Below are 115343 nucleotides of genomic sequence, written 5' to 3' on the forward strand. Positions count from 1 at the left end.
AATCATTGGCGAGTATTCATCAGGGACAAGGGGAGAAAAAACGCGCTTACCTCTGGGCAATGGTAGCCAAAAGATTTGGTGTGTCAGTAGCCGATGAAAAGCAGCTGCAGAGAATGTTCGATTTCAATGATCCAAACCAATATCAAAAACTGGACGACCTGGCCAAGTCGATCGCAAATAATATTGAAGAGGGAAGTTATTCCCCCGATTTAATTCCCGAAAATATATAAAAAAACTCCCGCTAGTCGGGAGTTTTTTATTCATTCAAGTTTTCAGTGTTTATATGTTGACCGATACAGTTCTGAAAGGATGAAACACTCTTAACTGCAATTTTGTTACTAATCTTCAGATTTGTTGAAAATTAACGACACTGAATTAACACAGTAACGCTCGCCTGTTGTTTGTGGTCCGTCTTCAAAAACGTGCCCCAGATGACTATCACATGTCGCACAGCGAATTTCAGTACGTACCATTCCGTGACTCAGATCATCTAAATAGCGTATCGCTTGGTCATTAACTGGCGCATCAAAACTCGGCCATCCACATCCTGAATCGTACTTGTTATCAGAGACAAAAAGAGGGGCATTACAGCAGGTACAGCTATATATACCAGTTTCCTTATTATGCAATAACTTACCACTGAACGGTGGCTCAGTTCCCTGCTCTCTACAAACACGAAACTCTTCATCAGATAGACGCTCACGCCAATATTCATCGGACTTCGTCACTTTTCCTCCGCTTTGTTCCACTAATTTTAGATCCTTATTTCCTGTTTTTCGCAATGACTTTTTTAGCAAAAAACTTGATTCTCGTAACAGTTGTAGCACATACTTTCTCACCAGGACACCATGTGTAATTAATTTGATACGAGCACTCATCTCGCAGGTTATATTACGCCAACTGAGCTAGAGTAAAAGCAGTAAAAAGTTTAAAAAACGAACATTTGCGAAGAATTGTTAAAAAAAGCGTCGCTTTTTTTTGACTTTAAACAAGTTAAGTCCGATTATCTGTTGCAGATGTTTACTGGATTCTGTAATTTTACTACCAGTTATCTTTAATCAGAAATTAAGTTGTGGAGCAACTATAATGACTATCAAAGTAGGTATTAACGGTTTTGGCCGTATCGGCCGTTTCGTTTTCCGTGCAGCGCAAGAGCGTAACGACATCGAAGTTGTAGGTATCAACGACCTTATCGACGTAGATTACATGGCATACATGCTTAAGTACGACTCAACTCACGGCCGTTTCAACGGTACTGTTGAAGTTGAAGGCGGTAACCTAATCGTTAACGGCAAAACTGTACGTGTAACTGCAGAGCGCAACCCTGAAGACCTAAAATGGGACGAAATCGGTGTTGACGTTGTTGCTGAAGCAACTGGTCTTTTCCTAACTGACGAGACAGCACGTAAGCACATCACTGCTGGCGCGAAAAAAGTTGTACTAACTGGTCCTTCTAAAGACGCAACTCCAATGTTCGTTAACGGCGTAAACTTCGACACTTACGCTGGTCAAGACATCGTTTCTAACGCTTCTTGTACTACTAACTGTCTAGCACCTATCGCTAAAGTTCTTAACGACAAGTTCGGTATCGAATCTGGTCTTATGACTACAGTTCACGCTACAACAGCAACTCAAAAAACTGTTGACGGTCCTTCTGCTAAAGACTGGCGCGGTGGTCGTGGTGCTTCTCAGAACATCATCCCATCTTCAACTGGTGCTGCTAAAGCTGTAGGCGTTGTACTTCCAGAAGTAAACGGCAAACTAACTGGTATGGCTTTCCGCGTACCAACTGCTAACGTTTCTGTAGTTGACCTAACTGTTAACCTAGTAAACGGCGCATCTTACGAAGCTATCTGTGCAGCAATGAAAGAAGCTTCTGAAGGCGAACTAAAAGGCGTTCTAGGTTACACTGAAGATGCAGTAGTATCTCAAGACTTCATCGGTGAAGTTTGCACTTCAGTATTCGATGCTAAAGCTGGTATCGCTCTAACTGACAAATTCGTTAAAGTTGTATCTTGGTACGACAACGAAATCGGTTACTCAAACAAAGTTCTAGACCTAATCGCACACATCTCTAAGTAATTAGAAACAGTGATTAGCTCTTAACTGAGTTGAAAAAGAGGCGGCTTTATAGTCGCCTTTTTTGTATCTGGAATTTGAGGGGTGTATTTGGGCTTCAAGCGCTCGCAACCTCTCCCAGCGATAGGAAAATAATCAGATGGATTTAAACACCCTTCCTGCACTAACCGTCCTTTCTGACAATGTCACCGTAGTAGAAATCGATCAGGTCAAAGTTGTTCGTATCATTCACGATAAAGCAACCGCTGGTATCGCTTTGCACGGTGGTCATGTGGTGTCATACAAACCACAAGGTCAGGAAGATCTAATTTGGATGAGCGAAAAAGCCGTATTCGATGGCAAAGCCGCTTTACGTGGTGGTATTCCTGTGTGCTGGCCATGGTTTGGTCGCATTGCTGCACCGGCTCATGGTTTTGCACGTACTACAGAATGGGAGCTGATAGAACACCGTGAAAATGAAAATGGTGTGATTGTCGAACTTGCGTTGTTCCCAAGCGAAGAGACACACCAAATTTGGCCTCATATGTTTGAAGCTCGCCTTTTGGTAGAAGTCGGCGATGAGCTGAAAGTGACACTGAAAGTGCTGAATATCGATGACGAGGCATGGACATTCTCTGGTGCATTGCATACTTACCTTAACGTTGGCGATGTTTTACAAGCTCAAACTTCAGGCATGGGTAGCGAGTACATCGACAGCTTGAAAGGCAACGAGGTATGTCAAGGTGGTGAAGTCCTACAACTGACCGACACCATAGACCGCGTATACACGCAGCCTGAAGCGCAGATCTTAGTCAAAGACCCTGTCTTAGGACGCACTCTGAGCGTAGAAAACCATGGCCACAACTCAGCAGTACTATGGAACCCTTGGGCAGAAGGAGCTCAGTCAATGGGAGACATGGCTGATAATGGTTACGAAACCATGCTATGCGTCGAATCCGCTGTGCATGCTGCCAGCATTGATCAAGGCAAAGCCTTGCAACCAGGTGAAAGCTACGAGCTGGTTACCGTTATTTCCGCACAATAACGTCATCACAGCCGGTTTACGCCGGCTTTTTTATTGCTAGCAGTTCAACGTCACCCTTCTCTTGCCTATTCTCATTAAAAATTTTATTTCTGGTCGTTATAAATCTGTAAAAGCACTCGCTAACCACGGCTATTTCACGGTTTTGTTTCACTTAAAGTCGTGCTTTTTGATAGAATTTGTCGCCCTACTTTTAGCTCGAGATCGTCATGAACTATCAATGCCCTCTATGTCACCAACCTCTTACATTAAGCGTAAAAACGTTTAAGTGTGAAAATAACCATCAATTCGACATGGCAAAAGAAGGCTACGTGAACCTGATGCCGGCGCATCATAAGCGTTCTAAAGATCCCGGCGATAACAAGGAAATGATGCAAGCGCGTCGTCGCTTTCTGGAAGGAAAGTATTACGATCCGATGCGCCAGGAAGTCGCCCGCCTTTGCACTGAGTACACCAAAGGAACGACTCACCAGCTGTTAGATATCGGCTGCGGTGAAGGCTACTACACCGATCTGGTACAAAAATCATTGCTCGCCCAAGATGAGCAAGCCGCCACGTTTGGTTTAGATATCTCTAAAATAGCCATTCGCTATGCAGCCAAACGCTACCCAGATTGTTATTTTAGTGTCGCATCAAGCCATAGACTTCCATTCGCGGATCAATCTTTGGATGCAATCCTGCGAATCTATGCGCCATGTAAAGCAGAAGAGCTCAAGCGTGTAATCAAAGATAATGGTGTCGTGATTACCGTTACGCCAGCAGGCAGACATCTTTACCAGCTTCGTGAACGAATTTACCAAGACGTTCGTCTGCACGATGAAACCCCTGAAACCATCGATGGCTACGAACTCGAGCAACAACACCAGTTGAACTATGTGATGGACTTGAAAGACGGCGACGCATTTGACCTGCTGCAAATGACACCATTCGCCTGGAAAGCGACTGACGAACTCCGAGAAGAGCTAAAATCCGCTACACTTTTCCAATGTGAGGCCGATTTTATGTTGCGTGTCTATCGTAAATCCGCGCATTAATACTGCTCTAGCTCAACGCAGGTGAACATGGCTCTCGTTCACTTTAATTCTGTCGCCTCCACAAATATCTCTTAGACATTTTTGGAGGCTTCTCATGCGCTTTTCTATTTTAGGTCTTGCGTTTGCCATTGTGTTGACTGGTTGTGTCTCAACACCAGCAACGATATCCACTCCCAATTCCCCTGATGTGATCAGCTTTTACGATTACAAGTTGCACACCCCGTCAGGCACTCCTGTGTCCCTGACTGACCTGAATCCTGATTTACTGCAAGCTGACGTAATCATGATCGGTGAATGGCACACTCATGCCGGTATCCACCGTTTCCAGACAGATATGCTGAAACAATTATCGAGTGGAAAACGCCCCATTGCCCTTTCAATGGAACAATTCAGTCGCGATAAGCAAGATATATTGGACGAGTATTTAGATGGCCTGATTGGTGAGCAAACCTTCATCCAGCAAAGTAACGCCTGGCCAAACTATGAAAGTGACTATCGTCCCCTTGTCGAGTTTGCAAAGCATGCAGATATTGCAGTAATCGCGGCTAACGCGCCGAGAAAAATTGTGCACTGCATTGGACGCAAAGGTGTCGGCTATCTGGATAAACTCGATAGCAAACAGCGTGTTTTTGTCGCTGCGACCATCAATACCGATGACAGCCAGTACAAAGACAAGTTTATGGCTTCCATGCATCACGGCAAGCCAGAGCAAACAGAAAAACAATACGCCGCTCAAATGACCTGGGACGAGACCATGGCCGAGTCCATTGTCGATTACCTCACTAAGCATCCGGGAACTCAAATGGTACATGTGGCTGGGAAGTTCCATACCGAGGGTGGATTAGGCACAGCCACATCGATTCTGAACCGCGATCCACGCTTAAACGTTGTTGTAATAACCCCTGTCACCGACATCACTTCAGACAGTTCGGATTATCAGCTTGAAGTGTTATCGCCACCGGTTCGCTATGTGAACGATAGCAATCGTATGAAAGCCTTTAGTCACCTGATCACGCGTAATACTGACCTTGAGTGTGAATAAACTACGCCCGAATTAAGATCACAAATCGCCATTTCATTGCGGTAAATCCAGTCTATCCAGAACGTGAATTGAATTATATCGGTCTGCTTTTTGCTTTGGTCTCTACGTAATCACAAGAGGCGGCAAGAACAGGCCTGTTTTTTATTTAAACAATTTAAGAATTGCCAAATGTTGCCGATAAAGTCCATAACTGCTTTTTACCCACACTCAATGAGCGAGTGTCGATTTTCAAGGAGTATTCGATGAATCCAGTAGGAAGCAATCAAGTTAATACTTACGCAAATCTGCAGCCCACTCTGTCGTCGACAGAGAAAACCGTAGGAGAAGTCAACGCGTCACCAATAAAAGTGGAACAGAACAAAGTGACACTTTCTCCTGAAGGCAAAGCGCTTCTTACCGCTCTGCAAGAAATCGACCACGAAAGCAAAAAAGTGGAAGCGGAAAATAAGACTGTTGGTGAGAAGGTCGAATCATTTACGCATGGCGCTTTGGGAATGGATCGCCCTGATAAAATCGAGGAAGAGGGAGACAGCTCCTATTCTGCCGGACAATATCTCTCTGCCGCTTTAAGTGTGGGTGGCATTATTCTCGCGCTTGCATAATCGCCCAAAACATTGCCCAGTCGGTCACGACCTATTGGCTCGATGGGCAATTTGCTAGTCAATGAAAATGACAATCTGGTTAAGCTTTTGTGACTTACACAAAAGTGTCATGATTTATTGTTTTAATGCCTGCGCTTTTAATAGACAAGGAAAATACAATGAAGCGCTTAGCATACCCTGTAGTTACCGCTCTTGCTGCCTCAACACTCTCTTTCAATGCCCTTTCAGCAGAGATCAAAAACGTCATTTTGATGATTGGTGATGGCATGGGCCCTCAGCAAGTAGGCCTACTTGAAACCTACGCAAACCACGCCCCGCACTCAATTTATAAAGGCGAAACCACAGCCCTTTACAAATTGGCACAAGAAGGTGTGATTGGATCTTCTTTGACTAACCCTGAAGATGCTATCGTAGTCGACTCTGCCTGCTCTGCGACGATGCTAGCGACTGGGATGCCAACCGCTTCAGAAGTAATTGGTATTGATAGCCAGGGCAACCACGTTGAAACCATTTTGGAAAAAGCCAAAAGCAAAGGTAAAGCAACGGGCTTGGTGTCTGATACGCGCATGACGCACGCTACACCAGCAGCCTTTGCCGCTCATCAACCTCACCGTTCTTTAGAAAACGACATTGCTGTCGACATGTTAGAAACAGAAGTAGATGTTCTGCTTTCTGGTGGTCTTCGTCACTGGATTCCAGGTTCAGCGAATGACAAAGGCGACACTTACAAGCAGCTTGAGAAACTCACTCAAGGTAACGTTGCTCTCAAATCTAAACGTAAAGACGAGCGCAACTTGCTGACTGAAGCTCAAGAAGAAGGCTATAGCCTGGCATTCAGCCGCGATATGCTGGCTGAAGCAAAAGGTGACAAATTACTTGGTCTTTTTGCTAACTCGGGCATGGCCGATGGCATCGCGTACAGCCAAAGTAAAAACGATCCAAAACGTACACAACCTTCCCTTAAAGAGATGACCGTAAAAGCATTGGATGTTCTATCCAAAGATGAAGACGGCTTTTTCCTAATGGTTGAAGGCGGACAAATCGACTGGGCTGGACACAGCAACGATGCGGGCACCATGCTTCACGAAATGATTAAGTTTGATGAAGCGGTGAACTCTGTTTACGAATGGGCGAAAGGACGCGATGACACACTTATCGTCGTGACGGCTGACCATGAAACTGGCTCTTTTGGCTTCAGCTATTCATCAGCGAATCTGCCAAAACCAGAGAAGCGCAGCGGCGAAGCGTTCAAAAACAGAGACTACGCGCCTAACTTTAATTTCGGTGATTTCTCTATCCTTGATGGCTTGTACAACCAAAAAACCAGTTACTACGGCATGTTGGATAAATTCGCAGCATTACCTGAAGCAGATAGAACAGCGGAAAACTTAGCTAAGATCATCAACGAGAATAGCGACTTCCCTATCACGGCAGATCAAGCTGCGCACATTATGCAAGATAAGCCAAACCCATATCATGTAGACGGTCATAGCTACCTGGCACAAGAGCAAGTACCTGCTATTCACGATTTTGATGCGTTCTTCCCATATAACGACCGCACAAACTTGATTGCGCGTGAGCATGCGACTGGCCAAAATACGGTATGGGGCACAGGTACCCACACGCATACTCCTGTAAATGTATTCGCTTGGGGACCTGCTGAGAAAATTCTCCCTGTATCTAAGATCATGCATCACTCTGAGCTGGGCGAATTCCTAAAGCAGCAAATCAAATAATCACTTTGCACTTACTTTACCACTTTGTGGTTTTTCAGACGCTCTCCCACGAGAGCGTTTTTTTATGGGTGAAAACTGAGGTCACGCAAACCTGTGCCGCTGATTGTTTTGCAATACTTCGGCTAATCATCTTCAACTCAATACTTGAACCTCTCTACCCGATAGAAACAAAAAAGCACTCAACAATGTGAGTGCTTTTCCAAATAGAGGACGAGCAACTAAGCGTCTTTCTTCTCAACCATATGCAAATGTACATCCTGTTGAGGGAACGGAATAGAAATGCCTTCACGGTCAAAGCGAAGCTTCACTTCCTTGGTCACATCCCAGTAAACGTCCCAGTAATCGTCTGTTTTCACCCAAGGACGAACAATAAAGTCCACCGACGAGGTATTAAGCGTATGCACTTTAATATTTGGCTCAGGCGTACGCAGAACGGCTGGGTGAGAAGTGATGATATCCGTTAGCACCGATTCCGCTTTCAACAAGTCATCCGCGTAGCCAATACCAAAAACCATATCCACACGACGAATGCGCTCATGGGTTACGTTTTTAATTACATCACCCCAGATTTTGCTATTCGGTACAATAATGATCTGGTTGTCGAAGGTGCGAATTGTGGTATTGACCAAGCTCATATGGCTTACTTTACCATCCACACCACCAGCATAAACGAAGTCGCCAACATCAAACGGACGATAAATCAGAAGCATCATACCTGCCGCAAAGTTAGATAACGTATCTTGCAACGCGAAACCAATGATCACACCGGCAATACCGAAACCCGTCAGGATAGGCGCAAGGTTCAGGCCAATCTGCGATAGACCAACCATAATACCGATCACCCATACGAACTTGCCGGACATCGAAATAAAGAAATCCTGCATCAAGTGGGAGAGTTTTAAGTTTTTAGACGCAACCGCTTTACTCATCACTTTGCGGGTTATTTTCGCTAATGCGCGAGCAATAACCAAAATTAATACGAAAATAAACAGTTGAAATAGGTGCTGTGGTGCATTTCCAGCTAACCAGTCCACTGCAGAGTTTGACCAGTGACTGACGATTGACCAGACAACTTTGCTGTTAAGTAAATCGTGAGTAATGCTGCCAGTGACTTCAAATATTTGGCGCTTGTACTCAGAAGTTTCGATGCCAATCTTGTCACCAATAGACATCAAGTTACGCAGACTCTCAGTTGCAATCTCCAACCTGTGCTTAACGAGCATCTGGCTCAATTGCTGCGAGGCTTTTTCCGATTCAGGGCTAGAAGACAGCTGTCCGCCAATGATTTCGCTCTGCTGACTTAAGTACTGCACGGACGCCGACAGCAAGCGAATACGCTTATCTACCGTTTCTTTAAATTTAGTTTCAGCACGCTTATTCTGTTCACCCAGTCGTTCTAACCAAACTAAGTTTTGCCAACTTGCCTCAAAAATCACGTCTAGATAGTGCTGAATTTCACGATAGTCATTAATGATCGACAGCTTTTCCTCATCCTTAGCCGCATTCAGTTTTTCTGTCACTGACTTCGTTTTCGATGCCAGATAGGCTGTCGCATCGTTAGTGTATTTTTCTTGCGTTTTAACTAATTGAACCAGTTTTTTGTGCGGGATAGATTCTTTTTCAATCGCAGTCGCCAATTGAGCGCGTAGTTGTTGGTTTTTCTGAAAAAGCTGCAACTGGAGGGCATCACGCTCGTCACCATTTGTCTGGGCTAAACTCTGCGTTAAGTCGATAATATCGATGTTCAGATTATCGATGGATGCTTCGGCCTCCGATACAACAGGCGCTTCTGTTTTCTCTGCCGCGTTTGCAAAGAAAGGATTCATCATCGCGATGAAGAGAGAAAGTAACGCAACCCAAGGTGTCAGGCGATTTTTCTGCGGGAAACAAAACGTCATTTTTACCTCGTAAAAAACTGGAATCTCAAAATCGATCAGAGCTGGAACAGGCGAGAACATCACCTGTGTTTATTTTACATCACGTGAAGACAAGAACAGGTCAAAAGAAGGTATTAGATGTAAAAGTGAGGTAAGGCACACAGCAAAAGTGTGTCAAACCTCTTAGAACGGTAATTTTAAATTTGAGCGACACTCATATTGCTCAAGATATTACTCGTTAGGTAGTTCGATGATGTGATCTTCCCAGTCAACAACATCAATTTCATAAACAACACGATTACGCACACTCTCACCGGCTGCGTGCATCGCTGATTTAGACCCAGTAATCAGTGGGTGCCATTCCGGTAGCGGCTTATTTTGAGCCAAAAGACGATAAGCGCAAGTTAAAGGCAACCAGTTAAACTCCGGGATTTTCTCGCGCGTAAGCTTCAGGCACTCTTCTCCTGAAGAAAATCGATTAGGATAATCTTTACACGAGCATGTCTTACTGTTTAACCAGCTACAAGCGACATTGGTGTAATACACGTCATCAGAATCTTCATCCATGAGCTTGTGAAGGCAGCACTTACCACAGCCATCACACAGAGACTCCCACTCCTCTTCGGTCATCTGTTCCAACGTTTTACTTTGCCAAAATGGAGTGCTCATACTTTCGGTCTCGCCAAGGGAATTAGGGGCGATTTATACCTTTCTCACCACAAAAGTTCAAGTATTCAGCAATTATCATCAAAGCGCATTTATCCGTTTACGGCGATCAGAGATTTTCTGTTGGCATGCTCTATCCTTAAACCAGTGTAAGTTGGTTTAAATATTGATAAGAGGGAGAGTCACTTATGGGCATCATATCTTGGATAATCTTAGGTTTGATCGCAGGAGCATTAGCAAAGTGGTTAATGCCTGGTAATGACGGGGGGGGCTGGATTGCCACAATGTTTTTGGGGATTGCTGGTGCGTTTGTTGGTGGCTTTTTAGGAAGTTTTCTGGGGCAAGGTGGCGCTACCGGTATCAACGTCGGCAGTATTATTACGGCGACTTTAGGGGCGTTTGTGATCTTATTTGTCTATAACCGTTTTCTTAAGTGACCATTCGAACAATCTAGAAGAGTACAAGTATTGCAACACTACTTGTACTTTTTTATGCAGTTCCCCTTCCAATCCACGTCAAAATGACCATAATTGCCACCTCAATTTTTAAGAGGTTTACATTATGGATTGTCGCTTAGGCTGTGGCGCGTGTTGTATCGCCCCAAGTATCTCTTCACCGATTCCCGGCATGCCAAACGGGAAGCCCGCTGGTGTTCGTTGCGTACAACTTAACGATGACAACCTTTGTAAGCTATTTGGTCAGCCTGAGCGACCAAAAGTCTGCCATGATTTCAAACCTTGTCCCGTTGTGTGCGGAAAGACCAACCAAGAAGCGCTGACGAATATTACTGAATTAGAACAGTTAACGTAGGCCTTACCCTATCTTTTCTCCCCACTTCACCGTTGCACTATCTTCGTTCTTTTGGTTTCATCTCTGAGACACTGTCGTACATACCATTCCTATTCTTTTCTTTTCGTGTTTTGCCTCACACTTAACTGACAATTCTCAACTATGTTCAGCAAGTTATCGAATAAGAAATAGGAAATTGCATGAATAAATATTTGGCTGAGGCTTTTGGTACGTTCTGGTTGGTGCTGGGTGGTTGTGGTAGTGCGGTATTGGCCGCTGGATTTCCCGAAGTCGGCATAGGGCTGTTAGGCGTAGCGCTGGCATTTGGTTTAACCGTTCTCACCATGGCATTTGCTATTGGCCATATTTCCGGCTGCCACTTGAACCCTGCCGTGACAATTGGCCTTTGGGCTGGTGGTCGTTTTGAGAACAAAGAGGTTTTACCTTACATCATCGCTCAGGTCATTGGCGGTATCATCGCGGGTGGAGCCCTTTATGTGATTGCATCGGGTCAAATTGGCTTTGATATTGTCGCATCAGGATTTGCAGCTAACGGTTACGGTGAGCACTCACCCGGCCAATACTCGATGTTAGCCGCTTTAGTGACAGAAATCGTCATGACCATGATGTTCTTGATTGTCATTATGGGTGCAACAGACAAACGAGCACCGGAAGGGTTTGGGCCAATAGCTATCGGCTTGTGCCTCACGCTTATTCATTTAATCAGTATTCCTGTGACAAACACTTCGGTGAACCCTGCACGGAGTACCGCTGTGGCTATTTATCTCGGTGACTGGACCATCTCTCAATTATGGCTGTTCTGGATTGCGCCAATCATTGGGGGTGTTGTGGGTGCGATTATCTATAAAAACCTACTGGCTTCAGATTCAGGCAATTAACCTTCCTATAAACCATCAATAAGAAAACAATATCACTCGATAAACAGACAGAAAAAAGCCGCTGAATTCAGCGGCTTTTATTATAATTTGTGTCGACCTAACAGTGAGTGTGACAAGGTGGTGCCATCAACAAGTTCAAGTTCACCGCCAACAGGAACACCATGTGCAATTCGGCTTGCCTCGACTTGATGCTCTCTGCACAGCTCTGCGATGTAATGTGCCGTAGCTTCACCTTCTACCGTTGGATTGGTAGCCAGAATCACTTCAGTAATATCACCTCGGCGAAGACGATAATCGAGCACATCTAAGCCAATATCACTTGGACCGATACCATCAAGCGGAGATAAATGCCCCATCAAAACAAAGTATCGTCCGGAGTATTGTCCTGTCGCCTCTACGGCTGCGATGTCTGCCGGGCTTTCCACCACACAGATCTGACCGTTTTCCTGTCTTTTAGGATTGGTACAAATATGGCAGATGTCTTCTTCAGTAAAAGTACGGCACTCTGAGCAATGGCCAATTTCCGTCATTGCCTGACTAAGAGCATCGGCGAGCTGTAAGCCGCCTTTTCTATCTCGCTGTAACAAATGAAAGGCCATACGCTGCGCCGACTTGGGACCAACCCCAGGTAGACAACGTAAGGCCTCCATCAATTGTTCCAGCATATGACTGGTACGCATTGAAAATCCGCTTAATTAGATTTCAGCAGATTAGAATGGCATTTTCATACCTGGTGGTAGTTGCATACCGCCAGTTACAGAAGCCATTTTCTCTTTTTGAGTTTCTTCAACGCGACGAGCCGCATCGTTGAATGCAGCCGCAATCAAATCTTCCAGCATTTCTTTGTCGTCTTCCATCAAACTTTCATCGATGTCAACACGACGTACATTGTGGCTACCAGTGATTGTAACTTTAACTAGACCAGCACCAGACTCGCCAGTTACTTCCATATTCGCGATTTCTTCTTGAAGCTTTTGCATGCGATCTTGCATTTGCTGGGCTTGCTTCATAAGGTTGCCCATACCGCCTTTACCAAACATGTTTATCTCTCTGGTTTGTGATACCAATCGTAGTAAATAACTGGTCATTCTAGCTTGTTAAAATACTCGATAACATCGTTGCAATTTTTCATCGTAGAATAACTACTTATCGAAAAATTGCGCCTTGTCCTCGAGCATTTTTCCTGCGCTATTTCTGCTCACTTATTTACTGTGATTGCTATGAGGTGTTGCATCAATTAATGGGGTTATGACTTAACGTTTTCAACCCCACTCCGTTCGATTATTAGATAGGGCGCACGCTATCTTTCACAAGCTCTGCAGCAAATCGACGTTCAATAAAATGAACGTTTGGATCGTTTTCTAGGCTATTCAGCGCTTGTTGTAATTTTTCTTGATAGAGTCGATCTCGCAATTCTAACGGTGTCTCACCAGCATCACTAATTTCCACTGTTAAATGGCAATCTTCACCCAAAAGCGTATTTAGAGCTTTGAGCAATTCACCTTGTGCTCTATCTGTATTTAAGTGTGCCTGAGCACTTCTCAGCTGCAAAGAAACGGTGGAACCTTCTTTACTATAATGTGAGTTTAGCGCAAGTTGCTCCACCAGCTTAGGCATGTTCATCAGACTGATGAGTTTTGCCCACTCATTTTGCTCTAGAGACTCATCAACCAGCTTTTGCGCCATTTCAGGTGTTTTTTCATGCTCAAGCGCTTGCTTGAGCTGCGTAGGTGTCAGTTTCGTATTAACTTTCGTCTCAGCAGGTTTGCTTGGACGCCAGCGATACGCTTCTTCAACGACTTGCTCTTCCGCTTGAGGCATTGAGCTTGGCGACACCTGCGCGGAACTGCCGTGTCTTTGTGCGACACGATCAAGAACCGACTCTGGTTTAGCAGATGTCGCTTTAGGCTTTTTTGGACCACCACTTTGCTGCGGGGCACTTTGTTGTAAACCCTGACGCTGAGAGCGAAGTTGGTGACGCAAACCACTTAAGCCACCACGAGACGGTGCTGCTGGCACACGCTCTGAAGCTTGTTGAGGTTGAGCCTGATGCTGAGGCGCAGGGTTCTCACTCATTGGTGGCGCCATGTCATATTGAGCAGGTGGCACTTCGTACTCAGCCGGTTGATACTCAGGCTGGAATTGAGGCGCTTCCTGCATTGGAGCCTGATTATTGACTACAGGCTGGCTTACTGGCTGATTAACTGGTTGTGGTGACGACACTCGCGACGGGCGCGACTGCGGGGGTTGAACCGACGCTTGTTGATTTGGCGTAGCATTACCCTGGCTCGATCGAGCTGCCGGCGCTGTTTGTTGCGTTGGAGCCGCAGTAGAAATAGTGTTAGCAACGTTATTTGCCGACGGACGAAATGCCATCATGCGCAATACGATCATTTCCATGCCAACACGGCCGTTTGGTGACAATGAGAGGTCTTCACGACCTTTTATCGCTACCTGATAATAAAGCTGCACATCTTGTGGACTGAGCGCTTTACTTAATAATTCTATTTTTTCTGCATCTGGCTGAGCTTGATCTAATGTAGATGGCAAAGCTTGATACATAGCAATTCGATGTAATTGAGAAGCCAACTGTTGCAACAGGCCGTCCCACTCAACGCCATTGGACGCCAGTTGTTGGATTTTCTCTATGGCTTGCTGAGGCTGCTTGCTACTGATCGACTCAAGTAGATGAATCGCCTGATCGGTGTCGATCGTGCCTAGCATATGGCTAACGGTATCCACTTGTACCACACCATTGCCTAAAGCTATCGCTTGATCAGTCAGACTCAGTGCATCACGCATACTGCCATCAGCCGCATGGGAAATCATACCCAAAGCTTTAGACTCTGCTGAGACCTGCTCTTGCTCAAGGATATAATCAAGCTGCTGGTGAATTTCATCAACACTGATTGGCTTCAGATGGAACTGCAGACAACGAGACAAAATCGTCACAGGCAACTTTTGCGGATCGGTTGTCGCCAGTAAGAACTTAACGTATTCCGGCGGCTCTTCCAGTGTTTTCAACAGTGCATTGAAAGAGTGACGCGACAACATGTGTACTTCATCGATGAGGTACACCTTAAAGCGTCCACGAGCAGGCTTGTATTGAACGTTGTCTAACAGTTCACGAGTGTCTTCAACTTTAGTACGTGAGGCCGCATCGATTTCTAGCAGGTCAACAAATCGACCCTCATCGATTTCGCGGCAAGTATCACATTGACCACAAGGGGTTGCGGTAATACCGGTTTCACAGTTCAGCCCTTTGGCAAACAAACGGCCGATACTCGTCTTACCAACACCACGAGTACCACTAAACAAGTACGCATGATGGAGGCGATTTTGCGCTAACGCATTCTCCAATGCCGTCAGGACATGTTTCTGCCCCACGACCTGGTCAAACTTATTAGGACGCCATTTTCGCGCTAAAGCTAAATAACTCATTGAATGTATTAATGTCCTTCGAAATCGCAGATGCTGTACACATTTAGACCTAACGCTTCTAAACGCTTATCACCACCGATTTCAGGTAGATTGATAACGAATGCAGCATGCTCAACTTCCCCACCTAATTGGCGAATCAGTTTCGTTGTTGCTTCGATAGTACCGCCAGTTGCTAGCAAATCGTCGACAACAAGTACTTTGTCACCTTCTACGATCGCGTCAGTATGGATTTCTAATGTATCCATGCCGTACTCTAACTCATATGACTGAGCAATCGTTGGACGTGGCAGTTTTCCTGGCTTACGTACTGGAACAAAACCCACACCTAGCTCAAGCGCTAGTGGCGCACCAAACAGGAAGCCGCGCGCTTCTGTACCCACAACTTTTGTAAATCCCATCGCTTTGTAACGTTCAACCAATAGGCCAATAGTCGCCTGGTACGCTTTCGCGTCTTCTAGCAGACTGGTCACGTCACGGAAAAGGATGCCTGGTTTTGGGTAATCTTGGATGCTTTTGATGCTAGATTTGATCAGTGAAATTGTTTCTGTAGTCATAATACCGATTTACTTAGATTGGCTCATCACCCTCTCGCTATCTCAGTATCACGAGGGCAACGAACAATAGGTTTTCATCGCTATGTGTTTATATTCGTAAACTCACAGGTTCTGAAAATACAAACGCCCACTCGAAGAGCGGGCACACTATTCCCTACAATATTAGTGATTTTCTTCTCGGTCAGCAACTGGCTCAATCACAGGTAGCCGCATAAACCAGCTAAGTAAAACGATTGCCATTCCTAAAAGTGCAATTTTCACCCAAACGACAGGGACAACAACAATTGAAATCGTAAAGCTGATCACAATAAAAATCGCGCCACGTTGTTTTACTTTAGGCTCAACGGCTTTATTTTGATGCCAGTTATACAAAATAGGGCCAAACGTATTGTGATTATGTAACCAATAATGGAATGCTGGGCTGCCTCGCATAAAACACGCACTGGCGAGCAAGATAAATGGAGTAGTTGGTAGTAGAGGAAGGACAATTCCGGCTATGCCGAGCAAAATGCAGAGTCCACCAACGATATTGAATAAGTAACGCTTAATACGGATGGTGAACTCCAGAAACGATAACTAGTTTGTTAGCCCGCGTAGCCGTTGAATACACGCAGCCAGGTTAACGTTGCAGGTAATGTTGGGATCATAAGTACTGCAATGAAACCTAAAAAGTACAAAATATTATAAGGCTCTTTAAACTCTTTGTCTGCCATGATGTTTCTTCTCACTATTTGACTTTGCTTCTCCCATGCCGCAACGTTAAGCGCACGTTACACAAATGGGTCATTATTGTTTAGGCGCTGACTATACCTTATACAGGCGGTGATAAACACAAACAAAAAGTAAGGTTATTAATCTATCAATACGTTTGAATGGCTCGAAAACGATATAAAAAAAGCAGCATTATTGCTGCTTTTCGTTTATCAGATTCGTATCTAGTGAATTATTCGTGGCGAGTGATATTTAGGCTAAAACTTGAAGAGCCCAGACATCCGATAGACAACTGCCCAGCGGTATTTAACGGTAAGTCCCTGGTGATGAAGTTTTTCAAGCTGCCACCACCCAAGCTATTTCCTGCTGCGATATGCTGGTTCGAATCACCATTTGACCACTGGCTATCTAAACCCGCAGGTAAAATCGAGACCGTAGATGACGCCAAATCTGCAACACCAAACACAGCATTAATTGGCCCTGCACATTCCGAGCATTCAATACCCTTCTCAATGATTCCCACCATGTCTTTAAGATCAGCACTAAAGTTCTTTAAGTTGCGTAGGTAATCATCAAATAATGCGCGTATGAGTAAAGTGGTCCCTACTCCGCTGTTAGTTTGGGAAGCAGAGTCCACCAAGTAGAAAGCAAATTGTCCGTTCATCAGCCAACGATAATCGAACACCAACGGCATTACGTCTGTCGATTGAAGTAGCCGGTATGAACAACGCCAGTCTCCTTGAGAAGCATCCTTATCCGGTAATAATGCATGAAGCAAATCTCTTGCCGCATTCGGGTTTTCTTGCAAGTACTCTAAATGCCAGTGAAGCTCTTGTTCATCTGGTATTTCTCCACCATCATCAACCCTGAACCATTGACTTGAAAAGTCACGTTGTTCAGAAAAATGACAGTCACAATCCTCAAGCGTATTATCGATGGCTTGTGTTAAATGTTTATAGTTACCTATCGGTTTGGGAAGAAAGTCTTTAATACCAAAACGCAACGCCTTTGCAACATCTGACATTTCATCCGTGCCAGACACCACTATAAGCGGCAACGATGGATATTCCAGGCTGACTTCTTCGACGAACTCTATACCATCCAACAACGGCATAGATAAATCACATAAGACAAGATCGGGTTGGCATTCCCTAAGTTGTTGAAGTGCGTCTAAGCCATTTTCAGCTTCTACTACCTCAAAACCCTGACTTTCTAAATAGGCATTAGTTACATTGCGAAAAATGGCATCATCATCCACTAACATAATGAGTTTATGATGAACCGCTTCCTGCGCCGAGACCATTGCCGTATGACTGTGAGCCTTAAACATACCTTTACACCTCACATAGGTCAGTCAAAAACAAGTTTTTATTAAGTCTTTATTATTGTTGTACTTTTATCGATGAATCCCCCGCCATTTAAAGGCTTAGGTGGTCTCACCTCGTTATAAAACGTAGTCTGAAAAAGGCGTTTATACAAATATTCATTGGAATAGCATAGCTATATCAATGTTTGCTCGTAGCGGCCTGGTGTGGTCAAATAGTGCAACATGTTGACTTAAAGCAATCTTTCATAGCAAAGTTAATTATAAATTAGCGTCAATTAGTAACTTAATGTGTCTGGAAATATGAAATTAGATGATTTAAACCTATTTCGATTGGTTGTCGAAAATGGGAGCTATACAGCAACTTCGCGAAAAACTATGATTCCGGTTGCGACCATCACCCGACGCATTCAAGCGCTAGAAGACTCTGTTAATCTTCGACTACTGAACCGTCATGCTCGTAAGCTTTCTCTTACCGAAGCTGGTGAACGCTTTTACAAAGAATGTTCACCACTACTGCAAAGCCTAACTTCTACCGCCGAGGAAATTACAGACGACTGTCGTGGCGCATCCGGGCGAATCAAAATATCGGCTCCGTACAATCTAACAAAACGTATGATGATGCCGATGTTCAATGGCTTTATGAAGCAGTACCCCGATATAAATATTGAGCTAACAACAGAGAATAATGCGGATAAACTCGATCCAACAGAATGGGATGTCATCTTCCGTGTTGGTCCACAGCGTGACTCCAGCCTGATTGCTCGTAAAGTGGGCGAAGTAAAAGACATTTTGGTTGCGAGCCCTGACTACCTTACGGCCAACCCAGCACCAGAACATGCTGAGGAGCTTTCTAATCATTCTCTGCTTAAAGGCTACCCTTTAATCAAGTGGACACTGAAAAACAGTAAGGGAGAGTCGGTCGTAAACACCGATCGTGCACGCTTTCAGGCTAATGCACTGAATGTGGTTCGCAGCACCTGCTCTGAAGGCTTGGGCATCACTTTGATGCCGAATGTTATGGTCAAAGAATACATCGAACGTGGTGACTTAATTCGTATTCTGCCAGACTGGAGCGCTAACCCTCGCGATATCTATATGCTTTATAACCATAAAGATCATTTGCCAGAAAAAGTACGCCTCTTCATCGACTACGTGATTGCTTATAACATTCACTAAGTCACTCTCATGAGAGCGGAGTAGACTCCCCCGCTGAAGTAAGATATAGCGACCTAAAACAAAAAACCAGAGCATTAAGCTCTGGTTTTTTAGTTCATAAGGAAGCGAAAATTACGCGCCTTCGTTATGAAGCTCTAGGTTCGCTAAATCTTGCTGAATCTCACGTTGAGTTTTTGCATCATCGTTACGCAAGCCATCTAGGAAGTCTAGGTACTGCTGATCAATGTCACCCGTCACATACTCACCGTTAAATACCGATGTATCAAACTGGGTGATGTCTTGGTTACCAAGGCCAACGGCTTGAACTAAATCCTCAAGCTTTTGGTAGATCAATGCATCTGCGCCAATATGCTTACAGATAGTCTCGTTGTCACGACCATGAGCGATTAGCTCGGTAGCACTTGGCATGTCGATACCGTAAACGTTCGGGAAACGAACTTCTGGAGCAGCTGAGACCATGTATACACGCTTCGCACCAGAGTCACGAGCCATCTCAATGATCTGCTCTGACGTCGTACCACGAACGATAGAGTCATCAACCAAAAGCACATTCTTGTCTTTAAATTCAGAACGAATCGCATTCAGTTTACGGCGTACAGACTTCTTACGCTGTTGTTGACCCGGCATGATGAACGTACGGCCTACATAGCGGTTTTTCACAAAGCCTTGACGGTATGGTTTGTCGATAGCTTGTGCAATTTGCAGAGCAATATCACACGAGGTTTCTGGAATTGGGATAACAACGTCGATATCAAGATCAGCGTAGTCTTCACTGATACGTTCACCTAGCTTTTTACCCATTTCAACGCGAGCGCTGTAAACAGAAATTTTATCAATGAATGAGTCAGGACGAGCAAAGTAAACAAACTCAAAGATACATGGGTTTAGCTTTGGATTATCTGCACATTGTTTAGTGTATAGCTCACCATCGAAAGTTGCGTAAACCGCTTCACCTGGTGCCACGTCTCGAACAAAGTCAAAACCTACTGCATCAAGAGCAACAGACTCAGATGCCACCATGTATTCAGTACGACCCTTTTCTTCGCGTTTACCCAAACAAAGAGGACGAATGCCATTCGGGTCACGGAACGCAATCATACCGTGGCCAATGATCATTGCAGTTACTGCGTATGCGCCGCGAATTGTACGATGGACGTTAGTCACCGCGCGGAAGACGTCTTCTGTCGTTACATTGCCTTTCACAGAATCGATTTCGTGAGCAAGCACGTTCAGCAACACTTCTGAATCTGACGTCGTGTTGATGTGGCGACGGTCTTTTTCAAACAGCTTTTGGCGAACTTCGTGAGCGTTGGTTAAGTTACCATTGTGGGCAAGTGTAATACCGAAAGGAGAGTTTACGTAGAAAGGCTGAGCTTCTGAAGCACTTGAACTACCAGCAGTTGGGTAGCGTACATGACCGATACCAACTTCACCTTGCAAGCGTTGCATATGTTTTGCTTCGAACACATCCTTGACTAAACCGTTCGCCTTACGCAGACGAAAACGATTGCTTTCTATGGTACAAATACCCGCTGCATCTTGGCCACGATGCTGTAACACCGTTAACGCGTCATAAATAGACTGGTTTACAGGGGTTGTGCCCACGATTCCAACAATACCACACATGTCCTAATCCTCGATTTGCGACAGTAGCTGGCACTACTAGATAGTGCCAGAAAGAAAACTTGACGTTGCTTGTAAATGCTCAAAGAAGGGAGCGATCACACGTTTGAACTCAGGGACTAACTGTGACGCTTTCCACCAATCCGAGCTTGGGAATGCGGTAAACGCATCCATAAAAAACAGTACCGCAGAAACAATTAAAACTCCGCGTAAACCACCAAAGACCATACCAAGAAGTCGGTCAGTACCTGATAGCCCTGTTTTTTGTACTAGTTGGCCAATGACATAATTCACCACTGCACCAACAATTAGTGTTGCGACAAATAATGCCGCTATCGCAGCTCCGTTTCGGAACATGTCGTCTTCGATATTGGAGAAATATACCGCCAATTTGGTGTAGTAGTTACTGGAGATAAAAAACGCTCCAAACCAAATCACCAAAGACAACGCTTCTTTAGCAAAACCACGAACTAAACTGATCAAAGCTGAAAACCCGATCACCCCTAAAATGACAAAATCTAACCAATTCATATTTTCTTCATCTTAAGTTGGCGCGCATTTTAACAGAAAAAATGCTGACGCAAACGTTTTCTTATGGATTTAACGGCTTAAATTTAAGCAATTGACCTTTTGAGCCAGTAATTTTTTGTAATTCTTGAACTTGTCGTTCAAGTTTACTTTTTGACACATCTGGGCCAACAATGACACGCGTAAATTCATTTTCTTGTTTGGTGTGAGCCTGATAACCACGCTTTTGCAAATCGGCAACTAATGCGACCGCATTGTCATGATTCTTCAGCGCCATCAACTGAATAATCCATGCAGAATCTTCATATTGATTTTTCTCAACAACCGGACGAGCAGAGACTTCAACTTGCTCTGGTTGTTTAGTCTCTTCTTGCTGAGCTACCGGTTCAGGTTCAGGTTGCGGTTTTGAAACGGCAACCTGAGGCTCTTCTGACTCCTGCACCACTGCCTCTACTGGAGAGTCAGGCAATGCAATGTCATCTTCGACAGGCTCTAGTATTTCGAAGTTTTCCACATCACTATCAAGCTCAGGTTTGATAGGAATGCTGGCAAATTCTTCTTTGTAGTGAAGTTTTTTACCATCTAGTACATCTGGGAGCACAATCACTCCCACTGCCACCAGAATGATAGTGCCGACTAAACGACTCTGAAATTTACTTGCCATCAAATTACCTTTGGTTATTTATTACTTGCTTGCCAATGCTCCAACACCTCACCCACGGTATGGAAAGAACCAACCACCAAAATAACATCGTCTTGTTGTGCGCTTGTTTTCGCACTTTCAAACGCTTCTACGGGTGTCTGGAACTGAACTTGCCCCTGAGGTAAGTATTGACACAACTCCTCTGCAGTCGCAGCACGAGGGCCTGTAAGCGATGCTGGATACCATTGAGTGGCAATAGGTGCCAGTGCTTCAACGGTAGCTTTTATGTCCTTATCGTGCAGCATAGCGATCACAACATGAATGTGCTTATCCGCATACTGATGCTTCACCTTTTCCACTAAATATTCAGCAGAGTGTGGATTGTGAGCAACATCAAGTACGATTTCTGGCTCGCTCTGTAACACCTGCATTCGACCTGCGAGTCGAGCATTATTCAAGCCATTGACGAGGTTTATGTCAGTGATTTGCAATTCTGACGCACCAAGCGCCATAAGTGCTGTCGCCGCGTTTGGCAACGGAAGTGACGGGACAGGTAAGTCTTCAAGATCGAACGCACCACTTGTCCAACTCCAACCTTTGTCGGTCAGTTTATAGTCAAACTGGATGCCAACCTGGAAAAACTCTGCACCGATATCGTCCGCGTGCGCGGCCACAGTTGCAGGAGGTAAAGGCTGACCACAGATGGCAGGCTTACCTGAGCGGTAGATGCCCGCTTTTTCAAATCCGATAACATTGATGTCATCACCAAGCCAATCCACATGGTCAACAGCTAAGCTGGTAATGACAGAGACATCGTGATCAACGACGTTGGTGGCATCCAAACGGCCGCCTAAACCCACTTCGAGCAGGACAACATCTACTTTTTCTGTCTGAAAGATTCGTAATGCGGCAAGGGTTCCAAATTCAAACAAACTTAACGTGATATCACCACGCTGCTTTTCTACAAAGTCGAACGCTTGGCAATGTTTCGCGTCTTCTACGTCTACGCCATTAATGCGTACACGCTCGTTATAACGAATCAGGTGGGGTGAACTGTAAACACCTACTGAATAGCCGGCGTCCAATAAAATCGCTTCCATTAACGCACACGTTGAGCCTTTACCATTGGTACCGGCAACAGTGATAACCGTCGGAGCTGGTTTTGTGAGGTTGGCTTTACTTGCTACCGCTTGAACACGGTCTAAGCCAAGGTCGATTGCTGAGGAATGAATATTTGCTAAATAATCAAGCCACATCTCTAGAGAGGATGTGGCTTGAGGAATTGAGTTTTGGGTCATCTAACTTTAACCATTAATTTCTTTGGCTTTATGTTAGCTGTTACTTTACCCTTTTTCGTCCACTTCTGGTACAGAATATGGCTCTTCATTTGGAGATTCGTTAACCGAAACCACCAAAGGAGACTTGTGGTTAGTCATCTTAGCAATAAGACCACCCACGCGTTGACGCATTTCACGACGATCAACGATCATATCGATAGCACCGTGGTCAAGCAGGAACTCACTGCGCTGGAAGCCTTCTGGAAGATCTTCACGTACCGTCTGCTCAATTACGCGACGACCCGCGAAACCAATCAACGCTTTAGGTTCGCCGATGTTGATGTCGCCTAACATTGCCAAACTTGCTGATACGCCACCCATGGTTGGGTCAGTCAGGATTGAGAAGAACGGCAGACCTTTTTCAGACAGACGTTCAAGTGCTGCACTGGTTTTTGCCATTTGCATTAGAGACATCAATGCCTCTTGCATACGTGCGCCACCACTTGCAGAGAAACAAACAAGTGCACAGTTGTTCTCGATTGCAGCTTCTACCGCTTTAACAAAGCGAGCACCAACGACAGAACCCATTGAGCCGCCCATGAAAGAGAACTCAAACGCACAAGCCACTAGAGGCATGCCAAGTAGTTCACCCTGCATAACAACTAATGCGTCTTTCTCACCGCTGCTCTTTTGCGCCGCTGAGATACGCTCTTTGTAACGCTTAGAGTCCTTAAACTTCAGTTTGTCTTGAGGCTCAAGATCAGAACCCAGTTCAACACGGTTACCTTCGTCCAGGAATGTTTCCAAACGACGACGCGCTTTCATACGCATGTGATGGTTACACTTAGGACATACTTCTAGGTTACGCTCTAGTTCAGCATGGTACAGAACCTGCTCACAAGAGGTACATTTCGTCCACACACCTTCTGGTATAGAAGCTTTACGTGAACTTACAAGATTGCTTTTTTCTAAAATCTTTTCAAGCCAACTCATGGAAGACCTTTTCTCTCAACTCTTCCGCTTCATTGCGAAAGATAGTAATTCGAAATAACACCGACGGATTAAACCATATCTTGCCGCTACTGTAGATAAAAAACTGGTTGTACCTATTTTTGTTATCATAAATAGCGCATAGTTTCCGTACACATTCAGTGTAAGCTACCGATATTTTGAAGCAAGTTTGTAAATTTAGTTCAAATTATCTGGTAAAAATAACGGGCCGATCGGTACGCGTGGTAAATCAAACTCTTGCGGATAATCTACATCGACCAAATATAGGCCTTCTGCTTTTGCTGTCGCTCCGGCAAGTTTGCGGTCTTTTGCCTCTAACAGCCACTTAATCCATTCAGGATTTTCTTCGCCACGTCCAACTTTTATCAGGCTGCCTGTAATATTGCGCACCATATGATGAACAAAGGCGTTCGCTTTAATATCAATGACAACATAATCACCATGACGAGTCACGTTCAGGTGCATCATGTTGCGACATGGACTCAGAGACTGACAGTGAGCTGCTCGAAATGATGAAAAGTCATTTTCTCCCAACAAATACTGACCTGCTTGATGCATTTTTTTCTCATCCAGATCACCATGATAGTGACTGACACCCGAACTTAAGATCCCCGGACGTAAAGCGTGATTGAAAATGATGTAGCGGTAACGGCGCGCTGTTGCTGAGAATCGAGCATGGAAATCTTCTGATACTTCCTTTGCCCAGCGAACAGCGATATCACCTGGCATGTTCGCATTTGCGCCCATCGTCCAAGCCACCATTTTTCGATCTACGTTGGTATCAAAGTGAACAACTTGTCCGGTGCCGTGCACACCAGCATCAGTACGACCTGCACATTGCACTTCTACAGGGTGGTTTGCAACGATAGACAATGCTTTTTCCAGCTCTTCCTGGACGCTTTTTACGTCTCTCTGGCGTTGCCAACCAAAGTAGTTTGTACCGTTATACTCGATACCTAATGCGATTCTCATCTTAACCTTCGAACTCTAAAATGGGGCGGGAAGTATATACCCAACTCACCTCTAGTTGCCAGTTTCAGCGAGAATGACTTTGCTTGCAGAGACAAAAAGGGCGGCTTACGCCACCCCTATTGATTTATCTACCATTAATGGAGTCGATGAGGTTTTTCGCTTCACGGCGAACGTCATCTTCACCGAATACAATGGCTTCTTCCAGCAGTTTGATCGCCCCTTTCGGATCGTTCATTTCCAGGTATATCTTAGCCAAATCCAGCTTACCTGCGCCTTCTGCATCGGAATCGACGTCCACATCAGCGATGTCACCAATGACATCCGGAAACTCATTTAACCCAACATCCAGCTTCAAGTCTTGTTCTTCAAACTCGCCACTCTCGTTATCAACCTGTGCCATCAATTCATCAATAGTCATGAATTGACTTTTCTTAGGATCAAAATCGTCCAGGGCCGTTTGCTGTTCCCAGTTTTCTTCAGCAATTTCTGGTTCGCTCAGAGACTCTTCTGAGTTCCAGATGTCTCGCTGATCTTCAGGTACATCCTCAGCTTCCGACGCGCTATTATCATTCGGTGTTTTAAAACCTTCCCAATCGTCACCGATATCAAACATGGTCTCGAAGTCCATGCCTGCGCTGTCTATCGTGTCGCGATCTAACTGGCCTTCAAAAGCTTCAGATTCGCCTTTTTCAGATAACAGACTTTCCATATCAGACTCAGCTAAACCAGCAATATTTGGTTCTTGAGTGGTTTGAGTCGGTTCTGGCTCTGCATCTAGGCCATTCTGCTGCTGAGCAAACAGTTCGAACAGTGCATCATGATCGTTGTCTGCTTTCAGCGTAATTTTAGGGCTGACGGGTGCTTCTGAATCTGGTGCCGTCCTATCAGACATAGACGCAAGCGCGTCATCTTCTGTGAATTCTGGCAGTTCTAGTTCATCAATTTCAAACTCGTCGTCCGCTTCTGAAACGGCTTCAGGTCGTTCACTTTCCGATTCGGCTAACTCTGGCTCATCCGCCATGGATGCCAAGGCGTCTTCTTCGCTGAACTCTGGTAGTTCTAACTCATCAAATTCAAACTCATCGTCCGCTTCTGAGACGGCTTCAGGTCGTTCATTTTCCGATTCGGCTAACTCTGGCTCATCCGCCATGGAGGCCAAGGCGTCTTCTTCGCTGAACTCTGGTAGTTCTAACTCATCAAATTCAAACTCATCGTCCGCTTCTGAGACGGCTTCAGGTCGTTCATTTTCCGATTCGGCTAACTCTGGCTCATCCGCCATGGAGGCCAAGGCGTCTTCTTCGCTGAATTCTGGTAGCTCTAACTCATCAAATTCAAACTCATCGTCCGCTTCTGAACTAGCTTCTGATAGTTCACTTTCCGATTCTGCGAGCTCCGGCTCATCCGCCATGGAGGCCAAGGCATCTTCTTCGCTGAACTCTGGTAGTTCTAACTCATCAAAAGCAAATTCGTCTTCGTCACTCTCTTCGGACGTTGTAGCAGTAGGCTCTAGTTCCTGTTTTGGTTCGGACTCTGGTTCAGATTCATCCAGTAACCAGTCCTCTTCGAGCGGCATGCCAAATTCATTTTCAACGGCATTCGGCGTTGGTGTAAATTCAGGCTCAGATTCCTTTTCTTCTGTTTTTAGAGATTCTTCTTGCTCATCAGACAACGAACCCAGCTCAGAAGGCTCCTCTTTGTTGTCTTGCTCTTCAGAACTTGCGTCATCGTGACTTGATTCAAAGAGCTCATCCAACTCACGCATCAAAGGATCGTATTCGAGTGAGATATCCTCAATATCTTCCAAGAATTCATCACTAACAGCCGTTTCACTCGCTTGCTTTTCAGGTTCTTGGTTCTCAGGCTGTTGCAACAGCTCAGGCTGATGCTCATTAAGAAGCGCATCAATATCTAAGTCCGACTCAAGCTCTAGATTATCCTTAGCAGAATGAACTGGCTCTATTTGACTCGCTTGGGCTTCTTCTAATGGGAAATCCTGCGTACTTTCTGATTTAGGAGCACTCTGCTCTCGCTGGTTAAGCTCGCTTTCTGGCGTATCATCCTCACGGATAAGATCATCAAACGGATCACTAGAGACCTCATCTTCTAACGAATGATTAATGTCATCATCAAGCAACTCATCAAGCAAATCGACACTGTCTGCATCCAGCTCTTCGAATTCCTCACTGCCAAAGCCTGACAATGATTCTAGTTCGTCAAGCGGATCAAATTCGTCGTCGGACTCATCGCCATCAAATTCGATAAGTTCATCCAATAAGTCCGTGCTGTTCTCATCGATATTGTCATTACTATCGGATAAGTCGAAAAGGCTGTCTTCCAACTCTGAAGCACTGATCTTATCGGTTTTCGTCACGCCCTCTTGTTCATTGGAATCAAGCGAAGGCTCCACTCCACTAGCAGGCGTTTGCACTTCAGACTGCTCATACTGAGCCAGAAGATTGTCAATTTCATCATCTGATGCTTCGCCGGCAGTAAACGAATGCTCTGAAACGGTTGATGAATCTTCATCCAAGTCACCAGTAGTATCATCAAGTTCAGCTAACAATTCGTCCAACGTCGCTTGGTCTATTTGCGCACTAACTTCTTCGTCTTCCGGTGTGTCGTCGGCTAATAGTTCTGCGAAGAGATCTTCTTTTTCAAACTCTTCACCCTCACCTTCCGACAGGTCAAAGTCTGGTTCATCAAGGACTTCGAGTTCCGGCGAGGCCTCGTCTAACGCTCGTTCCATTTCTTCAAGGCCAAGCGCTTTCTCTTCACCATTGACTTTGATTCCGTTCGTTGAGGATTCAAACTCGTCAAAGCCGACATCAAGGTCACCATCGTCACCGATACCAGCGAAAGGATCTTCGCCATCATCACCTTCTAGATTGAAATCAAGCTCTTCATCCTCAAGACCAGCAAAAACATCATCCTCTAACTCAGGAGTGCTCGCCTGCTCAGATAAAATCTCGTTCTCTTCATCGGCGAAGAGATCGTCATCCAGATTCAATTCTTCTTCGAGCTCATCCGCTGCAGCCAAACCAATTGGGGCCGCTAGTGGATCAACCGCTGGAGATTGCTGCTGCGAAGCTGGAGCTGGCTCTTCTTCTTTGCTGCGACGACCGAGTAGCATGACGACTAAGAACGCAAGTAACGCGCCTGGAATAAGCGCCGCCAGTCCCACAAGCCAGCCATTAGATAAGAATTTGTCTAATGCGGTTGGCTGCATGCGCTGCTGCTCATCAGCACGCTGGCGCTCTTCTGCCAACAGTTTTTCAACTTCTGAGCGGATACGCTCTTCATCGTTAAGTTCATTTTTCAGTGTCTGAACTTCACTCTGCACTTCTGACAGCATCAGGCGTAAACGATGATTTTTTTCTTCCAGAGAACTGAGCTCGCTCTGTGAACCTTGCAGTTTCGCTTTTAGCTCAGTGACTTGCTGCTCACCTTTTGCAGACGTATTGACTGGCGGAACGGCAGCAATAGGTTCATCGGCCTTAACCGGTTCAGCGTTAACAGGCGTAACCGACTCTGGTTGAGGAGACACTGGTTGAGGGGAAACGGGTTCTTGCTTGACTTGCGGTGCTGTTGGCTGTGGCTCTGTGCGCTTAACCACTTTTGGTTTAGTGACAGGCTTAGTCTGTTTGAGTTTCGCCTCATGCGCCTTCATGATTGCGACGGCTTGCTCTGTGCTCGCACTTTGCACTTGCTCCAAGGAAGGAAGACGCAGTCTGCTTCCCGGGATCAGTTCGTGGATATTTTGATTTTCGAACGCTTGAGGGTTGATTCGATAGATAGCAAGCAACGTTTGTTGAACTGTGACGCTGCGAGATGGCCGCACTTGAGACGCGATCGACCATAGCGTCTGATTTTCACCCGTAGGCCCGATAAAACGAGAAGGCTGAGAATTTGCAGGAGGAGCGGGTAATGCTCGTTCAATCTCTTCAGCATAGCTAGGAGACGATTGCACTTCACCTGAAGGTCCAACAAGACGAATTCCTTCGGCTTGAACCACTGACGATGTCTGAGTCGCGCTTATTAACACTAAGGTTGTTAACAAACGCTTATAAATTTGGCGCATAGAAGGCTCAGTTTTGTGCTTGATACAATTTGAAATGGTGATCAGTTAAATATATCGGATATATCAAGCAAAACTATAGCTTTAGGTGTAAAAAATGTGTGACATTAACCATATTCGTACTAATCTCACACAATTACGCGTGGATAGAACAAAAAAAAGCCCCGCATGATGCGAGGCCTTGGTTTCAATAACTCTAAGAGCTTAGTAGTAATCGCGAATAAGCACTTCTGCAATTTGTACGGCGTTCGTTGCCGCGCCTTTGCGTACGTTGTCTGCAACTACCCACAAGTTAATGCCACTGTGATGGCTGATATCGTTACGGATTCGACCAACCATAACGTGGTCCTTGCCGCCCGCATCACGAACTTGAGTTGGGAAGTCTTCGCCGTGGAACACTTCAACACCCTCAGTTTGCTCAAGGAGGTTAATCACTTCTTGCGCATCGATTGGCGAACGAGTTTCAACGTGAACGGCTTCTGCGTGACCGTAAAACACAGGAACACGCACACAAGTTGGGTTTACCGTGATACTTGGGTCATTGAAGATTTTTTGCGTTTCCCACACCATTTTCATTTCTTCTTTGGTGTAGCCGTTTTCCATCATCTGATCGATTTGTGGAATACAGTTAAACGCGATCTGCTGTGAAAACTGTTTTGTTTCCGCTGGCAGACCATTAAGCAACTTGGCTGTTTGACCTGCTAATTCATCAATACCCGCTTTACCTGCGCCAGAAACAGATTGGTAAGTTGAAACGTTGATGCGCTCAATACCTACTGCGTCATGGATTGGTTTTAGTGCTACCAACATTTGGATGGTAGAGCAGTTAGGGTTTGCGATGATGTTACGGTTACGGAACTCTGCAATGGCTTCCGGGTTTACTTCTGGAACCACTAATGGAATGTCGTACTCGTAACGGAAGTGTGACGTGTTATCGATAACAATCACACCTTCATCAGCGGCAATTGGCGCCCACTTTGCTGACAGATCGCCACCAGCAGAGAATAAACCGATGTGTGCTTGTGACCAGTCAAACTCTTCTACGTTTTGTACGCGTATGGTTTTACCATTAAAGCGGTAAGTCTTGCCTTCACTGCGCTCACTCGCCAAAAGGTACAGTTCACCTACTGGGAATTTGCGTTCTTGAAGCACTTCTAAAATTGTTTCACCGACCGCACCGGTCGCGCCTAAAATGGCAACATTATATTGTTGGCTCATTGACTTACCTCAATCTGAAAACCTAGTTCTGCTAATGGTGCAAGATTGCAAGATTCATTACCCATTAGAGTGACAGCGCTGTATTCACGGCGATCCCAGTAATTTTTACGCATCAGGTCAAAAGCACCTGGCTTACCGATTTCGCGACGGAAAAGAGCGTCATCTTTACGCACATCATAGATTAACTGCGTGATGTTATGCAGTGTTGCTTCATCCCATGCTCTGTCCAACATCATGGTTGGCACTGGCGCGGTTGGCAATAAATCGCTGGCATGCGCACGTAATTCGTTATTTAAGAACTCACAGTAGCTATTGAAAATCATTGTTGTACCGCGAGCTTTCCCTTCCAGACCATAGCCTGCAACGTGAGGGGTGGCGAATGCTAGCAGAGGCAGAAGCTCCATATCAACCTCTGGCTCAAATTCAAATACATCCAGAGCCGCAGTGAAGCCATCATTTTTCTGTAATCGACGCTTTAATGCGCTGTTGTCAACAATTGGACCTCGCGCGGCATTGATAAGAATTTGATCTGCACGTAGACCGTTTAATACCGCTTCATCAAACATATGATGGGTTGGGTACTTGCCTGCTTTGGTAATTGGCGTATGCACGGTGATGATGTCTGATGTTTCAATCAGCTCTTCAAGCGGCGTAAAGCTACGCGGGTCACCCTCTTCCTGCTTGAACGGGTCGTTAAGCATCACTTTGATGCCCATGCCTTTTAAGCATTTTTCCAAGTAGCTGCCAACCTGCCCAGCGCCGATAATCCCGACGGTTTTATCAAAGACAGAGAAGCCTTGTTGCTGCGCCAATACCATCATTACGCTGAACGCATATTCTGCAACACCAACTTTGTTACAGCCCGGCGCTGCCGTAAAGAAAATACCTTTTTCTTTTAGAAGTGATTGATCAACATGATCCATACCTGCAGTCGCGGTACCAACAAATTTAAGTTTGTTTGCTTTACTGATCAGCTCCGCATTGACCTTGGTAACAGAGCGAATCATAAGTGCATCAACATCAATCAGATCATCAGCCGTTAGTGAACGGCCCGGTTTTAGAATCACTTCACCGATTTGGCTGAATAGTTCTTCAGCGTACGGCATATTTTCATCAACAATAATTTTCATAGCGCCAGCGTTTTAAGGTCCATTTTTAAAAATTGCAGTGATTGTGCCTTTTTCCCGAGAAATCTCAAGAAATATACCCAAATGACTTCCAGCCCCTGTCGAAGGAGAGTGTGAGTTTGTCGCAGCTCATCAATGGATAGTTACGCGGTAAAACATTTTTGCATAGAAACGTTTCAGTCTCGCAAATACCTCTAACTAGGTTGAGCATTATCATCAACATTTATAGGAATCAGGTTGAGTATTTGTGTATCGCTATTGACCATCCGTGGTCTTACTTACCATTGCCCGAACAAACTTAACTCCCCGATAAACGGGCAAAAATAAATAATGATGGGCAATAGCAGATGGGCCTATCTGACTTTTTTTGAGAGAGTACTCGCAGAACATCTGTCGTTCCACCACATATTAATCAGACTCGAATAAATTAGTTGAAACATCGTTTCGGAATGTTTGTTTAAGCATCGTTGCTAACCCGTTCCTTGGCGAACACGGATAACCCGTGACTGTTCTTTCGACGTGAAATAAATAATAAAGGTGCCCTGTGAAAAATACTGCCTTACCCCTTTTTGTTACCCAAGTTGCAGCAAGTGTTGCGCTCGCAATCTCCTTTTCCAGTCAAGCGGCCACATATAATGAAGCGCCACAATTAGCTGAATTAGTTAATAACGGAACGCTGCCCGCAGTAGAAAAACGCCTACCGGAAAACCCGTTGGTGGTTGAACCGATTGAATCTATTGGCCAATACGGTGGAGAGTTACGACTGCTGGGTCTGAAGAAAGACAATGGCCATCGTATGCGTATGCTTAAATACGACAACCTGTTCAACTTCAACCGCACTTACACCGGCATTGAGCCAAACTTAGCCACTGGCTACACGGTCAACAAAGATTTGACCGAATACACCATTACCCTGCGCAAAGGTATGAAGTGGTCTGACGGTCACCCATTTACCGCTGAAGACATCGCATTTTATATCGATCTGATGAACCGTGACGACTGGTCTGGTAACCGTCCGTTTTTTGCCCGTAATGTAGGCGACGCCAAAGCAGAAGTGATCAACACCAACACGATTAAGTTCACTCTGTCTAAACCAGACGGTATGTTCATCCGTAAGCTGGCCAACACCGACGGCTCCAACATCGTTCAGTTCCCTAAACATTATTGCCAACAGTTCCTGCCTGAATTCAACAATAACGCCGAAGCAAACGCCAAGGCAGCAGGATTTGATAGCTGGCAGCAGTACTTCCAGACCAAGTGCCGCGCTCACTACTTCTTTGAGCACTACACCAACCCTGAGCGCCCAACCGTTAACGCCTGGAAAGTGAAAGTTCCGCCAGGTCCAAAAACACAGTATGCCGTATGGGAGCGAAATCCTTACTACTGGATGGTAGATACAGCGGGCAACCAACTGCCTTATTTGGATAGTATTTATTTCTCCTATTCTGAGAATAAAGAAGAAATGGTGTTGCGCGCTGCTGCAGGTGAGACTGATTTCCAAACCCGCCATATCGGCCTGAGCACCTATCGCCCTATGTTGATGGATAATCAAGAAAAAGGTGGCTACAAATACGACTTCCGCCCTAGCACTAGGATGAACGCTTTAGTCTTACCGTTTAACCAAACGCATAGAGATCCGGTTAAACAAGAGCTATTTAGCAATAAAGATTTCCGTATTGCTCTGTCTCATGCCATCGATCGTGATGGGATCAGTGAAACCATTTACTCCGGTGTAGTAAAGGCTTATCAGGCGGCACCAGCCGAAGGCTCTGCTTTCTATGATGAAGAGTTCGCCACGCAATTTACCAAGTATGACCCAGATAAAGCCAATAAGATGCTGGACGCTATCGGTTTGAACAAACGTGACGAACAAGGCTATCGTTTGGATAAAACTGGTGAACGTCTGCGTATTGAAGCCTTGATGGATCAATCTCACGTAGGCGAGCGCACCGACATCCTTGAGTTAGTTAAAAATGACTGGCGAGAAGTGGGTATATTTTTAGATATTCGCATTGTTGAAGGTTCATTTATGCAGACACAGCGCCTCGACAACAACTTCGATTTACTGCCGCCTCCAGGCGATGGTGGTATCGGTGTATTGGACTCGTTCGCGAACTATGCAGTGCAGAACCCTGCCTCTACCTGGGGCATTGGTTACTACTACTGGATGTCTGATAAAAACCATGCCACAGCAGTTGAGCCGCCGGCGCATGTGAAAAAGCAAATCGAACTGTATCGCAAAATGGGAGAAACTGCATCTCAGGAAGAGCAAAACAAACTGATGAAAGAAATCCTCCAGATCTCCAAAGAAAACTTCTACACCATCGGTACAGTGTCTTCTTTGGATGAAGGTGTTGTAATCAAAAATGGCGTACACAATACCGATACGCAAGTACCGGATTCTTATTCCATTGCTTCTCCAGGTCCAATGCGTACTTCGCAGCTGTGGAAAGAGTCACAATAATATAACTTAAGAGTGAAAAAGCCGGCCATGCCGGCTTTTTTATGCGCAAAACAAATGTATGCCCCAAAGCGTATCGTAAAGTCGACGCTATGCCCGTTTCTCACTAACCGAACCGATTGTCCGTCTTCAGAATTACTTTGGCGCACAGGCAAGCACACCCAACATTAATTCTCTGACGCAAACTATCTGTATTAAATTGGAGGGAGGATAAAAGAAGAGATCGACACGATACGACGTGAATTGAAGTTAACCGCGTAGGTTCTCATCAGCGGCGATCAGGCCTTAATGCAGCAGCAGGATAGCCTTGTGCTTGGCGATGCCTCAGCACTCAGATAGCTTGACAACCCGAACGTTGCGTAAGTGATGTAAGGAATATCGTTACCGCAGTTGTCAGCGAGCTTATCCATCAATAACCAGAACCTGGCTTTTCTTAAGGCACTGCCTTAACTTACTGTTTACTCGGCTGTCACTGATAAAGATATCTATCTCTGTGGCGTCACAAATCTTGATCAGCCCCTTTTTGCCTATTTTGCTCGTATCGGCAAGCAGTACCACCTGAGCCGCACAGCTCAGCATGCGGCGCTTGATCGAGGCATTCAGTTCGTTCGACTCCCAAACGGCTCCGTTTTCATCGACCCCACTGCAGGACAGTAAAACCACATCCAGATTCAGACGGGACAACGCCTGTTCGGCAATAGGGCCGTGAAAGGCAGAGTATTTGACGGAAAAACTGCCCCCAGTGACAATGACTGACACCTGTTCTTTTGATGCTATACATTGCATTATGCCAGTGGAATTGGTTACCAAAGTGCAAGCCATATCCGGCATCTGTCGGGCAACGTGCAGACAGGTAGAGCTGGCATCCATTCCAATGACGCTTCGCTCGATAAGGTAGTGCTGTGCATGTTTTGCCATTACATGCTTAGCTTGTGCGTTTAACTTTTGTCGTGAGGAGAATGTCTGGCCTATGTCACGAGTCTGCAGGCTGACTGCACCACCATGAGTACGACATAACAGGCTGTGTTTTGCTAATGTATTCAGATCGCGGCGTATGGTCTCAACAGAGACGCCATAATCGACAGCTAACTCCTCAACCTTAACCTCACCTTGCTTTCGGACTTGATCAACAATGTGATTTTGTCTGTTGTTCATTCTCTAAACATCACTTAATGAAACGTCACTTTAATTAAATGGATGTTAAGTTGAAAATTGTAGGCACTGCACCCGTTCAAACTGTTTGTGCGATTAATATCACGCAAGTCCGGGCAAAGTGGGCGTTTTGGTTGAAGGATCACCATGAGTTGATGACTGATTTAAAATGGTAACGGTTGAAACGGGCATTAACGTTCATTAGGTAAGACCGTATTTACATCAACAAACCAAAGATAGCGTGAGAAAGCTCGCATCTAACTGCACCTGACTCTATTGAATCAAACAAAATAATTATTATGAAAAGGCATTTCATAAATTAGACAGGTGTATCATGACCAAGCCCACAGCAGGTGAGCTGACAGGAACAAGCAGCCAGGCTACAAGCCAGTTGGACAATCGCAATGCCTTTACTGGCGTCAGTAAGCAAGGGCTGAACCGCTGGAAAAAAAATACCTTTGGCATGTTTATCCACTGGGGGCTTTATTGCCACCGGGATCTGGCCGGGTATTATCAGGGACAATACTACGACATCATTAGCGAATGGCTGCCCCACTTTGCCCGTATTCCTATGCGGGACTACAAAGAATACGCTTCTGACTTTAACCCTAGCGAATTTGATGCTGACCAGGTAACGGCGTTGGCCAAAACAGCCGGGATGAATTACATGGTGGTCACAGCTAAGCATCACGACGGGTTTGCCATGTATCACAGCCCATCACATCCTTTCAACATCACAGACGCCACACCGTTTCAACGCGATCCAGTCGCGGAACTCAGTCAAAGCTGTCGTCATAAGGACTTGGATTTTGGACTCTATTATTCGCATGTGATCGACTGGGAGGACGAAAACGCGGTGTCAAAAGCCCCCAATGACTGGGACTTCAACCCAGACCAAGCCAATTATCAGGAATACTGGAATAACAAGTGCGTGCCTCAGGTTAATGAATTGCTTGAGCAGTACGGAGATCTATGTTCGCTGTGGTTTGATATGGGGGGCTTTGATGAACAAGAAGAAGCTGACCACGTACGTCGGATCGGCGAACTGATGGCATTAATCCGGAAAAAACAGCCTGATGCGGTGGTTAATAGCCGAGTTACGGCACCGGAATGTGAGTACCAGTTGGATTGGGATATTAAAACCGGCCATGATAACTACATGGAGCCACTTTATATCAAGCCATATTACTGGGAAGGCATTGCTACCAGTAATGACAACTGGGGTTATAGCCGCAACGACAACAATACCAAATCCAGTAAGGATCTGATAAACCAGCTGTGTTCTGTAGTCAGCCGGGGCGGAAACTTTCTGCTCAATATAACTCTGGATCATAACGGGCGTATTCCACAGTCCCTTGTGCGATTACTGAGCGAGATAGGCCAATGGATGCAGGTAAATCAGGAAGCGGTGATCGATACAGAAGCTACCCCGCTGCAGACCGGCTTCAATTGGGGCGTGGTAACACATAGACCAGCCACCAATAAGCTGTATCTGCATGTGCAGCGTCAGCCAGAGCAAAACGTTATCTGCTTACATAGTCTCAACAATCGAATCAAACAGGTGCGATTGCTTGATAATCAAATCAACGGCCATGTTTCCTATTTGCAGAAAACACATACGGATACGGGCATCACGGCCAGCACCCTCAACCTGCAACTCGGGCACAATTATGATCGGATGCCTCTGGTGATCGAGCTGGAATATGACGGTGAGCTGGACATCAATCCTATCGTCCATCAGGACCGACTGGCCAAAGTGCGCCTGGACACGCTCAATATCGCTCACTTTGATCCTGAAAAACTCACTTACCGCTGGACCTTCCAAGTTGAGCGCCCGGGCCGGTTCGCCTTAGATCTGGTTTCTTTGGAAACCATGCATCATAAAGACCCTCAATGGGTACACAACGGTAAAACCGGTCGCATAAGTTGTGCAGATCAGTCTTGGGAGTTTGAGCTAAACCTCGACAAAACAGACGCCAACGATGCCCAGGTACCGTGGAAGAACGTTCACAGTCGCTTGGGCGAGCTGCATTTTCCCCAAGCCGGTGAATATACACTGGAGATAAGCGAGTTGCCGCTGGCTATCGATCAGTCTGAAAAATATGGTCAGGATTACATTAATCTTGAATATCTGCAGTTGGGCCCCCGCTTGGCGTGAGCCTGAAATTTGCTGATAACTCGGTGAGGTGTGACTCTTATTACACAAAATAAAAAGCCCGGCATTAAGCCGGGCAAAGTTCCAGAACAAAAGGATCTTATCCCGCTCTCCTTGGGATAAAGTCTGCGTCTGTTCGACCAGTTAAACTGATCAAGCTCTGGAAACTGGTTTGTTGGGACACTTCTTCGTCTGACGAAAGGCCCCAACAATTTCGATTAGCGGTGTACTGACTAACCTTGGTATTTCTTGATAACTAGCGTTGCGTTAGTACCGCCAAAGCCAAAGCTGTTTGACATTACCGTATCGATCTCAGCATCACGAGCTTCAGTTACGATATCCAGACCTTTCGCTGCTTCATCCAAGTTTTCAATGTTGATGCTTGGAGCAATGAAGTTGTTGTCTAGCATTAGCGTCGAGTAGATTGCTTCGTGAACACCAGCCGCACCTAGTGCGTGACCAGTCATCGCTTTTGTCGCAGAGATTGCAGGGCTGTTTTCACCAAATAGCTCTTGAATCGCGCCTAGCTCTTTCACATCACCTACAGGCGTAGAAGTACCGTGTGTGTTGATGTAATCGATGTGGTCAACGCCTTGCATTGCCATCTTCATACAACGAACAGCACCTTCACCTGATGGCGCTACCATGTCGTAGCCATCAGAAGTCGCACCGTAACCTACGATCTCACCATAGATTTTCGCGCCACGTGCTAGTGCATGCTCTAATTCTTCGATAACCAGCATACCGCCACCACCAGAGATAACGAAACCGTCACGGTCAGCATCGTACGTACGAGATGCTTTTTCTGGAGTGTCGTTGTACTTGGTAGAAAGTGCGCCCATCGCATCAAACATCATAGTTTGAGACCAATCTAGCTCTTCACCACCACCCGCAAATACGATGTCCTGTTTACCAAGCTGGATTAGCTCCATAGCGTGGCCGATACAGTGTGCAGACGTTGCACAAGCTGAACTCATTGTGTAGTTCACACCGCGAATTTTAAACGGTGTAGCAAGACACGCAGAAACAGTAGATGACATGGTACGTGGAACCATGTATGGACCAATACGCTTCACGCCTTTCTCACGCATCGTATCTGTCGCTAGTGTTTGGTTTAACGCAGAAGCACCACCAGAACCAGCAACAATACCAGTACGATCGTTTGAAACTTGATCGTCAGATAGGCCAGCGTCTTCAATTGCCTGCTGCATTGATAGGTATGCATAAGCAGCCGCATCACCCATAAAGCGCATCTGTTTACGGTCGATGTGTTCTGCTGGGTTAATTTTCAGATCACCCCATACTTGCGAACGAAGACCGTGTTCTTTGAACTGCTCAGATGCAGTGATGCCAGATTTGCCCGCTTTAAGAGACGCTAGAACTTCTTCGACGTTGTTACCGATACTTGAAACAATACCCATACCGGTGATTACGACTCGTTTCATTATGACATTCCTATAATTCAAAAATCCGCTAGATAATAACTAAGATAGTCAACAAAAGTGGTCAGCTTTCCTATAAATTCGTACAATCGTCCTATTGTTACCGTGCCAAATCACATAATTACGACCAATATGACTTCAATAAAAAACGCAGAACTGGGTTGGAACGAATCTGGTACGCCAGTTTCTGACCAATTTGATGATGTTTACTTCTCTAACGTAAACGGTCTTGAAGAGACACGCTACGTTTTCCTCAAAAAAAATCATCTCCCAGAAAGATGGCAGGAGTTTGACCAAAGACGCTTTGTCATTGGTGAAACCGGATTTGGCACTGGATTAAACTTCCTAGCGGTATGGCAGTGGTTTAACGAATTTCGTCGTGAAAACCCTGATGCAGCGTTAAAAGAGCTGCATTTTGTCAGTTTCGAAAAGTACCCTCTGAGTCAAACGGATCTAATAAAAGCCCATCAAGCGTGGCCAGAACTAGCAGAGTATGCCGCGAAACTTCAAAAGCACTACCCAGCAGCAGTACCAGAGTGCCATCGAATCGTATTAGAAGATGGCGCAATCACCCTCGACCTGTGGTTTGGTGATATCAAAGACTGCATGCCACAAGTACCTTATGGTGAATCAGGCTTGATCGACGCTTGGTTCCTGGATGGTTTTGCACCTAGTAAAAACCCAGAGATGTGGAATCAGAATCTGTTCAACGGTATGGCAAAACTGGCCAAGCAAGATTGTACTGTCGCGACATTTACTGCTGCAGGCTTTGTGCGTCGTGGCTTGATTGAAGCAGGCTTTACCATGACAAAAGTAAAAGGCTTTGGTACCAAACGTGAAATGATCGCTGGCACAATGGAACAGCGTCAAACCCACACCAATCACTTACCCTGGTTTAACCGAACAGCGGCAAGCCATTCTGACTCAATAGCCATCATTGGTGGTGGCATAGCAAGCGCAACCCTGGCAAAAACATTAAGCCGTCGTGGTCAAAACGTCACACTGTATTGTAAAGATGTTCGACCAGCAGAAGGGGCATCGGGTAACCGACAAGGCGCCGTTTATCCACTACTTAATGGCCCTCACACTGGTGTGTCGCGTGTGTTTGCTCCTGCCTTTTTATTCGCTCGTCAGTTTATTGAGCAAACGGCGGAAGAAATCAGTTTTGACCATGAATGGTGTGGCGTCACCCAATTGATGTGGGATGAAAAGTCCACAGCTAAGTTAGAAAGGATATTAGAAGGCAACTTCACGCCCGAGCTCATTCAGAAACTTTCAGCAGAAGAAACGGCTGAAGCTATTGGCTTGCCTATCGATATGCCTTCAGTGCACTACCCTTTGGGTGGTTGGCTTTGTCCTGCGGAGTTAACTCGTGGGCTGATCGCTCAGCTTGAAAAAAATGACAATTTCGAAGCCAAGTTTGAACACAAAATCGACGCGCTCACTTGGAATGAAGAAAGTCAAAGCTGGGCACTAACATCGAATGGCCAAACCTTTGAGCATTCTACTGTCGTGATTGCCAATGGCCATGAGTTCCAAACGCTGAGCCAAACAGCCGATCTGCCTATGGGCCAAGTGAAAGGTCAGGTCAGCCACGCACCAGCGACAGAAACGCTGTCTAAGCTGAAATCGGTGCTTTGCTACGATGGCTACATGACGCCTGTTAACCCAAAGAATAATCAGCTCTGCATTGGCGCAAGTTACGATCGCAGCCACTTGGATTACGAGTTTGATGCCGAAGCGCAACGCGACAATGCTGACAAGCTTGTCAAGTGTGTGCCAAATCAGACATGGACCAACGAGGTCGACATAACAGGAAACTTATCACGCCAAGGAATTCGCTGTGTGAGTCGCGACCACTTGCCATTTATTGGTAATGTAAGTGATTTTGAGTCAGTTAAAACACAATACGCAAACTTGCAAAACCAGAAGGAAGAGGAAGTTGAAGCAATTCATCAGTTCCCTAACCTATTCTGCTTTTTAGGTCTGGGTTCTCGTGGATTGAGCTCTGCACCACTGATGGCTGAACTGCTGGCTTCACAAATTTGTGGCGACCCTCTGCCACTGCCTGTAGAAGTGTTAGCTGAATTGCATCCAAGTCGGATGTGGGTTCGTAAGCTGCGCAAAGGTAAGGCGATTACTGAACTTTAGTTAAGTTTTGGCAGAAACAAAAAGCGTGGTCAGGGAGCTTGTAACAACGATGCGTTATTAGAGGCATCCAGACCACACTAAACTCAAAGGAATGACTGTGCTTAGAGATAGGTGGGGGCTCTTACCATTCACTAAACACGAGTATCATTCCCGAGAAATAATAACTGTGGAAGTAAATCCTGGCTGGGTTACGCCAATTGAGCGACTGCTTGTTGTACTTGCTCAGCGATTTCTGCATTTAGACTTGCACCGGTTTCTACGTCAAAATTCTCGTAGAAGTTTGGCACTGACACAGACGCCTTAACATCTGCACCAAAGAACTGAGCAGAACCTGTTGCCGCTGCCAATACGCTTTGTGCGCCACCAGGACCTGGAGAGGTTGCGAGATAAACAACTGGCTTGTTTTGGAATACATTACGTTCAATACGCGTCGCCCAGTCAAACAAGTTTTTGTACGCTGCAGCGTAAGAACCGTTGTGTTCAGCAAAAGAAACCACGATTGCATCCGCTTGTTCTAGCTCTCTTAAGAAGGCAATCGCACCCTCTGCCTGGCCGATCTCTTTCTCTGTATCTTCACTAAACATTGGAACTTGATAGTTGTTTAGGTCCAATACATTCACTTGCGCGCCTTCAACTTGATTGGCTGCGTAAGTAGCAAGTACTTTGTTGATTGATGTTGAGCTGGTAGAAGCAGCAAATGCGACAATTTTCATGGTTATATCCTTTTGTTCACTCTTTATGCCATCAGAATAAAAGTTAAACAGTTTGCCAACAACCACAAAAATTTTACGGAGAGATTCAAATTTTTCGAAGTAGTACGTAGGCCTACTTCGAAACAATTAGAAATAGGGTAGGAATAATTAAGCTTGAGCCTGTAGCTCTTGCCATAGATCGCTAACAATAATGCGATCGGATGGACTTAGCTCTGTACGAGCTTCATCTAAACTGTTGGCGATGCGAGCTTTCAGCTCTTCAATATCATTGATGCCTTCGTCTTCACACGATGCAGCAGATAAAGAGATGTGACCACGCAGATAACCACCAGCAAACAGCTCGTCATCTGATGCTGTTTCAATTCGAGCATCAATCAGTTCCAGTAGTTTTTCTTCAAATTCAATAATCATGGAGTATCTCTGAGGTTATTTAACGATAAAGTCAGACGCTTCCAGCGGCTTAGTTTGGTAAAAAGAGCGTAGCGCTTCAGACAGCATTTTCACTCGTTGTGGCAATCCCGTCTCCAGAATACCTAACACTTCGTTATGCAATTTACGCATAAAACCAAGCCTATCTGGTTCAAAATCGCCGTGTAGATTGTCACAACTGACAGTAAAAGGGAAGCCAGCACTTTTAGACAGTATCCACTCGTATGCCTGAGGGCGAACTTCTACTTTCTCAAACTCAGCCTGAACCTCAGCCGTTCGGCCATCCGGCTCGTACCAATAACCAAAATCCTCCAACAAACGACGCTCAGGGCCAGCCACACACCAATGCGAGATTTCATGAAGTGCAGACGCATAGAAACCACGAGCAAAAATAATCCGGTGGTGAGGTTGCTCTTCATCAGCAGGAAGGTAGATAGGTTCATCTCCACCCAACTCTAGTTTCGTGTTAAAAGGTTCTAGAAATGTGTCGTTAAATAGGGTGATAAGGTCTTGATAGTCGTGGGTCATCATCGATTCTGTATTTCATACGGACTTACGCTGCGCATTGTCGCTGTTTTTATCCAGCTCGTAAAGCCACACAACAGGTTTGGTTATTAGCTGGATTAATCTGAAACCTTACTTCTCGATACAATTTCTCATTCGTCACAGATCACATTTCCCACTACACTCTCGCAATATTTTATGCTCTCAGATGAGTAGAGCGTATTGATAGGTTTGAGGCACTTTCCCATCGCTTCAAGCCTGGTTGTATTTGATGTTGAGTGTCCCTTATGCTGCTAAGTGTGTTGTATGTCATTGGTATCACGGCTGAAGCCATGACTGGTGCGTTAAGTGCCGGACGAAGAAAAATGGACTGGTTTGGAGTTATGTTGGTCGCGAGTGCCACGGCCATCGGTGGCGGCACCGTCCGTGATATCTTATTAGGGCACTATCCGCTCGGCTGGGTAAAAAACCCGGAGTTTCTCGCCATCACTTGCCTTGCAGGGATTTTAACAACAGGGCTGGCGAAATGGGTGATCAAATTAAAAGGTCTGTTTATTCGTCTCGATGCGCTAGGCTTGATCGTCTTTAGTATCATCGGCACTAAAATCGCACTGGATATGGGGCTTCACCCTGGTATCTGTATGGTGTCTGCATTAGTGACTGGTGTATTTGGCGGACTACTTCGTGATCTGATTTGTCGTCAGACTCCATTAGTACTGCATGAAGAGCTCTACGCATCCGTAGCCTTAATCGCTTCTGGGCTGTACTTAGCATTATTAGAATTTAACGTGCCGGACGTCACGGCCACTATCGTAACGCTGGTGGTTGGCTATGTGTTACGTATGGCAGCGGTTCGATTTAAATGGCGTTTGCCATCTTTCCATTTGGAAACCGAAAGCTCACTTCATTAAACATGCAAAACAAAAAAAGGTTGCCAGTAAGGCAACCTTTTTTGTATTCAAAATAATGGTTAAATCTTTGGCGTCTCTGTCGTCACACCAAAGTTCTGACCACGGTGACGAAGCAAGTGATCCATCACAACAATCGCCAGCATTGCTTCAGCAATAGGTACCGCGCGGATACCAACACATGGGTCATGACGACCTTTAGTGATCAGCTGAGTCGGCTCACCTTCTTTGGTGATAGTGTCACCCGGAACCGTGATGCTTGAGGTTGGCTTAAGCGCAATATTTGCCACAATATCCTGGCCAGTAGAAATACCACCAAGAATACCGCCAGCATGGTTACTGCCAAAACCTTGTGGAGAAAGCGTATCACGGTGCTGGCTGCCGCGTTGGTTCACAACATCAAAACCATCACCCACTTCAACACCTTTCACCGCATTAATGCTCATCAGCGCATGCGCAATATCTGCATCTAAACGATCAAAGACTGGCTCACCAAGACCAACAGGCACATTGGTTGCGACAACCTGAATCTTCGCACCAATTGAGTCGCCTTCTTTTTTCAGGTCACGGATAAGCTGATCAAACGCTTCAACTTTATCAACATCCGGACAGAAGAATGCGTTGTTTTCAATTTCATCCCAATCCACTTTGTCGATAGACACATCACCCATTTGTGATAGGTAAGCGCGGATTTCTACGCCGAATTCGTCCTTCAGGTATTTTTTCGCAATCGCACCTGCCGCAACACGCATTGCCGTTTCACGAGCTGACGAACGGCCGCCACCACGATAATCACGAATGCCGTATTTTTGATGGTAAGTGTAATCTGCGTGCCCAGGACGGAATTTATCTTTGATCTCAGAATAATCTTTCGAGCGTTGATCGGTGTTCTCAATCAACAGACCGATTGATGTACCCGTTGTTTTACCTTCGAACACACCTGATAGAATTTTAACTTCATCCGGCTCACGACGCTGTGTAGTGTAACGTGATGTGCCAGGACGACGACGGTCCAGATCGACTTGCAGATCTGCTTCTGTAATTTCTAACCCCGGCGGGCACCCGTCTACGATACATCCCAGTGCGATACCGTGACTTTCCCCGAATGTCGTCACTCGGAAATGTTGTCCGATACTGTTTCCTGCCATTACTTCCTCAAGTTATTGTCGCCACGCCTTCTCAAATCGAGGCGCAACTGCTTATCAATTCTTCGTGGATTCATAGTGGCTCTATTACGTTTTGATGTAAAGAGTAAATATTCACTTAATCTTGATGAATTCCGCATAAAAAAACACCGAGCACTAGGCTCGGTGTTTTAGAAAATGATGGGTATGGCTATTAGTCTTTGTACAGTTTGAACTCTTCTGCACATTCCACTAGTTGATCACGAGTCAGCATGAATACACCGTGGCCGCCATTTTCAAATTCAATCCAGGTAAATGGAATCTGTGGGTATTGATCCATCATATGAATCATAGAGTTACCCACTTCACAAATCAGGATGCCGTTATCCGTTAGGTAGTCAGGTGCATTAGCCAAAATACGACGAACCAGTTTCAGGCCATCCGTACCCGCAGCCAAGCCAAGCTCTGGCTCATGCGTGAACTCGTCTGGCAGGCTGTCCATGTCTTCTTCGTCCACGTACGGTGGATTTGACACGATCAGGTTGTATTTCTCTTTTGGTAAGTCACGGAACAAATCCGAACGCATTGGGAATACTTGCTGTTCCATGCCGTGATCCTGAACGTTTTGCTCAGCCACTTGCAGTGCATCCGTCGAGATATCAATAGCATCAACTTCTGCTTCTGGGAATGCGTGCGCACAAGCAATCGCAATACAGCCACTACCCGTACACATATCCATGATACGAACAGGCTCTTCCACTAACCAAGGTTGGAATTCTGCTTGGATCAGTTCACCAATTGGAGAACGCGGTACAAGCACACGTTCATCCACGAAGAACTCAAGACCGCAGAACCACGCTTTGTTAGTCAGGTATGCGGTAGGTGTGCGATCGTTGATGCGTTTTACTACACGCTCAACAATGCGCATGCGCTCGCTGGTTGTCAGGCGAGAGCTCAATACGTGTGGAGGCACATCGATCGGCAAGTATAACGTTGGCAGGATAAGCTGCACGGCTTCATCCCACGCGTTATCAGTACCGTGACCGTAAAACAGGTTCGCAGCATTAAAGCGGCTGACCGTCCAACGAATCATATCTTGAAGGGTATGTAGCTCAGATACCGCTTCTTCTACAAAAATCTTATCCAAAATTGCCTCCGAAAAGCGCTACAATACTGCTAATAAAATTTATTAATGAATTTGTTTACCTAATGAGCAAAAAAGACACCGAACACGATGACGATTTCGCCTTGTTTCAGGAAGCAGTACAGGGCGTAAAAAAGTTGCGACAGGATACCATAATCCAGCAACCAAAAAAAAATACTAAGCAAAAAGAAATCAAACGCTCAAACCGTGAAGCGAGTGATTCAGAATTTTACTTTTCTGATGAGTTTGTCCCTCTTCTCAATGAAGAAGGGCCGACTCGCTATGCACGTGACGACGTTTCCACCTATGAGGTAAAACGTCTGCGTCGCGGTGTTTATGTGCCCGACGTGTTCCTCGACATGCATGGTATGACTCAGCAGGAAGCAAAGCGCGAATTAGGCGCGATGATCGCGTACTGCGTAAAGAACGAAATTCACTGTGCTTGCGTTCAGCACGGGATTGGCAAGCATATCCTCAAACAAAAAACGCCACTATGGCTGGCTCAACACCCTGATGTGATGGCCTTTCACCAAGCGCCTTTAGAGTTTGGGGGTGACGGTGCGCTGCTCGTCCTTCTCTCGATTCCAGAGAAGTAAAAATTCGTTCAATAACAATCTGTTTTCCATAACAATAAAGGCAGGATATTCCTGCCTTTTGATTAAATTTGGTTCAACGCTTATGGCGTGATATGCCACAACACCTCACCCTGCTGGGTTTGAGGATCGTATTCGACACAAACCAATCCGGATGTCGGGAACATTGGTGGAGCCATGTCTCTCACAAACTCTGCCGTTAAATATCCGACTAGCGGTAAATGCGAAACAAACAGCAACGACTCAAGCTTTTCAACTTCAATGAGGGCATTAGCATAGTCGTATACGCATTCAGATTGTCCGTAAGGCGTGATATCTTCAAACGTTTCAATACTTTGGGCCGAAAAGTGTTCGCTGACTTCTTGCCAGGTTTGTTGAGCACGGATGTACGGGCTCACGAGTACTTTGTCGAATTGAGCACAACCTTGTTCTTTGCACGCTCGGGCGACAGCTTGTGACTCATCTCTGCCTCTTTGGGTCAGTTGCCTAGCTGCGTCAGAATCCGCAAAGTGTTCGGCTTCGCCATGACGCATAATGAATATTTTCATGTTATTTCCTATGGATAGCTAACGCTACCAAAAGGTTGACTGCTATCTTTATAAGATATTCGGGGCTAATTTTAATAATGTCGATACATAAATACTGATATAATTGTCTGTTCATTATACCAATTAGCTTGCCAAAGATAGCGACTTTCTTAACAATCTATTAAAAAAGAATATACTCAGTTCATCACCGCTTTGGCTATGCCATGAACTCAGTGCATTCCTTCAAACAGCCCTACCCATACGCAAAAGCGATGGGCCTATGCAGTAGTCTTACGAAAAACAAAAACGCAGGGAGCAGTATTTGTCGACGCACAACATTTGCGCTGCCCCACTCAGGGTTCATAATTACTGTAATGCGAAATCTGGAGACGCATCGTGCACCTAAGTCCTAACGATTCAAATCAATACCGCTACATTACGCTGAGTAATGATTTGCGCGTGTTGATGATTCATTCCGATACAGCTCAACAGTCTGCAGCCGCTCTAGCAGTGAACGTCGGACACTTTGACGATCCTGATGATCGCCAAGGTTTAGCGCACTATTTAGAACACATGCTTTTTTTGGGTACGGAAAAATACCCTAAAGTAGGCGAATTTCAAAGCTATATTAGCCAACATGGTGGTACAAACAACGCTTGGACAGGAACAGAGCACACGTGTTTCTTTTTCGATGTCACTCCAAATGCCTTTGAAAACTCGCTAGATCGCTTCAGTCAATTCTTTACCGCACCTTTATTTAACGAGGAAGCATTAGACAAAGAGCGTCAGGCGGTCGATTCAGAATACAAGCTAAAACTGAATGACGATTCTCGTCGTTTGTATCAGGTTAATAAAGAAGTCATCAATCCAGAGCATCCATTTTCAAAGTTTTCCGTAGGGAATATTGATACGCTCGGCGACAGAAATGGTAAGTCTATTCGTGACGAAATCGTCGAGTTCCATCACTCTCAATACTCTGCTGATTTAATGACGCTAACCCTATTTGGCCCCCAATCCCTTGATGTGCAGCAAGCGTGGGTAGAGCGCATGTTCGCGGCCATCCCTAATCATCAATTGAAAGGTAAATCGATTGATGTACCTATTGGCACGGAAAACAGCACAGGAATCTTTGTCCAGATTGAGCCCATTAAGGAATTTCGCAAGTTAATTTTGACTTTTCCCATGCCGGGAATGGACGAGTATTACGGCACAAAACCCCTCTCCTATTTTGCTCATTTACTGGGCTATGAAGGGGAAGGCAGCTTAATGATTCAGCTTAAGAGTAAAGGATGGATTACTTCTCTTTCTGCTGGAGGCGGTGCAAGCGGCAGCAATTACCGTGACTTTACCGTGAGTTGTACGCTTACACCAACAGGCCTCGACCACGTCGATGATATCGTTCAGGCAGTATTCCAATATTTAACCTTGATTCGTCAAGAAGGCATGGACGAATGGCGCTACCTGGAGAAACAGGCAGTGCTCGAATCTGCATTTCGTTTTCAGGAACCATCAAGGCCGCTTGATTTTGTTAGCCACCTTGTCGTCAATATGCAGCACTATCAGCCGGACGATACCATCTACGGCGATTACAAAATGGCAGGTTACGACGAAGCGCTGCAACGTGATTTGTTGAATTACTTGAGCATCGACAATGTAAGAGTAACGCTGATTGCCAAAGGGTTAGACTACGATCGTACCGCAGAATGGTATTTTACTCCGTACTCAGTGACGCCATTTTCCAGCGAGCAAAAACGTTTCTTCCATCAAATTGACCCACGTTGGCAATTTGTACTGCCCGAGAAGAACCCGTATATATGCTACAACCTTGATCCTATGCCTCTGGAACACGGCAACTCCCTCCCCGAGTTAATTGAAGACTTGGAAGGTTTCCGCCTATGGCATTTACAAGATGATGAATTCCGCGTGCCTAAGGGCGTGCTCTATGTAGCGATAGACAGTTCGCATGCCGTCGCTTCACCTAAAAACATCGTCAAGACTCGTCTCTGCGTTGAGATGTTTCTCGACTCACTCGCGCAAGAAACTTATCAGGCGGAAATTGCCGGCATGGGCTACAACATGTATGCCCACCAGGGTGGCGTGACGCTGACTTTGTCCGGCTTTAGCCAAAAACTTCCCCAGCTATTAGAAATGATTTTGCGCCGCTTTGCTGCTCGTGAGTTCAGCCAGGCTCGATTTGACACAATCAAACAACAGCTACTCAGGAACTGGCGAAACTCAGCGCAAGATCGCCCTATTTCGCAACTGTTCAACTCGTTAACGGGATTATTACAGCCTAACAATCCACCATTTGCGACGCTTGCTGAAGCACTTGAGCAAATTGAAGTCGATGAGTTGTCGGTGTTCGTAGAGTCGATTCTCGCAGAATTGCACGTAGAGATGTTTGTCTATGGCGACTGGCAACGCCAGCAAGCGCATGACATGGCCACCACATTAAAAGATGCACTGCGAGTTAAAGAGCAGCGCTATGAAGAAGCACTTCGACCATTAGTGATGCTGGGTCAAAACGGCAGTTTTCAGCGTGAAGTGCACTGTGACCAGCAGGACTCGGCTGTCGTGATTTATCATCAGTGCGAGGATATTGAGCCACGTAATATCGCGCTTTATTCACTGGCAAACCATTTGATGTCAGCGACGTTTTTTCACGAAATCCGCACCAAGCAGCAATTAGGCTACATGGTCGGTACAGGGAACATGCCGCTTAACCGACACCCTGGCATCGTGCTTTATGTTCAGTCTCCCAATGCAGCGCCTGCAGAACTCGTCACCTCTATTGATGAATTCTTAAATGCCTTTTACATGGTGCTGTTAGAGCTCAATGATTATCAGTGGCATACCAGTAAACGCGGCTTATGGAATCAAATTGCCACACCAGACACCACACTGCGTGGTCGCGCTCAACGCCTTTGGGTAGCAATAGGTAATAAAGACACGGAATTTAATCAGCGAGAGAAAGTACTGGCAGAGCTTAAAAAGCTGACTCGTGCAGATATGATCCGTTTCGTTGTAAATGAGCTAAAACCTAGAACAGCAAACCGTTTGGTTATGCATTCTCAAGGTCTGGCTCACATCGATGAACCGCGCATTCACTTAGGTCAGGAAATTGGCTCAATAGAAGAGTTTCAGCTACGACCAAAAGATTGCGGACTGGGATAAAAGATTTTGGTATCGAATAAAATTGGCAGAAATTTGAAATAACGCAATTGCAGCTTATGCTCTAATTAGCTTATGCTCCAATTGGCTTATACTCAAATTACAACAACTTGCATATGAGGCACCTATGAAAAAATTCCTATTAATTGCTGCAGTTCTACTTCCATTCGCATCAGCTCATGCAGAAATCACAGTGAAAGGTGATGACTTTGAGCTAAGCAAAGACTGTGTTCGCTTGAGCGGTGACAATATCTCTGTGAAGTCAGATGACTGTACTTCTAAAAATTGGGATAAAGACAAGAAGGGTAATGCGAGCGTTCACGGTGATGACAACCCAGGTCAGGGTCACAAAGATAAAAAAGACAAGAAGAAATAAGCTCTTCTGCCCAATAAAGAAAGGCTTGCGAGATGCAAGCCTTTTTGTTTTTAACGTTGTTCAGCGCTGAGAATTAATAAAACGTACGTTCTTCACCCGCTCGGGTGAGTAAGCCGTCACAAGGTGCAAATCGGTCACCGTATTTCGATGCAAATTCATTCATTTTCTCGACCAGCTCTTTCAAGCCATACTGATCCATATAACGGAAAGGACCACCCAAGAAAGGTGGGAAGCCAATACCGAAAATCGCACCAATATCACCATCGCGTGGCGAACGAATAATACCGTCATCTAAACAGCGTACCGCTTCATTCAACATTGGCAGCACACAGCGCAGGGCAATATCGTTGTCGCTGAGCTTAGACTCAGGCTCAAGTTTCAATAGCTTATAGACAGACTTATCGACTTCTTTCTTCTTACCTTTGTAGGTGTAAAAGCCTTTGCCACTCTTACGGCCTTTACGACCGTCGTTAAGCAAAGTATCGAATACATCCGGACCTTTGAAACGCTCGCCCAATTCATTGACCAGAATCGGCATGATTTTAGCGCCAATATCCACGCCTACTTCATCAAGCAGTGTGATTGGCCCAACCGGGAAGCCAAAATCCAGTAACGCGTTATCTATCTTTTCTATCGGCTCGTTTGCCAGCAAGATATGCGCAGCTTCGTTCATGTAAGGTGCAAGAATGCGGTTTACGTAGAAGCCAGCTTTGTCCTTGACTACGATTGGCGTTTTGCCCTGTTTCTTGGCTAACGCAACAACCGTAGAAATGGTTTCGTCTGATGTGGTTTCATGCGGGATAACCTCCACCAGCGGCATTTTCTCTACCGGACTGAAATAGTGCAGACCGACAATATTCTCTGGACGTTTAGCTTTTTCTGCAATTTTATGGATTGGCAGTGACGATGTGTTGGTCGCAAAAATGGTATCTGGCTTCGCGTTTGCTTCAATATCCGCGACCATTTGCTGTTTCAAATCAAGGTCTTCAAACACCGCCTCAATAACTACATCAATCTGGTTGAAACTGGTGAAGTCTACGCCACCCGAAAGCTGCATCATTTTTGCTTGGAGATCCGCTTTAGAGAGAATGCGACGCTTACGTTGCTTGTCGAACAACTTGTAGTTGTAGTTCAGCGCATTTAAGACCCCGTCATTGCTCACATCTTTAATGCGAACCGGCACTTTAGCTTTCGCAACGGAGACATGACTAATGCCAGCGCCCATCAAACCACCACCAAGTACACCGACTTTTTTCACGGCTGCAGGCTTAGCATCCGTGCCGTGTTCTTTCTTCATCTCTGTGGTAGCAAAGAAGATGGAACGCAGCGCTTTCGATTCTGAGCTCATAACCAGTTCGCCGAAGCGCTTCGCTTCAAGCTCCTGGCCTTTAACGAACCCTTTCTCCAAACCATGCTGGATCACTTCCAAAATCGCCACTGTAGCAGGATAATTGCCTCGGGTTTTTTCGTTGGTTTTCTTCGCGGCTTGCTCAAATACAAACTTTCGCCCTAACCCGCTGCCCGACATCAGCTTTTCTTTGGTCGACTGCTTTTTCTTACCTTTGCTTTTGCCTTTGTCGATAAATTGCTTAGCGACATCAAGCAAAATAGTCTCTGGTACACAGGCATCTACTACTCCAAGCTTTTTCGCTTTTTTAGCGCGGAGCTGTTTACCCGTCAGGATTAAATCAAGTGAAGGTAGCAGACCAATTAGTCGAGGAAGTCGCTGTGTACCACCAGAGCCTGGTAGCAAGCCTAACTGTACTTCTGGCAGACCTAAACGAGTGATGTCGGATTCCGTACAAACGCGATAGTCACACGCCAGAGCAAGCTCTAAGCCACCTCCGAGACAAGGGCCATGAATAGCAGCAACGACCGGATAAGGCAGGTCAGACAATTGTTGGAAGAGTTCTTGTCCTTGTTTTGCCAATGCTTCCGCTTCGCTTGCGGTGGTACATGCGTCAAGCATGCGTACATCGGCACCCGCAACAAAGTTATCTGGCTTCAGGGAATGAATAATCACCCCTTTGACTCCAGTTGAGTCTTTTAGCTGCGCGAAGATTTCCTGCATTTCTTCAACAAAAGCCGCCTGTAGCGTGTTCATCTTTTCATTAGGCACATCAATGGCCAACCAGGCGATATTCTGCTCGTCAATCTTTAGACTAAATGCTTTTTGCTCGCTCATTACTCAACCTCCAGAATCATTGCCGCACCAAGACCACCCGCCGCACATGCGGTGTTCAATGCAATACCACCACCTCGACGTTTTAGCTCGCGCAGTGTTTGCGTCATCATGCGTGCGCCCGTTGCTGCAAACGGATGTCCATAAGCAATCGAACCACCAAGTACGTTGAATTTATCCATGTCGATTTCACCAATGGCTTTTGAACGGCCAAGGTTTTCTTGAGCAAACTTATCAGAGGCAAACATTTTCACGTTAGCCAGCGCTTGAGCCGCAAAGGCTTCATGCATATCAATCAGAGTCAGATCCGACAATTCCAGCCCTGTATTCTCCAATACCTTCGCCGTCGCGTAAGAAGGGCCCATTAACATGTCGGTCTCTACGCCAATAGCAGAGAAAGCGTAGCCGCGAATGTAGCCAAGGATTTCCATACCAAGCTCTTTCGCTTTACCTTCGCGCATGAGCATCACAGCAGCACCACCATCAGTCAGAGGCGTGCTATTTGCTGCGGTTACGCTGCCATATTGACGGTCAAATGCCGGGCGAAGTTTTGCGTATCCCTCTAACGTAGAGTCATGACGAACATTATTGTCTTCTGAAATCCACTTTTTGTACGGTTCAGGGAAAGCGGTCATGACTTCACCTTGAATCTTGCCCTCTTTCCACGCTTGCGACGCCAGAGTATGAGAACGGTGTGCCAGAGCATCTTGCTCTGCACGAGAAATACCGTGTGTTTTCGCCATCTGCTCTGCCGTTTGCCCCATCGACAAACCCGTCGAGTACTCAGCAACCGCAGGAGGAACTGGCATTAAATCTTTAAAGCTAAGGTTTCTAAGCACATTGAGCTTTTGGCCGAGCGTTTTGGTCTTGCTAAGAGCCAGCAGGTTGGCTGCAAGCTTTTTGGATACGCCAATCGGTAGTACCGATGAGGAATCAGCGCCACCCGCGATACCGATATCAATCGTGCCTGCCATGATGCTTTCTGTAACATTAACGGCGGCTTGAAAACTCGTGGCACATGCACGAGTCACACTGTAAGCATCGGTATGGACGTTCATTCCCGTCCCCAATACGATTTCACGTGCAATATTTGGTGCCTCTGGCATTTGTACAACCTGTCCAAATACCACTTGTTCTATTAATTTCGGATCAAGATCGGTTCGAGCAAGCATTTCACTTACTACCATCTTCCCTAAATCGACTGCTGGCACTTGGCTAAATTCCGTGCTTTGACGAGCAAAGGGAGTTCGAAGCCCCGCGACAATAGCAACGCGTTCACCATGACGCGTCTTTACTTCCTGCTTGCCCATTGTTTCTCCTTAATTAACAAGAGGTCTGACCTGATGCATTGTAATCAACTTGTTAAATTTATCAAAGGTGCGTTTAGATAAACGTGAAGCAAGTAGATCAATTACTCTAAAGCACCGCCAATAGCGATTTTAAAACGTTACAATGGCTATAAGTCACCTAATATCTGGATTTAAGTAAACTTTTCGCCAAGTGTAATAAAGATTGATCACAAACCGGATGCCTAGATAAATACTAGCTTTTGGCTTTGATTGATATGAAATACATTATGCTGACGGCGCGATTAACCGACTATGAACAATGAAGATAGTTGAATAAGAACTGGGTTAGAAAGCGAAATTTAGGTAAAAAAAAACCACACAGAACTGTGTGGTCGGAATATCTATAAAAACAATTAACTTACGCCAATTGAACATTAATCAGTTTCCTGATTAGGAGAAAGTAAAGTCAGCCTTCAAAAGGAAGTGTCATCTTGCTCAACATGTTAGTCACAAGGACTAACGAGATGACAGGAGTAACTATAACCGCTTCACTGATCGAGTTTTTGAAATAGATCAATTTTATATTGATTTAGCGCTTATCAAGCGATCTATTTTTTCAATCTTCCAAATAAATGCATGGCTACTGGTTTTCTATCTGAGTCGTAATAATGAAACCTGGACCTGACTACTGTGAGACAAAACAGTTGATACTGCTAAACTCTGTATGTCTATCCGAATGACCACACAGTACTGGTTAAATAACAAATGGGGGCTCTTGCAGCCATGTTAAAAATGTTTGGAAAGAAAAATTCCAACAGTCCGGTCAACTCTGATATGGACAAACAAAGAAAATATGAATCGCTCGTTCGGGGCTATCATCGTGATTTATATCGCTATGCTTACTGGCTATGTAAAGATAAAGCGGTTGCCGAAGATTTGGTGCAAGAAACCTGTCTTCGCGCATGGAAATCTCTAGATAGCTTGCTGGACGAAAAAGCGGCAAAGTCTTGGCTTATTACCATATTAAGACGAGAAAATGCACGCCGGTTCGAACGCAAACAATTTGATTTAGTTGATATCGATGACTATGGCAATGATGCAAAGGTCAGCGACGACCCTCATCACCAGCAAGAGTGGCTTCAGGCACAGATCATGAAATTAGACGTCGAATATCGTGAACCTTTATTTCTGCAAGTCGTAGGCGGTTTCAGTGGAGAAGAGATCGGCGACATACTGGAACTGAACAAAAACACTGTGATGACTCGACTATTTCGTGCTCGTAATCAACTTAAAGAGATGTTGGATTCTCAAGATACAAAGAGAGGACAAAAAAATGGATGATTTAGAATTTCGTCGTCGTATTTTGTCGGATCCAAAACAGAAGGATGAAGAGATACTGCAAGCTTTGGCTGACAACAGTGCTAACCATAAGTTTGTTGAAGACGTTTTGGATCTCGATGAAAAAATCAAACAGGCTATGAATGTCGATGTGCCTGAAGATCTTGCTGACAAAATTTTGTTCAGCCAAAGTTCGAGCTCTCTTGAACAAAACGTTGTCCGCCCTACTTTTGCTAAGAAGGCAATGGCTTTGGCTGCATCGTTAGCATTTACAGCTGGCTTGTTAGTTGGTCAGGTCAACTGGAGCAATATTCTCGTCTCACCGGCACATGCTACATTGGCGGATACAGCAATCAAACATGTAATAGACGAAGAGCCTTTTGTCCGTCACTTGGACGAAGATGTGCCAAGCACATTCATCAACGCCAAAATGTCTCCGCTGAATTTTAAGTTTAACCAGAACTTTCCTTACCACGTCTATTACTTAAATCACTGTGGATTCGGAGAGTCTAATGCCGTGCATATGGTTTTTCAGGGTTTAAAAGGCAAAGTCACCATGTTCATTACCAGAATCCCAAGTGAGCAAGCTGTCGACTTCAACAAAGAAGGCATGAGTGGCGTCGTTCAACCTATAGGTAGCGCAAGTATGATCTTGGTCGGTCAACAAGGCGAGGATATCAATGTGATCGCCAGTAAACTGACCCCTCTAATCCAACCTATGTAATAAGTTGAAACATAATTAGTGTAAAACCCATTAGCTGCCGCCTAGTGTGACCTCTATGCGGCAGTTGTGTATTTGTAGGACGCAAACGTTTACCGCCTACAACCCGTCGCAGCGCCATTAGAGTATTAACTCTAAATATTGCAATTTAGATGTCATTTCCCTGCATTTAGCATCATTTTTATAATTTTTCCTAAATTTTATCCAATGGTCGGATTTGTTAATAACATTCTTGTGACTACTATCTGCGCCACTGAGCAAAAGCTCGAATTATCGTCCAAAGAGACGAATCTAATAAGGAAAAACACATGACTTATAATAAGCGTCTGTTCAAAAAGACTCTCTTAGCAGTAACGGTAGCTTTTGCCTCAGGTCAAACGATGGCAGCAGGTTTCCAAATTAATGCCCAATCAGCGACTGGCCTTGGCCGTGCCTTTGCTGGTGATGCAGTTATCGCAGACAACGCTTCAGTAATGGCGCGTAACCCAGCAGCAATGGCGCTGTTTGACAAAATGGAACTGTCTGTTGGTTTTGAAACCATTACTTCACTTATTGAAGTGAAAAATGCCACTTACAACATTAACGGCAACAACATCCCTGTTGGAGACGTTGACGATGTAGGTGACACTGCTCTTGCGCCAAACATTCACCTAATTGTACCGGTAAACGACAAGTTTGCCTGGGGTGTGAATGCCTACTCTAACTTCGGTACAAAGACTGAATTCTCTGACAGCTACGTAGCGGCTGAATACGGCGGCCTGACCGACGTGAAAAGCGCTAACTTTGGTCTGGCGGGTTCTTACCGTCTGAACGACCAATGGAGCTTTGGTGCTGGCCTTGATGTGATTTACGGTAAAGGCACAATGAAACGCGTAACGAGCTCTGCTCTTGCTGCTGTAAACCCTGCTCTAGGTGGTGCAACGCTTCTTGATGTTGATTCTGCTGACGGTTGGGCCGTAGGTTTTAACGTAGGTACCGTATTTGAGCTAGACGAAAATAACCGTTTTGGTTTTGCATACCACTACAGCCCAGAATTTGAAGCAAAAGACGACGAAGGCCAAAAGATCACGCTACCTCTGCCAGACATGGCTGAGTTCTCTGGCTACCACAAAATCAAGGACACCAAGTTCGCGGTACACTACAGCGTACAATACATTGGCTGGAAAGACTTTGACCAGATTGATTTTGAAAACCTAGATCAAGGTATGCTAACTGGCAGCTACGCTAAACAATATCAATGGCAAGACGGCTGGCACTACGCGATTGGTGGTACTTACTTCCTAAACAATGACTGGACGCTTCGCGCTGGTTACATGTACGACACTAGTGCACAAGACAATGTAACGTCTATTTCTGTACCAGATTCAGACCGTCAGTGGTTCTCAACTGGTTTCACTTACCATCTTGACAGCAAAGCTAACATCGACTTTGGTTTCACATACCTAATGGGTGATGACATTAAAGTTAACGAGAGCACGACTATTATCCCTGGCATGCTGTCTACTGGCGTAAGTGCAACAACTCACGCAGACGCGATTCTAGTTGGCTTACAGTACAGCCGTAGCTTCTAATTGACGTATTAGTCGCTATTGCAAAAACTTTGTATATAAAAGGCTGGATTTCCAGCCTTTTTTCTTATCTGCGAGTTATTCTACGCTCGATTTCAGTGAACACGTGTATCTAAATACCTCCATTAGGACTCACAACTGTTCGCTGAATATCTTTCACAACTCCTTTACAGCTAGGCTTTTAGTCTTCTATAAGATAATTGGTCAGAATTTAATACTAAAAACGTGTCCTTTCTGGATTTTCATTTCTAAAGTAAAAGCTCTATCTTTAAAATTTTACCCCACGTTTAAAATAATTCAGCGAACACAAAATGAAAACCAACAAGACCCTTCTTTCTATGACAGTAGCACTAAGTCTGCTGGGCACAGCAAGCGCGACTCATGCAGCCGGTTTCCAACTTGCGGAGTTCTCTGCAACAGGCTTAGGCCGCGCATACGCAGGTGAAGCAGCAATGGCAGATAATGCAAGTGCACAATGGCGAAACCCGGCGATGCTCACTTACTTAGAAGGCACACAAGTATCTGTTGGTGCTATCTATGTGAATCCAAATCTTGATGTAGACGGTGACGTCGATTTCTACGGCAATAACATTCCAGCGTCTTCTGATGACTTCGCTCACGATGCAATCATCCCTAACTTCTACCTATCGCATCAGTACAACGACGAGTTCGTTGTCGGCTTAGCGTTGGGAACCAACTACGGTATGGAAACGGATCTTGGTACTGGTTTTGCGGCGTCACACTTCGGCAACGAAGCCAGCGTGACCACAATGGAAGTCAACCTGAATGCAGCCTACAAGATTAACAACGCTGTAAGTATCGGCGGGGGCGTTCGCTATATCCTTGGTGAAGGTAGCTTTGGCGCAACAACACCTGCCACAAATGCATTGGGTCTTCCTCAAGATACTACGCTGAAGTACATGGAAGGTGATGATACCGCTTGGGGTTGGCAAGTCGGTACGGCATGGCAGATCAACGACAATAACCGCATCGGCTTCGCATACAAATCAGAAGTAGAACTGAAGTTGAAGGGTCATGCTGAAGGTCTTGGTTTTGGCTTTGGTACCCAACTGCCACAAACCCGCGACAATGGTTACATGTACCTGACGCTACCAGCGACTGCGGAGCTGGCAAGCTACCACCAGATTACTGAACAACTTGCCCTGCACGCGAGTTTTAACTGGACTGACTGGAGCTCATTCGAAAAACTGGAAGCCCACCTTGATACCGCAGGTACGCACATGGTTAAAGTTGAAAACTGGGAAGATAACTACCGTTTTGCGTTAGGTGCGACCTACCAGCTTCAGCCGCAACTGGCGTTAAGAACAGGTATTGCGTACGACACATCAGCCGTTAGCGATAAAAACCGTACTATCACTATTCCAGAAACCGATCGTACCTGGCTAAGTATTGGCGCAACATACGACTGGACAAAAGATTTCAGCTTAGATGCAGGTTTCACTTACATCATCGCGAAAGATGCCTCAATTACAGAGTCACGCGGTTATGATTCGGACAACACAGCAGAGCAAGTTGGTGGTCAGTTTGTAGGTGAAACAACGGGTAACGTTTGGTTGATTGGTCTTCAGGCGAACTACCGTTTCTAATCGAAGACACCATTGAAGAAAAAAGGCTTAGCAACTGCTAAGCCTTTTTCATATAACGTTTTTTTAACTGAAGCGGTTTAAAACTCGTCTAAATATTCGTCCAGATAAGCTTCTTCTTCTGCGTCGACTTCTTTGACAGTCTCCACTTCTGCTTTAAAGTTTTGGCGCTGGATATAAATATCACGAGTCAAAACATAAGGATCTGGTGAGTTGTCCAGCTGCGCTTCCTGAGAAACAAGCAACGCACGTTTTTCCATGCCTTCGAAAGCCCATTTACCAAGGCTTGCCCAGAAGTTTAGGTAGGTCAGAGGGACATACATACTGTCTACTGTATCGGTGACTTCACGCAGCGTGTAAGGGCCGTATCCCGGAACCATAAAGTAAGGTCCGTTGCCTACACCGTAGTGACCGACGGCATCACTGAAAACTTTTTCATCGTATTTGGTAATTCCCGCGGCGGTGGCGACATCCACCAGACCAAGGAGACCAAACGTGGAGTTAAGCCAGAATCGATTAAAGTGATCGACGGCTTTACCACCATTACCCATCAGCAGATTGTTCACCATACTTGCTGGCTCGTCTAAGTTCGCCAGAAAGTTAGCAATACCATAACGGATAGGTGTAGGCGTGTATTCCACATAGGCTAATGACACCGGACGTACTAAATACGGATCCAAGTAATCGTAGTTAATGTCCCACATGGCACGGTTAAAGCCTTCCAACGGATCGTACGCATCAGAAGTCGTTTGATTTGTTTCTTCTGTTGCTGCCTCCTCAGGCGCACTTGAACAGCCAACCAGTCCAATTGCTAACAGCATCAAGAAGATGGATTTACCCTTGTTATACATTCTATGTTCCATAACGACTATTAATATACTTAAGCAACCTTGCTATAAAATTCATGACTCAGATACAGTTTAGAAGTCACTTAAGTATAAAAACAAGGCCAGCATAAGCTGGCCTTTGTCATTCTACTCGATAGTTTAGAGCCATACCACTATACGGATATGACTCGCAACTTTTAAAATTGCTTATTGATAATAACTTCAACAGGTTGCCCGAACTCTACGACACCACTCTCACCGTGCCAGTCATGATCACGGGTTGCCACGTTACCATCAGAATCAACGCGTACACGCACCAAAAGCTTATCCAATGAAGACAACTTTGAACCTTGCATCATGGCATTGCCATCATCCAGTACCACTGTTCGCGGGAATGATGCTAACGGGTAACGAGCCGCAGCTACTGGCATTGGAGAGCCATCAGCACGGTGGACAGATACGATAAGTACTCCGTTAGGATCGACCTGAGCTTCAGGAGCAAGACTGATGGTAACCGCCACGCTTTTATCCGGAGAAACCGCTTCGCCCATTTGTTTACGCGCACTATCAATACTGCGAGAAAGCATCTCATAGCGGCTATCTTCAGGACCGATCATCTGTTGCATTACGCCCCAGTATTTGATCGCTGCTGGATAGTCTTGACGTTCAAACGCATCGAATGCAAGCAGCGAGAAGACACGCAGATCGACTCTATCCTGCTGAACCAGCTGGCCCAAAAGAGAGCGCGCGGTATTCTGATCCAATTCTTCCTGAGAAAGCATCAGAGCTTGCGCATACCCCAGCATAATATCCGGGTCTTGAGGCTCAAGGTTGTACGACTTTTCCATGGAATCGATCGCAGTGGTCACATCACGATTCGCCAAAGCAATACGTCCCAGCAACAACCAACCGGTTGAATCTTCCGGTTGATAATGCAGACGAGTACGCAATGCTAAGGTTAAATCTTCCATCTCTTGATCACTTAGAGGTTCAGATGAAGACGACATCAGCTTTTTCGACAACTCAGGTAAGTTTGCCGACACTTCTTGCCACCTAACCACTTCTTGAGATGCGCCAAATTGGTAATACAAACCGTAACTCAAGACAACAGTCAGCACCACAGAAGGAACCAATACCGCGATAGGAGAAATTTTTGTTTCTTTGTGCCCTTTATCGCCTGGAATATCATCTAGCAATGATTGTTTAAGATCCGAAATCAGGTCTTCCTGGCTTTCAACCAAACCTTCTTCGGTCTCTTCTTGAAGCTCTGATAAACGATCTTTGTAAAACGCTTTATTAAGTTCATCGCGTAGTACTTCATCGTTGTTCGCTTTTTGTTTTAGTAACGGCATGGCTACTAGAGCACAAGCGATCAGCGTAAGAACAACAGTAGATATCCAAAATAGTGTCATTACTTCTTATCTCCGTCGTTCTCTTCTTCAAGCAGTGCTTTGAGGCGAGCTTCTTTTTGTTCGTCCCACTTTTCATCACTATTTGCGACGACTTTTGCTTTTATTTTGCGACTACGTAATACGATCAAAGCAAAGCCACCCAGTACAACAGAAAGCGGCCCCAGCCATAAGATAGCCGTCGCAATGGTGAATGGCGGATTGTAAGTCACAAAGTTACCGTAACGCGCCACCATGTAATCAACGATCTCTTCCTTAGACTTGCCTTCTTTGGTCATTTCATACACTTTATGGCGTAAGTCTTGAGCAAGCTCGGCATTAGAATCAGAGATCGTGTTGTTCTGACATTTAGGGCAACGCAGGGTGTGACTTAACTCTTTGAACTGCTGTTCTTGTTTGAGGTTGTCAAACTCGTACACTTCAATGGCAGCTTGAGCCGCTAACGAGAACGTCAATGCTGCAAATATGGCTAAAATCACCTTTTTCATAGCTTCGCCTCCTCAACCAACTGATTGTAAAGCGGTTCTAATGTATCAGCCCAATTGCGTGGATTGACATCCCCAACATGGCGATAACGAACAACACCATTAGCATCGATAATGAAAGTTTCCGGTGCTCCGTAAACGCCTAAGTCCAGACCAAGCATACCGCTGCCGTCAAACAAACTGATCAGGTAAGGATTACCCAAATCATTCAACCAACCTACTGCTTTAGTGCGATCATCTTTGTAGTTCATACCGATGATCTTGACACCTTTACCAGCCAGTTCATTCAGATACTTATGCTCTGCATAACAGGTTGGACACCAGGTAGCCCAAACGTTGAGCAGTAAAGGTTCGCCTTTGAAAATAGATTGATCGTATTCTTTACCCGGCTCTGCCAAATCTTCAAGGTGAAAGGCTGGTACAGGTTTACCCACCAATACCGACTCAAGTTTTGTCGGGTCATCACCCTCTTGGTTACGCATCAACTGGGTTGCAAAGATCCCCGCTAGGACCATAAAAGCGACTAACGGGATAAACAAGACTTTCTTATTCATATTGTGCGACCTGCTCCTTTGCCTTAGCACTCTTCTTAGATGACTTACGGAAGCGGTAACGCTTGTCTGAAATAGCCAGACCACCACCAATTGCCATGATCAAAGCACCAGCCCAAATCCAACGAACGAACGGTTTGTAGTAAATACGTACAGCCCATGAGCGGTTGTCTTCTAAACGCTCACCCATCGCAATGTAAAGATCTCGCGTTACGCCACGATCAATCGCTGCTTCTGTCATCATAGACTTAGCAGTACGGTAGAAACGCTTCTCTGCATGCAGCGTATTGACGTAGTTACCGTTATGCGTAACTTCAAAATCCGCGATATAACCATCGTAGTTAGGGCCATCTTTGTCTCGCAAGCCAGAGAAATAGAAGTCATAACCCTGGATTTGGAAGTGTTCTCCCGGAGCCAAACGCACATCACGCTCAATGCTGTAGTTCTGCACCATCGCGATACCGATAACGGTTACCGCCAAACCAATGTGACCTAACATCATTGCCCAGTGACTGCGCTGCAACTTACCTACGCCTTCGACGAAGCTATGTCGGTGAGTCGCACGCTCGTGAAGCTCGAAGCCGTGCATGACGATGATCCAAATCGCCATTACCCAACCGATGTAAGCCATAATTTGGAAGAAGTCTGCGAATAGGTATACGCAAACCGCTGCCAGTACCAGAGCGGTCACGCCAGAGATCATCATCGGCTTAACGATTGATGACAATTGATCTCGTTTCCAGCGAATAAGCGGACCAATACCCAATAAGAAGGCAAATGGCATCATCAGCCATGCAAACAGCATGTCGAAGAATGGCGCGCCAATTGAGACAGAGCCAAGACCAATTTGCTTGTGCACCAGCGGTAACAATGTACCGACTAAAACAACAACCAGTGCTGCGATCAACAGTACGTTGTTGCCAAGTAAAACGTTCTCTCGCGATACCAAATCGAAGTTACCACGGACACGAACCGATGCGCCTTTTACCGCGAACAGTAGCAGCGATCCGCCGATAACAAATACAAGGAAAGCAAGAATAAACATGCCGCGGGCCGGATCAGAAGCAAACGCGTGCACTGAAACCAAAATACCTGAACGCACCAGGAACGTCCCCAGCAGACTCAATGAGAATGCAGAGATAGCAAGCAGTACTGTCCACGCTTTAAAGGTGCCGCGTTTTTCAGTGACGGCCAAAGAGTGCATCAATGCGGTACCAGCCAACCAAGGCATAAAGGACGCGTTCTCTACTGGATCCCAGAACCACCAGCCACCCCAGCCGAGTTCGTAATATGCCCACCATGAACCTAGCGCGATACCTAGAGTTAGAAATACCCACGCCGCTGTTGTCCAAGGACGAGACCAGCGAGCCCAGGCGGTATCTAAACGGCCCGTCATCAAAGAAGCAATAGCAAATGAGAACGCAACCGAGAAACCTACATACCCCATATAAAGCATCGGAGGGTGAACAATCAGCCCCGGGTCTTGTAGAAGTGGGTTCAAGTCACGACCATCAATAGGGAAGAATGGCAAAGTACGCAGAAATGGGCTTGATGTGAAAATAATAAACATCAGGAAGCCGACCGAAATCATCCCCATTACTGCCAGTACGCGCGCGACAGATTCTTGTGGCATACCGCGGCTGAATGTCGCGACAGCAACTGTCCAAGCCGCCTGAATCAACACCCAAAGAAGTAGTGAGCCTTCGTGCGCACCCCACACCGCGGTTAATCGGTAGTACCAAGGTAGCTGGCTGTTTGAGTTACTTGCCACATATTGCAGGGTAAAATCGTTGGTATAAAAGCCCCAACATAAAATAATGAACGAGAACAACAACATGAGAAACATCGACCACGACAGAGGACGAGCGGTGTTCATCAGCATGGTGTTGTTATTTGATGCCCCCCAGAGTGGCAGTATGCTCAGCAGCACTGCCATCGCAAGCGATAGTATGAGGGCAAAGTGACCGATTTCTGCAATCATTGGCCGCTTCCTTGTGTCTGCTCAGAGCTGTACTTCATTGGTTCATGCGTCTTTTCCATCGCTGCGGCGATTTCTGGCGGCATGTAATCTTCATCGTGTTTTGCTAGTACTTCAAATGCTTCAATAGTGGTCGCATCACGCAAAACACCTTGTGCAACAATACCCTGCCCCTCACGGAACAAATCCGGAAGAATACCTTCATAAACTACGGTCACTTTCGGGCCGATATCGTGTAGGTCAAAACTGACTTTCAAAGAGTCAGGATCACGACGAACTGAGCCGTTTACTACCATGCCACCGATACGTAGACGTTGACCAACTTCAGGTTTAGTACCATCCGGCTTACCATTGACCAATTCCGTAGGCGTGTAGAAAAGGTCCATATTCTGGTTGAGCGCGTAAAGCATCAAACCAATGGTGGCACTAATACCGACAAAGATAGCCAGTACAATACCTAGCCTCTTTTTACGTCTCGGGTTCATAAGGTGTTCTCCATATTCTTCGCTGCGTCAATTCGAGCTTGACGGTCTATTTTTGCTTTCACTTCATTCAATAATGCATCACCGCGACGAAGGCTGGTGATTAAGAGAATCAGCATCGATAGAAAAGTGATGCCAAATGAGCTCCATACGTATGATGCGTAGCCACCCATGGCAAAAAAGTCGCTCAGAGATTCAAAATACATAATTCACTACCTCACTGAGTTTTTTCTGTTGCAATTTGACGTACCCAAGGGCGGTGACTCTCTTTGCTGATGATTTCATTTCTGAAACGCACCATCGTCACAGCGCCAAAGAAGAACGCAAAACCAAAGATATTCAGCAGCAGCGGCCAGAGCATGTCAGCTGAGATGGATGGTTGTTCGAATTTTGTGATGGTTGCGCCTTGGTGTAGCGTATTCCACCATTCCACAGAAAAGTGAATGATCGGTAAGTTCACAACACCAACGATCGCTAGAATACCTGCTGCTTTTGCTGCGGTCTTCTGGTCGTCAAAAGCATGATAAAGCGCAATAACACCCAGATATAAAAAGAGAAGAATGAGCTCAGAAGTGAGGCGAGCATCCCACACCCACCAAGTCCCCCACATCGGCTTACCCCATACAGCACCGGTCACAAGTGCGATAAAGGTGTATACCGCTCCGATAGGGGCCATTGCTAACGCCGCCATATCTGAAAGTCGAACTTGCCATACCAAACCGATGAAAGCAGCAATTGCCATCGACAGGTAAGCCCCCATAGACCACATTGCAGACGGGACATGGATATAAATGATTCGGAAACTATCACCCTGTTGGTAATCTGAAGGCGCAAATGCCAGCCCCCAAATGGTACCTGCCGTTAAAAATACGAGGGCCAATACAGAAAACCAAGGCAGAAACTTACCACTAAGGCGGTACGCTGCTTCAGGCTTGGCATAAGGATGTAGCCATTTCCACATATTTCAATCTCACTTTTGCTTTATAGGGGCACAATCTCTGAGGCCGAAGCCATCGCTGTGCTTTAATCATTATTTAAGTCCTATTAATACCAATCGTAGTAAAGGACTATTTGGTTAATGTTAGTTAACACTAACTCGCAACGCTGCACTTATTGCAAATGGTGTGAGGGTCATCGCCCCCATCAGCATCGCGCCTAGCACCGCCAGTTGGCCGTTATACGCTACACCAAGCGCTGCGGCATCAATGGCAGACGTTGCAAAAATCAGAATCGGGATATAGAGCGGAAGAACGAGTAAACTTAAAAGTACCCCACCCTTTTGTAGCCCAACCGTCAGTGCCACCCCAATGGCACCAATAAAACTTAACGCCGGTGTCCCGATACATAACGTAAGTACAACCGCCAGCCAAGTATCGAAATCCAGAGAAAGTAAAACCGCCAACAGAGGACTTATCAAAATCAGAGGCAATCCTGTTAACAGCCAATGTGCTATGACTTTCGAAATCACCACAAGTTGCAATGGAATAGGCATAAGCATCATTTGCTCTAATGCACCATCCTGAAAGTCGTCACGAAACAGCCGCTCCAATGATAATAATGCAGACAACAATGCAGCAACCCAAACAATGCCTGCTGAAATACGTGCTAACAAATTAGGCTCGGGGCCAATACTCAGAGGAAACAATGTGATAACAATAATAAAGAACCAAAGTGGGTTCAGAATGTCGGCTTGACGGCGATACGCAATCAAGAGTTCACGACGGATAATAGTAGTCATGGCCGATATCATATTAATCACCCAGTTTTATTTTTCTAAGTTTCGGGCTATCAGAAAACATATCTTGGTGTGTGGTCAAAATCACAATTCCACCATTATCAGCATGATTAGCAAACAAAGCCTCTAACACTTTGACACCTTGCTTATCTATCGCCGTAAGTGGTTCATCCAGAATCCACAAGATTTGCTTGCTTAGCCAAAGCCTCGCCAGCGCTACGCGGCGTTGCTGACCAGCTGAAAGTTGAGCGACGGGAATATCTTCTCTTCCTGCTAACCCAACTTGAGTTAACGCAGTAAAGATTTCTTCATCGGAGATTTGGTTGTTATGAATAGACTGGTAAAAACGTAAGTTTTCTAATGCGGTAAGTTCACGTTTTACGCCCGTTTGGTGTCCCAGAAACAGTAGATCCCGGTGAAAGATGTCACGAGACTTTTCAACCTCTTCTCCCTTCCATTTGATAATACCGTCTTCTCTGTCGCCTAACCCTGTAACAATGCGTAATAACGTCGTTTTGCCCGTTCCGTTTCGCCCTTCAATCTGGACTAGTTCGCCTGGTTTTATCGTAAATTTCAGGTTTTCAAACAGGACCCTTTCGTCACGGATCGCAGTAAGGTTAGACACTTCTAACATAGGGCTTCAACTAAATAATGAACGAGCGGCTATATTAGCACAGCTTAGATAAGACGAAACAGAACAAGAGCCAAGAGATGTAAGTAAGTTCATGAATTTTTGTTAACTTACTTACACAATTCGATAAATATAACCATAAATGGTTATAAAGATTAATGAGGATGAGGCCTTAATTTCATAAGGGAGAAAACCTACCGTTTTGGGCGGTAGATTAAAAAAAGAAGCCGAAGCTTCTTTTATAACTAACGTCGCATACCTGACGATGGATGCCTCGACATCTCTGAAGGACGGCTACTGAGTGGCGGAATTTTCTCTTTCCCGGCCAGCTTTTTCTGTAGCGATAACATTAGCTCAGCTTCAGCTTTAGGTAATTCGCACTCTTCAATCAACTCGTTAATATCCGCGCCGAGTTGAACCATTTTGGAGGCTCGGCTATACAAGCGCCCGTCTGTATCGGCATGTTCCAGCTCGCGAATACGCTCGTTGAGGTGCTGGATAATATCTTGTTGCTCGGTAACCTTTTGCCCTAAGCCAACAACCACAGATCGAACTTCCAGTAGCTGCTTGCTCAGTTTCTGTACTTCTTTCTCAGTGTGTCGAGTTTGGGCTCTTTGCTGTTCGATTTTTCTTTGCAAACCGGAGCGAATACGCAGTTGCAAAACCAGCAGTACGAGCACTACAAAAGCGACACCACCAGCAATGACGGGGATAGATAAAAAATTCACTTCAGCCATGATCATTCAGCCAATTACAGATGAGCCATGTCATCCCATTCGTCTTCAGTCAATAGCTTGTTCAAATCAACCAGGATAAGAAGCTTGCCATCGCGATTACTAACGCCTTGAATGAACTTCGCACTCTCGTCAGTACCCACAGAAGGTGTGGTGTCGATCTCAGAAGAACGCAGGTAAACCACTTCAGCAACACTGTCGACCAGAATACCAATCACCTGACGCTCAGATTCGATAACGATGATACGTGTATTATCCGTCACTTCGCCTTCAATTAAGCCAAAGCGTGAACGCGTATCGATAACAGTAACCACGTTACCACGCAGATTAATAATACCCAGCACGTAATCTGGCGCACCAGGTACAGGTGCAATTTCTGTATAACGAAGAACTTCACGTACTTGCATAACGTTAATGCCGTACGTTTCTTCTTCTAGCTGGAACGTCACCCACTGAAGCACTTCGTCATTTGTGGCATCTTTCTTCACTTCAACTTCAAAAGCTTGAGACATAGTTAATCCTCGTTAATGTCGTTCCCGACTTCATTCTAATTCATTGATTTGACATCTAAACCCGCGTTTAGCATGTCAATGAGTGCTTGGACGTGAATTAAAGCACACATTTTTTCTTTCACCATGCCCGCTAACCATGGGCGTTTTCCCGCCTTTTCACGCCAGCGAACGTTGTCGACATTGAGTGTCTCAGTTCCCATCAACTGGTTACTGGCTAACCCCCACATGCTCTCACCAAGCATGACGACATATTGGTAGTTATCTTTGTATTCTTCCCCGCAAAGCTTGTCGGCCATCACCCACTTTGCGGTATCAACCACATCAAACTTTTGCTCTCGACTGGTCTGTAGCCCCAAATACCATTCGGGTTTACCAATCAAATGATTCAGTTCAGTGATACGATGAATGCCACCTAGCTCATCGAGAGCAACCGCAAACATCACTTCGTTCACATCGAAGTAAAGCACCTGAAAATCTTCACTTCGATGAGTCGTTTCCCATGAGCTTGCTAAAACTTTGGACTCAGAAGCCACTGCCAGTTCTGGCTCAGGTTCGATAACTTGTTCGAGTTCTGGTTGAACCGAGATTATTTCAGGCTGGTTTACTTCGATAACTGGCACTTCGGTAACCCATTCCTGAACTTCTTCCTCGTCCTCAACAGGTTGCGACACCGCCACTGAACTCGGCTTAGCTTGCTGAGCAATCGCCATAGTGTTCTGAGCCAGAATCTCTTCGATATCCAGTTCATCAACCACATTGGTCGACTCAAGCTGACTTAATAAACGCTCTACGTCTTCTAAGTTCGGGGCTTCCAGCTCTGAGGAATAAGATTCTCGAAATGCGGAAGACTCCTCTTGAAGAGGTTGCAACTGCAATTCTGGCTTTGGCTCTGGCTCTGGCTCTGGCTCTGAAGATGCGAGTTCTTGAGCAAGTAAGTCAAATTCTTCATCCAGCTCTTCAAGCTCAGTGTCTTCGTCTAGCAATGCGCAGAAGTAATCATCAAGTGCCTGTTCACTGGATATGACATCATGATTACTCATCGAGCGCTAACCTCTCCAGATAAATCAGTAACTGCTTATACGCAAAGACACCGCGACTGCCAGATGCAAAGTGCGAAACAGGCAGATGCTTCAGGCTCGCATCGCGAAACTTAGTATCAATCGGCACGGCCGATGACCACACCTGATTTGGGTAGTCCTGCTTCAGTTGGGTCAGGGTCTGCAATGAAGCTCGCGTGCGCTTGTCGTACATGGTTGGCACTATCGTGACGTTAAAGCCATTCGGACGTGATTTTTTCATGATACTCAGGGTGCGCATCATGCGCTCAAGCCCCTTCATCGCCAAAAACTCTGTCTGCACCGGAATCAAAATACGGTCACTGGCGGCAAGCGCATTCACCATCATCACACCAAGAATCGGCGGACAGTCAATCAGCACGTAATCATAATCTAGGGAAACCGCTTTGAGCGCTCGCTTCAGGATAAGCCCCATACCACTGCGATTGCCCATCACCCTATCCAGCGTCGCAAGAGACATGTGGGCAGGAATGATGTCCATACCGTCCAGTTCCGTTTTAATAATCAACGGCTTTACGGTTTCATGCGTGAAGGTCTTAAGCTGAAAAAGATCAAACAAGCTTGATGCCACGTTATCAGCGTCATAACCGAGATAAGTCGTAAGTGAACCATGCGGATCGGTATCGACCATAAGCACGCGATGACCTTTTTGACTTAAAAGACCGGCTAATGTCACTGTGGTGGTGGTTTTGCCTACCCCACCTTTTTGGTTAGCTACACTCCAAACGATCATGCTTTATCCTACGCTAACCCCACTTCGACCAGAATGCGCTCAGCAATGCGGTCCAGGGGTAAATCTTCAGACGAAATCCCCGCTTTCGCGACGGCCTGAGGCATACCGTAAACCACACAGCTATCTTCGTCTTGCGCCCAAATGGTTGAACCTGCCGATTTCAACATGCGCGCGCCTTCCCGGCCATCAGCACCCATTCCGGTGAGCACTAACGAGAGCACTTTATCACCGTACACTTTCGCAGCTGAGCCAAAGGTCACATCGACACACGGTTTATAGTTCATTCGATCGCCGCCATCAATAATGCGTAGTCTCGCTACACCTGCGCGGCCATCGACCATCATCTGTTTACCACCCGGAGCGAGATACGCCACGCCAGCTTGCAATGCATCGCCATCCTGCGCTTCTTTCACTTGAATTTTGCACAGCGTATTCAGGCGACTGGCGAAAGCGGCGGTAAAAGTTGCCGGCATGTGCTGAATAAGCACGATCGGATGCGGATAATTCACAGGCAAACGCGTCAAAATCTTTTGCAGTGCCACAGGGCCACCTGTCGACGTGCCGATGGCCGTGAGCTGATATCGTTTTCCGGATGCTCGATACTTCGCCACTGAAGAGCGAGGCTTTGGTGCAGCCGGGATCGGATCGCGCGTAGCAAGCGGTCGAGTCAGTGACGTGGTTGCCGTTGGAGATGTGCGGGCAACAGGACGACGTAAGAAAGCACGCTTAGGCGCAATCTGAATGATGCGCTGCTGAAGTAGCGATACCGCCTCATCACGGTTGCGCGCGATGTCTTCAAATTTTTTCGGTAAGAAATCCAGTGCACCCGCTTCCAGCGCATCCAGCGTTGCTTTCGCTCCATCATGAGTCAGTGACGAAAACATCAGGATTGGCGTCGGTGACGCAGCCATGATTTCACGAACCGCCGTGATACCATCCATCACGGGCATTTCAATGTCCATGGTAATGACGTCAGGCTTAAGAGATTTGGCTTTTTCTACCGCTTCTCTGCCGTTAACAGCAACGTCAATCACCTCAAGGCGCGATTCTGAGTTGATGATTTCGCTAACGCGACGACGGAAAAAACTCGAATCATCAACGACTAGTACTTTAATCGCCATTTTATTCCTTTTCTAAACGACCGCTTCGGTTAAATACGTGAACCCGATGCGTATCGCGTCAGTAAATCAGGCACATCAAGAATCAATGCGATGTGACCATCACTGGTGATTGTTGCTCCCGCCATACCCGGGGTACCTTGCAATAACTTATCCAGCGGTTTGATCACCACTTCTTCCTGTCCAATCAGCGTATCAACGACAAAACCAACACGTTGGCTGCCTATTTGCACGATGACAACATGACCATGACCAGTGCGCTCCTGAACTCGTGGGGACTTAGTCGCCAGCCAGTTTTGCAGATAGAACAACGGGATTGATTTATCACGGACAATAATCGTCAGCTGACCATCGACGACGTTCGTGCGGCTTAAATCTAAATGGAAGATTTCATTCACAGACGCCAAAGGTAACGCGAACGGATGACCACCAACACCAACCATCAGTGTTGGTAAGATAGCCAGTGTCAACGGCACTTTGATGGTAATCTTGGTGCCTTTACCTAGCTCAGAATCAATATCGATTGAACCATTGAGGGTATTGATGGCGGTTTTTACGACATCCATACCAACGCCGCGACCTGAGATATCAGAGATCTTTTCTTTACTTGAGAAACCAGGAGCAAAGATCAAGTTGAAGCATTCTTTATCGGTTAAGCGAGCAGCGGCATCTTCGTCCATCATGCCACGTTTGACGGCGATACCACGAAGTTTGTTCGGGTCCATACCGCCACCGTCATCGACGATCGCCAGTTCAATATGATCCCCTTCCTGAGACGCAGAAAGAATTACTTTACCAGTGCGTGATTTGCCCGCTTTTACGCGATCATCTGGCATTTCAATGCCATGATCGACCGAGTTCCGCACTAAGTGGATCAATGGATCGGCCAAGGCTTCCACCAGGTTTTTATCCAGATCCGTTTCTTCACCGCGCATTTCCAGCACGATGTCTTTATTCAGGTTACGCGCCAGATCGCGAACAACACGCGGGAAACGACCAAACACTTTTTTGATTGGCTGCATGCGCGTTTTCATGACTGCACCTTGCAGATCGGCTGTGACAACATCTAAGTTCGCCACTGCTTTCGACATTTCTTCGTCATTGCTGTTAAGCCCAAGACTTAATAGACGGTTACGAACCAATACCAGCTCACCAACCATATTCATAATGGTATCAAGCGTGGAGGTATCAACACGTACTGTTGCCTCCGCCTGTGGTTTCTTGACCGCGGGTGCCGAAGCTTTGGTTTCTTCCTTCACCGCGACTGGCTTGGCAGTTGGCTGTGGTGCAGGTGCTGCTGTCGCTTTCGGTGCTACTGGAGCTGGGTTTGTAGAGGCGGGCTTAGTCGCCATGTCGAGCTCTTCAACCGATGGTCCTTTACCCGTACCGTGCAGTTCATCGAGTAACTTCTCGAACTCTTCATCCGTCATCAGATCACTGTCGTTATCCGAAAATGATGAAGAACTAACCGGAGCGGCTGGTTCTGGCGATTTTGGTGGCTCAACTGGCGCAGAAGTCGACGAGGATGGGCTCTTACCAACACCATGCAGTTCATCCAGAAGACGTTCAAATTCGTCGTCGGTTATATCACCGCTATCACCGACAGAAGCGTTTGCTTGTGTTGGTGTAGGTTCAGATTTAGAGACACCCGGAGCGCTGCCTTTACCATGCAATTCATCCAGCAGCTTTTCAAATTCGTCTTGAGTAATTTCGTCTACAGAACCAATACTTGAACCAGCAGTCGGTAACGACAGTTCTTGCTGCGGAGCGGCTGGCTCTGATGGAGTCGCAGGCTCTTCAACTGCGATTGTCACTGCCTCATCTTCGGATTCAGGCTTACATAAACGGTGTAGCTCTGCGAGGAGTGCAGGTTCTGCGACTTCTGGCACTTCACGGGCTTGTACTGCCTGGAATTGAGTGTTGACCGTATCCAGCGCCTTAAGCATGGTATCCATCAGGCTTGGCGTTACTGAGCGTTGACCATTACGCAATACGTCGAAAACGTTCTCCGCACCATGGCATGTATCCACTAGCTCAGCTAATGAAAGGAAGCCAGCGCCTCCTTTTACAGTATGGAAACCGCGGAAAATAGCATTGAGTAAGTCTTTGTCTTCCGGGTTGTTTTCCAGTTCTACTAATTGCTCGGAAAGCAGCTCTAGAATTTCGCCCGCTTCAATGAGAAAGTCGTGCAGAATATCTTCGTCTAAATCGTAGCTCATACGTTACCTTTAAAATCCAAGACTGGACAACAAGTCATCGACTTCGTCCTGCGATGAAACCGCATCTTCTCTCAGTTCAGGGTGAAGAATCGGACCCTCGGCTTCACTTGATGGTTTATTCTTTTTATCTGCCGATGTTGTCAAAACTTGAGTCTGTTCTTCTGGTTTGTTACCAGAGAATACGGTGAGGATGTCTACCAAACGGCCTTCCACTTCATTCACCAGTGTGATCACTCGTCGAATGATTTGGCCTGTTAAGTCTTGGAAGTCTTGTGCCATGAGAATTTCGGTCAATTGACCGCGCAATTCGGTGCTGTCGCCTTCTACCTGAACCAAAAGCTTGTCGATACGATGGCAAAGTGCTTTAAATTCACTTAACTCAATACGACCGCGCATCAGTTCATTCCACTGAGGACGGACTTGCAGAAGACCTTCATGCAAGTTATCTGCGATGGGAAGGCAGCAATCTACTGCATCCATCGTTTTGTTGGCTGCCAGCTCCGTTTTCTCAATCACATAGTTAAGACGATCCCGTGCATCCGGGATTTCATCCTGAGCTATTTCGGTCATGCGCTGATCGAAGTTGAACTGCTTGAGTGAATCGTGAAGATCGCGAGTTAAGGCTCCAATTTCTTGAAGCATTGGATTCTCAACGCCTTCATATAACGAGGCAACGAGCATATTGGCTTGCTCTTGTTGCCCGTTCTCTAACATTTGAACGAGCGACTTCGCCTGCTCTAGTGAGATCATTCTGAATAGACCTTTTACGTTTAGTTCTTCTTATCGCTTTGGGAAACACTAATCGAGTCATTGTTGAGGTTTTTTTATTTGGTATGAATGACTCGACTAACAAAGAATAAAAGAGTTATAAACGCTCGAAAATTTTCTCTAGTTTTTCTTTTAGTGTTGCAGCGGTAAATGGCTTAACAATGTAACCATTAACGCCAGCTTGAGCCGCTTCGATGATCTGCTCACGTTTCGCTTCAGCTGTAATCATAAGAACAGGAAGGTGCTTTAGTTCAGCATCCGCGCGGATATGTCTTAGCAAATCGATACCTTGCATACCTGGCATGTTCCAGTCAGTTACCACAAAATCGAAGTCACCTTTTTTCAGCATTGGTAATGCAGTTAAACCGTCATCCGCTTCTTGAGTGTTATTGAAACCCAAGTCACGAAGCAGGTTTTTAACAATACGGCGCATTGTTGAGAAATCATCAACAATAAGGATCTTCATGTTTTTATTCAAAATTGCCTCCACTGAATCATAAAGTCAGTGTTTTCTAATTATTTTGTGTCCACGCACTCAGCTTGGTGCGTAAACGTTGCATCGATTGACTCAGAATTTGACTTACGCGAGATTCGCTTACGCCCAAAACATCGCCAATTTCTTTTAAGTTAAGTTCTTCGTCATAATAAAGCGAAAGTACCAATGCTTCACGCTCTGGAAGCTGTTTTATTGATTCAATCAGTGCTTTACGAAAAGATTCGTCAGCCACACCTTTAAACGGGTTGCTGTTATCACTTTCATCTGACGGAGAAATGACATCATCTGAAACGCCTAAATCCTCAATACCGACTAACTTTGAGCAGTTTATATCAGTTAGCGCACTATGATATTGATCCAACGTCATTTCGAGATGTGCCGCCACTTCAGAGTCTGTCGGGTCACGGTTGAGAATGCCTTCGAGCTCTGCAATAGCTTGATTAATTTCACGATTGTTTTTATGAACCGAACGCGGAACCCAATCCCCTTTGCGCATGTCGTCTAACATGGCGCCGCGAATACGGATACCAGCATAGGTTTCAAAGCTCGCACCTTTCGTGCCGTCATAATTCTGCTGAGCTTCGATAAGGCCGATCATGCCGGCCTGGATTAAATCCTCTACCTGAACACTCGGCGGTAAGCGGCCTAAAAGGTGATGAGCAATACGCTTAACCAACACAGAATAACGCTCTATGAACGCCTGTTGACTGTTTACTTTCCCGCGTTGATCGTAGGTTACTGCATTATTCACCAAATGGGTCCTCTGTGAATTCACTACGATTTAGCAGCCTTTCGACAAAAAACTCCAAGTGTCCACTTGGCGTTTTTGGTATTGGCCACGTTAATGCTTTATTCGCTAAAGAACTGATCGCTAACGCTGCAGGAGAGCGAGGGAACGCATCTACGACAATTTTCTGGCGTTTAACTGCCTGACGGACTTTATCATCTAAAGGAATGCAGGCGACAAGTTCAAGGCTTACATTCAGGAATCGTTCAGTGACAAGTGTCAGTTTTGCAAACAGTTCTCGCCCTTCACGATAGCTTCGAACCATGTTCGCGACGATTTTAAAGCGTTGAACCTGATGCTCTTTACTCAACAGTTTGATTAGTGCGTAGGCGTCAGTGATCGACGTCGGCTCATCGCACACAACGACAACCACATCTTGGGCGGCTCGTGAGAAACTGATCACCATGTCTGAGATACCTGCAGCGGTATCAACCAGTAGGACATCCATTTCATCTTCAAGACTGCCAAATGCACGAATAAGCCCAGCATGCTGTGAATGAGAAAGCTCAGTCATGCTCTGTGAGCCAGATGTTGCCGGAATTATCTTAATGCCATAAGGTCCTTCAACAATCGCATCTTTTAACTCACACTCCCCAGCCAGGACATGTCCTAAGTTGCGCTTTGAACGAATCCCGAGCATTACGTCAACATTAGCCAGGCCTAGGTCAGCGTCAAGAACCATTACTTTCTTGCCTTGACGAGCCATAGAGATCGCAAGACCCAGTGTTACGTTTGATTTACCCACACCACCTTTACCACCAGTAACAGCAATTACTTTGGTTAATGATGGCTGTGTTAAGCGACGGAGGCCGCTTGCTTGATCGTGTATCATATTCTCAGTCATAGTAATCCGTCGCCCTAGAGTCCTTCACTTTCACTGTTCCAAAAGTGAGGTTCATTCTCTATCGACTTCTCTAACAGTTCATTTGCTTTCGCAAGCATGTATTTTGGTTGTGCTATCACAATGTCTTCTGGCACGCGCTGACCATTAGCGATGTAAGCCACTGGCAGTGCATTTTGAATCACCACACTGATGAACTCCCCTAGACTCAGGGATTCATCAAGTTTAGTCATTATACAACCTGACAGTGGGATGCGTCTGAAGTGTTCCAGTGTTTCTTGCAGAACGCGGCGTTGTGCGGTAGCGGGCAAAACAAGGTAGCTGTGAATCACTTCCCCGCTCTCTTGCATCAGGGTGTCGAGTTGCTCGGTCAGCCTCACATCTCGTTGGCCCATCCCTGCCGTATCAACCAAAATCAATCTTCTGTTTCGTAGCTGATATATTACATCGGCTAACTCTTTAGAATCTTTAGCAACTCTTACGGGACAACCCATAATTCTTCCATAAATTGAGAGCTGCTCATGGGCACCGATACGATAAGTATCTGTAGTCACCAGTGCCACGTTGTCGGCACCGTATTCCATCGCAGCCCTGGCCGCTAGCTTTGCTACGGTTGTGGTTTTACCGACGCCTGTTGGTCCAAGCAATGCAACCACACCACCGCGCTTTAAAATATCTTGCTTTGGAATATGGATTTGGTCCGCGACGAGAGAAAGTAGCGCCTTCCATGCTCGTGCTGGTTTGGTATCTTCTGGGATATAACACGCCATTTGATCCGCCAGCTCAGGAGACACGCCCATCCTTTCTAATCGTTTGATGAGCATGGCTCTTAACGGCTCGCGGCGCTCTACTTCCTGCCACATCAAACCAGAAACCTGATGCTCCAAAAGACGTCGAATTGATGTCATCTCTTCGCGCATGTTTTCCAGCTCTGTCGGTGAGTCATCACGGGCATCTGAAGGTCTACGGCGATCGTAACGTGTTGGGTCGAGTTTTGGCTTTGGACGTTCAAAGCGATCGTCTTGAGCGATCAGCTTCGCCAACGGAGAATCGGGCTGATAAGGCGCAGCTCTTTCTTGGCTGTATTCGTCACGTTGCTTATTTTGGCGCTTTAAGAGTGCTGACAGTGAATCTTCATTTTCAGCAACGTACTCATCCGGGTCCTCTGCACCACCACTGTAATGCTTAAGCATGCTCGCAAAACGCTGCGTCATTGAGCCTGATTTTTCGTGAGAATCCGTTTTATTGCTACGCAGGCTGATTTTATCTTCTTCTAAGCTGCGTTCCTGAAAGCGCTCAGCCGCTGAAGAGGACATTTGACGATGTTCGTTGTAGCGATTAGGTAGAGAGGTAGCGCGATTAAGTTGCGCAGAAGCCTGTGGTGAAGACGAGTTTGATTCACTATCGATGGCAGCCACGATAGCTACCCCGCCAGCCACTTTCTTATTCGACATGATTACCGCTTCCGCACCCAACTCCTCTTTTACTTGGAGCAGCGCTGTTCGCATGTCTTTGGCAAAAAATCGCTTTATTTTCAAACTATCAATCCATTAAAAAGGCGTGAGAATCAATTACCCACGGCTTGCACAATTCTGATCTGTTTCTCATCAGGTATTTCCTGATAGGAAAGTACCCGAAGATTAGGGATTGTGTTCTTCACAAATCTAGCCAACGTGGAGCGCAGAACGCCAGAAGTTAGCAGAACAGAAGGTTCGCCTTTCAATTCTTGTTCTTGCGTTGCCTGGCTCAGTGAAGACTGCAATCGTTCGGCAAGCCCAGGTTCAATACCTGCAGATTCGCCGCCCGACGCCTGCATTGTTTGATGCAATATCTGTTCCAGTTCAGGAATCAGCGTAATCACTGGCAATTCAGGCTCTATACCATTGATTTCCTGAACAATTAAACGTTTCAGACTGATACGAACGGCCGCCGTTAAAATGTCAGGTTCTTGACTCTTACTGGAGTACTCCGCCAAGGTTTGCACGATGGTACGGATATCTCGAATTGGAATCGCTTCGTTAAGCAGGTTTTGCAGTACTTTCACCACCACACCCAGCGGTAGCTGATCGGGTATAAAACTCTCCACCAGCTTAGGTGCACTTCGACCCAGCATTTCCATCAGGTTCTGAACTTCTTCATGACCAATCAATTGCGAGGCATTGTTGGTCAGCTGTTGACTGAGGTGCGTTGCTAGTACCGTGGACGAATCCACCACTGTGTAACCCAGCGCCTGAGCATGCTCGCGCTGCTCCTCACGGATCCATACGGCTTCAAGCCCAAATGCCGGATCAATGGTTGGTTCCCCATCAATCATGCCGTAAACCTGCCCGGGGTTAATCGCGAGTTCTTGGTCCGGACGGATTTCTGCTTCACCTACCGCGACGCCCATCAAGGTAATACGGTAGCTATTTGGGGTCAGTTCCAGATTGTCTCGGATATGGACGGCGGGGATGAGAAAGCCGAAGTCCTGAGATAACTTTTTACGCACACCTTTAACGCGCTCCAACAGTTCACCACCCTGATCACGGTCAACAAGCGGAATCAGACGATAGCCGACTTCTAATCCAATAATATCAACGGGTTGAACGTCATCCCACGAAAGCTCACGTTGTGAAGATGGCTCATTACCCTCATCGGCTGTCGCGGGTAAAGCTGGCTCTTTGGCTTTCTGCTTTTGACGCTTATCGATAAAGTAAGCGCCCGCTCCTGCCACAACGGCTAACGATAAAAACGCAAAGTGTGGCATGCCCGGGACGATGCCCATCACACCAAGAATCGCTGCAGTGATCATCAACGCTTTGGGATTATCGAACATTTGGAACACCAACTGCTCGCCCATGTCTTCATCCGTGTTCTGACGCGTCACCATCATTGCAGCGGCAATCGACAGCAATAGTGACGGGATCTGTGCGACCAAGCCGTCACCAATGGTCAACAGCGTGTAGATTTCAATCGCATCACCAAAGCCTAAACCGTATTGCGCCATACCGATGGAAAGACCACCGATAATATTAATAAACAGAATCAGGATGCCAGCAATCGCATCCCCTTTCACAAACTTCGATGCACCGTCCATTGAGCCGTAAAAATCCGCCTCTTTGGTCACTTCAAAACGGCGCACGCGCGCTTGTTCCTGATCGATTAGACCCGCATTCAAGTCAGCATCGATCGCCATCTGCTTGCCCGGAAGAGCATCCAAAGTAAAGCGAGCGCTTACCTCTGAAATACGACCGGCACCTTTGGTGACCACCATAAAGTTAATGATCATCAAGATGAGGAAAACAACCAAACCAACTGCGTAGTTGCCGCCAATTACCACGTTACCAAACGCCTCGATAACGTTACCTGCCGCATCTCCGCCTTCATGACCGTGCAGCAATACGACACGTGTCGACGCGACGTTTAGTGCCAGACGCAGTAGTGTTGCAATAAGCAGGACAGTAGGAAATGCCGCAAAGTCGAGCGGACGCCGGGTGTAAACCGTCACCAACAACACCACCATAGATAGCGCGATATTGAAGGTGAAAAACATATCCAGCAGGAATGCAGGTATCGGCAACACCACCATTGCAAGGGTGGCCAAGACCATAACAGGTGCGCCAATGGCTGGCATTTCACGCTGAGGAATTCGTGGCAATTTATCTGCAAATGGCAGGTTTAACTTCATACTGCAAGGTATCTCAATCGAGTGAAAGCATCGCGTTGGTAACGAGATTATGCGCGACGGCTTTAGCCTAAAAGTTTAGGAATTGTTGATAGTTACATCATTCTTAGCAATCTGCGTACCATGATTTACGCCAAAATAATGACTAAAGGCTCAACAGGTCACAAATCATTGAATCAAAGAACTTTTATTTGACGCACTATTCCGTCTAGTGACGATGTTCCGGTGGGATAGGCAAGTCATAGTCCTGAAGCTTAGGTCTCTGACCACCACGCTTGCGGTACTGTTTTAACTGGAAGACAAATGCGAGTACTTGCGCCACTGCGGTAAACAGACCATCCGGGATCTCCTGCTCCAGTTCCGTACTGTGGTAGAGCGCACGAGCTAATGGTGGCGCAGGGACAATGGTAATGTCATGCTCACGAGCCACCTCACGGATTTTCATTGCCATATGGTCGGTGCCTTTGGCGATAACCACAGGGGCACGATCCGTTTTCTGCTTATAGCGCAGCGCGACCGAGAAGTGCTCAGGGTTGGTTATGATAACATCCGCTTGAGGTACGTCAGCCATCATTCGGCGCTGTGCTGCTTCCCGCTGCAACATACGGATTCGCCCTTTAACCTCAGGCTTACCTTCTGTCTCTTTGTATTCATCTTTGACCTCTTGCTTGGTCATTTTCAATTGATCGGAGTGTTGCCAAATCTGAAAGGGAATGTCGATAGCAACTACTATCAGTAACGAGCAACTGATCAGTAAGATAAAGTTCAGCAAGATATCGAGGGCATGGAGAATATTCTGCGGATAAACGTCCATGCTCAGTTGAATCAAGTCCGCTTGCGACGCCTGAATCAAATACATAGCGAATCCGGTCACCAGTACGACTTTTAAGATCGATTTGATCAGCTCCACCCAACTTTGCATGCCAACCATACGTTTAAGGCCACTAAGCGGGTTCATTTTTGACAGCTTAGGCATGGCCGCCTGGGCAGAAAAACTGATACCACCAACACCCGCTGCACCTATCATCGCGGCGACAAATAAGGTGGCCAGAATCAGGAAGAGTGGGAAAAACAGTTCCGTCATCGCGCCTAACGCGATATCGAACAACTTAGCGGTATCAAAAATTTCATCACGGGTCAGATTGAACAGGCGACTCATTATGGAAAATAACGCGCGTGCTAATGTCTCACCAAACCACATCAGCGAAATGGCCCCAACTATCAATACCGACGCTGACGCAAGCTCTTTAGACCGAGCAACCTGCCCCTTTTCTCTGGCTTGTTGTAACCGTCGGGGCGTGGCTTCTTCGGTGCGTTCCTGACCGTCTGACTCTGCCAAACTAGCACTCCAAGCGAATGAGGCGACAAATCTGCTCCTCACCCACAGCCCAGTACAACTCGTAATGGCTGTACAAGCCAGCCAAGATGTACCAACAAATTAACAAACCGACCATCAAGGCAAACGCGAAGCCGAGTGAAAATATATTTAACTGCGGTGCTGCACGCGTCATCACACCGAATGATAAGTTGATGGTCAACAGAGCAATAATACCTGATAGCGACATACTTAATGCCGTTTTGAACATGATGCCCAGCCACCCCGCCAACTCACGGAAATCCACTGCCGTTAGAGTGCCAGAGCCGATTGGTAGTGTTTTAAAGCTGAAAACCACCAGCTGCAACATTTTTAAATGCCCGTCTGTGGCAAGAAAGAACATGGTGGTTAAAAACATAAACAGCTGACCGAGCAACGGGGTATTTTGTCCGTTAGCCGGATCAACCATCGAAGCAAAGCCCAAACTGGATTGCATGCCGAGAATTTGACCTAACAAGACAAAGGTCTGAATCATGAATTGAGTCACCATGCCCATCGCAATGCCGATAATCATCTGCTCGGCAATGGTCATAAAACCGCGAAATGAGACCAGCTCAATATCTTGTGGAACAGTCGGTATCGCAGGCATCACCGCAAACGTAATGGCGAGCCCCAGGTAGAGACGAATTCGAGGCGACACAAAACGTGCCCCGGTAACGGTCATCACCATCAACATGGAAGAGATACGGACATACGGCCAAAAATAGTTGGCAATCCACTCCAAAATGATACCAGACGGGTATTCCATGCGCGTCCCTAGTACAGCACTTGAGGCAGGCGCTCAATCAAGCCGTAGAAGTACTCCATCAACATTTGTGTCATCCAGTGTCCAAAGAGCATCAGAGCGAGCAAAGTGATGATCAAACGAGGCAAAAAGCTTAAGGTCTGTTCGTTAATTGAAGTTGCCGCCTGAAAAACGGCCACGATCAGACCCACAAGCAGGCTTGGTATGATAATGGCGCAGACCATGATCAGCACCATCCACAGTGCTTCGCGGAACAGCTCGACAAACATTTCTGGAGTCATGTCTTATCCTCTACTCCGCGCCAATCACAGGGCAAAACTGCCGGCGAGCGTCGACAGTATCAAATTCCAGCCATCCACCAGCACGAATAGCATCAGCTTAAACGGCAACGATACAATCATCGGTGACAACATCATCATACCCATCGCCATAAGTACTGAAGCGACGACAAGGTCGATGATCAAAAACGGCAAGAACAACATAAAGCCAATTTGGAAAGCGGTTTTCAGCTCAGAGGTAATAAACGCCGGAATCAGTACAGCCATGGAAACGTCTTCTGGGTTTGTCACCTGCTCGCCCGACATATTGACGAAGGTTTCTAGGTCTTTAATTCGAGTCTGTTTGAGCATAAAGGCTTTCATTGGCACCTGCGCGGCATCAAACGCTTCTCTGGCAGTCACTTGCTCATTCAAATAAGGTTGAATGGCGGTATCGTTTATCTCGTTCAGCACCGGTGACATCACAAAGAAGGTAAGGAAAAGTGCGATACCAATGATCACCTGATTGGAAGGCGTTTGTTGCAGGCCCATCGCCTGACGAAGAATCGACATGACCACAACAATGCGCGTAAATGACGTCATCAAAATCACCATTGCTGGCAAGAAGCCAAGCATGGTCATTAAGGCGAGGATTTGCAGCGTGATGGAATAATCTTCGCTACCATCCGGATTGGTGGTCATGGTAAACGCTGGTATTCCACCGCTATTAGTGACCGACATCGTGCGGCTAGCGCCTGTCTCACTCTGCATCGCCTGAACGGCTACGCTGTTCCCTTCTGCCAAATTAGCAGGCAGTGAAGACTCCTCCACCTGAGCAAACGAAAGTGAAGAAAACAGTACGCTCGCCAGCAAAATAAAGGTGCTCATGATGAGACGAATTGGGTTAGCGTTTGTCATTTTTCTTTATCAGCTGACTAAATTGATTGGCAAAAGCAGTATTCGCCAACTCTTCCTCTTTGAGAGGCTTCTCGAGCTTGGCAAGCGTTTGGATAGATTGGCTAGTGATGCCGACTAAAAATTGCTCTTCACCAACCTGAATCACGGCAATTCGCTCTTTGGTTCCCACAGGTAACTGGCTGACGATTTTTAAGCCTTTTTGTTGCCCGAATGCTGGCACTTGCATGCGCTTCAACAACCAGGCAAGCAGCAATATCACCCCGATAACCAGCACCAGTGAACCGAGTGTCGCCAGCAAATCAAAACTGCTTGGCGCAGACATCGAAGCAGAAGAAGCCCGAGCCAGTGGCGCACTTAGTGTGCAACTCAGCGCGCCAGCTATTTGCTTCCATCTTTTTGAACCAATGCTCATTAGCGAAGCTTCTTAATGCGTTCAGTCTGACTGATCACGTCTGTTAAACGGATACCGAACTTGTCGTTGACCACAACCACTTCACCGTGCGCAATTAGAGTGCCATTAACCAACACATCCAGTGATTCACCCGCCAGACGATCCAGTTCCACCACGGAGCCTTGGTTCAATTGCAATAGATTGCGGATGCTGATTTGCGAACGGCCAACTTCCATAGAAATCGTTACCGGAATATCCATGATAGTGTCGAGTTTACGACGCTCATCATCAGATATTGGACTTGAGGTATCTTTCAGCTCCTCCAGAGGTGCTGCCAATACTTCATCTACGTCAATTGACGGTGCAGACGGGTCCTCGCCCAGAGCTGCCGCCCATTCGTCCGCTAGCTTTTGATCGTCACTTGGTTCCATTTTTCTATCCTGTGCTTTTCCTTACTTGCCCCTCAACATAGGAGCCCTGTAAGGTGTCTTAATCTTCTGTTTGGTTGTCCTTCTCAAGTTCAGACATGATGTCTTTACTCAAGAAAGCTAAATCGGTTTTCACGACGTGGGGTCGCTCAATCTCTTGTGATATCTGTACCGCCAGCTTGTCATCTGCCCGTCCCATTTTTACTCGATAGGTCGGCAAGTCTTCGACAAACATGGTCGCATGCTCCGGCATTTCTATCGGGATGATATCTCCGGGTTGCAACTCCATCAGATCACGCAGCGAAATGTTCTTTTCCAGCAGGTTTACGCGGAAGTTAACCGGACAGTCCATGATTTCTTCGCGCAGAGCCGAGCTCCAGCGAACGTCAGTTTCCATCTTGTCTGACTGCACACCGGCATCAAGCAGTTCACGGATCGGTTCAACCATAGAGTACGGCATGACCACGTGGAAATCACCGCCGCCACCATCGACTTCGATGTGAAAAGAACTGACCACAATCACTTCTGTTGGGCTGACAATGTTGGCCATGCTCGGGTTGACTTCCGAGTCGAGGTATTCAAACTCCACCCCCATGACTGGCGACCATGCTTCTTTGTAATCTTCGAAGACAACTTTCAACAGCAGTTGGATAATGCGTCGCTCAGTCGGCGTAAATTCGCGACCTTCAATTTTGGCGTGGAATCGACCATCACCACCAAAAAAGTTTTCTACCAGAATAAATACCAAGCGCGCTTCCATGGTGATCAACGCCGTACCTTTTAGCGGTCGAAAGCGAACCATGTTTAAACTGGTTGGAACATACAAGGTGTTCTGGTACTCGCCGAATTTCATCATCTGAACGCCGTTAATCGACACTTCTGCCGTTTTGCGTAGCATATTGAACAGGCTAATACGCATATGTCGGGCAAAACGCTCGTTGATAAGCTCGAGCGTCGGCATGCGACCACGGACTATTCGGTCTTGAGATGAGAAGTCAAAACTGACAGCACCACCGGGATCGTCATCGATGGAATCGTCAACGTCATCAACATCGTCAACGCCATGCAATAGCGCATCAATTTCGTCTTGGCTTAATAGATCGGTCACGTTTTACCTATTGAATAACAAAATCTGTAAACAGTACTTTTTCAATCACTGACTTTCCGACAGCGGCATTCAGTGCTGCTTTAATATCTTCAGACGCGCGATCGCGTAACTCCACTCGTCCCGTTGGCGAGCGCAACTGCTCTACGGTTGCCGAAGCGAACGTCGACAGCAGTGAGCTCTCAATCAGTGGCGAATGATAACGCGCCAGTTGTTCATTCTCTGAGCCGCGTACCATCAACTGAGCTTTGATTTGTACCAGTCTGTCGCGGCTGTCTCCGGTCACGTTGAAAACAAACGGCTGGGGAAGATTTACATACGCAATGGGAACTTCGGCTGCGGCTACTTGAGCTTGTTGCGGTTCCGCATTATTCGACTTCTCCGAATCATCCGATCCCATGAAAAAGAACGCAGCTGCACCGCCTCCCAACAAAAGAACCACGACTGCGATGATAATCAGTAGCTTACCTTTGCCTTTTGGTGCGCCCACCCCTTGTAACTGTTCTTCAGCCATTCTTTTCTCTTATTTTTGTTTTATGTAATCTGGCGGATAACGAGGCCATATTGGTTCTCATCATCCAAATTCAATCATGTTACGCGTAGAAACTAATCCCATCACGAGGCGAGGTGACATTCACATTAAGTTCCACGCCGCCATCAAAGTCTTCATCACCCTGGCCTGAGAAACCTCGCCCAAAGCCACCTTGCTTATTTTGCTCCGCCGCAGAATATCCACGTTGCTGCTGGCCACTATTTTGCTGTTGAACCGAAGAGTCAGCCAACTGAATACCCTGCTGGGCAAGCATTTCTCGCAGTCGAGGAAGAGTTTGTTCAATGATGTCACGCGCCTGCGGATTGGATACCGTAAAGTGAACATTGGCCAAATCGCTGTTCATTGTCATGCGAATCTGCATCCGGCCAAGCTCAGGCGGATCAAGGCGGATATCAAGGTTCTTCAAGTTTTTCGACATCATCATTTGCACTTTTTCTGCTACCTGATCGTTAGCCAACTCCTTGGTCAACTGTAATGGTAATTGTGCTTGCTGTGCGGCATCGATTCGGGCTTGCTGTGGCGTGGTAACGCCTTGCTGACTAACAGTGGCTTGCAACTGACCAGCTACCCCCTGCTGTGGCTCGGTTTTATCCTGCTTATCCGTCGTAGCTTTGAGGATTCCGGTCGCTAATACTGAGTTCATCGCTTTGTGGCTGGCTTCTGTATTTGCCAGCGTCTGCCCAATCGCAGGATTGACAGTAGCCGTCGTTAGCCCTTCCGGCATGGCAGGTAAATCGGCTTTTTCAGCCACCTGCGTTGGTACTTGTCCAACCGCGGCTTTCAACTCTTGAGCCGCCACTTGCGGTGTCGGAGTCGAAGCGTTCATCTGGTGGCGCGTTACGTTGTGCTGCGCCGTTTGTGGCTCTGATATTGCGAGTTTTACTTCGTTTGGAAAAGCCACTAATTGAGAAAGTTCACCGTCGGATAACTCCGCGATAACGGCACCCGTTTTCAAACCGTCAATAATGTCAGACTCTTGGTTCGTCAGTGGTTTACCCTGAGCCAGTTTGGTGTCGATAACTTCAAGTTTTTCAATCGAGACGCGCTGAACTGCATTCGCACTCATGACACCTGGCTCATCGTTGCTAATAGCACTCGCTGTGTACGCCATAGCCTCGATATTGACGGCATTTGGTTCCAGTGTTGTTTCAGGCTCTGAGCTCAAAGGAGAACCATCTTTCCCACCAGCCAAATCAGAAACATGATTTTTTGCTTCAATGACAGCGGGCTTCAGTTCATCTTCAGCAACAAGTTTTTTAACACTTTCGACACCTTCAACAGGCTCAAAAGGTTCAACGAGTTCTAAATCCTCTGGGTGTTTAGCGTTCTTACTGCCAACGTGATCCAAAATATCAGTCGTCTTGGGAGGCAAAACCTTGCCACGCTCTAGCTCTTGATTGACAGAGTTCAGGGCTTGATTCGCTTGTTCAATTCGTCCGAGCAGTTGCTGCCCTTCGTCCATAGAACGAGTGACATCAAGGTCGACAACTTCATCAGTTTTGGCAATTTTCGGCTCAGGCTTGCCTGTCTCCACAACTGCCTGTTCAAGATCAGACGGCGCTTGTTTTTTAGGTGCGACCTGATTGCTCGTGGCTATCTCCTGACTTCCACTATCGCGCGTTACCGACGGCATTACCTGTTCTTCAGGCTCTGCCTGCCCGTTGTCTTGTTCTAACAATACTTTTGTTGACTGATTTTCGCTTTGTCCTTCAGATACAACGGCCTCTTCAACTTCACTTTCTGGTTCAGAGGTTTCCACGGAAGAAGCACGAGCGTTATCACTCGTTTCTGTAGCTTCAGGTACATCTGGCGTCAATTTTTCATCAGTCACTTCAACTTTGAGTGAATCTGCGAATACTCCAGCTAAGGTTTCCATAAAACCTTTGCTTTCTGAGCCTTCTGTAGACGTTTTTACGCCAATCTCAGAAACCGAGGTCTTATTGGTCGCAGCAACATTAGACAAATTCACATTCATATAAACATTCTCGTTTTTGGCATTGAACGACTTCGCTCAGCCAAATCACATGTCAGAGGTAAGTTGAATTATTAAAAGGTGAATCTGCAAAAATCACGCCAATACAAAACGTAATTTTCCTGACGCTGAAAGAACGTCAAAGTGATCGTGCAAAAGCTCTCTGAATAATGGTCAGAACATTTTGACCCTACGGCTGTAGAGCAACGTCGAGAACTCATCCATTTGCTTTTGCTCACGCTTGGCTTCAGCGGCTTGTTTCTCTTTAGCTCGCTTCTCAATCATCCACTCATAAGACATGCGCTCTTGACGCATTTTCAGCCAGTACTCTTTGCCGTTTTCGACTTGCTCTCTAAAGTGGTTTTCCGCTTGCTTCTGCTTAGACAAGGTTTCATCCAGCTGAGTAAGAAATCGATTCAAATGACCATACTGACTTGCCGTTAATCCAGCCTGTCCCCGGTCCACTAACTGCTGGCAGTAATCGAGTCGATACTTTTCAATTTGTTCAACTTGACGGTAGTAATCCTCTAACTCAGCACGCGCTTTATTCAAAGCCAATACGGCTTGCTCTTCCCGCTCTTTTGCTTGATCAAACAAAAACTCCATGGCGTTATTCATAGCGATTACCCACCTAAAATACTTCTCAGCATGTTGACGCACATGTCGTATGGGACGGATTCTTTCATACGCTGTTGCAAGTATTCGTCTAACTTCGGCTTAAGCGTAAATGCACTGTCGATAGCAGGGTCGGTACCCGGTTTGTAAGCACCAATCGAAACCAAGTCCTGATTTTTGCGGCAAATCGACAGCACCTGACGAACGGCTTTCGACATCAGTACGTGCTCTTCGGTTGTGATTTGCGGCATCACACGGCTGACGGATTTCTCGACATCAATCGCCGGGTAGTGTCCCGCATCCGCCATTTCACGAGACAGTACAATGTGACCGTCAAGAATCGCACGAGATGCATCGGCAATCGGGTCTTGCAGGTCGTCACCTTCGGTTAGAACGGTAAAAAATGCAGTGATTGAGCCCTGATCTGCGCCGCCGTTACCCGCCCGCTCGACCAATGCCGGCAATTTGGCAAACACCGATGGCGGATAACCTTTGGTTGCAGGTGGCTCACCGACAGATAAGGCGATTTCACGCTGCGCCTGAGCAAAACGGGTCAAAGAGTCCATAAGCAACAGCACGTCCAATCCTTGATCGCGGAAGTACTCTGCTATGGTCAGCGCGGTTTGACAGCCTTTTAAACGCATCAGTGGAGAAGCATCGGCAGGCGCTGCGACCACAACCGATCGACGACGCCCTTCTTCACCCAAGATCTCTTCGATGAACTCTTTAACTTCTCGTCCACGTTCACCAATCAGCCCTACAACCACAACTTGCGCCGTAGTGCCTCTGGTCATCATGCCCAGCGTGACCGATTTACCCACACCAGAGCCGGCGAACAAACCAATACGCTGACCTTTACCAACCGTCAGTAATCCGTTAATCGCTTTTAATCCCACATCGAGAGGTTCTGAAATCGGTTTGCGCGCCAGTGGGTTGATGGGCTCCGCATTAAATGAAGCACGGTGATCGGTATAGATAGGGCCGAGTCCATCGAGTGGATTACCCACACCGTCAATAACACGCCCAAGTAGCTCCATTCCTACCGGTAAGCCTGCGTCACTGGTCAATGGCGTTACTTTTGCGCCAGGCAAAATACCGGTGATTTGTTCACTCGGCATCAAAAACAGGTTGTCGCCAGAAAAGCCCACCACTTCAGCTTCCATGTGCCCAGACATGGTCTCGACCAGACATAAACTGCCAATCGGAGCCCGGCATCCTGTCGCTTCTAAGGTCAAACCGACCACACGAACAAGCTTGCCAGATGCCACCGGTCTTGTGGTCAACCCTTCGACTTTGTAATTTTTGAGACGGTCTGCCAGCGCTAACATGGGTTACTCACCCTCTTGGTGACGGTTTGCGCCACAAAAACTCTGCAGTACATTTTTAATCCGCTCTTCCATACGATAATTAATGCTCGATTCACCTGCTGCGATCTGCACATCACCACGATTGAGTGAAGGCTCAGCGACCAGCGTCCAGTTACGACAATCTAATTCCTGCTCACCGTATGCAGAGCGAATGATGGACACGTCTTCCGGATTTAGGTGTAACGTAATGGGATGACCGGAGATAGGCAGTGCTTCAACCGACTGCTTGACCGTATCGAGAATAATTTGAGGATTGGTCTGAACCTCGATGTGAACCACTTCTTTAACGAGGCAAAGCACCATGTCCACCAGCTGTTTTTCAACCTGAGCATTCATCAGCTCCAGAGGTTGAGCAAACTGATTAGCCAGATTCATGAATACTTCCACCTGCTGCTGAATAAACTCTTGTCCGGCACTCACACCTTCTGCTTTACCGAGTTCTAAACCTTCAGCATGACCCGCCTGCAAACCTTCTTCTTTGCCTTTATCGTAACCTTGTTTAAAGCCCGCCTCCTGACCTTGGTGCAATCCTTCCTGATAAGCACCTTGCTTGATCAGCTCAATCTGCTCTTCGGTCAGTTCAAAAACTTGCTCTTCTTCTGGCTCATCAAAGTTTGGAGTCCAGCCCGGATCATAATTCAGCGCAGTTTGTCTGGCTTGTTTGGCTTTTGGCTCGCCGTAGTCAGGCAGCCCCCAGCGTTGCGGTTCGATCATCGCATCATCTTCATCAGGACGAATAAATCCACGTTTTCTATCGCCAACCATGGGTTACCTATGCATATTTGATTTGTGTTGAAGTTGCCCTGCAGTAGCAAAATAGCAGGGCAAGAGAGATTACAAGAATTCGTCTGCGCCACCAGAGAGCATGAGCTCGCCCGCATCCGCCATACGACGTGCAATCGCAAGAATTTCTTTCTGCGCTGATTCCACATCAGCAACACGCACTGGCGGCATCGCTTCAATGTCGTCACGCATCATCTCAGCCGCACGTTTTGACATGTTCTTAAATACTTTCTCACGCAGAGAATCGTCGGCACCTTTCAGTGCTCTCTGCAGTACATCTTGTGGAACGTCACGCAGCAATTTCTGAATACCCTGATCGTCGACTTCCGCCAGGTTCTCGAACACGAACATCAGGTCCTGAATTTGCGTGGCCATGTCTTCGTCCTGATCTCGGATTTGGTCCATCAAGATGCCTTCGACATTGTTGTCGAGGTAGTTCATGATTTCGGCTGCTGCCTTCAGGCCACCAATCTTGGCAGCCTGCGCGCCAGCCTGACCAGCAAACTGCTTCTCCATGATTTCGTTCAGCTCCGCCAACGCCGATGGCTGAACTTCTTCTAGGTTGGCAATACGCATCATCAAGTCCAGACGCACACGTTCCGGGAACTGTGACAGAATTTCTGCCGACTGATCTGCTTCTAAATACGACAAAACAATGGTTTGGATTTGTGGGTGCTCATTGACAATGATGCTTGCGACTTGACGTGGATCCATCCATTTCAAGGAATCCAGACCTTTTGAACCCGTACCAAGCAGAATCTGGTCAACCAGGTTATTCGCCTTGTCTTCACCCAGAGCGGCTACCAACGCATTACGCATGAAATCTTCACTGCCCATACCGATATTGGTGTATTTCTGGATATCTTCCAAAAAAGCACGGTGTACAGAAGACACTTTTTCCTGGCTCAGATCTTTCGCTCGAGCCATCGCACCACCAACACGCTGTACCTGTTTTGGTTCCAGGTGGCGAATGATGCCCGCCGCATCCTGCTCATTGAGGCTCAACAACAAAATGGCGGCTTTATCTTCACCGCTGATGGTTGAAGCATCAAACTCCACTGGCATGCCTGCGCCATTTTCACCTTGAGGTACGATATCGTTAGCCATTTTCATTCATCCAGTTTTTCACAACCTGAGCTGCCAGTTCTGGTTCGTTTGCCACCAGCGCACGAACCGCTTTCAGTACGTCTTCATCTTTGTGTAAATTCGGCAAGTCGATACTTGAACCAAACTCAAACAGCTCGCTACTCTCAATGTCACTGCCAATCAGGCTGGTTTCACCGTCCGCACCAATAGGCATGCCATCCGGGCCGTACATTTCATTTTCGTTGTCGCTGGTTGGGTTAAGCAGTTTCTTCATTGCAGGACGAACCAGAACCAACACCACTACGATGATAACCAAGGCGCTGGCAAACCAACGAACCCAATCATTAAAGTTTGGATGTTCCCAAATTGGTTGGTCGACAAGCAGCTCCGCTTCTGGCTCAGCAAACTTGACACTCAATACATTGAGTAAATCACCACGCGACTGATCAAAACCGACGGTGCCAATTAACACCTGACGAATCGCATTAATTTCGGGTTCAGACATTGGCGTGTAAGTGACTTCACCGGTGTCTGGGTTGACTTCCCGGCGGTCTTTGATTGCCACAGAAACCGTTTGACGCGCAACGGTACCAGTCTGTTTACGTTCATGACTGATGGTGGTGTCCAATTCAAAGTTACGTGTCGATTCTTTACGCACGGAACCTCGCCCTGATAACGACCCATCTTTCATCTGAGCAATATCTTGTGGAATCGACGCATCGGCTGGCGGTTGGTTACTCAGAGCGCCAGGAATGCCAGCCACCGTGTTGCTGTTGTTGTAATCTTCCAGTGCATATTCACTGCGTGTCGCTGGTGTGTTTGGATCAAAACGTTTTCGGGTTTGTTCTACCGCACTAAAGTCCATTTTGATATCAACCTGCGCGGTGTAATTGCCGATACCCAAAATTGGCAGTAACACGGAATCAATTTTTTCACGTAGCGCTTGTTCTTGATTTCGCTCCAACTCTTGCTCTTTTCGACGAGCAGCCGACGCCGGATCTTCAGAGCCTGAACTCAGCAAACGACCATGCTGATCCGTTACGGTGATACGCGAGGTTTTCATTCCCGGAACCGCGCTGGCGACCATGTCGACGATAGAATTGACTTCCTGCTGCTTGAGGTTAGCCCCAGTCGATAAAGTCAGAAAAACGGAGGCCGAAGCGTCTTGATTATGGCGAACAAAAACACTGTGTTTAGGCAATGCCAGTAACACCCGAGCTTTGCGAACCTGCTTCATTTCTTCAATCGCTTGAGCAAGTTGTCGCTCACGACTGAGTTTCAGACGCTCTTGCTCTAAGCGCTGAGAAACCCCAAAACCCATGTCTTGCAGCAAAATGTCATCGCCAGCTTCTGTAGCCTGATTGACCCCCGCTCGCACCATACCAAGTTTGATCGAGTTGTAGTCATTCGCCTCAACCGAAACGGTATTACCATCCAGTTTGTAGTCAATTTTTTGCTGATCAAGATAGTCCAGAACCGGGATCAGTTCTTCGGTCTGGTACGCGCCAAGCGGACGCATTTCTGGCTCTTTCACCCAGAAAAATAGCATCACGATCAACGCAACACAGATGGAAATGGACAACACCAGTACGACCTGACGAAGTAAGTCAAGATCGCCTACGGCCATATCTAGTTTTGACGCGCTGCGCTCTTCCAAATCTGGATTTTGACTTTCCACATCCAGTTCAGAATTCGCGATAAGCGCACCATCTGCACCGCCATCAGTGACGGTTAAATCTGTAGACTTGTCTGCCACACTGATTACCTAAATTACACTGGCATATTCATGAGGTCTTTGTAGGCCTCGACGAGCTTATTGCGGATTTGGACTGTGGCATCAAACGCCACACTGGATTTGTTTCGGGCAATCATCACGTCTGAAAGGGAAACATCGGCGTCGCCACGGTCAAAGCGGGTTTGAAGATCACCCGAGGCTTTTTGAAGTGAATTTACGTTATTGATAGCGGATGTGAGGAGATCACCAAAATCGGCACCAACTTTGGCACCTGTTGCCACAGGCGCCGTGTTCGTTGCCTCTACCATCATGGCGCGCATATCTGCTTGAATACCATCAATTTTCATTACCACCCCGGAGCCAAATCTTTGACTATTAATAAAATTGTTCATTATCAAAGCAATTAACGTGCCATAAGGCGGTAATGATTTGTTTGGTTTTGCCCAAGCATTGTGACTCTATACGCAAAAGGCTCCGCTAAACTCAGCAGAACTAATTGGGAATGTCGATACCCGCATCACGCATCTTAGCCAGTTTGTAGCGCAGTGTGCGTGGACTGATACCAAGTTTATCCGCCATGTCTTTTCGACGACCGTTACACTCAACCAGGGTATCAAGGATGATGGCATACTCTTGGTCACGTAGCTCGCTGCCTAGCCCTTCACCACCAGATACAATACGACTCACGCTTTCTACCTGAGCAACGGGCTTGACGTCTGGTACCAAAGTTTGTGCATTTTGCACCACACGTTGCAGGCTGTTCGCATCTTGCCAGTCGACACCTTCGAGCAAAATATGTTCGCCATCAATGTCGCCATTTTCACTCAGAATCAGAGCACGCTGAACGACGTTATCGAGTTCACGCACGTTACCCGGCCAAGGATAGTTGAGCAGTTTATCTACCGCAGATGCCGAGATTTTAGGTACAGGCATACCCATCTTGCCACAATGACGTTCCGCCAGATGTTTGGCTAATGGCTCAATATCGCCTTTACGCTCACACAGAGCTGGCCATGCAATTGGGAAAACGTTGAGGCGGTAATATAAATCTTCACGGAAGTTACCTTCCGACACATATTGTTTAAGATCGCGGTTACTGGTTGCCAAGACTCGAACATCCAGTTTAATGCTCTTGCGACTGCCTAAACGTTCGACTTCACGTTCTTGTAGTACACGCAGCAGCTTGGCCTGAAGGTTGAGGTCCATTTCGCTGATCTCATCCAGCAAAATCGTCCCGCCTTGCGCTTGTTCGAATTTACCCGGACACGCTTGAACAGCACCGGTAAAAGCGCCTTTTTCGTAGCCAAATAGCGTGGCTTCAAGCATGTTATCTGGAATGGCAGCACAGTTTATCGCGACAAAAGGACCATCTTTACGGCTTGAAGCATTATGGATGTAACGCGACATAACTTCTTTACCTGAGCCGCTTGGGCCTAGGATCATTACGTTGGCGTCAGTACGCGCCACTCGTTCGGCCAGCGCTAGCAGTCGCAGGCTTTTTTCGTCTGCAACCACCGCATCGCCACTATCGTCACTTTTGATAGGCGCGTAACGACTGACCATATTAAGTAACACTTCAGGTGCGAATGGCTTCGCCATGTAGTCTATCGCACCGTCTTTCATTGCTGAGACCGCATCTTCAATATTCGCGTACGCCGTCATCAGCAGAACAGGAAGATTGGGCCAGTTCTGTTTGATGTTTTTTAGCAAGGCCAAACCGCCCATGCCAGCCATTTGCACATCAGAGACGACAATGTCTACTGTGTTTGATTTCAGCTTAACCAGAGCTTCTTCTGCACAGCCCGCTTCTAACCACTCATAGCCTGCCAGAGCCAGAGTATCTACCAGGGCCTCACGAAGACCTTCGTCATCTTCTACGATCAGCACTTTGCTTTGCGCCATTTTGATTCTCCTAATTGGCAGAAGCGACTATTGCACTTCTGCTTGCACTCGCTCTAGCGGAATGCACATGGTGAAGCAGGCTCCATCACCCTGCTCAGAAATAAGCTCTAATCGACCGTCATGGGCACGGCAAACCATTTGAACTACCGCAAGACCTAACCCTGTTCCTTGAGAACGGGTGGTAAAAAATGGCTCTAAGATTTTGCTTTGTAGCTCTTTAGGTACACCCGGTCCGTTGTCCTGCACAGAAATGCGCAGCTCACCGTTGACCGGGCGGAAGAAAATATCAATTTGCGATTCTTTACCTGACATCTGAATCGCATTCATGACTAAGTTACTCAAGGCAGATGCAATCGCATTAGCATTTCCAAGCAGGTCAGTTTGCTCTTCCTCTACTTCAAGAAAGTAGTCAATGTTGTTGTTTTTTAAGGCAGCTTCAACCATTGGTTGATATTCCGTAACCAACTGAGCAATCGTAAATGGCTTAATGACTTTATTATCGCCACCTTTGGCAAAGAGCAGCATATCGTTAACCTGCTTTTCCAAATCGTGCAGTCGATCCATCAATTTACTTTGAAATCGATCTCTCGTATTGGCAGGAAGATTCGGCGCAGCCAGGTTTGACGCATACAGCATTGCGCTGGATAAAGGCGTTCTGACTTGATGAGCAAGAGAAGCCACCATTCGCCCTAAAGACGATAAGCGCTGCAAGTCACTCACTCGGGATTGAAGTAAGCGCGTTTCGGTCAAGTCAGTAATAAGGATGAGCTGACCCGTTTCAGAAGCAGAAATCGCCAAACGCACTTTGCGGCCATTGCGCAGAGAGACCTCATGGCCGTCATCTTCACGCGGGTCAAATGCTGCCTGAATGACGTTAAACCACTTTTCGCTGACCAAGGGTATTTCAAGAATGCGGTGTGCTTCCGGGTTCGCTTCGCGCACAACACCGAACGTATCGAGCAAGATGACTCCCGCAGGCATCACATCCAGAACCTGTTTATAACGTTCGACCTGGTTTTCTACTGAGTCTAAATGGGATTGGTTGGTGTTATCTTCCATTAACTGCCTGTCGAAATATCGCCACTAAATAGTAAAACAGCATAGTAAGCAATTAGCGTACCAGGGTGTTTTACCTTATTTATCAGAAATTTATTTAACAGACAATAAATTGACACTAAGTTGACATAAGAATATGAGCGGTTTTATTTTGGAGAAAACCACTCATTGGGCGTGCAGAGTTAGCGTTGCAAGTTGTACTTACGCATTTTCTCAACCAAAGTCGTGCGGCGCATTCCCAGCATATCGGCTGCTCGAGCGACAACACCACCTTGGGCTTCAAGTGCTTGGCTGATCATGTTGATTTCCAGATCTGCCAATAGCTCTTTTAGGTTTACGCCTTCAGGAGGAAGCTCCTGCGGCGCATTTGCGTTGCTCTCTAACTCATTGAGTTCATCAAAACTGAAATCTCCCGAGAAAATATCCTGAAAGACATCACGCTCTTGCTCTTCGACTGAGACAAAAGGATTCCCTTCAGGCTGGAATTCCGGGATATCACTGTAACGGTATTTCGTCGGCAAGTGATTCACATCGATCAGGCTGTTCGGGTAAAGAATCACCATGCGCTCGATCAGGTTTGCCAGCTCACGCACGTTCCCCGGCCAGTCGTGTTCCATCAAAGAGTTAATCGCGCGCGAAGTAAAGCAGATAGGCTGTCCACCTTCGGCTTCCAGACGAGCCATCAATTCTTGCAGCAACAGAGGAATGTCACGCTTACGTTCTTTCAGCGCAGGCATTTCAATTGGGAATACGTTGAGGCGATAGAACAAGTCTTCTCGGAAGGTATCTTCTTCGATCATGCTCTCGAGGTTGCGATGCGTCGCAGCTACGATGCGAACGTTCACTTTAATCGTATTGTTACCACCCACTCGCTCAAAACAACGCTCTTGAAGCACACGAAGTAGCTTCACCTGCATTGGCATTGGCATATCACCAATTTCATCAAGGAATAAGGTTCCGCCATCAGCCAATTCAAAACGACCTTTACGCGAGGTTAACGCCCCGGTAAAAGCACCTTTTTCATGACCAAACAGCTCACTCTCTAAAAGTTCAGGAGGAATCGCACCACAGTTAATCGGCACAAATGGTCCACTCGAGTACGTGGAATGGTAGTGGATATTACGCGCAACCACTTCTTTACCCGTACCCGACTCACCAAGAATTAAAACGTTAGCTTCGGTTTTGGCGACTTGCTCAATAAGGTGACGAACCTCCTGAATGCCACGACTCTGACCCACTAAACTGCGGAAAAGTGTATTTTTGCGCTCACTTGCGATCACGTTCACACCTTTTCGCCCCAGGAAGTCTTTGCAATGACGCAAGGCGTTACTAAGTTGAGGGTAGTTTAAAGGCAGTTCCAACTCACCAACGTAACTTGGCAAGTCATCAACAGGTAGCGATAAGCGCCCCATTACGAGCAATGGAATGTGGTAAGCATCGCTAAGATGCGCCATGACTGTTGTCGCTGCTGAAGCTGAAGAAATATTGCCGATAATGCAACCAGACCAGAGTTCAGACCAATCAACATCACCTAGCTGATCAGAACTGACCGCTTCGCAACTTTCTCCAACAAATTCCAATATATTGCTTAAATTTAAACGACTTGAAGCATCGTCATCAATTACAAGCAGTTTTGCCAAACCTTGCATAACTAAGAATGATTGCCTTTATTTTTGGATGTGTTGCGGCCAAACCTTGATTAGCTCAAATGAGTGTTCAGAAAGGCGGGAACGCCACACTCAATGCACGAGAGACAAAGGGGAAATCAGCAACAAAAAAAGCCATTAGGGCTACTAATGGCGCTTATTTTATTTGAATATAAAAATAAGGCAACCAAGCAATCGAGAGCTCTAAGCGTGATTGTGACCTTGCTGCACAACTTGTTGCTTAGGCGCTCAATATATATTCAAGTCAATATAACGATTTGTTTTATTTATTAAATACCGACCTCTTCGGCCGTTAGGTTGTGGAACTCTGCCGGAATTTGATCCCACGCTGATTTTATCTCTCGAATAATATCGATAACGTCATCAATAAGTTGCGGATCATTTTGGTGATTTGCCGCAGAAATCTGCGTAATCATGAATTCATAAAGTGAATCTAAGTTTGAGGCAATCTCGCCACCATCATCCATTGACAAACAACTTCTCAGCGCAATGATAATGTCTAATGCCTTACCCAAACGCTCACCTTTTACTGGTATGTTGCCAGCTTGCATCGCTGCTTTACCTTGAATAAGACGCTCAATTGCTCCCGCCATTAGCATTTGAATGACTTTGTGCGGAGAAGCCGCGCTTAGCTGGCTGTCGACTGATACCTTTTTGTATGCTTGCAAAGATCCGCGCATAGTAATCCTCTTTCTAAATAAACTTTTTGTACTGCTGAAGCGAACGTTGGCCATAGCGCAATTTATGCAACTCTTTTCCAACTTTTGACGTCTCTGATTGCATCAGTTCAACAATACTTTGGGTACGAGCAAGCAAGTCTTGCCACTCGACGTCTTGCTTAACCAATGGGTTTTTCTGAACCACTGACAGCAAGTTTTGCAATAAGCTTTCTCTGATATCGACCAAACGAAGAATTTCTTCAGTATTAATATCGACTTTTTGCAGCTCTTGGCTAATGCGTTGATCCAAATCGTTAATTTCAATAAGTTCGTTTTGCATTGATTAACCCAGTGCACTCATTAATGCGCCTAGCTGTCCTTGCATTTTGCCTGTTGCATCTTGCATGGCAGAGAATTTTGCATGGGTACGCTCTTCTAAGCTCGCCATGCGGCGATCGAGGGCCGTTTGATCATCATTTAAACGGTAATTCTGTTCTGTAAGACTTTTTTCGCGGGTACGAATGCTGCCAGTAACTCCGGTAATGCCATGAATGGCATCTTCAATGCGCTTTGCGAAACCAGTGTTACCACCAAAGAAACTTTCCAGTTCATTGAAGTTGTTATTTAACTGACGATCGAGCATGTCGTAGTTAATTTCGAGCGTTCCCTGGCGAGTCGTGGTGATACCAAACTCAGTGAGTGATTTGAGGTTTTCTGGCGCTTTGTCAATTTGGGCGGAAAAGACCGATTTAAGTCTGGCATCAGCACTTCGTACGGTGCTGTCGCCCGATAAAGGGCCTTTTTGTCCGGTAAGAGGATCAACGCTCGAGAGCGCCCGAGAGGTTTGATAAAACGAATTATAAGCCGCAACAAAGTTTTCTATATCGCTGCGAACGCCCTGACGATCATATTCAACGCCTATTTCCGCCGGTGCTTGATTAGGTTCAGACTTCCCTTTCAATGTGAGGTCTACGCCTTCTATCGCATCTTCAATCACGTTGTTGTGACTCGAGAGTTTCGCAACGCCATCGAGTAACACGACCGAGTCTTGGCCGGCCTGAACTTCGGTCATGCCGCTATAACCTTCGAACATAGATTCGGCCTGAGCAATTTTGGCTTCGGCAGCGTCTATTTTTTCGAGTCGCTCGCGCTCTTCAGGTGAAAGCTGAGCGCGATGGATTTGCTTCGCTTGCTCTTGCGTCAATTCACCACGTTTTACTTTCGCATCAAGCTCCTGTTTTTCATCAGCAATGCTCTGCTCAATTTCTGCTTTTTCTTGATCAAGCCGCTGCTTTGCTTCTTTGGTGGTGACATAAGAGTCGGTCAGCGTACCAGATGCAGCATTGCTCCAACCCGGAACATCAGGCGCTTTTTCAATCGCCTTTTCGTCCAGCTCCAGCTCGGGCTCTTGGTATGAATCCAGTAAGGTGCCTGAGGCCGTTTCCGTCCAGCCAGGAATGCGATCCTCTGGACGCCAACTTGCGCGTTCTTGCGCTTTATTGAGTGCATCTTGTCCCGCTTTGGCAGCATCTGTGCCGGCAGCAGAAACAGGCTCACCAACTGCACTCCCCTGTTGAGTTGCTAGTTCCTCTTGCGAGGATTGCATTTCGGGAGGTAGAGGGTTGCCGCTTTCATCCAGTAAAACAGGTTCGGCTGATTGAGGATCTTGCAAAGGACCTAACACCTCTTCAGCGGCAGCACGTGCTTCTTCCAAAGCTCGTACTCGCTCTTCAAGTGTTTGATATGCGAATTTTTTAAGTGGATTGCCTTGTTCGGCGTCCACTGTGACGGTAATTTGGTGATCCTTACCAGATTGGTTTGAGGCAAGGATAAGGCGGGGGCCTTCGGCATCGTTGATAAGCGAAGCACGAACGCCGATGTTGTCTTTCGCACCGTTGATGCTACGTACCACATCTACGAGCTTAGATCTTGAACGGACATTGATGTTAAAGCTGTCGTCACCAAGCGAAATATGCAGCTTACCCGGACCAAGCTTTGCGTCTTCTGGTAACACATCAGACGCAACTTTATGGCTTTGTGCAAGCTGCAACACATCGATAGCATACTTACCAGCTATAGCATCGGTAGTTGCAGTGGCAGATACGATTTTATCGTCCGTGGTATCAACCGTCCGGGCAGCAAAAGCTTTTTCCTGACGGAAGTTCACCATGAGGTTTTTCATCGTATCCAACGATTCTCTGAGTCGCCCATAAGCACTGATGCTGGCATCTATCGTCGTGCGTTCATTGTTAATGCTCTGCTGCTTTGGTACACGCTCGGCATCGACAATTTTGCTGACCATGGCATTAATATCCATGCCACCAGACATCCCCAACGGGCCTAAACTCATTAAATCACCTCTAAAAACGGCTTATACCAATCACAGTAAGTAAGTGATCAGAAATAGCGTAGGAAAAATGCTTGAGAACAAGTCAAAATTTTTCGATAAGTAGTTATTCTACAATCAAAAATTTTAACGTCGTTATCGAGTATTTTAACAAGCTAGAATGACCAGTTATTTACTACGATTGGTATTAAACTTTTTCAACTAACAAACCGCTGTTAGCTGTGTGCTCAGCTAGGCGACGTAAAACGACCAGCATGTCTTCATCAGGAATTTGACGAATCACGTCGCCCGTTTTGGCTTCGTAAATCGTCACAACGTCTCGGCCAGATTCTTCATCCACGCGAAACGCCACTCCCTTATTTATGGATGTCACAAATTCATTCATTTGTGCGACCATTTTTTCACGTTCTTCTCTGTTCAGCTCCTGACGGCTTTCCGCCATTTTGATTGCAGCTTGAACAGAGAAATCACGCTCGGTGTCTTTCACTTTTGACAGAGAAATATCACCGACTGAACTTGCTGGGTCCGGCACGCCTATGCCATAGCCATTTTTACTAGCAACTTTGGTGCCATCCTCTGCACCGTAAGACTGGATGTTCGATGTGTAGGAGGCTATTTCCATTACAATCTCCCTTCCAACTTATGAGCTAACGATAGGGTCTATCGCTTGACTAATCCAGCCTAATTAGCCCAACAAGCTTAGCGCTGCAGATGGTGACTGCTTCGCTTGTGCCAGGATCGAAGTACTCGCTTGCTGAAGGATTTGCGACTTAGTCATTGCCGTTGTTTCCTTCGCGTAGTCAGTATCTTGAATACGGCTCTTAGACGCATTAACGTTTTCATTAATGTTATCTAAGTTATTGATCGCGTGGTTGAATCGGTTTTGGAAAGCACCGAGAGACGCACGCTGGCTGTCTACTGACTTAAGTGCACCGTCGATAACAGCCACAGCTTCTTGAGAGCCAGCTACCGATGTAACGTCGATGTCTTTAACCGTGACGTCTTTAGCATCACCGAAACCAATTTCGCCAGCCAGGTTGCCTGAGAATTCAACTTCACCATTTACTTTCTGAGAAGAAGCAAATACTTGCAACTTACCGTCTTCACCTACTGACGCTTTCACGTCATCGCTCTGACCGTTGATGTAAGTCGCTAACTGCTCAAGATCATCGCCTTGCTTCGCGTTGATAGTCAGCTTTTGCTCTTCACCTTGTGTATTGGTGTAGCTCATTTCAAGCTTAGTTTTTTCACCAACCGCCCAAGATGCATCTTTACCTTCTTCTGGAGCGTAGCTCTTACCGCCCATAGCAGAAGTATCAGAACGTAGGCTATCCAAAGAAAGCATTACTGCTTCACCTGAATCAGCACCGATTTGGAAAGACTGTGTACCGTAAGTACCATTAAGAAGCTTGTTACCACCAAAAGATGTCGTTTCCGCAATACGGTTTAACTCATCGTTTAGGGCTGTTACTTCTTCCTGAATCGCGACACGTTCTGCTTTTGAGTTAGAACCGTTCGCAGACTGAAGCGAAAGGTCACGCATACGCTGTAGAATATTGGTAGATTCATTCATTGCACCTTCAGCAACCTGTGCAACAGAAATACCGTCGTTGGCGTTTTTCACTGCCATGTCCAAGCCACGGCTTTGCGCGTTCAAGCGGTTTGAAATCTGTAGACCTGCAGCATCGTCTTTCGCGCTATTAATTTTATAGCCCGAAGACAAACGCTCCATTGATTTTTGTTGACCTTCTGCGGCCTGATTCAGGTAACGCTGTGCGGTCATTGCAGAAACGTTAGTATTAACGTTAATCGCCATAGTTGTTCTCCTTAAGGCTTTTGTGAATGTACCTTCGTGTCTCTCACCTCACTTGGGTACATCTCATTTCTCTCAATCCCTTTAACGGCGATCAATACATATCCTTTAGGAGAATTTCCCATTTTTTTGCGATTAGTATCCTCTACTTAGAGAAGTGTGACCGGTATCAACTGTGACCAAATTAACTCGTCAGCGTGCTTTCTGCAGATAAAAAAACCCAGCCGAAGCTGGGTTTACTCGCTCATCTCTCACCACGAGCCAATGAGGTTCTCGTCTGGGGTTAATCTGGGTATAACCCTTAACCTAGCAGACTTAGCGCTGAGTTCGGCGCTTGTTTCGCTTGCGCAAGGATTGAGCTTGACGCCTGCGATAGAATTTGTGACTTGGTCATTTCTGTCGTTTCTTTTGCGAAGTCGGTATCTTTAATACGGCTCTTCGATGCACTCACGTTCTCGTTAATGTTATCCAAGTTGTTGATTGCATGGTTGAAACGGTTTTGGAATGCACCTAGTTCCGCGCGGTGGCTGTCTACGTACTTCAGAGCAGCATCAATAATTGCTACTGATTCTTGTGCGCCGCCCACAGAGGTAACATCAATAGAATCAACCGTGACGCTGTTGCCTTTATCCAGACCTAATTCGCCAGATAGACCACCAGAGAATGACAGTTCGCCTTCCACTTTGTTGTTACCCGCAAAGACTTGCAATTGGCCATCTTCATTCACTGAAGCTTTTACCAAGTCAGTCTGACCGTTGATGTACGTTGCCAGCTCTTCAATATCGTCGCCTGCTTTCGCATTAACCGAGATTTCTTGCTCTTGACCAAAGCTGTCTGTCAGACTGATTTTCAGGTCTGATTTATCCGCAGAAACATTCCAGTCTTTACCTTTGCCATTTTCAGCTTGGTAGCTAAGACCGCCCATCATTTGGTTGTCAGAACGCATATCTTTCAGCTCAAGCATGACGGCTTCACCATTGTCTGCGCCGATTTGGAAAGATTTGGTGCCGTATGTGCCGTTAAGAAGTTTATTACCACCAAATGAAGTGGTTTCCGCGATACGATTAAGCTCGTCGTTCAGTGCAGTTACTTCTTCCTGAATCGCAACACGTTCTGCTTTTGAGTTAGAACCGTTTGCAGATTGAAGTGACAGGTCACGCATACGTTGCAGTATGTTGGTTGTCTCGTTCATTGCACCTTCAGCAGTTTGTGCAACAGAGATACCATCATTCGCGTTGCGAACAGCCACATCAAGACCACGGCTTTGCACATTCAAACGGTTCGAGATTTGAAGGCCAGCTGCATCATCTTTTGCGCTGTTGATTTTAAAGCCTGTAGACAGACGCTCCATCGACGTTTGTTGAGCTGAGTTTGCATTGTTAAGGTAACGCTGAGCGGTCATCGCTGATACGTTTGTGTTTACAGTCACTGCCATGGTGATTTCTCCAATTGATTTTCCGGTGTAGCGGTTTCCGACGTCTCGGAAAACCAAGTAGTTCTCTCAAAGTTACTTTTATTAACGACGCACAATCTGATTTCTTTAGGAAAAATGTTCGATTTTTTTAGAAAAAGTTCATATTTAGGCGGGATCGTGACGAAATAGGTAAAAAAGACAAAAAACGTTAAATTTTCACTAAAGCTTCTTTTTCACCTGTCGATACAGGCAGTTTTTTTTCTAAATTTTAAACGGAATGACATTACCCCAGTAAAGACAAAACCAGATTTGGCGCTTGTTTCGCTTGAGCAAGAATAGAAGTACTGACCTGTTGTAAAATCTGCTGTTTGACCATTTGTGTGGTTTCTTTGGCATAGTCGGTGTCTAAAATTCGACTATTAGAAGCTGCCACATTCTCATGAATGTTATCTAAGTTGTTTATCGCATGATTAAAACGGTTTTGATAGGCACCGAGCTCAGCTCGGTGACTATCCACATACTTCATTGCCGTATCCAGAACCGCCATGGCTTGTTGTGCGCCACCTACGCTGGTGACGTCAATGCCATCAACCGCTTGATAACCTTTTAGCTCCAAACCCAACTCGTTCGCCAAATCGCCGGAAAATGAAATCGTGCCAGACGTTTCTTTGCCGGCCATAAAGATCTGTAATTGCCCATCCTCATTCACTGACGCTGACACTTTGTCGGTTTGACCATTTATGTAAGTGGCTAACGTTTCAATGTCGTCACCGACTTGCGCGCTAATATGGACTTGTTCTGTTTCACCCAAGCGGTTAACAAAGGACATAGTAAGCTCATTTGAGTCACTCTTCACTTTCCAATCAGACCCTGCTCTGCCCCGCGAAATGTAACTGAATCCCCCCATATCTAGCCCATCAGTACGCATTGACTTTAATTCAACTTGTACCGCTTCTCCTGAAGCCGCGCCAATCTGAAACGCTGATTTACCGAAGCTGCCATTGAGCAATCTGCGTCCACCAAACGAAGTGGTTTCCGCGATACGATTCAGCTCATCATTCAATGCGCTGACTTCTTCTTGCAATGCCATACGTTCTGCATTGCTGTTTGAACCATTTGCCGACTGTAAGGAGAGATCTCGCATACGCTGCATAATATTGGTGACTTCATTCATTGCGCCTTCAGCGGTCTGCATGATTGAAATACCATCATTTGCATTGCGAACTGCGACATCCAGACCACGCATTTGAGCTTGCAAGCGATTAGAAATCTGCAAACCTGCGGCATCATCCTTAGCGCTGTTAATGCGCTTCCCTGAAGACAAACGCTCCATAGATTGGTTCAACATATCCGTTGCGTTAGTTAAATGACGCTGTGCCACCAGAGCTGAAATATTGGTATTAACGGTGATAGCCACAAATATGTGCTCCAATAAGATGAAGGTATTGGATATTTATCGGCCGGATTCTTGGAAGGTTTAGTGCTTTTAGCAATAGGGTGACGAGCAAAAGAAAGGAAGAGGGAAAGATACAGAAAATAAAAAGCTCTCCGATTGGAGAGCTTCAAAATTACAGGATTAGAATTACTTAATCGCAAGTTCCGCCAGCATAGCCTGAGATGGCGCAAAGAAGTACGCACCAGTGACGGCTTTAGTAAAGCGCAGAAGCTGGTCGGTTTTGCCATCCGTCACACCGTACATGCTCTCAAGCATCACTTTAATGTTATGCAGTGTATGACAGTAGCAGATGAACAACAGGCCATGAGCCCCCGTCACGGTGCCATATGGTAAACTGTGACGAACGATCTTCAGACCTTTACCTTCTTCTTTGATGTCTACACGGCCAACGTGCGACGCAGCCGGCACATCATCCAACTCAACAGAATCTGGCTTAGTACGGCCAATCACTTTCTCTTGTGCTTTTACGTTCAAACGATTCCATGCAGGAAGGTTGTGTTCGAAACGCTGAGCCATTACGTAGCTACCTCCAGCAAATGGGCCTTCTTTTATCAAGGCAACTTCAGCTCGTGCTTCACCTTCTGGGTTCTCTGTGCCATCGATAAAGTCAGTCATATCACGAGCGTCCAGGTAACGGTAGCCATACGTTTCATCAACGACAGTCACATCTTCTGCCGTGTCGACCAGGAATTTACGCAGAACATAAAAATGTAAATCGTGACGAGTTGAGTGGCAGTGAATGAGCACATCAACATCGCTTGCTGGCGCCACAACATCCCCTTCCCCTAACTGTGGGAAGTCAATCAACTCTTCAGGCGCATCGATATTTAAGTGCTGCCAGAATGATTTTGTGAATGCGATAGATAGTGTGAGGTCAGCACCTGGCTGGCTGTTATTTAGCTCTTCAACCAGCTCTGGAAGGGCTTTTAGCTTCGCCAATACGTTTTCACGGTTTTGGTTTACTTTCAGTTGAGTGTACAGTGCAAATGGTCCTGCTTCTGGCACAATTGCCGTTTGAGCTTGTAACATTGAGGTTTCCTCTATACTTTGCCCCTGTGCGGGAAGTTGTTGATTTTTAATTCTTTGAAGGCTGTTCTTTATTATGCTCAAATTGTGGCACATTAAAACAGTCTTTTACCCACCTTCCGTTCAAAAGGTAGATCATAAACCAGGTAATTAAGGTGATGGTAAGAGCGTTTGCCCAATTGAATACACCATGTTCCAGGTAGACATGATACATGGTCTGAGCAAGCTGAATACTACACAAGATCAAGGTCACCTCTCGCCCGTAGCTCATCAATTTGTTCACCCATTTTCGGTCTGGCTGGCGTAAACCCATCAACCACATCAATAGTAAGCTGGGAACACCGGCTAACAAACCCAAATACAGTGTGCTCGAATCTGGATAAACAATCGACAGCAGTTTACTTCCACTCTCCCGGCTCACACCGGCCATGGCAAACACCACCCAAGATCGGGCAAGAAACATCCACCCTAACCAAACAAAAATAGGCGCTTTTAAAAAGCCATGAGCGTCATATTGATCAAATGCGTAGCGCACAATATCTTCTTCTTTAATAACTTACTGTGGTCACTTTACCTGATCGCAGCGAAACTGCAACGCAAGTACCTCGCGCCAGTAATAAAGCCTCACACCCCGCGCAAAAAGCGAAAGCTTGTTCAGAGAACTTGCGCTCTAAGGTTCATTTCAACCAACTTGGCGAGTAGACTAGGCTTAAGTAATTTCAAACGCAGGCTCCTAGCGCCGAGTAAATCAAAACATGAAAAAGAAAAATACAGCAGCTCCCGTTCCTTCCCAAGAAACTCAGAACGAAGCAATGAACATTGCCAGAGCGACTCAGAAACCAGGGCAAACAAAGGAACAAACCAAACTCATTGCTCAGGGCATCGAGAAAGGCATTGCGTTGTATAAAAAACAACAAAAAGAGCGAAGCCGCCAAGCAGACAAAGCGAAAAAGAAACAGCAAAGAGAAAAACAACGCGAGACCGAAGAACAAACACAACACGAACCTCAAACTGCAGTAGAGTCCTCAACGGCAAAATCATCCGCGCTGCCATGGGTGCTACTTGTTCTCAGTTGGATTGGCTTCGCCGCCACTATTTTCATGGGAAAATAATATGCTTCGAATCATTGTCGCCATATCAATCTTTACTCTCTTTGGCTGCTCATCGACACCTCTCAATCCTCACGATAAAAGCCAACAGGTCGAAGTGCGGATTGATGGCCAGTTCGACCCTGCTCAGTGCGAGTACCTTGGTGAAGTAACTGGCGATGAAGGGCATTGGTATAGCTACCTGTTCTACAGCAATGATGGCATGATCAAAGGTGCGGTTAACGACCTAAAAAACAACGCGATGGTCATGGGTGCCGATACGGTATTTATGGTGTCCCCTCAATATTTCGTCACGTCTTTCAACCTGTTAGGTGTTGCCTACCGCTGCAAGTAATGCATGTTGCCTATTCAGGGAATTTATCTCCTACCTCGACAGATAAAAAAAGCCAGCAATTGCTGGCTTATGCACGAAATCCAAGGCTACTAGCGATATCACGCTCTCGCTCCAGAACCCATTGACTATCAAAAGGTCCCCAATCCGAAAGTTGGTAATAGCCGTCATTGTGACGTCGACCATCTTGAACAAATATAAGCTCGATGCCGATACCCGGTAATGCCTTGAGTACATCTTGAATTGTACGTCGAGGCCAACCCGTTTGTTCGATTAATTTTGGTACATTTGGCCTTTCCAGGCTTTCGACCAACAAGGCCAAATATAACCGCCTTGCAAAAACAGGACTCAACTCCATTGACACCTCCTAAACTTGTGCTGAATCATTATTTCGTTTTTGCACAGAGAGATGTTGCGTTTGATCAATAACTCGACTTATCCACCCTTTTTTGGTGTCTTTTTACTCAAATTCCTACAAGTTAATTCCCATTTACGCTCATTCTGTAAGTTATCAACGTTTCCAACTCGGCAATTTGGCGTGCTTCGAGGTCATAAATTATTTTGTTTCGCATTTTGTCAGTTTGATTGCTTCTTGGTAGGATGCGGTACACAGCCCAAAATTGCTTGAGCACCAGAGAATCTCGGCCTCTGTGCATAAAAACAAAGTAAAGATAAAAGGAAACAATTATGACGATTACCATGTTCGGTATCCCAAACTGCGACACAATTAAAAAAGCCAAGAAATGGTTAGAAGCCGAAGATATCGCGTATGAGTTTCATGACTACCGCAAACAAGGCGTAGATGAAGCATTGGTGACAGAATTTTGTGATGCTCTAGGCTGGGAAATCGTGCTCAACAAACGTGGTACCACTTTCCGCCAGTTAACTCAGGAACAGAAAGATTCTCTGAATGAAGAAAATGCTATCAAGCTGCTAGTGGAAAACCCAGCGATGATTAAGCGCCCAATTTTAAAAGTGAATGATCAGCTCCATATTGGTTTTAAAGCTGATCAATACACAACGATTTTTAACTCATAAATTAAGGAACACTCAAGGATGACAGACAGTCCAGTACTGGCTCTTGCGAAAGACCTAATCAGCAGACAATCCGTAACGCCTGAAGACGCGGGCTGCCAGGACTTAATGATCGAGCGACTAAAAGCGCTTGGTTTTGAAATTGAAGTCATGGTGTTTGAAGATACAACCAACTTTTGGGCTCGCCGTGGTACCGAAGCACCGCTATTTGCCTTTGCTGGCCACACTGACGTAGTGCCTGCGGGCAAGCTTGAACAATGGGATACGCATCCATTTGAGCCAACAATAATCGATGGCTACCTGCACGGTCGCGGTGCGGCGGATATGAAAGGCTCTCTGGCGGCAATGATTGTCGCTGTGGAACGTTTTATTGCAGAGAACCCTGACCATAAAGGCTCTATCGGCTTTTTGATTACTTCAGATGAAGAAGGTCCTTTCATCAACGGTACCGTTCGCGTGGTAGAAGCGCTGATGGAACGTGGTGAAAACATTGATATGTGTATCGTGGGTGAACCTTCAAGTACCGAGATCGTTGGTGATGTCGTGAAAAATGGTCGCCGTGGTTCAATCACTGGTGACCTAACGGTTAAAGGTACTCAGGGACACGTGGCTTACCCACATCTGGCTAATAACCCTGTTCACTCTTCTCTGTTAGCCATTCACGAGTTAGCAACAACGGAATGGGATAAGGGTAACGACTACTTCCCGCCAACCAGCTTCCAGATTCCGAACGTGTCGGCAGGTACTGGTGCTTCAAACGTCATTCCGGGCGAGTTCAATGTTCAATTCAACCTGCGTTTTAGCACAGAGCTGAACAACGACACTATTGTTCAAAGAGTGACAGAAACGCTAGACAAGCATGCCCTGGACTATGAGCTGAACTGGACGTTCAACGGTGACCCATTCTTAACCGACACTGGCGCGTTGCTGGATGCCGTAGTTGCTGCAGTAAATGAAGTAAACCACACCAAGCCAGCACTACTGACAACTGGCGGAACTTCGGATGGCCGTTTTATTGCTCGAATGGGTGGTCAAGTCGTAGAACTCGGTCCTGTGAATGCAACCATTCATAAAGTGAACGAGTGCGTGAAAGTCGATGACTTAGAAAAGTTAACAGACATGTACCAAAATACGCTTAAGCATTTATTGGCGAAGTAATCGGCCGCTAACAGCCAGTTAACGAGAACAACATGACACCATCGCAACTTACAGGAACCACCGATTCTCACCTTCAATCAACGATGGTGGGTCAAAAAGCCTTTTTGCTTCATCCAGAAGTGGCTCATGACCTGCTAAGAATGATTGAGGCTGCAACGGATGCTGGTTTTAAAATGGAGATTGCCAGCGGCTTTCGAGATTTTTCACGTCAGCGCTCAATCTGGAACGGAAAGTTTTCTGGTGGGTTGCCAATTCTTGATTCAGACTCAAAGCCACTGAATAAGTCTGCGTTGAGTGACGAAGAGAAGCTAATGGCGATTTTGCGGTGGTCAGCTCTGCCAGGTGGAAGCCGTCACCACTGGGGATGCGATTTTGATGTCTATGCTCGTAACTTGTTACCTGAAGGTACAGATCTGCAACTGGAACCGTGGGAGTATCTAGAAGGCCACCAGTATGAGTTCTATCTATGGCTGAAAACGCACCTCAATGAGTTTGGCTTTTTCTTCCCATACAAAGACGATCTTGGTGGCGTCGCTATTGAACCATGGCACATTAGCCACAAAATTGTCGGTCAGCAATGTTGCTCACAGCTAACGTCTGAGTTGCTAAGAAGTGAACTGATTAAGCAAAACGAGCAGCACAAGATTGCGGGAATAGATTCAATACTCAATAATCTAGATAAGATCATGTCTACGTTTATTCGTAACATTGCACCACCGCCGGAGGCACCATGATAGAGCTGCTCACTAACCCTTGGGTTATCATTATTGTCGTGTTAAGTGTCATCATCGGTAATATTGCCGCCCTGAAATACACAGCCAAAATGAAGTTTAATCAAATGGATAAAAGCCGTAAAAACGACTTGGATAAACTGAATGAGCTCGACCAGGAACGCTACGGGGATAAAGAGAACAAAGACGATCGTTCTCGTTAATGAATGCCATTAAAAAAGGGACCAAACGGTCCCTTTTCTCTATGCACTGTACAAATACTTATGCACTGAACAATTACTGCTTCACTACTTCTGCCAGAACTGGCGCTAGTGATTTAAGGAATTCTTCTTCAACAGGCTTACCTGAAGAGTCAGTAATGTTGATTGACGTACGGTTACCCAAGTCGCCAAATAGGAAGGTGTATTTACCCGCCTTCAGGTCAACAGGTTTAACGCCAATATCATTCCAGAACTCATCATCCGGTGATGCGTATCTCGCTTCTACTGTACCCTGAGATTGAGTACGATCTTCAACCGTGAAACCCATCTTAGGCAGAATCACAGGCAGACGCGGCCACAATACGTCATATTGAGCACGAGCGATGATGACTGGAAGTCCACTTCGGTCTGTACCCATCGTAACAGGAATCTGTTTTACCAGCTCCTGAGCTTTACGCTGAGCATCTTCACGGACTTGCTGATCGTAGCGAGCGGTTACCAGGTTAGTCATGAACACATTGTAACGCTCACGGTTTGTCGGAGTGACTTCTTTTACTTGGCCACCTTCACGCCAGTCAATAAGACCGACTTTAAATCCATAACGACCGCCTTGCTGTGTACGCAAGATCTCGTATCGGCTGCCAATTTCCATGTCTTCATCAGGAGAATCCCAAGTTACCCAACCCGTTTCAATACGTGAATCGGTCTGACTCTCAACCGGAATTTTTCTGGCCTCAACCATACCTTGTACAGTTTGCCAAACCTTGTCCAACTCGTCTTTACGGAGCAACCACAACGTCACTTCACCATTTTGACTGCGATCCAAGCGAGCGCCAGGAATAAGTTCTAACACTTGCTGTGGTGGACGAATATCAACGTCTTTACCCACGCCACCAGCATAAGCACCCTGAGGGATCTCGTAGTTTGGGTAGAGCTGAGGCTGAACGCCTTGTGGCGTATTCCACTCACCCAGCGTTGGGGTGTTTAAATACTCGAAATCGTCCTTTGCCTGACGACGTTGGGTGGCACCACCTGTACAGGCAGTCAATACGAATACAGCTAATGAACTTAACACTAACTGGCTTGAAAGCTTCATTTATACTCCTAAAACACTGAGGGCTCAGTGGCCCCCAGTATGAACGTCAATCCTAGTAGCTCAATCTTTATAAATACGGGCGTCGATTAACGCCTGTTCCACGATAGGCTGCAGATTTTCAGAAAGCGTGGTTAGAGGAAGACGTAAGCTACCATCCTCGATCAAACCCAGCTTTTCTGCTGCCCATTTGACTGGGATCGGGCTTGCTTCAACGAATAGATTCTTATGCAGAGTCATTAAACGCTCGTTAATCGCTTCTGCTTCTTCGTACTTACCTTCACTTGCCAAATGGAACATGTCTGCCATATCTTTTGCCGCGATGTTGTTGGTTACCGAGATAACCCCATTGCCACCAAGCTTAACAAAATCTAAGCCCGTCGCATCATCACCACTTAGTAAGATAAAATCTTCGCCACAAAGTTCACGGTGAATTGCAACTCTGTCCAAATCGCCTGTCGCATCTTTTAGAGCAACTATATTATCAAGCTTTGACAAACGTGCCACTGTCTCAGGCTTCATATCTACCGCCGTGCGACCTGGTACGTTGTAAAGAATGAGCGGTACATCACTCGCTTCTGAAATAGCTTTATAGTGCAGGTATAAACCTTCTTGTGTCGGCTTATTGTAGTAAGGCGTTACACTTAGGAAACCAGCGATACCAGAATCCGCCAGTAGTTTACTGAACGTCACGGCTTCGTGGGTAGCATTTGCACCCGTACCAGCTATCACCGGGATACGACCATTGGCAAACTCTACCGTCTTATTAACAACCTTTACATGCTCTTCAATCGTCAGTGTCGCTGACTCTCCGGTTGTGCCTACTGCCACAATACCATCGGAACCAGATTCGATATGGTATTCCACTAGCTTTTGCAGACTATCAAAGTCTACTTCGCCATCCGCTTTGAATGGCGTAATCAGCGCTACGATACTTCCTGAAAACATGTTTATCTCCCTTATTTAGTTCTTTCTGCATGGTACTGTAATGCGATTGAAAAACACAAGAGCGTAAACTCGCTTACAAAGTACAAATGAGTGAATAATTATCAGATGTTAGAGATCTAGCAAATTAAATGCTCGCTTTGGCCTGACTCCCACAAAACTGGATAACAGCGTTAGTTAACTGATTCAATTTTGGAGAACAAGGCGTGAGCAAAAGAAAGACCTCATTTTTACTATGCTCAGAAATATACTCTTCGGCGCGCTGAATCAAGTCAGACTTGAGTGAATAAAAAAACCATGTTGTAAACAAAAGCGGACTGACTCGATCTTTCTCTGGCGTATCTGTGCTAACATCTTTCTATTGAAGAAAGGACAAGAAGCTCATTTATGAAGCAACATCTGGTACTTACAGCAGTTGGAACGGATCGTCCAGGTATCTGTAACCAAGTCGTAAAGCTCGTTACGCAAGCTGGCTGTAATATTGTCGATAGCCGAATTGCTATTTTTGGCAATGAATTTACCCTAATCATGCTGCTGACAGGTAGCACCAGTAATATCACTCGCGTCGAAACACAGATGCCTTTACTGGGGCAAGAACACGACCTGATCACGATAATGAAGCGTACCGCTGCTCACGAGTTACTCGACAACAGCTACACCATGGAAGTGTTTATCGAGTCAGAAGACCGTCCTGGGCTCACTGAGAAATTCACTCAGTTTTTTGCAGACCAGCAGATCGGCCTGGACTCACTGAGCGCACAAACCATCAACAAGTCAAAGATTCAGGCCGATGTTGATCAATTCCACATCGCCATTACTGCATCGGTGAGTGCCGATTGCAATCTGATGCAATTACAAGAAGATTTCGATGAACTTTGTAAGTCGCTCAACGTACAAGGTTCTCTGAATTTCATTAAAAACACACTATAAAGTAAAGGAAATCATAATGAATACGCTGACAGCAGGCTCGCCAGCGCCAGCCTTCTCTTTGCTCGACCAAGACGGCAACACAGTGACACTTGGTGATTTTAAAGGCAAGAAAGTACTTTTCTACTTTTACCCGAAAGCGATGACTCCGGGCTGTACAACGCAAGCAAAAGGCCTGCGTGACATTAAAGCAGAACTCGACGCGCACAATGTTGTTGTGCTTGGCGTCAGCATTGACCCGGTAAAACGTCTGGGCAAGTTTATCGAGCGCGATGAGCTTAACTTCACGCTACTGTCTGACGAAGACCACGCGGTTGCTGACCAGTTTGGTGTTTGGGGCGAAAAAAAATTCATGGGTAAGATCTACGATGGTCTACATCGCATCAGCTTTCTTATCAACGAAGAAGGCGTGATTGAGCACGTGTTCAATAAGTTTAAAACCAAAGATCACCATGAAGTGGTTTTAAATTACCTCAACGAAAACGCGTAAACCGTCGGCTTGAACCGAACTCCTAAATACAAGAAAGCCCAGTACATGCTGGGCTTTCTTTTTTCTCTCAGACAGTGAGAATTGATTCTCTTAATGCAGACAAGGTTGGTATCGCTATTCCTGCTCCGCAGGTTCACTCTCTTCTGTACTCGGTAGCGCATTCCAAACGGCTTTTACTAGCGTCGCCAATGGGATAGCAAAGAAGACGCCCCAAAAACCCCACAGTCCGCCAAAGACCAGCACAGCAATAATGATAGCAACGGGATGAAGGTTTACTGCTTCAGAAAACAGAACCGGAACCAACACGTTCCCGTCCAATGCCTGGATAATCCCGTACGCGAGCAGTAGCCAATAGAATGGCGGTGTAAGCCCCCACTGGAACAGCCCGACGATAGCTACAGGGACGGTGACCGCTGCTGCGCCAATATATGGGATAAGAACGGACAAACCGACCGCGACGGCTAACAACGCAGAATAACGTAAATCCAGAATCGCGAAGGTGACATAACTTACTCCACCGACAATCAGGATTTCGAGCACTTTACCGCGAATATAGTTTGAGATTTGTTCATTCATCTCGTGCCAAACTTTGTTCGCTAGTCTGCGGTTTTTAGGCAGAATACCACTG

At 46.2% G+C, this 115343-nt stretch carries 112 protein-coding genes (2 of these 112 cut by a window edge); 30 read left to right on the forward strand and 82 right to left on the reverse strand.

Annotated elements, in window-relative coordinates:
• On the forward strand, positions 1 to 230 hold the 3' end of the coding sequence (locus tag DBX26_RS10050; RefSeq protein ID WP_118119006.1) for a DUF2989 domain-containing protein. 592 nt of this gene lie to the left of the window's left edge; the window shows 230 of its 822 coding nt (coding positions 593-822); its start codon lies beyond the left edge, outside the window; it ends in the stop codon at positions 228 to 230.
• A 108-nt stretch (positions 231 to 338) separates the two neighbouring features.
• On the opposite strand, the gene msrB is transcribed toward DBX26_RS10050, so the two are convergent.
• Positions 339 to 749: a peptide-methionine (R)-S-oxide reductase MsrB gene (gene msrB / locus DBX26_RS10055; RefSeq protein ID WP_041170255.1), complete on the reverse strand. Its 411-nt coding sequence runs from the start codon at positions 747 to 749 to the stop codon at positions 339 to 341.
• Positions 750 to 1086: 337 nt separating this feature from the next.
• On the opposite strand from msrB, the gene gap reads away from it, so the two are divergent.
• The 6 genes from gap (at position 1087) to DBX26_RS10085 (ending at position 7514) form a co-directional block, all read left to right on the forward strand.
• Entirely contained in the window at positions 1087 to 2082 is a 996-nt protein-coding gene (gap, locus tag DBX26_RS10060; protein ID WP_014232584.1) for a type I glyceraldehyde-3-phosphate dehydrogenase, read from the forward strand.
• Positions 2083 to 2218: 136 nt separating this feature from the next.
• Entirely contained in the window at positions 2219 to 3103 is an 885-nt protein-coding gene (locus DBX26_RS10065; protein WP_118119008.1) for a D-hexose-6-phosphate mutarotase, read from the forward strand.
• A 206-nt stretch (positions 3104 to 3309) separates the two neighbouring features.
• Positions 3310 to 4134, forward strand: a complete 825-nt coding sequence (rlmA, locus tag DBX26_RS10070; RefSeq protein WP_118119010.1) for a 23S rRNA (guanine(745)-N(1))-methyltransferase — start codon at positions 3310 to 3312, stop codon at positions 4132 to 4134.
• Between the two features lie 94 nt (positions 4135 to 4228).
• The gene (locus tag DBX26_RS10075; protein WP_118119012.1) at positions 4229 to 5176 is read left to right on the forward strand and encodes a ChaN family lipoprotein; all 948 of its coding nucleotides are present in this window, start codon (positions 4229 to 4231) and stop codon (positions 5174 to 5176) included.
• 242 nt (positions 5177 to 5418) lie between these two features.
• Positions 5419 to 5778, forward strand: a complete 360-nt coding sequence (locus DBX26_RS10080) for a hypothetical protein (protein ID WP_118119014.1) — start codon at positions 5419 to 5421, stop codon at positions 5776 to 5778.
• Between the two features lie 158 nt (positions 5779 to 5936).
• The gene (locus tag DBX26_RS10085; RefSeq protein ID WP_014232589.1) at positions 5937 to 7514 is read left to right on the forward strand and encodes an alkaline phosphatase; all 1578 of its coding nucleotides are present in this window, start codon (positions 5937 to 5939) and stop codon (positions 7512 to 7514) included.
• A 218-nt stretch (positions 7515 to 7732) separates the two neighbouring features.
• Here DBX26_RS10085 and DBX26_RS10090 read toward each other — a convergent pair whose 3' ends face one another.
• Both DBX26_RS10090 and DBX26_RS10095 read right to left on the reverse strand, forming a co-directional pair.
• Entirely contained in the window at positions 7733 to 9412 is a 1680-nt protein-coding gene (locus DBX26_RS10090) for a mechanosensitive ion channel family protein (RefSeq protein ID WP_118119796.1), read from the reverse strand.
• Positions 9413 to 9622: 210 nt separating this feature from the next.
• Positions 9623 to 10060, reverse strand: coding sequence for a YcgN family cysteine cluster protein (locus tag DBX26_RS10095; protein ID WP_118119016.1), 438 nt, complete (start codon positions 10058 to 10060; stop codon positions 9623 to 9625).
• A gap of 185 nt (positions 10061 to 10245) precedes the next feature.
• On the opposite strand from DBX26_RS10095, the gene DBX26_RS10100 reads away from it, so the two are divergent.
• The 3 genes from DBX26_RS10100 to aqpZ all read left to right on the forward strand — a co-directional run bounded on the left by DBX26_RS10100 (position 10246) and on the right by aqpZ (position 11745).
• Positions 10246 to 10494 (forward strand): GlsB/YeaQ/YmgE family stress response membrane protein, encoded by a 249-nt coding sequence (locus DBX26_RS10100; RefSeq protein WP_014232592.1) that lies wholly within the window; start codon positions 10246 to 10248, stop codon positions 10492 to 10494.
• A 124-nt stretch (positions 10495 to 10618) separates the two neighbouring features.
• A complete protein-coding gene (locus tag DBX26_RS10105; protein ID WP_014232593.1) occupies positions 10619 to 10867 on the forward strand; it encodes a YkgJ family cysteine cluster protein in 249 nt (82 codons plus the stop codon).
• 179 nt (positions 10868 to 11046) lie between these two features.
• On the forward strand, positions 11047 to 11745 hold the full coding sequence (gene aqpZ / locus DBX26_RS10110; protein ID WP_118119018.1) for an aquaporin Z: 699 nt from the start codon (positions 11047 to 11049) through the stop codon (positions 11743 to 11745).
• Between the two features lie 80 nt (positions 11746 to 11825).
• Here aqpZ and recR read toward each other — a convergent pair whose 3' ends face one another.
• The 7 genes from recR to DBX26_RS10145 all read right to left on the reverse strand — a co-directional run bounded on the left by recR (position 11826) and on the right by DBX26_RS10145 (position 17781).
• The gene (recR, locus tag DBX26_RS10115) at positions 11826 to 12425 is read right to left on the reverse strand and encodes a recombination mediator RecR (protein WP_014232595.1); all 600 of its coding nucleotides are present in this window, start codon (positions 12423 to 12425) and stop codon (positions 11826 to 11828) included.
• Positions 12426 to 12455: 30 nt separating this feature from the next.
• The gene (locus DBX26_RS10120) at positions 12456 to 12785 is read right to left on the reverse strand and encodes a YbaB/EbfC family nucleoid-associated protein (protein ID WP_014232596.1); all 330 of its coding nucleotides are present in this window, start codon (positions 12783 to 12785) and stop codon (positions 12456 to 12458) included.
• Positions 12786 to 13029: 244 nt separating this feature from the next.
• Positions 13030 to 15186: a DNA polymerase III subunit gamma/tau gene (gene dnaX, locus DBX26_RS10125; protein WP_118119020.1), complete on the reverse strand. Its 2157-nt coding sequence runs from the start codon at positions 15184 to 15186 to the stop codon at positions 13030 to 13032.
• A gap of 8 nt (positions 15187 to 15194) precedes the next feature.
• Positions 15195 to 15740 (reverse strand): adenine phosphoribosyltransferase, encoded by a 546-nt coding sequence (apt, locus tag DBX26_RS10130; protein ID WP_014232598.1) that lies wholly within the window; start codon positions 15738 to 15740, stop codon positions 15195 to 15197.
• Positions 15741 to 15902: 162 nt separating this feature from the next.
• Positions 15903 to 16307 (reverse strand): YbaN family protein, encoded by a 405-nt coding sequence (locus tag DBX26_RS10135; protein ID WP_118119022.1) that lies wholly within the window; start codon positions 16305 to 16307, stop codon positions 15903 to 15905.
• Positions 16308 to 16324: 17 nt separating this feature from the next.
• The gene (locus tag DBX26_RS25735) at positions 16325 to 16453 is read right to left on the reverse strand and encodes a hypothetical protein (protein WP_014232600.1); all 129 of its coding nucleotides are present in this window, start codon (positions 16451 to 16453) and stop codon (positions 16325 to 16327) included.
• A 230-nt stretch (positions 16454 to 16683) separates the two neighbouring features.
• Positions 16684 to 17781 (reverse strand): response regulator, encoded by a 1098-nt coding sequence (locus tag DBX26_RS10145; protein ID WP_118119024.1) that lies wholly within the window; start codon positions 17779 to 17781, stop codon positions 16684 to 16686.
• Between the two features lie 297 nt (positions 17782 to 18078).
• On the opposite strand from DBX26_RS10145, the gene DBX26_RS10150 reads away from it, so the two are divergent.
• The gene (locus DBX26_RS10150; protein WP_065297183.1) at positions 18079 to 18954 is read left to right on the forward strand and encodes a LysR family transcriptional regulator; all 876 of its coding nucleotides are present in this window, start codon (positions 18079 to 18081) and stop codon (positions 18952 to 18954) included.
• Between the two features lie 111 nt (positions 18955 to 19065).
• On the opposite strand, the gene purF is transcribed toward DBX26_RS10150, so the two are convergent.
• The 9 genes from purF to DBX26_RS10195 all read right to left on the reverse strand — a co-directional run bounded on the left by purF (position 19066) and on the right by DBX26_RS10195 (position 31431).
• Positions 19066 to 20580, reverse strand: coding sequence for an amidophosphoribosyltransferase (gene purF, locus DBX26_RS10155; protein ID WP_014232604.1), 1515 nt, complete (start codon positions 20578 to 20580; stop codon positions 19066 to 19068).
• 36 nt (positions 20581 to 20616) lie between these two features.
• On the reverse strand, positions 20617 to 21108 hold the full coding sequence (locus tag DBX26_RS10160; protein WP_020334563.1) for a CvpA family protein: 492 nt from the start codon (positions 21106 to 21108) through the stop codon (positions 20617 to 20619).
• A gap of 61 nt (positions 21109 to 21169) precedes the next feature.
• Positions 21170 to 21769 carry an SPOR domain-containing protein gene (locus DBX26_RS10165; RefSeq protein WP_118119026.1) on the reverse strand — a complete coding sequence of 200 codons (600 nt, stop codon included), beginning with the start codon at positions 21767 to 21769 and terminating at the stop codon, positions 21170 to 21172.
• A 14-nt stretch (positions 21770 to 21783) separates the two neighbouring features.
• Entirely contained in the window at positions 21784 to 23046 is a 1263-nt protein-coding gene (gene folC, locus DBX26_RS10170; RefSeq protein WP_118119028.1) for a bifunctional tetrahydrofolate synthase/dihydrofolate synthase, read from the reverse strand.
• Between the two features lie 45 nt (positions 23047 to 23091).
• Positions 23092 to 24018 (reverse strand): acetyl-CoA carboxylase, carboxyltransferase subunit beta, encoded by a 927-nt coding sequence (gene accD, locus DBX26_RS10175; protein ID WP_014232608.1) that lies wholly within the window; start codon positions 24016 to 24018, stop codon positions 23092 to 23094.
• A gap of 195 nt (positions 24019 to 24213) precedes the next feature.
• Positions 24214 to 25008 carry a tRNA pseudouridine(38-40) synthase TruA gene (gene truA / locus DBX26_RS10180; protein ID WP_065297187.1) on the reverse strand — a complete coding sequence of 265 codons (795 nt, stop codon included), beginning with the start codon at positions 25006 to 25008 and terminating at the stop codon, positions 24214 to 24216.
• 124 nt (positions 25009 to 25132) lie between these two features.
• The gene (locus DBX26_RS10185) at positions 25133 to 29086 is read right to left on the reverse strand and encodes a FimV/HubP family polar landmark protein (protein ID WP_118119030.1); all 3954 of its coding nucleotides are present in this window, start codon (positions 29084 to 29086) and stop codon (positions 25133 to 25135) included.
• Between the two features lie 201 nt (positions 29087 to 29287).
• The gene (locus DBX26_RS10190) at positions 29288 to 30301 is read right to left on the reverse strand and encodes an aspartate-semialdehyde dehydrogenase (RefSeq protein WP_014232611.1); all 1014 of its coding nucleotides are present in this window, start codon (positions 30299 to 30301) and stop codon (positions 29288 to 29290) included.
• Positions 30298 to 31431: a 4-phosphoerythronate dehydrogenase gene (locus DBX26_RS10195; protein ID WP_014232612.1), complete on the reverse strand. Its 1134-nt coding sequence runs from the start codon at positions 31429 to 31431 to the stop codon at positions 30298 to 30300. Before DBX26_RS10195 ends, DBX26_RS10190 begins: the two co-directional genes overlap by 4 nt.
• 541 nt (positions 31432 to 31972) lie before the next feature.
• Here DBX26_RS10195 and DBX26_RS10200 point away from each other — a divergent pair.
• A complete protein-coding gene (locus DBX26_RS10200) occupies positions 31973 to 33892 on the forward strand; it encodes an ABC transporter substrate-binding protein (protein ID WP_065297190.1) in 1920 nt (639 codons plus the stop codon).
• Between the two features lie 399 nt (positions 33893 to 34291).
• Here DBX26_RS10200 and DBX26_RS10205 read toward each other — a convergent pair whose 3' ends face one another.
• Positions 34292 to 35044 carry a DeoR/GlpR family DNA-binding transcription regulator gene (locus tag DBX26_RS10205; RefSeq protein WP_118119031.1) on the reverse strand — a complete coding sequence of 251 codons (753 nt, stop codon included), beginning with the start codon at positions 35042 to 35044 and terminating at the stop codon, positions 34292 to 34294.
• A gap of 331 nt (positions 35045 to 35375) precedes the next feature.
• Here DBX26_RS10205 and DBX26_RS10210 point away from each other — a divergent pair, with 331 nt between their 5' ends.
• Complete coding sequence (locus DBX26_RS10210) at positions 35376 to 37199, forward strand: alpha-L-fucosidase (protein WP_118119033.1); 1824 nt, start codon at positions 35376 to 35378, stop codon at positions 37197 to 37199.
• Between the two features lie 230 nt (positions 37200 to 37429).
• On the opposite strand, the gene fabB is transcribed toward DBX26_RS10210, so the two are convergent.
• Positions 37430 to 38641 (reverse strand): beta-ketoacyl-ACP synthase I, encoded by a 1212-nt coding sequence (gene fabB / locus DBX26_RS10220; RefSeq protein ID WP_014232616.1) that lies wholly within the window; start codon positions 38639 to 38641, stop codon positions 37430 to 37432.
• A 129-nt stretch (positions 38642 to 38770) separates the two neighbouring features.
• Here fabB and mnmC point away from each other — a divergent pair, with 129 nt between their 5' ends.
• Positions 38771 to 40789, forward strand: a complete 2019-nt coding sequence (gene mnmC / locus DBX26_RS10225) for a bifunctional tRNA (5-methylaminomethyl-2-thiouridine)(34)-methyltransferase MnmD/FAD-dependent 5-carboxymethylaminomethyl-2-thiouridine(34) oxidoreductase MnmC (protein WP_118119035.1) — start codon at positions 38771 to 38773, stop codon at positions 40787 to 40789.
• A gap of 188 nt (positions 40790 to 40977) precedes the next feature.
• Here the strand turns inward: mnmC and DBX26_RS10230 are convergent, their stop codons facing one another.
• From DBX26_RS10230 to DBX26_RS10245, 3 genes are all read right to left on the reverse strand, one after another.
• The gene (locus DBX26_RS10230) at positions 40978 to 41502 is read right to left on the reverse strand and encodes an NADPH-dependent FMN reductase (protein ID WP_020334576.1); all 525 of its coding nucleotides are present in this window, start codon (positions 41500 to 41502) and stop codon (positions 40978 to 40980) included.
• 147 nt (positions 41503 to 41649) lie between these two features.
• On the reverse strand, positions 41650 to 41913 hold the full coding sequence (locus DBX26_RS10240; protein WP_014232619.1) for a YfcL family protein: 264 nt from the start codon (positions 41911 to 41913) through the stop codon (positions 41650 to 41652).
• Between the two features lie 15 nt (positions 41914 to 41928).
• Entirely contained in the window at positions 41929 to 42459 is a 531-nt protein-coding gene (locus DBX26_RS10245; RefSeq protein WP_118119037.1) for an elongation factor P hydroxylase, read from the reverse strand.
• A gap of 263 nt (positions 42460 to 42722) precedes the next feature.
• Here DBX26_RS10245 and DBX26_RS10250 point away from each other — a divergent pair, with 263 nt between their 5' ends.
• The gene (locus tag DBX26_RS10250; RefSeq protein WP_014232621.1) at positions 42723 to 43346 is read left to right on the forward strand and encodes a trimeric intracellular cation channel family protein; all 624 of its coding nucleotides are present in this window, start codon (positions 42723 to 42725) and stop codon (positions 43344 to 43346) included.
• A 59-nt stretch (positions 43347 to 43405) separates the two neighbouring features.
• On the opposite strand, the gene aroC is transcribed toward DBX26_RS10250, so the two are convergent.
• Both aroC and prmB read right to left on the reverse strand, forming a co-directional pair.
• On the reverse strand, positions 43406 to 44491 hold the full coding sequence (gene aroC, locus DBX26_RS10255; protein WP_014232622.1) for a chorismate synthase: 1086 nt from the start codon (positions 44489 to 44491) through the stop codon (positions 43406 to 43408).
• 190 nt (positions 44492 to 44681) lie between these two features.
• The gene (gene prmB / locus DBX26_RS10260) at positions 44682 to 45614 is read right to left on the reverse strand and encodes a 50S ribosomal protein L3 N(5)-glutamine methyltransferase (protein ID WP_118119038.1); all 933 of its coding nucleotides are present in this window, start codon (positions 45612 to 45614) and stop codon (positions 44682 to 44684) included.
• 62 nt (positions 45615 to 45676) lie between these two features.
• On the opposite strand from prmB, the gene smrB reads away from it, so the two are divergent.
• Positions 45677 to 46207, forward strand: coding sequence for an endonuclease SmrB (gene smrB, locus DBX26_RS10265; protein ID WP_065300027.1), 531 nt, complete (start codon positions 45677 to 45679; stop codon positions 46205 to 46207).
• A gap of 80 nt (positions 46208 to 46287) precedes the next feature.
• Here smrB and sixA read toward each other — a convergent pair whose 3' ends face one another.
• The gene (sixA, locus tag DBX26_RS10270) at positions 46288 to 46752 is read right to left on the reverse strand and encodes a phosphohistidine phosphatase SixA (RefSeq protein ID WP_014232625.1); all 465 of its coding nucleotides are present in this window, start codon (positions 46750 to 46752) and stop codon (positions 46288 to 46290) included.
• A 375-nt stretch (positions 46753 to 47127) separates the two neighbouring features.
• Between sixA and DBX26_RS10275 the strand changes: the two genes are divergently transcribed.
• Positions 47128 to 49905, forward strand: a complete 2778-nt coding sequence (locus DBX26_RS10275) for an insulinase family protein (RefSeq protein ID WP_118119039.1) — start codon at positions 47128 to 47130, stop codon at positions 49903 to 49905.
• 124 nt (positions 49906 to 50029) lie between these two features.
• Positions 50030 to 50278, forward strand: a complete 249-nt coding sequence (locus DBX26_RS10280) for a hypothetical protein (RefSeq protein WP_014232627.1) — start codon at positions 50030 to 50032, stop codon at positions 50276 to 50278.
• 73 nt (positions 50279 to 50351) lie between these two features.
• Here the strand turns inward: DBX26_RS10280 and fadJ are convergent, their stop codons facing one another.
• Both fadJ and fadI read right to left on the reverse strand, forming a co-directional pair.
• Positions 50352 to 52463 (reverse strand): fatty acid oxidation complex subunit alpha FadJ, encoded by a 2112-nt coding sequence (fadJ, locus tag DBX26_RS10285; protein ID WP_118119040.1) that lies wholly within the window; start codon positions 52461 to 52463, stop codon positions 50352 to 50354.
• A complete protein-coding gene (fadI, locus tag DBX26_RS10290) occupies positions 52463 to 53770 on the reverse strand; it encodes an acetyl-CoA C-acyltransferase FadI (protein WP_014232629.1) in 1308 nt (435 codons plus the stop codon). Before fadI ends, fadJ begins: the two co-directional genes overlap by 1 nt.
• A 744-nt stretch (positions 53771 to 54514) precedes the next feature.
• On the opposite strand from fadI, the gene DBX26_RS10300 reads away from it, so the two are divergent.
• The 4 genes from DBX26_RS10300 (at position 54515) to DBX26_RS10315 (ending at position 58983) form a co-directional block, all read left to right on the forward strand.
• On the forward strand, positions 54515 to 55090 hold the full coding sequence (locus DBX26_RS10300; protein WP_020334581.1) for a sigma-70 family RNA polymerase sigma factor: 576 nt from the start codon (positions 54515 to 54517) through the stop codon (positions 55088 to 55090).
• Complete coding sequence (locus tag DBX26_RS10305; RefSeq protein WP_118119041.1) at positions 55083 to 55811, forward strand: DUF3379 domain-containing protein; 729 nt, start codon at positions 55083 to 55085, stop codon at positions 55809 to 55811. Before DBX26_RS10300 ends, DBX26_RS10305 begins: the two co-directional genes overlap by 8 nt.
• Before the next feature lie 305 nt (positions 55812 to 56116).
• Positions 56117 to 57379, forward strand: a complete 1263-nt coding sequence (locus DBX26_RS10310; protein ID WP_014232632.1) for an outer membrane protein transport protein — start codon at positions 56117 to 56119, stop codon at positions 57377 to 57379.
• Positions 57380 to 57687: 308 nt separating this feature from the next.
• The gene (locus tag DBX26_RS10315; RefSeq protein WP_118119042.1) at positions 57688 to 58983 is read left to right on the forward strand and encodes an outer membrane protein transport protein; all 1296 of its coding nucleotides are present in this window, start codon (positions 57688 to 57690) and stop codon (positions 58981 to 58983) included.
• A 77-nt stretch (positions 58984 to 59060) separates the two neighbouring features.
• Here DBX26_RS10315 and DBX26_RS10320 read toward each other — a convergent pair whose 3' ends face one another.
• The 49 genes from DBX26_RS10320 to DBX26_RS10570 form a co-directional block, all read right to left on the reverse strand.
• Positions 59061 to 59831, reverse strand: a complete 771-nt coding sequence (locus DBX26_RS10320) for a VacJ family lipoprotein (RefSeq protein ID WP_014232634.1) — start codon at positions 59829 to 59831, stop codon at positions 59061 to 59063.
• Positions 59832 to 60004: 173 nt separating this feature from the next.
• A complete protein-coding gene (ccmI, locus tag DBX26_RS10325) occupies positions 60005 to 61219 on the reverse strand; it encodes a c-type cytochrome biogenesis protein CcmI (protein WP_065302725.1) in 1215 nt (404 codons plus the stop codon).
• The gene (locus tag DBX26_RS10330; RefSeq protein ID WP_118119043.1) at positions 61219 to 61704 is read right to left on the reverse strand and encodes a cytochrome c-type biogenesis protein; all 486 of its coding nucleotides are present in this window, start codon (positions 61702 to 61704) and stop codon (positions 61219 to 61221) included. Before DBX26_RS10330 ends, ccmI begins: the two co-directional genes overlap by 1 nt.
• On the reverse strand, positions 61701 to 62255 hold the full coding sequence (locus tag DBX26_RS10335; RefSeq protein WP_020334587.1) for a DsbE family thiol:disulfide interchange protein: 555 nt from the start codon (positions 62253 to 62255) through the stop codon (positions 61701 to 61703). Before DBX26_RS10335 ends, DBX26_RS10330 begins: the two co-directional genes overlap by 4 nt.
• On the reverse strand, positions 62248 to 64233 hold the full coding sequence (locus tag DBX26_RS10340) for a heme lyase CcmF/NrfE family subunit (RefSeq protein ID WP_065300036.1): 1986 nt from the start codon (positions 64231 to 64233) through the stop codon (positions 62248 to 62250). The genes DBX26_RS10335 and DBX26_RS10340 overlap by 8 nt, the downstream gene beginning before the upstream one ends.
• Positions 64230 to 64715, reverse strand: a complete 486-nt coding sequence (gene ccmE, locus DBX26_RS10345; RefSeq protein WP_014232639.1) for a cytochrome c maturation protein CcmE — start codon at positions 64713 to 64715, stop codon at positions 64230 to 64232. The genes DBX26_RS10340 and ccmE overlap by 4 nt, the downstream gene beginning before the upstream one ends.
• The gene (gene ccmD / locus DBX26_RS10350; protein WP_014232640.1) at positions 64712 to 64918 is read right to left on the reverse strand and encodes a heme exporter protein CcmD; all 207 of its coding nucleotides are present in this window, start codon (positions 64916 to 64918) and stop codon (positions 64712 to 64714) included. The genes ccmE and ccmD overlap by 4 nt, the downstream gene beginning before the upstream one ends.
• An 11-nt stretch (positions 64919 to 64929) precedes the next feature.
• A complete protein-coding gene (locus tag DBX26_RS10355) occupies positions 64930 to 65673 on the reverse strand; it encodes a heme ABC transporter permease (RefSeq protein WP_014232641.1) in 744 nt (247 codons plus the stop codon).
• Between the two features lie 120 nt (positions 65674 to 65793).
• Positions 65794 to 66462 (reverse strand): heme exporter protein CcmB, encoded by a 669-nt coding sequence (gene ccmB, locus DBX26_RS10360; RefSeq protein ID WP_014232642.1) that lies wholly within the window; start codon positions 66460 to 66462, stop codon positions 65794 to 65796.
• 1 nt (position 66463) lies between these two features.
• The gene (ccmA, locus tag DBX26_RS10365) at positions 66464 to 67081 is read right to left on the reverse strand and encodes a cytochrome c biogenesis heme-transporting ATPase CcmA (RefSeq protein ID WP_014232643.1); all 618 of its coding nucleotides are present in this window, start codon (positions 67079 to 67081) and stop codon (positions 66464 to 66466) included.
• A gap of 242 nt (positions 67082 to 67323) precedes the next feature.
• A complete protein-coding gene (locus DBX26_RS10370; RefSeq protein ID WP_118119797.1) occupies positions 67324 to 67815 on the reverse strand; it encodes a DUF2802 domain-containing protein in 492 nt (163 codons plus the stop codon).
• 14 nt (positions 67816 to 67829) lie between these two features.
• Positions 67830 to 68324 (reverse strand): chemotaxis protein CheW, encoded by a 495-nt coding sequence (locus DBX26_RS10375; protein WP_014232645.1) that lies wholly within the window; start codon positions 68322 to 68324, stop codon positions 67830 to 67832.
• 35 nt (positions 68325 to 68359) lie between these two features.
• Positions 68360 to 69364 (reverse strand): chemotaxis protein CheW, encoded by a 1005-nt coding sequence (locus DBX26_RS10380; protein ID WP_118119045.1) that lies wholly within the window; start codon positions 69362 to 69364, stop codon positions 68360 to 68362.
• Entirely contained in the window at positions 69357 to 70133 is a 777-nt protein-coding gene (locus tag DBX26_RS10385; protein ID WP_118119048.1) for a ParA family protein, read from the reverse strand. Before DBX26_RS10385 ends, DBX26_RS10380 begins: the two co-directional genes overlap by 8 nt.
• An 8-nt stretch (positions 70134 to 70141) precedes the next feature.
• On the reverse strand, positions 70142 to 71254 hold the full coding sequence (locus DBX26_RS10390) for a chemotaxis response regulator protein-glutamate methylesterase (RefSeq protein ID WP_118119050.1): 1113 nt from the start codon (positions 71252 to 71254) through the stop codon (positions 70142 to 70144).
• Positions 71255 to 71283: 29 nt separating this feature from the next.
• Entirely contained in the window at positions 71284 to 73470 is a 2187-nt protein-coding gene (locus DBX26_RS10395) for a chemotaxis protein CheA (protein WP_118119052.1), read from the reverse strand.
• Between the two features lie 9 nt (positions 73471 to 73479).
• Positions 73480 to 74220 (reverse strand): protein phosphatase CheZ, encoded by a 741-nt coding sequence (locus tag DBX26_RS10400; RefSeq protein WP_014232650.1) that lies wholly within the window; start codon positions 74218 to 74220, stop codon positions 73480 to 73482.
• Positions 74221 to 74335: 115 nt separating this feature from the next.
• A complete protein-coding gene (cheY, locus tag DBX26_RS10405; protein ID WP_020333593.1) occupies positions 74336 to 74704 on the reverse strand; it encodes a chemotaxis response regulator CheY in 369 nt (122 codons plus the stop codon).
• A 46-nt stretch (positions 74705 to 74750) separates the two neighbouring features.
• A complete protein-coding gene (locus DBX26_RS10410) occupies positions 74751 to 75485 on the reverse strand; it encodes an RNA polymerase sigma factor FliA (RefSeq protein ID WP_014232652.1) in 735 nt (244 codons plus the stop codon).
• Positions 75478 to 76365, reverse strand: coding sequence for a MinD/ParA family protein (locus tag DBX26_RS10415; RefSeq protein ID WP_020333595.1), 888 nt, complete (start codon positions 76363 to 76365; stop codon positions 75478 to 75480). The genes DBX26_RS10410 and DBX26_RS10415 overlap by 8 nt, the downstream gene beginning before the upstream one ends.
• Positions 76366 to 76379: 14 nt before the next feature.
• Positions 76380 to 77900 carry a flagellar biosynthesis protein FlhF gene (flhF, locus tag DBX26_RS10420; RefSeq protein WP_118119054.1) on the reverse strand — a complete coding sequence of 507 codons (1521 nt, stop codon included), beginning with the start codon at positions 77898 to 77900 and terminating at the stop codon, positions 76380 to 76382.
• A gap of 29 nt (positions 77901 to 77929) precedes the next feature.
• Positions 77930 to 80029 (reverse strand): flagellar biosynthesis protein FlhA, encoded by a 2100-nt coding sequence (flhA, locus tag DBX26_RS10425; protein WP_014232655.1) that lies wholly within the window; start codon positions 80027 to 80029, stop codon positions 77930 to 77932.
• Positions 80030 to 80234: 205 nt separating this feature from the next.
• Entirely contained in the window at positions 80235 to 81365 is a 1131-nt protein-coding gene (flhB, locus tag DBX26_RS10430) for a flagellar biosynthesis protein FlhB (RefSeq protein WP_020333596.1), read from the reverse strand.
• Position 81366: 1 nt separating this feature from the next.
• On the reverse strand, positions 81367 to 82149 hold the full coding sequence (gene fliR, locus DBX26_RS10435; RefSeq protein ID WP_065297208.1) for a flagellar biosynthetic protein FliR: 783 nt from the start codon (positions 82147 to 82149) through the stop codon (positions 81367 to 81369).
• Positions 82150 to 82157: 8 nt separating this feature from the next.
• Positions 82158 to 82427, reverse strand: coding sequence for a flagellar biosynthesis protein FliQ (gene fliQ, locus DBX26_RS10440; RefSeq protein WP_014232658.1), 270 nt, complete (start codon positions 82425 to 82427; stop codon positions 82158 to 82160).
• A 24-nt stretch (positions 82428 to 82451) separates the two neighbouring features.
• Positions 82452 to 83321: a flagellar type III secretion system pore protein FliP gene (gene fliP / locus DBX26_RS10445; protein WP_118119056.1), complete on the reverse strand. Its 870-nt coding sequence runs from the start codon at positions 83319 to 83321 to the stop codon at positions 82452 to 82454.
• Positions 83308 to 83733, reverse strand: a complete 426-nt coding sequence (gene fliO / locus DBX26_RS10450) for a flagellar biosynthetic protein FliO (RefSeq protein WP_118119058.1) — start codon at positions 83731 to 83733, stop codon at positions 83308 to 83310. Before fliO ends, fliP begins: the two co-directional genes overlap by 14 nt.
• Positions 83733 to 84143, reverse strand: coding sequence for a flagellar motor switch protein FliN (fliN, locus tag DBX26_RS10455; RefSeq protein WP_005448377.1), 411 nt, complete (start codon positions 84141 to 84143; stop codon positions 83733 to 83735). Before fliN ends, fliO begins: the two co-directional genes overlap by 1 nt.
• Before the next feature lie 58 nt (positions 84144 to 84201).
• Positions 84202 to 85248: a flagellar motor switch protein FliM gene (gene fliM / locus DBX26_RS10460; protein WP_014232661.1), complete on the reverse strand. Its 1047-nt coding sequence runs from the start codon at positions 85246 to 85248 to the stop codon at positions 84202 to 84204.
• Between the two features lie 7 nt (positions 85249 to 85255).
• Positions 85256 to 85759: a flagellar basal body-associated protein FliL gene (gene fliL, locus DBX26_RS10465; protein WP_020333599.1), complete on the reverse strand. Its 504-nt coding sequence runs from the start codon at positions 85757 to 85759 to the stop codon at positions 85256 to 85258.
• Between the two features lie 79 nt (positions 85760 to 85838).
• Positions 85839 to 87773 (reverse strand): flagellar hook-length control protein FliK, encoded by a 1935-nt coding sequence (locus DBX26_RS10470; protein WP_118119060.1) that lies wholly within the window; start codon positions 87771 to 87773, stop codon positions 85839 to 85841.
• Positions 87774 to 87944: 171 nt separating this feature from the next.
• Positions 87945 to 88388: a flagellar export protein FliJ gene (gene fliJ / locus DBX26_RS10475; protein ID WP_118119062.1), complete on the reverse strand. Its 444-nt coding sequence runs from the start codon at positions 88386 to 88388 to the stop codon at positions 87945 to 87947.
• A 5-nt stretch (positions 88389 to 88393) separates the two neighbouring features.
• Entirely contained in the window at positions 88394 to 89713 is a 1320-nt protein-coding gene (gene fliI / locus DBX26_RS10480; RefSeq protein WP_020333605.1) for a flagellar protein export ATPase FliI, read from the reverse strand.
• A gap of 3 nt (positions 89714 to 89716) precedes the next feature.
• Positions 89717 to 90517, reverse strand: coding sequence for a flagellar assembly protein FliH (gene fliH / locus DBX26_RS10485; protein ID WP_118119064.1), 801 nt, complete (start codon positions 90515 to 90517; stop codon positions 89717 to 89719).
• A gap of 69 nt (positions 90518 to 90586) precedes the next feature.
• On the reverse strand, positions 90587 to 91642 hold the full coding sequence (gene fliG / locus DBX26_RS10490) for a flagellar motor switch protein FliG (protein ID WP_014232667.1): 1056 nt from the start codon (positions 91640 to 91642) through the stop codon (positions 90587 to 90589).
• Positions 91635 to 93377: a flagellar basal-body MS-ring/collar protein FliF gene (gene fliF, locus DBX26_RS10495; RefSeq protein ID WP_118119066.1), complete on the reverse strand. Its 1743-nt coding sequence runs from the start codon at positions 93375 to 93377 to the stop codon at positions 91635 to 91637. The genes fliG and fliF overlap by 8 nt, the downstream gene beginning before the upstream one ends.
• Positions 93378 to 93391: 14 nt before the next feature.
• Positions 93392 to 93703 carry a flagellar hook-basal body complex protein FliE gene (gene fliE / locus DBX26_RS10500; RefSeq protein WP_014232669.1) on the reverse strand — a complete coding sequence of 104 codons (312 nt, stop codon included), beginning with the start codon at positions 93701 to 93703 and terminating at the stop codon, positions 93392 to 93394.
• A 145-nt stretch (positions 93704 to 93848) separates the two neighbouring features.
• Complete coding sequence (locus DBX26_RS10505) at positions 93849 to 95258, reverse strand: sigma-54 dependent transcriptional regulator (RefSeq protein WP_118119068.1); 1410 nt, start codon at positions 95256 to 95258, stop codon at positions 93849 to 93851.
• Between the two features lie 27 nt (positions 95259 to 95285).
• Positions 95286 to 96317: a PAS domain-containing sensor histidine kinase gene (locus DBX26_RS10510; RefSeq protein WP_118119070.1), complete on the reverse strand. Its 1032-nt coding sequence runs from the start codon at positions 96315 to 96317 to the stop codon at positions 95286 to 95288.
• Positions 96318 to 96496: 179 nt separating this feature from the next.
• On the reverse strand, positions 96497 to 97963 hold the full coding sequence (locus DBX26_RS10515; protein WP_065297216.1) for a sigma-54 dependent transcriptional regulator: 1467 nt from the start codon (positions 97961 to 97963) through the stop codon (positions 96497 to 96499).
• A 287-nt stretch (positions 97964 to 98250) separates the two neighbouring features.
• A complete protein-coding gene (gene fliS / locus DBX26_RS10525) occupies positions 98251 to 98661 on the reverse strand; it encodes a flagellar export chaperone FliS (protein WP_020333610.1) in 411 nt (136 codons plus the stop codon).
• Positions 98662 to 98674: 13 nt separating this feature from the next.
• Positions 98675 to 98980, reverse strand: a complete 306-nt coding sequence (locus DBX26_RS10530) for a flagellar protein FliT (protein WP_118119072.1) — start codon at positions 98978 to 98980, stop codon at positions 98675 to 98677.
• Positions 98981 to 98983: 3 nt separating this feature from the next.
• Complete coding sequence (fliD, locus tag DBX26_RS10535) at positions 98984 to 100990, reverse strand: flagellar filament capping protein FliD (protein ID WP_118119074.1); 2007 nt, start codon at positions 100988 to 100990, stop codon at positions 98984 to 98986.
• Between the two features lie 184 nt (positions 100991 to 101174).
• Complete coding sequence (flaG, locus tag DBX26_RS10540) at positions 101175 to 101609, reverse strand: flagellar protein FlaG (protein WP_014232677.1); 435 nt, start codon at positions 101607 to 101609, stop codon at positions 101175 to 101177.
• 63 nt (positions 101610 to 101672) lie between these two features.
• A complete protein-coding gene (locus DBX26_RS10545; RefSeq protein WP_118119076.1) occupies positions 101673 to 102803 on the reverse strand; it encodes a flagellin in 1131 nt (376 codons plus the stop codon).
• A gap of 298 nt (positions 102804 to 103101) precedes the next feature.
• Positions 103102 to 104235: a flagellin gene (locus DBX26_RS10550; protein ID WP_014232679.1), complete on the reverse strand. Its 1134-nt coding sequence runs from the start codon at positions 104233 to 104235 to the stop codon at positions 103102 to 103104.
• A 262-nt stretch (positions 104236 to 104497) separates the two neighbouring features.
• A complete protein-coding gene (locus tag DBX26_RS10560; RefSeq protein WP_118119078.1) occupies positions 104498 to 105631 on the reverse strand; it encodes a flagellin in 1134 nt (377 codons plus the stop codon).
• Between the two features lie 165 nt (positions 105632 to 105796).
• A complete protein-coding gene (locus tag DBX26_RS10565) occupies positions 105797 to 106699 on the reverse strand; it encodes a Dyp-type peroxidase (RefSeq protein WP_014232681.1) in 903 nt (300 codons plus the stop codon).
• A 46-nt stretch (positions 106700 to 106745) separates the two neighbouring features.
• Entirely contained in the window at positions 106746 to 107231 is a 486-nt protein-coding gene (locus DBX26_RS10570) for a DUF2919 domain-containing protein (protein WP_118119080.1), read from the reverse strand.
• A 220-nt stretch (positions 107232 to 107451) separates the two neighbouring features.
• Between DBX26_RS10570 and DBX26_RS10575 the strand changes: the two genes are divergently transcribed.
• Both DBX26_RS10575 and DBX26_RS10580 read left to right on the forward strand, forming a co-directional pair.
• Entirely contained in the window at positions 107452 to 107808 is a 357-nt protein-coding gene (locus DBX26_RS10575) for a DUF2956 domain-containing protein (protein WP_014232683.1), read from the forward strand.
• Position 107809: 1 nt separating this feature from the next.
• Entirely contained in the window at positions 107810 to 108139 is a 330-nt protein-coding gene (locus DBX26_RS10580) for a DUF4156 domain-containing protein (protein ID WP_020333616.1), read from the forward strand.
• 67 nt (positions 108140 to 108206) lie between these two features.
• Here the strand turns inward: DBX26_RS10580 and DBX26_RS10585 are convergent, their stop codons facing one another.
• Complete coding sequence (locus tag DBX26_RS10585) at positions 108207 to 108494, reverse strand: helix-turn-helix domain-containing protein (protein ID WP_014232685.1); 288 nt, start codon at positions 108492 to 108494, stop codon at positions 108207 to 108209.
• Between the two features lie 329 nt (positions 108495 to 108823).
• On the opposite strand from DBX26_RS10585, the gene DBX26_RS10590 reads away from it, so the two are divergent.
• From DBX26_RS10590 to DBX26_RS10605, 4 genes are read left to right on the forward strand one after another with little or no spacing between them, the layout of a single operon-like run.
• Positions 108824 to 109174 (forward strand): ArsC family reductase, encoded by a 351-nt coding sequence (locus DBX26_RS10590; protein ID WP_065297222.1) that lies wholly within the window; start codon positions 108824 to 108826, stop codon positions 109172 to 109174.
• An 18-nt stretch (positions 109175 to 109192) separates the two neighbouring features.
• On the forward strand, positions 109193 to 110329 hold the full coding sequence (dapE, locus tag DBX26_RS10595; RefSeq protein WP_014232687.1) for a succinyl-diaminopimelate desuccinylase: 1137 nt from the start codon (positions 109193 to 109195) through the stop codon (positions 110327 to 110329).
• A gap of 32 nt (positions 110330 to 110361) precedes the next feature.
• Positions 110362 to 111063, forward strand: coding sequence for a M15 family metallopeptidase (locus DBX26_RS10600; protein WP_020333619.1), 702 nt, complete (start codon positions 110362 to 110364; stop codon positions 111061 to 111063).
• The gene (locus DBX26_RS10605; RefSeq protein ID WP_014232689.1) at positions 111060 to 111263 is read left to right on the forward strand and encodes a DUF2897 family protein; all 204 of its coding nucleotides are present in this window, start codon (positions 111060 to 111062) and stop codon (positions 111261 to 111263) included. The genes DBX26_RS10600 and DBX26_RS10605 overlap by 4 nt, the downstream gene beginning before the upstream one ends.
• A 73-nt stretch (positions 111264 to 111336) precedes the next feature.
• Here DBX26_RS10605 and bamC read toward each other — a convergent pair whose 3' ends face one another.
• Positions 111337 to 112356, reverse strand: coding sequence for an outer membrane protein assembly factor BamC (gene bamC / locus DBX26_RS10610; protein WP_020333620.1), 1020 nt, complete (start codon positions 112354 to 112356; stop codon positions 111337 to 111339).
• 60 nt (positions 112357 to 112416) lie between these two features.
• On the reverse strand, positions 112417 to 113301 hold the full coding sequence (gene dapA, locus DBX26_RS10615; RefSeq protein WP_014232691.1) for a 4-hydroxy-tetrahydrodipicolinate synthase: 885 nt from the start codon (positions 113299 to 113301) through the stop codon (positions 112417 to 112419).
• Between the two features lie 384 nt (positions 113302 to 113685).
• On the opposite strand from dapA, the gene DBX26_RS10620 reads away from it, so the two are divergent.
• Both DBX26_RS10620 and bcp read left to right on the forward strand, forming a co-directional pair.
• The gene (locus tag DBX26_RS10620) at positions 113686 to 114228 is read left to right on the forward strand and encodes a glycine cleavage system protein R (RefSeq protein ID WP_118119082.1); all 543 of its coding nucleotides are present in this window, start codon (positions 113686 to 113688) and stop codon (positions 114226 to 114228) included.
• Between the two features lie 16 nt (positions 114229 to 114244).
• Positions 114245 to 114715: a thioredoxin-dependent thiol peroxidase gene (bcp, locus tag DBX26_RS10625; RefSeq protein WP_020333623.1), complete on the forward strand. Its 471-nt coding sequence runs from the start codon at positions 114245 to 114247 to the stop codon at positions 114713 to 114715.
• A gap of 114 nt (positions 114716 to 114829) precedes the next feature.
• Here the strand turns inward: bcp and DBX26_RS10630 are convergent, their stop codons facing one another.
• A protein-coding gene (locus DBX26_RS10630; RefSeq protein WP_014232723.1) for an AI-2E family transporter crosses the window boundary here: on the reverse strand, positions 114830 to 115343 show its 3' portion. The gene runs 560 nt beyond the window's last position; 514 of the gene's 1074 nt are visible here — the last part of the coding sequence; its start codon lies beyond the right edge, outside the window; its stop codon occupies positions 114830 to 114832.

This window comes from Vibrio sp. dhg, assembly GCF_003443775.1.
In the GTDB taxonomy this organism is placed as follows: domain Bacteria; phylum Pseudomonadota; class Gammaproteobacteria; order Enterobacterales; family Vibrionaceae; genus Vibrio; species Vibrio natriegens.

Excerpts from the sequence above, each read along its gene's own strand:
- DBX26_RS10230 (WP_020334576.1), bottom strand. The coding sequence starts at position 41,502 with ATGAAAATTGTCGCATTTGCTGCTTCTACCAGCTCAACATCAATCAAC.
- DBX26_RS10330 (WP_118119043.1), bottom strand. The coding sequence starts at position 61,704 with ATGAAAAAGGTGATTTTAGCCATATTTGCAGCATTGACGTTCTCGTTA.
- fliL (WP_020333599.1), bottom strand. The coding sequence starts at position 85,759 with ATGGCTGAAGAACAGTTACAAGGGGTGGGCGCACCAAAAGGCAAAGGT.
- DBX26_RS10620 (WP_118119082.1), top strand. The coding sequence starts at position 113,686 with ATGAAGCAACATCTGGTACTTACAGCAGTTGGAACGGATCGTCCAGGT.
- fliG (WP_014232667.1), bottom strand. The coding sequence starts at position 91,642 with ATGGCTAACGATATCGTACCTCAAGGTGAAAATGGCGCAGGCATGCCA.
- aqpZ (WP_118119018.1), top strand. The coding sequence starts at position 11,047 with ATGAATAAATATTTGGCTGAGGCTTTTGGTACGTTCTGGTTGGTGCTG.
- apt (WP_014232598.1), bottom strand. The coding sequence starts at position 15,740 with ATGACTACAGAAACAATTTCACTGATCAAATCTAGCATCAAAAGCATC.
- fadI (WP_014232629.1), bottom strand. The coding sequence starts at position 53,770 with ATGGGCAAGCAGGAAGTAAAGACGCGTCATGGTGAACGCGTTGCTATT.
- DBX26_RS10565 (WP_014232681.1), bottom strand. The coding sequence starts at position 106,699 with ATGTTACAAGCTCAAACGGCAATTGTGCCAGAAGCAGGACCATTTGCA.
- DBX26_RS10280 (WP_014232627.1), top strand. The coding sequence starts at position 50,030 with ATGAAAAAATTCCTATTAATTGCTGCAGTTCTACTTCCATTCGCATCA.
- bamC (WP_020333620.1), bottom strand. The coding sequence starts at position 112,356 with ATGAAGCTTTCAAGCCAGTTAGTGTTAAGTTCATTAGCTGTATTCGTA.
- ccmI (WP_065302725.1), bottom strand. The coding sequence starts at position 61,219 with ATGACACTATTTTGGATATCTACTGTTGTTCTTACGCTGATCGCTTGT.
- DBX26_RS10600 (WP_020333619.1), top strand. The coding sequence starts at position 110,362 with ATGACACCATCGCAACTTACAGGAACCACCGATTCTCACCTTCAATCA.
- fliD (WP_118119074.1), bottom strand. The coding sequence starts at position 100,990 with ATGAGTTTAGGCCCGTTGGGGATGTCTGGTGGCATGGATATTAATGCC.
- DBX26_RS10310 (WP_014232632.1), top strand. The coding sequence starts at position 56,117 with ATGACTTATAATAAGCGTCTGTTCAAAAAGACTCTCTTAGCAGTAACG.
- DBX26_RS10210 (WP_118119033.1), top strand. The coding sequence starts at position 35,376 with ATGACCAAGCCCACAGCAGGTGAGCTGACAGGAACAAGCAGCCAGGCT.
- DBX26_RS10370 (WP_118119797.1), bottom strand. The coding sequence starts at position 67,815 with ATGGCTGAAGTGAATTTTTTATCTATCCCCGTCATTGCTGGTGGTGTC.
- DBX26_RS10250 (WP_014232621.1), top strand. The coding sequence starts at position 42,723 with ATGCTGCTAAGTGTGTTGTATGTCATTGGTATCACGGCTGAAGCCATG.
- DBX26_RS10545 (WP_118119076.1), bottom strand. The coding sequence starts at position 102,803 with ATGGCGATTAACGTTAATACTAACGTTTCTGCAATGACCGCACAGCGT.
- DBX26_RS10195 (WP_014232612.1), bottom strand. The coding sequence starts at position 31,431 with ATGAAAATTATTGTTGATGAAAATATGCCGTACGCTGAAGAACTATTC.
- DBX26_RS10550 (WP_014232679.1), bottom strand. The coding sequence starts at position 104,235 with ATGGCAGTGACTGTAAACACAAACGTATCAGCGATGACCGCTCAGCGT.
- DBX26_RS10395 (WP_118119052.1), bottom strand. The coding sequence starts at position 73,470 with ATGAGCTACGATTTAGACGAAGATATTCTGCACGACTTTCTCATTGAA.
- DBX26_RS10515 (WP_065297216.1), bottom strand. The coding sequence starts at position 97,963 with ATGCAAGGTTTGGCAAAACTGCTTGTAATTGATGACGATGCTTCAAGT.
- DBX26_RS10470 (WP_118119060.1), bottom strand. The coding sequence starts at position 87,773 with ATGAATGTGAATTTGTCTAATGTTGCTGCGACCAATAAGACCTCGGTT.
- DBX26_RS10530 (WP_118119072.1), bottom strand. The coding sequence starts at position 98,980 with ATGCAAAACGAACTTATTGAAATTAACGATTTGGATCAACGCATTAGC.
- DBX26_RS10105 (WP_014232593.1), top strand. The coding sequence starts at position 10,619 with ATGGATTGTCGCTTAGGCTGTGGCGCGTGTTGTATCGCCCCAAGTATC.
- recR (WP_014232595.1), bottom strand. The coding sequence starts at position 12,425 with ATGCGTACCAGTCATATGCTGGAACAATTGATGGAGGCCTTACGTTGT.
- flaG (WP_014232677.1), bottom strand. The coding sequence starts at position 101,609 with ATGGAAATAGCCTCCTACACATCGAACATCCAGTCTTACGGTGCAGAG.
- bcp (WP_020333623.1), top strand. The coding sequence starts at position 114,245 with ATGAATACGCTGACAGCAGGCTCGCCAGCGCCAGCCTTCTCTTTGCTC.
- DBX26_RS10085 (WP_014232589.1), top strand. The coding sequence starts at position 5,937 with ATGAAGCGCTTAGCATACCCTGTAGTTACCGCTCTTGCTGCCTCAACA.
- mnmC (WP_118119035.1), top strand. The coding sequence starts at position 38,771 with ATGACTTCAATAAAAAACGCAGAACTGGGTTGGAACGAATCTGGTACG.
- accD (WP_014232608.1), bottom strand. The coding sequence starts at position 24,018 with ATGAGTTGGCTTGAAAAGATTTTAGAAAAAAGCAATCTTGTAAGTTCA.
- DBX26_RS10390 (WP_118119050.1), bottom strand. The coding sequence starts at position 71,254 with ATGGCGATTAAAGTACTAGTCGTTGATGATTCGAGTTTTTTCCGTCGT.
- DBX26_RS10320 (WP_014232634.1), bottom strand. The coding sequence starts at position 59,831 with ATGTATAACAAGGGTAAATCCATCTTCTTGATGCTGTTAGCAATTGGA.
- fliS (WP_020333610.1), bottom strand. The coding sequence starts at position 98,661 with ATGCGCGGATCTTTGCAAGCATACAAAAAGGTATCAGTCGACAGCCAG.
- DBX26_RS10605 (WP_014232689.1), top strand. The coding sequence starts at position 111,060 with ATGATAGAGCTGCTCACTAACCCTTGGGTTATCATTATTGTCGTGTTA.
- DBX26_RS10315 (WP_118119042.1), top strand. The coding sequence starts at position 57,688 with ATGAAAACCAACAAGACCCTTCTTTCTATGACAGTAGCACTAAGTCTG.
- fabB (WP_014232616.1), bottom strand. The coding sequence starts at position 38,641 with ATGAAACGAGTCGTAATCACCGGTATGGGTATTGTTTCAAGTATCGGT.
- DBX26_RS10355 (WP_014232641.1), bottom strand. The coding sequence starts at position 65,673 with ATGTGGAAATGGCTACATCCTTATGCCAAGCCTGAAGCAGCGTACCGC.
- smrB (WP_065300027.1), top strand. The coding sequence starts at position 45,677 with ATGAGCAAAAAAGACACCGAACACGATGACGATTTCGCCTTGTTTCAG.
- dapE (WP_014232687.1), top strand. The coding sequence starts at position 109,193 with ATGACAGACAGTCCAGTACTGGCTCTTGCGAAAGACCTAATCAGCAGA.
- dnaX (WP_118119020.1), bottom strand. The coding sequence starts at position 15,186 with ATGAGTTATTTAGCTTTAGCGCGAAAATGGCGTCCTAATAAGTTTGAC.
- DBX26_RS25735 (WP_014232600.1), bottom strand. The coding sequence starts at position 16,453 with ATGGCAGACAAAGAGTTTAAAGAGCCTTATAATATTTTGTACTTTTTA.
- cheY (WP_020333593.1), bottom strand. The coding sequence starts at position 74,704 with ATGAAGATCCTTATTGTTGATGATTTCTCAACAATGCGCCGTATTGTT.
- DBX26_RS10090 (WP_118119796.1), bottom strand. The coding sequence starts at position 9,412 with ATGACGTTTTGTTTCCCGCAGAAAAATCGCCTGACACCTTGGGTTGCG.
- fliE (WP_014232669.1), bottom strand. The coding sequence starts at position 93,703 with ATGAAAATTGATGGTATTCAAGCAGATATGCGCGCCATGATGGTAGAG.
- DBX26_RS10185 (WP_118119030.1), bottom strand. The coding sequence starts at position 29,086 with ATGCGCCAAATTTATAAGCGTTTGTTAACAACCTTAGTGTTAATAAGC.
- DBX26_RS10505 (WP_118119068.1), bottom strand. The coding sequence starts at position 95,258 with ATGGCGCAAAGCAAAGTGCTGATCGTAGAAGATGACGAAGGTCTTCGT.
- DBX26_RS10590 (WP_065297222.1), top strand. The coding sequence starts at position 108,824 with ATGACGATTACCATGTTCGGTATCCCAAACTGCGACACAATTAAAAAA.
- DBX26_RS10340 (WP_065300036.1), bottom strand. The coding sequence starts at position 64,233 with ATGATTGCAGAAATCGGTCACTTTGCCCTCATACTATCGCTTGCGATG.
- DBX26_RS10150 (WP_065297183.1), top strand. The coding sequence starts at position 18,079 with ATGAAATTAGATGATTTAAACCTATTTCGATTGGTTGTCGAAAATGGG.
- DBX26_RS10385 (WP_118119048.1), bottom strand. The coding sequence starts at position 70,133 with ATGATCGTTTGGAGTGTAGCTAACCAAAAAGGTGGGGTAGGCAAAACC.
- DBX26_RS10400 (WP_014232650.1), bottom strand. The coding sequence starts at position 74,220 with ATGATCTCACTAGAGCAGGCGAAGTCGCTCGTTCAAATGTTAGAGAAC.
- DBX26_RS10065 (WP_118119008.1), top strand. The coding sequence starts at position 2,219 with ATGGATTTAAACACCCTTCCTGCACTAACCGTCCTTTCTGACAATGTC.
- sixA (WP_014232625.1), bottom strand. The coding sequence starts at position 46,752 with ATGAAAATATTCATTATGCGTCATGGCGAAGCCGAACACTTTGCGGAT.
- DBX26_RS10095 (WP_118119016.1), bottom strand. The coding sequence starts at position 10,060 with ATGAGCACTCCATTTTGGCAAAGTAAAACGTTGGAACAGATGACCGAA.
- DBX26_RS10245 (WP_118119037.1), bottom strand. The coding sequence starts at position 42,459 with ATGACCCACGACTATCAAGACCTTATCACCCTATTTAACGACACATTT.
- rlmA (WP_118119010.1), top strand. The coding sequence starts at position 3,310 with ATGAACTATCAATGCCCTCTATGTCACCAACCTCTTACATTAAGCGTA.
- DBX26_RS10415 (WP_020333595.1), bottom strand. The coding sequence starts at position 76,365 with ATGACTGAGAATATGATACACGATCAAGCAAGCGGCCTCCGTCGCTTA.
- DBX26_RS10380 (WP_118119045.1), bottom strand. The coding sequence starts at position 69,364 with ATGAGTAATCATGATGTCATATCCAGTGAACAGGCACTTGATGATTAC.
- DBX26_RS10075 (WP_118119012.1), top strand. The coding sequence starts at position 4,229 with ATGCGCTTTTCTATTTTAGGTCTTGCGTTTGCCATTGTGTTGACTGGT.
- truA (WP_065297187.1), bottom strand. The coding sequence starts at position 25,008 with ATGAGAATCGCATTAGGTATCGAGTATAACGGTACAAACTACTTTGGT.
- DBX26_RS10205 (WP_118119031.1), bottom strand. The coding sequence starts at position 35,044 with ATGAACAACAGACAAAATCACATTGTTGATCAAGTCCGAAAGCAAGGT.
- DBX26_RS10335 (WP_020334587.1), bottom strand. The coding sequence starts at position 62,255 with ATGAATAAGAAAGTCTTGTTTATCCCGTTAGTCGCTTTTATGGTCCTA.
- DBX26_RS10160 (WP_020334563.1), bottom strand. The coding sequence starts at position 21,108 with ATGAATTGGTTAGATTTTGTCATTTTAGGGGTGATCGGGTTTTCAGCT.
- fliN (WP_005448377.1), bottom strand. The coding sequence starts at position 84,143 with ATGGAACCAAGTGACGATCAAAAGCTAGCGGACGAATGGGCGGCAGCT.
- fliI (WP_020333605.1), bottom strand. The coding sequence starts at position 89,713 with ATGTTAGCGCTGGCAGACCGTCTCAAAAATTACAAAGTCGAAGGGTTG.
- ccmE (WP_014232639.1), bottom strand. The coding sequence starts at position 64,715 with ATGAACCCGAGACGTAAAAAGAGGCTAGGTATTGTACTGGCTATCTTT.
- DBX26_RS10580 (WP_020333616.1), top strand. The coding sequence starts at position 107,810 with ATGCTTCGAATCATTGTCGCCATATCAATCTTTACTCTCTTTGGCTGC.
- ccmD (WP_014232640.1), bottom strand. The coding sequence starts at position 64,918 with ATGTATTTTGAATCTCTGAGCGACTTTTTTGCCATGGGTGGCTACGCA.
- ccmA (WP_014232643.1), bottom strand. The coding sequence starts at position 67,081 with ATGTTAGAAGTGTCTAACCTTACTGCGATCCGTGACGAAAGGGTCCTG.
- fliQ (WP_014232658.1), bottom strand. The coding sequence starts at position 82,427 with ATGACTCCAGAAATGTTTGTCGAGCTGTTCCGCGAAGCACTGTGGATG.
- fliO (WP_118119058.1), bottom strand. The coding sequence starts at position 83,733 with ATGAGCATTGGTTCAAAAAGATGGAAGCAAATAGCTGGCGCGCTGAGT.
- fliH (WP_118119064.1), bottom strand. The coding sequence starts at position 90,517 with ATGGTTGGCGATAGAAAACGTGGATTTATTCGTCCTGATGAAGATGAT.
- dapA (WP_014232691.1), bottom strand. The coding sequence starts at position 113,301 with ATGTTTTCAGGAAGTATCGTAGCGCTGATTACGCCATTCAAAGCGGAT.
- gap (WP_014232584.1), top strand. The coding sequence starts at position 1,087 with ATGACTATCAAAGTAGGTATTAACGGTTTTGGCCGTATCGGCCGTTTC.
- fliJ (WP_118119062.1), bottom strand. The coding sequence starts at position 88,388 with ATGAATAACGCCATGGAGTTTTTGTTTGATCAAGCAAAAGAGCGGGAA.
- purF (WP_014232604.1), bottom strand. The coding sequence starts at position 20,580 with ATGTGTGGTATTGTTGGAATCGTGGGCACAACCCCTGTAAACCAGTCT.
- DBX26_RS10305 (WP_118119041.1), top strand. The coding sequence starts at position 55,083 with ATGGATGATTTAGAATTTCGTCGTCGTATTTTGTCGGATCCAAAACAG.
- DBX26_RS10300 (WP_020334581.1), top strand. The coding sequence starts at position 54,515 with ATGGGGGCTCTTGCAGCCATGTTAAAAATGTTTGGAAAGAAAAATTCC.
- ccmB (WP_014232642.1), bottom strand. The coding sequence starts at position 66,462 with ATGATATCGGCCATGACTACTATTATCCGTCGTGAACTCTTGATTGCG.
- DBX26_RS10585 (WP_014232685.1), bottom strand. The coding sequence starts at position 108,494 with ATGGAGTTGAGTCCTGTTTTTGCAAGGCGGTTATATTTGGCCTTGTTG.
- folC (WP_118119028.1), bottom strand. The coding sequence starts at position 23,046 with ATGACCCAAAACTCAATTCCTCAAGCCACATCCTCTCTAGAGATGTGG.
- DBX26_RS10240 (WP_014232619.1), bottom strand. The coding sequence starts at position 41,913 with ATGATTATTGAATTTGAAGAAAAACTACTGGAACTGATTGATGCTCGA.
- DBX26_RS10510 (WP_118119070.1), bottom strand. The coding sequence starts at position 96,317 with ATGGAAGATAACACCAACCAATCCCATTTAGACTCAGTAGAAAACCAG.
- DBX26_RS10080 (WP_118119014.1), top strand. The coding sequence starts at position 5,419 with ATGAATCCAGTAGGAAGCAATCAAGTTAATACTTACGCAAATCTGCAG.
- aroC (WP_014232622.1), bottom strand. The coding sequence starts at position 44,491 with ATGGCAGGAAACAGTATCGGACAACATTTCCGAGTGACGACATTCGGG.
- fadJ (WP_118119040.1), bottom strand. The coding sequence starts at position 52,463 with ATGAGCGAGCAAAAAGCATTTAGTCTAAAGATTGACGAGCAGAATATC.
- flhA (WP_014232655.1), bottom strand. The coding sequence starts at position 80,029 with ATGAAGTTAAACCTGCCATTTGCAGATAAATTGCCACGAATTCCTCAG.
- DBX26_RS10375 (WP_014232645.1), bottom strand. The coding sequence starts at position 68,324 with ATGTCTCAAGCTTTTGAAGTTGAAGTGAAGAAAGATGCCACAAATGAC.
- DBX26_RS10120 (WP_014232596.1), bottom strand. The coding sequence starts at position 12,785 with ATGTTTGGTAAAGGCGGTATGGGCAACCTTATGAAGCAAGCCCAGCAA.
- DBX26_RS10145 (WP_118119024.1), bottom strand. The coding sequence starts at position 17,781 with ATGTTTAAGGCTCACAGTCATACGGCAATGGTCTCGGCGCAGGAAGCG.
- DBX26_RS10165 (WP_118119026.1), bottom strand. The coding sequence starts at position 21,769 with ATGGCAAGTAAATTTCAGAGTCGTTTAGTCGGCACTATCATTCTGGTG.
- DBX26_RS10100 (WP_014232592.1), top strand. The coding sequence starts at position 10,246 with ATGGGCATCATATCTTGGATAATCTTAGGTTTGATCGCAGGAGCATTA.
- fliR (WP_065297208.1), bottom strand. The coding sequence starts at position 82,149 with ATGGAATACCCGTCTGGTATCATTTTGGAGTGGATTGCCAACTATTTT.
- DBX26_RS10190 (WP_014232611.1), bottom strand. The coding sequence starts at position 30,301 with ATGAGCCAACAATATAATGTTGCCATTTTAGGCGCGACCGGTGCGGTC.
- DBX26_RS10575 (WP_014232683.1), top strand. The coding sequence starts at position 107,452 with ATGAAAAAGAAAAATACAGCAGCTCCCGTTCCTTCCCAAGAAACTCAG.
- fliP (WP_118119056.1), bottom strand. The coding sequence starts at position 83,321 with ATGACAAACGCTAACCCAATTCGTCTCATCATGAGCACCTTTATTTTG.